General features: G+C 62.5%; 110 protein-coding genes and 5 tRNA genes (2 of these 115 only partly in view). 28 read left to right on the plus strand and 87 right to left on the minus strand.

Annotation, left to right across the window (positions count from 1 at the left end; all coding sequences use genetic code 11):
* From QN085_RS18330 to QN085_RS18565, 48 genes are all read right to left on the minus strand, one after another.
* Positions 1-156: the 5' portion of a chemotaxis protein CheA gene (locus QN085_RS18330; protein ID WP_013973582.1), read on the minus strand. Its footprint begins 2,079 nt before the window's first position; 156 of the gene's 2,235 nt are visible here — the first part of the coding sequence; it begins with the start codon at positions 154-156; its stop codon lies beyond the left edge, outside the window.
* 12 nt (positions 157-168) lie between these two features.
* Complete coding sequence (locus tag QN085_RS18335; protein WP_023663318.1) at positions 169-957, minus strand: protein phosphatase CheZ; 789 nt, start codon at positions 955-957, stop codon at positions 169-171.
* A gap of 20 nt (positions 958-977) precedes the next feature.
* On the minus strand, positions 978-1,352 hold the full coding sequence (locus QN085_RS18340) for a chemotaxis response regulator CheY (RefSeq protein ID WP_023663319.1): 375 nt from the start codon (positions 1,350-1,352) through the stop codon (positions 978-980).
* A 103-nt stretch (positions 1,353-1,455) separates the two neighbouring features.
* Positions 1,456-2,196 carry an RNA polymerase sigma factor FliA gene (fliA, locus tag QN085_RS18345; RefSeq protein WP_013973585.1) on the minus strand — a complete coding sequence of 247 codons (741 nt, stop codon included), beginning with the start codon at positions 2,194-2,196 and terminating at the stop codon, positions 1,456-1,458.
* On the minus strand, positions 2,193-3,026 hold the full coding sequence (gene fleN / locus QN085_RS18350; RefSeq protein ID WP_003254408.1) for a flagellar synthesis regulator FleN: 834 nt from the start codon (positions 3,024-3,026) through the stop codon (positions 2,193-2,195). The genes fliA and fleN overlap by 4 nt, the downstream gene beginning before the upstream one ends.
* A gap of 93 nt (positions 3,027-3,119) precedes the next feature.
* Positions 3,120-4,430 carry a flagellar biosynthesis GTPase FlhF gene (flhF, locus tag QN085_RS18355; protein WP_196184031.1) on the minus strand — a complete coding sequence of 437 codons (1,311 nt, stop codon included), beginning with the start codon at positions 4,428-4,430 and terminating at the stop codon, positions 3,120-3,122.
* Between the two features lie 11 nt (positions 4,431-4,441).
* Positions 4,442-6,571, minus strand: coding sequence for a flagellar biosynthesis protein FlhA (gene flhA, locus QN085_RS18360; protein ID WP_013973588.1), 2,130 nt, complete (start codon positions 6,569-6,571; stop codon positions 4,442-4,444).
* Positions 6,572-6,774: 203 nt separating this feature from the next.
* The gene (gene flhB / locus QN085_RS18365; protein ID WP_013973589.1) at positions 6,775-7,917 is read right to left on the minus strand and encodes a flagellar biosynthesis protein FlhB; all 1,143 of its coding nucleotides are present in this window, start codon (positions 7,915-7,917) and stop codon (positions 6,775-6,777) included.
* A gap of 2 nt (positions 7,918-7,919) precedes the next feature.
* Positions 7,920-8,696, minus strand: coding sequence for a flagellar biosynthetic protein FliR (gene fliR, locus QN085_RS18370; protein WP_013973590.1), 777 nt, complete (start codon positions 8,694-8,696; stop codon positions 7,920-7,922).
* Positions 8,697-8,703: 7 nt separating this feature from the next.
* Positions 8,704-8,973, minus strand: a complete 270-nt coding sequence (gene fliQ, locus QN085_RS18375; protein ID WP_013973591.1) for a flagellar biosynthesis protein FliQ — start codon at positions 8,971-8,973, stop codon at positions 8,704-8,706.
* 21 nt (positions 8,974-8,994) lie between these two features.
* Complete coding sequence (fliP, locus tag QN085_RS18380) at positions 8,995-9,750, minus strand: flagellar type III secretion system pore protein FliP (RefSeq protein WP_038410037.1); 756 nt, start codon at positions 9,748-9,750, stop codon at positions 8,995-8,997.
* On the minus strand, positions 9,750-10,184 hold the full coding sequence (gene fliO / locus QN085_RS18385; protein WP_196184032.1) for a flagellar biosynthetic protein FliO: 435 nt from the start codon (positions 10,182-10,184) through the stop codon (positions 9,750-9,752). The genes fliP and fliO overlap by 1 nt, the downstream gene beginning before the upstream one ends.
* 12 nt (positions 10,185-10,196) lie before the next feature.
* Positions 10,197-10,667: a flagellar motor switch protein FliN gene (gene fliN, locus QN085_RS18390; RefSeq protein ID WP_024087456.1), complete on the minus strand. Its 471-nt coding sequence runs from the start codon at positions 10,665-10,667 to the stop codon at positions 10,197-10,199.
* 47 nt (positions 10,668-10,714) lie between these two features.
* Positions 10,715-11,683: a flagellar motor switch protein FliM gene (fliM, locus tag QN085_RS18395; protein WP_013973595.1), complete on the minus strand. Its 969-nt coding sequence runs from the start codon at positions 11,681-11,683 to the stop codon at positions 10,715-10,717.
* A 9-nt stretch (positions 11,684-11,692) separates the two neighbouring features.
* Positions 11,693-12,190 carry a flagellar basal body-associated protein FliL gene (gene fliL / locus QN085_RS18400; protein ID WP_013973596.1) on the minus strand — a complete coding sequence of 166 codons (498 nt, stop codon included), beginning with the start codon at positions 12,188-12,190 and terminating at the stop codon, positions 11,693-11,695.
* A 218-nt stretch (positions 12,191-12,408) separates the two neighbouring features.
* Positions 12,409-13,659, minus strand: coding sequence for a flagellar hook-length control protein FliK (locus QN085_RS18405; protein ID WP_196184033.1), 1,251 nt, complete (start codon positions 13,657-13,659; stop codon positions 12,409-12,411).
* Positions 13,660-13,731: 72 nt separating this feature from the next.
* Entirely contained in the window at positions 13,732-14,079 is a 348-nt protein-coding gene (locus QN085_RS18410) for an Hpt domain-containing protein (protein ID WP_023661012.1), read from the minus strand.
* A 48-nt stretch (positions 14,080-14,127) separates the two neighbouring features.
* Entirely contained in the window at positions 14,128-15,819 is a 1,692-nt protein-coding gene (locus QN085_RS18415) for a fused response regulator/phosphatase (RefSeq protein WP_031324413.1), read from the minus strand.
* 8 nt (positions 15,820-15,827) lie between these two features.
* Positions 15,828-16,133 carry an STAS domain-containing protein gene (locus QN085_RS18420; protein ID WP_013973600.1) on the minus strand — a complete coding sequence of 102 codons (306 nt, stop codon included), beginning with the start codon at positions 16,131-16,133 and terminating at the stop codon, positions 15,828-15,830.
* 191 nt (positions 16,134-16,324) lie between these two features.
* Positions 16,325-16,777 (minus strand): flagellar export protein FliJ, encoded by a 453-nt coding sequence (gene fliJ / locus QN085_RS18425; protein WP_023661010.1) that lies wholly within the window; start codon positions 16,775-16,777, stop codon positions 16,325-16,327.
* Between the two features lie 6 nt (positions 16,778-16,783).
* A complete protein-coding gene (fliI, locus tag QN085_RS18430; RefSeq protein WP_013973602.1) occupies positions 16,784-18,139 on the minus strand; it encodes a flagellar protein export ATPase FliI in 1,356 nt (451 codons plus the stop codon).
* Positions 18,129-18,911: a flagellar assembly protein FliH gene (gene fliH, locus QN085_RS18435; protein WP_285687739.1), complete on the minus strand. Its 783-nt coding sequence runs from the start codon at positions 18,909-18,911 to the stop codon at positions 18,129-18,131. Before fliH ends, fliI begins: the two co-directional genes overlap by 11 nt.
* Positions 18,912-19,072: 161 nt before the next feature.
* On the minus strand, positions 19,073-20,092 hold the full coding sequence (fliG, locus tag QN085_RS18440; RefSeq protein ID WP_013973604.1) for a flagellar motor switch protein FliG: 1,020 nt from the start codon (positions 20,090-20,092) through the stop codon (positions 19,073-19,075).
* A complete protein-coding gene (gene fliF, locus QN085_RS18445; protein WP_013973605.1) occupies positions 20,085-21,863 on the minus strand; it encodes a flagellar basal-body MS-ring/collar protein FliF in 1,779 nt (592 codons plus the stop codon). Before fliF ends, fliG begins: the two co-directional genes overlap by 8 nt.
* Before the next feature lie 15 nt (positions 21,864-21,878).
* Positions 21,879-22,211: a flagellar hook-basal body complex protein FliE gene (gene fliE, locus QN085_RS18450; RefSeq protein WP_013973606.1), complete on the minus strand. Its 333-nt coding sequence runs from the start codon at positions 22,209-22,211 to the stop codon at positions 21,879-21,881.
* Between the two features lie 221 nt (positions 22,212-22,432).
* Entirely contained in the window at positions 22,433-23,788 is a 1,356-nt protein-coding gene (locus QN085_RS18455; protein ID WP_100412941.1) for a sigma-54-dependent transcriptional regulator, read from the minus strand.
* On the minus strand, positions 23,788-25,005 hold the full coding sequence (locus QN085_RS18460; protein WP_023661009.1) for a sensor histidine kinase: 1,218 nt from the start codon (positions 25,003-25,005) through the stop codon (positions 23,788-23,790). The genes QN085_RS18455 and QN085_RS18460 overlap by 1 nt, the downstream gene beginning before the upstream one ends.
* A 210-nt stretch (positions 25,006-25,215) precedes the next feature.
* Entirely contained in the window at positions 25,216-26,691 is a 1,476-nt protein-coding gene (gene fleQ / locus QN085_RS18465) for a transcriptional regulator FleQ (protein WP_015271222.1), read from the minus strand.
* A gap of 167 nt (positions 26,692-26,858) precedes the next feature.
* On the minus strand, positions 26,859-27,152 hold the full coding sequence (gene fliT / locus QN085_RS18470; protein WP_023661008.1) for a flagellar protein FliT: 294 nt from the start codon (positions 27,150-27,152) through the stop codon (positions 26,859-26,861).
* Positions 27,153-27,170: 18 nt separating this feature from the next.
* Positions 27,171-27,566: a flagellar export chaperone FliS gene (gene fliS, locus QN085_RS18475; RefSeq protein ID WP_023661007.1), complete on the minus strand. Its 396-nt coding sequence runs from the start codon at positions 27,564-27,566 to the stop codon at positions 27,171-27,173.
* Positions 27,567-27,648: 82 nt separating this feature from the next.
* Positions 27,649-28,998: a flagellar filament capping protein FliD gene (fliD, locus tag QN085_RS18480; RefSeq protein WP_023661006.1), complete on the minus strand. Its 1,350-nt coding sequence runs from the start codon at positions 28,996-28,998 to the stop codon at positions 27,649-27,651.
* An 81-nt stretch (positions 28,999-29,079) separates the two neighbouring features.
* A complete protein-coding gene (locus QN085_RS18485; RefSeq protein ID WP_023661005.1) occupies positions 29,080-29,430 on the minus strand; it encodes a flagellar protein FlaG in 351 nt (116 codons plus the stop codon).
* Positions 29,431-29,507: 77 nt separating this feature from the next.
* Positions 29,508-31,202, minus strand: a complete 1,695-nt coding sequence (locus tag QN085_RS18490) for a flagellin N-terminal helical domain-containing protein (protein WP_023661004.1) — start codon at positions 31,200-31,202, stop codon at positions 29,508-29,510.
* Positions 31,203-31,663: 461 nt separating this feature from the next.
* On the minus strand, positions 31,664-32,593 hold the full coding sequence (locus tag QN085_RS18495; protein WP_023661003.1) for a ketoacyl-ACP synthase III: 930 nt from the start codon (positions 32,591-32,593) through the stop codon (positions 31,664-31,666).
* A gap of 494 nt (positions 32,594-33,087) precedes the next feature.
* Positions 33,088-34,653 carry a flagellar hook-associated protein 3 gene (locus tag QN085_RS18500; protein WP_023661002.1) on the minus strand — a complete coding sequence of 522 codons (1,566 nt, stop codon included), beginning with the start codon at positions 34,651-34,653 and terminating at the stop codon, positions 33,088-33,090.
* Between the two features lie 13 nt (positions 34,654-34,666).
* Positions 34,667-36,709, minus strand: coding sequence for a flagellar hook-associated protein FlgK (flgK, locus tag QN085_RS18505; RefSeq protein WP_023661001.1), 2,043 nt, complete (start codon positions 36,707-36,709; stop codon positions 34,667-34,669).
* 12 nt (positions 36,710-36,721) lie between these two features.
* Positions 36,722-37,876, minus strand: coding sequence for a flagellar assembly peptidoglycan hydrolase FlgJ (flgJ, locus tag QN085_RS18510; RefSeq protein ID WP_013973618.1), 1,155 nt, complete (start codon positions 37,874-37,876; stop codon positions 36,722-36,724).
* Between the two features lie 11 nt (positions 37,877-37,887).
* On the minus strand, positions 37,888-38,997 hold the full coding sequence (locus QN085_RS18515; RefSeq protein ID WP_015271237.1) for a flagellar basal body P-ring protein FlgI: 1,110 nt from the start codon (positions 38,995-38,997) through the stop codon (positions 37,888-37,890).
* A gap of 12 nt (positions 38,998-39,009) precedes the next feature.
* On the minus strand, positions 39,010-39,705 hold the full coding sequence (gene flgH / locus QN085_RS18520) for a flagellar basal body L-ring protein FlgH (protein ID WP_013973620.1): 696 nt from the start codon (positions 39,703-39,705) through the stop codon (positions 39,010-39,012).
* Positions 39,706-39,755: 50 nt separating this feature from the next.
* The gene (flgG, locus tag QN085_RS18525; RefSeq protein WP_013973621.1) at positions 39,756-40,541 is read right to left on the minus strand and encodes a flagellar basal-body rod protein FlgG; all 786 of its coding nucleotides are present in this window, start codon (positions 40,539-40,541) and stop codon (positions 39,756-39,758) included.
* A 47-nt stretch (positions 40,542-40,588) separates the two neighbouring features.
* The gene (flgF, locus tag QN085_RS18530) at positions 40,589-41,329 is read right to left on the minus strand and encodes a flagellar basal-body rod protein FlgF (protein ID WP_023661399.1); all 741 of its coding nucleotides are present in this window, start codon (positions 41,327-41,329) and stop codon (positions 40,589-40,591) included.
* Positions 41,330-41,488: 159 nt separating this feature from the next.
* The gene (locus tag QN085_RS18535) at positions 41,489-41,659 is read right to left on the minus strand and encodes a hypothetical protein (protein ID WP_013973623.1); all 171 of its coding nucleotides are present in this window, start codon (positions 41,657-41,659) and stop codon (positions 41,489-41,491) included.
* A gap of 60 nt (positions 41,660-41,719) precedes the next feature.
* Entirely contained in the window at positions 41,720-43,042 is a 1,323-nt protein-coding gene (gene flgE / locus QN085_RS18540) for a flagellar hook protein FlgE (RefSeq protein WP_023661398.1), read from the minus strand.
* 28 nt (positions 43,043-43,070) lie between these two features.
* Complete coding sequence (gene flgD, locus QN085_RS18545; protein WP_013973625.1) at positions 43,071-43,772, minus strand: flagellar hook assembly protein FlgD; 702 nt, start codon at positions 43,770-43,772, stop codon at positions 43,071-43,073.
* 12 nt (positions 43,773-43,784) lie between these two features.
* On the minus strand, positions 43,785-44,228 hold the full coding sequence (gene flgC, locus QN085_RS18550; protein WP_025340101.1) for a flagellar basal body rod protein FlgC: 444 nt from the start codon (positions 44,226-44,228) through the stop codon (positions 43,785-43,787).
* Between the two features lie 2 nt (positions 44,229-44,230).
* Positions 44,231-44,641 (minus strand): flagellar basal body rod protein FlgB, encoded by a 411-nt coding sequence (gene flgB / locus QN085_RS18555; protein ID WP_023661397.1) that lies wholly within the window; start codon positions 44,639-44,641, stop codon positions 44,231-44,233.
* A gap of 349 nt (positions 44,642-44,990) precedes the next feature.
* Complete coding sequence (cheR, locus tag QN085_RS18560; protein ID WP_023661396.1) at positions 44,991-45,818, minus strand: protein-glutamate O-methyltransferase CheR; 828 nt, start codon at positions 45,816-45,818, stop codon at positions 44,991-44,993.
* A gap of 51 nt (positions 45,819-45,869) precedes the next feature.
* On the minus strand, positions 45,870-46,799 hold the full coding sequence (locus QN085_RS18565) for a chemotaxis protein CheV (protein WP_013973629.1): 930 nt from the start codon (positions 46,797-46,799) through the stop codon (positions 45,870-45,872).
* 77 nt (positions 46,800-46,876) lie between these two features.
* On the opposite strand from QN085_RS18565, the gene flgA reads away from it, so the two are divergent.
* The 5 genes from flgA to QN085_RS18590 all read left to right on the plus strand — a co-directional run bounded on the left by flgA (position 46,877) and on the right by QN085_RS18590 (position 50,146).
* Positions 46,877-47,629 (plus strand): flagellar basal body P-ring formation chaperone FlgA, encoded by a 753-nt coding sequence (gene flgA / locus QN085_RS18570; protein WP_023661395.1) that lies wholly within the window; start codon positions 46,877-46,879, stop codon positions 47,627-47,629.
* A 164-nt stretch (positions 47,630-47,793) separates the two neighbouring features.
* Positions 47,794-48,108, plus strand: a complete 315-nt coding sequence (gene flgM / locus QN085_RS18575) for a flagellar biosynthesis anti-sigma factor FlgM (protein WP_023661394.1) — start codon at positions 47,794-47,796, stop codon at positions 48,106-48,108.
* Positions 48,109-48,157: 49 nt separating this feature from the next.
* Positions 48,158-48,625, plus strand: coding sequence for a flagella synthesis protein FlgN (locus tag QN085_RS18580; protein WP_013973632.1), 468 nt, complete (start codon positions 48,158-48,160; stop codon positions 48,623-48,625).
* Between the two features lie 79 nt (positions 48,626-48,704).
* On the plus strand, positions 48,705-49,448 hold the full coding sequence (locus QN085_RS18585) for a flagellar brake protein (RefSeq protein WP_023661393.1): 744 nt from the start codon (positions 48,705-48,707) through the stop codon (positions 49,446-49,448).
* Between the two features lie 119 nt (positions 49,449-49,567).
* Complete coding sequence (locus QN085_RS18590) at positions 49,568-50,146, plus strand: hypothetical protein (RefSeq protein WP_023661392.1); 579 nt, start codon at positions 49,568-49,570, stop codon at positions 50,144-50,146.
* 56 nt (positions 50,147-50,202) lie between these two features.
* Here QN085_RS18590 and QN085_RS18595 read toward each other — a convergent pair whose 3' ends face one another.
* Positions 50,203-51,543: an MFS transporter gene (locus QN085_RS18595; protein WP_015271251.1), complete on the minus strand. Its 1,341-nt coding sequence runs from the start codon at positions 51,541-51,543 to the stop codon at positions 50,203-50,205.
* Positions 51,544-51,793: 250 nt separating this feature from the next.
* Here QN085_RS18595 and QN085_RS18600 point away from each other — a divergent pair, with 250 nt between their 5' ends.
* The gene (locus QN085_RS18600; protein ID WP_102085138.1) at positions 51,794-52,378 is read left to right on the plus strand and encodes a hypothetical protein; all 585 of its coding nucleotides are present in this window, start codon (positions 51,794-51,796) and stop codon (positions 52,376-52,378) included.
* Between the two features lie 24 nt (positions 52,379-52,402).
* Here the strand turns inward: QN085_RS18600 and bkdR are convergent, their stop codons facing one another.
* Positions 52,403-52,888 carry a Bkd operon transcriptional regulator BkdR gene (gene bkdR, locus QN085_RS18605; protein ID WP_012273540.1) on the minus strand — a complete coding sequence of 162 codons (486 nt, stop codon included), beginning with the start codon at positions 52,886-52,888 and terminating at the stop codon, positions 52,403-52,405.
* A gap of 198 nt (positions 52,889-53,086) precedes the next feature.
* On the opposite strand from bkdR, the gene QN085_RS18610 reads away from it, so the two are divergent.
* From QN085_RS18610 to lpdA, 4 genes are read left to right on the plus strand one after another with little or no spacing between them, the layout of a single operon-like run.
* Complete coding sequence (locus QN085_RS18610) at positions 53,087-54,319, plus strand: 3-methyl-2-oxobutanoate dehydrogenase (2-methylpropanoyl-transferring) subunit alpha (protein ID WP_013973636.1); 1,233 nt, start codon at positions 53,087-53,089, stop codon at positions 54,317-54,319.
* Between the two features lies 1 nt (position 54,320).
* Positions 54,321-55,379 (plus strand): alpha-ketoacid dehydrogenase subunit beta, encoded by a 1,059-nt coding sequence (locus QN085_RS18615; protein ID WP_015271253.1) that lies wholly within the window; start codon positions 54,321-54,323, stop codon positions 55,377-55,379.
* Complete coding sequence (locus QN085_RS18620) at positions 55,380-56,666, plus strand: dihydrolipoamide acetyltransferase family protein (protein WP_023661390.1); 1,287 nt, start codon at positions 55,380-55,382, stop codon at positions 56,664-56,666. It abuts the gene before it with no gap.
* A gap of 2 nt (positions 56,667-56,668) precedes the next feature.
* Positions 56,669-58,048, plus strand: a complete 1,380-nt coding sequence (gene lpdA / locus QN085_RS18625; RefSeq protein ID WP_038410063.1) for a dihydrolipoyl dehydrogenase — start codon at positions 56,669-56,671, stop codon at positions 58,046-58,048.
* Between the two features lie 179 nt (positions 58,049-58,227).
* Here the strand turns inward: lpdA and QN085_RS18630 are convergent, their stop codons facing one another.
* Both QN085_RS18630 and QN085_RS18635 read right to left on the minus strand, forming a co-directional pair.
* Complete coding sequence (locus QN085_RS18630; RefSeq protein WP_023662128.1) at positions 58,228-59,226, minus strand: sensor domain-containing diguanylate cyclase; 999 nt, start codon at positions 59,224-59,226, stop codon at positions 58,228-58,230.
* A 93-nt stretch (positions 59,227-59,319) separates the two neighbouring features.
* Positions 59,320-60,198 carry a LysR family transcriptional regulator gene (locus QN085_RS18635; protein WP_023662127.1) on the minus strand — a complete coding sequence of 293 codons (879 nt, stop codon included), beginning with the start codon at positions 60,196-60,198 and terminating at the stop codon, positions 59,320-59,322.
* Between the two features lie 121 nt (positions 60,199-60,319).
* On the opposite strand from QN085_RS18635, the gene QN085_RS18640 reads away from it, so the two are divergent.
* Positions 60,320-61,054: an AzlC family ABC transporter permease gene (locus tag QN085_RS18640; protein WP_023662126.1), complete on the plus strand. Its 735-nt coding sequence runs from the start codon at positions 60,320-60,322 to the stop codon at positions 61,052-61,054.
* Positions 61,051-61,377, plus strand: a complete 327-nt coding sequence (locus QN085_RS18645) for an AzlD domain-containing protein (protein ID WP_003257245.1) — start codon at positions 61,051-61,053, stop codon at positions 61,375-61,377. Before QN085_RS18640 ends, QN085_RS18645 begins: the two co-directional genes overlap by 4 nt.
* 74 nt (positions 61,378-61,451) lie before the next feature.
* Here QN085_RS18645 and QN085_RS18650 read toward each other — a convergent pair.
* Positions 61,452-61,528: transfer RNA gene (locus QN085_RS18650), tRNA-Arg, on the minus strand.
* Positions 61,529-61,639: 111 nt separating this feature from the next.
* A complete protein-coding gene (phnN, locus tag QN085_RS18655; protein ID WP_023662125.1) occupies positions 61,640-62,233 on the minus strand; it encodes a phosphonate metabolism protein/1,5-bisphosphokinase (PRPP-forming) PhnN in 594 nt (197 codons plus the stop codon).
* Positions 62,234-62,577: 344 nt separating this feature from the next.
* Here phnN and QN085_RS18660 point away from each other — a divergent pair, with 344 nt between their 5' ends.
* Positions 62,578-62,904 carry an Arc family DNA-binding protein gene (locus tag QN085_RS18660; protein WP_015271261.1) on the plus strand — a complete coding sequence of 109 codons (327 nt, stop codon included), beginning with the start codon at positions 62,578-62,580 and terminating at the stop codon, positions 62,902-62,904.
* 81 nt (positions 62,905-62,985) lie between these two features.
* On the opposite strand, the gene mgtE is transcribed toward QN085_RS18660, so the two are convergent.
* The 8 genes from mgtE to alaS form a co-directional block, all read right to left on the minus strand.
* Entirely contained in the window at positions 62,986-64,428 is a 1,443-nt protein-coding gene (gene mgtE, locus QN085_RS18665) for a magnesium transporter (RefSeq protein WP_015271262.1), read from the minus strand.
* A gap of 457 nt (positions 64,429-64,885) precedes the next feature.
* Positions 64,886-64,962 (minus strand) — tRNA-Arg (locus tag QN085_RS18670).
* Between the two features lie 72 nt (positions 64,963-65,034).
* Positions 65,035-65,111 (minus strand) — tRNA-Arg (locus QN085_RS18675).
* A gap of 71 nt (positions 65,112-65,182) precedes the next feature.
* Positions 65,183-65,259, minus strand: a tRNA-Arg gene (locus QN085_RS18680).
* 106 nt (positions 65,260-65,365) lie between these two features.
* A tRNA-Ser gene (locus tag QN085_RS18685) sits at positions 65,366-65,456 on the minus strand.
* Between the two features lie 72 nt (positions 65,457-65,528).
* Entirely contained in the window at positions 65,529-65,717 is a 189-nt protein-coding gene (csrA, locus tag QN085_RS18690) for a carbon storage regulator CsrA (RefSeq protein ID WP_003254503.1), read from the minus strand.
* A gap of 165 nt (positions 65,718-65,882) precedes the next feature.
* Positions 65,883-67,118, minus strand: coding sequence for an aspartate kinase (locus QN085_RS18695; RefSeq protein ID WP_023662124.1), 1,236 nt, complete (start codon positions 67,116-67,118; stop codon positions 65,883-65,885).
* A 245-nt stretch (positions 67,119-67,363) separates the two neighbouring features.
* Positions 67,364-69,988 carry an alanine--tRNA ligase gene (alaS, locus tag QN085_RS18700; RefSeq protein ID WP_015271263.1) on the minus strand — a complete coding sequence of 875 codons (2,625 nt, stop codon included), beginning with the start codon at positions 69,986-69,988 and terminating at the stop codon, positions 67,364-67,366.
* Positions 69,989-70,253: 265 nt separating this feature from the next.
* Here alaS and QN085_RS18705 point away from each other — a divergent pair, with 265 nt between their 5' ends.
* Positions 70,254-71,534: a M91 family zinc metallopeptidase gene (locus QN085_RS18705; protein WP_023662123.1), complete on the plus strand. Its 1,281-nt coding sequence runs from the start codon at positions 70,254-70,256 to the stop codon at positions 71,532-71,534.
* Positions 71,535-71,555: 21 nt separating this feature from the next.
* Here QN085_RS18705 and astE read toward each other — a convergent pair whose 3' ends face one another.
* The 13 genes from astE to acs all read right to left on the minus strand — a co-directional run bounded on the left by astE (position 71,556) and on the right by acs (position 86,366).
* Positions 71,556-72,563 carry a succinylglutamate desuccinylase gene (gene astE, locus QN085_RS18710; protein WP_023662122.1) on the minus strand — a complete coding sequence of 336 codons (1,008 nt, stop codon included), beginning with the start codon at positions 72,561-72,563 and terminating at the stop codon, positions 71,556-71,558.
* 10 nt (positions 72,564-72,573) lie between these two features.
* Positions 72,574-72,864: a topoisomerase II gene (locus QN085_RS18715; protein WP_003256592.1), complete on the minus strand. Its 291-nt coding sequence runs from the start codon at positions 72,862-72,864 to the stop codon at positions 72,574-72,576.
* Between the two features lie 14 nt (positions 72,865-72,878).
* Entirely contained in the window at positions 72,879-74,228 is a 1,350-nt protein-coding gene (gene astB / locus QN085_RS18720; protein ID WP_013973649.1) for an N-succinylarginine dihydrolase, read from the minus strand.
* Between the two features lie 23 nt (positions 74,229-74,251).
* Complete coding sequence (gene astD / locus QN085_RS18725; protein WP_196183895.1) at positions 74,252-75,715, minus strand: succinylglutamate-semialdehyde dehydrogenase; 1,464 nt, start codon at positions 75,713-75,715, stop codon at positions 74,252-74,254.
* Positions 75,716-76,744 (minus strand): arginine N-succinyltransferase, encoded by a 1,029-nt coding sequence (gene astA, locus QN085_RS18730; protein ID WP_013973651.1) that lies wholly within the window; start codon positions 76,742-76,744, stop codon positions 75,716-75,718. It lies immediately after the preceding gene.
* A 78-nt stretch (positions 76,745-76,822) separates the two neighbouring features.
* A complete protein-coding gene (aruF, locus tag QN085_RS18735; RefSeq protein WP_013973652.1) occupies positions 76,823-77,842 on the minus strand; it encodes an arginine/ornithine succinyltransferase subunit alpha in 1,020 nt (339 codons plus the stop codon).
* Positions 77,843-77,988: 146 nt separating this feature from the next.
* Positions 77,989-79,209, minus strand: a complete 1,221-nt coding sequence (locus QN085_RS18740) for an aspartate aminotransferase family protein (RefSeq protein ID WP_023661361.1) — start codon at positions 79,207-79,209, stop codon at positions 77,989-77,991.
* A 432-nt stretch (positions 79,210-79,641) separates the two neighbouring features.
* A complete protein-coding gene (gene argR / locus QN085_RS18745; protein ID WP_024087503.1) occupies positions 79,642-80,622 on the minus strand; it encodes a transcriptional regulator ArgR in 981 nt (326 codons plus the stop codon).
* Between the two features lie 97 nt (positions 80,623-80,719).
* Positions 80,720-81,484, minus strand: a complete 765-nt coding sequence (locus QN085_RS18750) for an ABC transporter ATP-binding protein (protein WP_023661363.1) — start codon at positions 81,482-81,484, stop codon at positions 80,720-80,722.
* Positions 81,485-81,506: 22 nt separating this feature from the next.
* A complete protein-coding gene (locus QN085_RS18755) occupies positions 81,507-82,205 on the minus strand; it encodes an ABC transporter permease (RefSeq protein WP_003260115.1) in 699 nt (232 codons plus the stop codon).
* Positions 82,202-82,891, minus strand: coding sequence for an ABC transporter permease (locus QN085_RS18760; protein ID WP_003260113.1), 690 nt, complete (start codon positions 82,889-82,891; stop codon positions 82,202-82,204). The genes QN085_RS18755 and QN085_RS18760 overlap by 4 nt, the downstream gene beginning before the upstream one ends.
* An 88-nt stretch (positions 82,892-82,979) precedes the next feature.
* Positions 82,980-83,765, minus strand: a complete 786-nt coding sequence (aotJ, locus tag QN085_RS18765) for an L-arginine-binding protein AotJ (RefSeq protein ID WP_023661364.1) — start codon at positions 83,763-83,765, stop codon at positions 82,980-82,982.
* A 639-nt stretch (positions 83,766-84,404) separates the two neighbouring features.
* Positions 84,405-86,366 carry an acetate--CoA ligase gene (gene acs / locus QN085_RS18770; protein ID WP_023661365.1) on the minus strand — a complete coding sequence of 654 codons (1,962 nt, stop codon included), beginning with the start codon at positions 86,364-86,366 and terminating at the stop codon, positions 84,405-84,407.
* A 398-nt stretch (positions 86,367-86,764) separates the two neighbouring features.
* Here acs and QN085_RS18775 point away from each other — a divergent pair, with 398 nt between their 5' ends.
* Positions 86,765-87,019, plus strand: a complete 255-nt coding sequence (locus QN085_RS18775; protein ID WP_003260110.1) for a DUF2790 domain-containing protein — start codon at positions 86,765-86,767, stop codon at positions 87,017-87,019.
* A gap of 155 nt (positions 87,020-87,174) precedes the next feature.
* Here QN085_RS18775 and QN085_RS18780 read toward each other — a convergent pair whose 3' ends face one another.
* Positions 87,175-88,734, minus strand: a complete 1,560-nt coding sequence (locus QN085_RS18780) for a sigma-54-dependent phenylalanine hydroxylase transcriptional regulator PhhR (RefSeq protein WP_024087504.1) — start codon at positions 88,732-88,734, stop codon at positions 87,175-87,177.
* A gap of 255 nt (positions 88,735-88,989) precedes the next feature.
* Between QN085_RS18780 and phhA the strand changes: the two genes are divergently transcribed.
* From phhA to QN085_RS18800, 4 genes are all read left to right on the plus strand, one after another.
* Positions 88,990-89,778: a phenylalanine 4-monooxygenase gene (gene phhA / locus QN085_RS18785; RefSeq protein ID WP_003260109.1), complete on the plus strand. Its 789-nt coding sequence runs from the start codon at positions 88,990-88,992 to the stop codon at positions 89,776-89,778.
* A gap of 39 nt (positions 89,779-89,817) precedes the next feature.
* On the plus strand, positions 89,818-90,174 hold the full coding sequence (locus QN085_RS18790; RefSeq protein ID WP_003254532.1) for a 4a-hydroxytetrahydrobiopterin dehydratase: 357 nt from the start codon (positions 89,818-89,820) through the stop codon (positions 90,172-90,174).
* 275 nt (positions 90,175-90,449) lie between these two features.
* A complete protein-coding gene (locus tag QN085_RS18795; RefSeq protein ID WP_015271274.1) occupies positions 90,450-90,578 on the plus strand; it encodes a hypothetical protein in 129 nt (42 codons plus the stop codon).
* A 92-nt stretch (positions 90,579-90,670) separates the two neighbouring features.
* On the plus strand, positions 90,671-91,858 hold the full coding sequence (locus QN085_RS18800) for an MFS transporter (protein ID WP_023660661.1): 1,188 nt from the start codon (positions 90,671-90,673) through the stop codon (positions 91,856-91,858).
* Between the two features lie 124 nt (positions 91,859-91,982).
* Here the strand turns inward: QN085_RS18800 and ydiJ are convergent, their stop codons facing one another.
* Positions 91,983-95,003, minus strand: a complete 3,021-nt coding sequence (gene ydiJ / locus QN085_RS18805) for a D-2-hydroxyglutarate dehydrogenase YdiJ (protein WP_023660662.1) — start codon at positions 95,001-95,003, stop codon at positions 91,983-91,985.
* A gap of 152 nt (positions 95,004-95,155) precedes the next feature.
* Between ydiJ and QN085_RS18810 the strand changes: the two genes are divergently transcribed.
* Positions 95,156-96,040: a LysR substrate-binding domain-containing protein gene (locus QN085_RS18810; protein WP_013973663.1), complete on the plus strand. Its 885-nt coding sequence runs from the start codon at positions 95,156-95,158 to the stop codon at positions 96,038-96,040.
* Positions 96,041-96,138: 98 nt separating this feature from the next.
* Here QN085_RS18810 and QN085_RS18815 read toward each other — a convergent pair whose 3' ends face one another.
* The 7 genes from QN085_RS18815 to QN085_RS18845 form a co-directional block, all read right to left on the minus strand.
* Positions 96,139-97,092, minus strand: a complete 954-nt coding sequence (locus tag QN085_RS18815) for an IS110 family RNA-guided transposase (protein WP_013973518.1) — start codon at positions 97,090-97,092, stop codon at positions 96,139-96,141.
* Between the two features lie 293 nt (positions 97,093-97,385).
* Entirely contained in the window at positions 97,386-98,804 is a 1,419-nt protein-coding gene (locus QN085_RS18820; RefSeq protein ID WP_161551429.1) for an amino acid permease, read from the minus strand.
* Between the two features lie 725 nt (positions 98,805-99,529).
* Positions 99,530-100,597, minus strand: a complete 1,068-nt coding sequence (rluB, locus tag QN085_RS18825; RefSeq protein WP_013973666.1) for a 23S rRNA pseudouridine(2605) synthase RluB — start codon at positions 100,595-100,597, stop codon at positions 99,530-99,532.
* Positions 100,598-100,871: 274 nt separating this feature from the next.
* Entirely contained in the window at positions 100,872-101,642 is a 771-nt protein-coding gene (gene scpB, locus QN085_RS18830; RefSeq protein ID WP_013973667.1) for an SMC-Scp complex subunit ScpB, read from the minus strand.
* Entirely contained in the window at positions 101,629-102,483 is an 855-nt protein-coding gene (locus QN085_RS18835; protein ID WP_023661026.1) for a segregation and condensation protein A, read from the minus strand. Before QN085_RS18835 ends, scpB begins: the two co-directional genes overlap by 14 nt.
* On the minus strand, positions 102,480-103,109 hold the full coding sequence (locus QN085_RS18840; protein ID WP_038408376.1) for an L-threonylcarbamoyladenylate synthase: 630 nt from the start codon (positions 103,107-103,109) through the stop codon (positions 102,480-102,482). Before QN085_RS18840 ends, QN085_RS18835 begins: the two co-directional genes overlap by 4 nt.
* A gap of 13 nt (positions 103,110-103,122) precedes the next feature.
* The gene (locus QN085_RS18845; protein ID WP_023661025.1) at positions 103,123-103,983 is read right to left on the minus strand and encodes a PHP domain-containing protein; all 861 of its coding nucleotides are present in this window, start codon (positions 103,981-103,983) and stop codon (positions 103,123-103,125) included.
* Between the two features lie 67 nt (positions 103,984-104,050).
* On the opposite strand from QN085_RS18845, the gene QN085_RS18850 reads away from it, so the two are divergent.
* From QN085_RS18850 to QN085_RS18870, 5 genes are all read left to right on the plus strand, one after another.
* A complete protein-coding gene (locus QN085_RS18850) occupies positions 104,051-104,644 on the plus strand; it encodes a septation protein A (RefSeq protein WP_003259096.1) in 594 nt (197 codons plus the stop codon).
* 1 nt (position 104,645) lies between these two features.
* Complete coding sequence (locus QN085_RS18855; RefSeq protein ID WP_013973672.1) at positions 104,646-104,945, plus strand: YciI family protein; 300 nt, start codon at positions 104,646-104,648, stop codon at positions 104,943-104,945.
* A 204-nt stretch (positions 104,946-105,149) separates the two neighbouring features.
* Positions 105,150-105,827 carry a response regulator transcription factor gene (locus tag QN085_RS18860; protein ID WP_013973673.1) on the plus strand — a complete coding sequence of 226 codons (678 nt, stop codon included), beginning with the start codon at positions 105,150-105,152 and terminating at the stop codon, positions 105,825-105,827.
* A 101-nt stretch (positions 105,828-105,928) separates the two neighbouring features.
* Positions 105,929-106,345: a Spy/CpxP family protein refolding chaperone gene (locus QN085_RS18865; RefSeq protein WP_013973674.1), complete on the plus strand. Its 417-nt coding sequence runs from the start codon at positions 105,929-105,931 to the stop codon at positions 106,343-106,345.
* Between the two features lie 60 nt (positions 106,346-106,405).
* Positions 106,406-107,746: a sensor histidine kinase gene (locus tag QN085_RS18870; protein WP_031324419.1), complete on the plus strand. Its 1,341-nt coding sequence runs from the start codon at positions 106,406-106,408 to the stop codon at positions 107,744-107,746.
* A gap of 148 nt (positions 107,747-107,894) precedes the next feature.
* Here QN085_RS18870 and QN085_RS18875 read toward each other — a convergent pair whose 3' ends face one another.
* Positions 107,895-108,452 carry a nitroreductase family protein gene (locus QN085_RS18875; RefSeq protein WP_013973676.1) on the minus strand — a complete coding sequence of 186 codons (558 nt, stop codon included), beginning with the start codon at positions 108,450-108,452 and terminating at the stop codon, positions 107,895-107,897.
* A 102-nt stretch (positions 108,453-108,554) separates the two neighbouring features.
* On the opposite strand from QN085_RS18875, the gene QN085_RS18880 reads away from it, so the two are divergent.
* The gene (locus tag QN085_RS18880; RefSeq protein WP_013973677.1) at positions 108,555-110,009 is read left to right on the plus strand and encodes a TrkH family potassium uptake protein; all 1,455 of its coding nucleotides are present in this window, start codon (positions 108,555-108,557) and stop codon (positions 110,007-110,009) included.
* On the opposite strand, the gene QN085_RS18885 is transcribed toward QN085_RS18880, so the two are convergent.
* Positions 109,966-111,027: an AraC family transcriptional regulator gene (locus QN085_RS18885; RefSeq protein WP_023662138.1), complete on the minus strand. Its 1,062-nt coding sequence runs from the start codon at positions 111,025-111,027 to the stop codon at positions 109,966-109,968. The two genes, QN085_RS18880 and QN085_RS18885, sit on opposite strands and share 44 nt — an antisense overlap.
* 153 nt (positions 111,028-111,180) lie before the next feature.
* Here QN085_RS18885 and QN085_RS18890 point away from each other — a divergent pair, with 153 nt between their 5' ends.
* Positions 111,181-111,492, plus strand: coding sequence for an Mpo1-like protein (locus tag QN085_RS18890; RefSeq protein WP_013973679.1), 312 nt, complete (start codon positions 111,181-111,183; stop codon positions 111,490-111,492).
* A 40-nt stretch (positions 111,493-111,532) separates the two neighbouring features.
* Here QN085_RS18890 and QN085_RS18895 read toward each other — a convergent pair whose 3' ends face one another.
* On the minus strand, positions 111,533-112,345 hold the full coding sequence (locus QN085_RS18895; RefSeq protein ID WP_013973680.1) for a UDP-2,3-diacylglucosamine diphosphatase: 813 nt from the start codon (positions 112,343-112,345) through the stop codon (positions 111,533-111,535).
* Positions 112,346-112,476: 131 nt separating this feature from the next.
* On the opposite strand from QN085_RS18895, the gene QN085_RS18900 reads away from it, so the two are divergent.
* Positions 112,477-112,877: the 5' portion of a helix-turn-helix transcriptional regulator gene (locus QN085_RS18900; protein WP_013973681.1), read on the plus strand. The gene runs 373 nt beyond the window's last position; the window shows 401 of its 774 coding nt (coding positions 1-401); the start codon lies at positions 112,477-112,479; the stop codon falls past the right edge of the window.

Raw genomic sequence — 112,877 nt, forward strand, 5'->3', positions numbered from 1 at the left:
TTTTACAGTGTGGAAACCGCGAAAGATCGCATTGAGCAGGTCGGCATCGTCGGGCCGGCTTTCCAGCTCGACCAGTTGCTCGGACAGTTGCTCAAGAATTTCGCCGGCTTCTACCAGGAAATCCTGGAGGATTTCTTCATCGGCGCCGAAGCTCATCAAACGTGCTCCTTAAAAACCCAGGCTGGACAGCAGATCATCGACATCGTCCTGACCGGACACAACGTCTTCACGCTTATCGGCATGAATCTGCGGACCTTCACCCCGAGTCGGATGTTTTTCTCGATCTTTTTCTGCGCGCAGCTGATCGTGGTCATGCTGGATGCCCGCGAAGCGGTCGACCTGGCTGGCCATCAGCACCAGTTTGAGCAGGTTGCTTTCCACCTCGGTGACCAGGGTGGTGACGCGCTTGATCACCTGGCCGGTCAGGTCCTGATAGTCCTGGGCCAGCAGAATGTCGTTGAGGTGCCCGGCGACCTTGCGGTTGCCCTCGGCGCTGTGCGTCAGGAAACTGTCGATGCGTTTGACCAGGTCACGGAACTCCGGCGCAGCCACTTCACGGCGCATGAAACGCTGCCAGTCGGCGCTCAGTGCATGTGCCTCGCTGGCCAAATCGTTGAGCACCGGGGTGCTTTCCTCGACCAGGTCCATGGTGCGGTTGGCCGCGCCCTCGGTAAGCCTGACCACGTAAGACAGGCGCTCGGTGGCGTCGGTAATCTGCGACACCTCCTCGGCCTGCGGCATGGTCGGGTCGATCTGGAAACTGACGATGGCACTGTGCAGCTCGCGGGTCAGCTTGCCGACTTCCTGGTACAGGCCGCGGTCGCGGGTCTGGTTCAGCTCATGAATCAGCTGCACCGCCTCGCCGAAACGGCCCCGCTCCAGGCTTTCGACCAGCTCCTGGGCATGCTTCTTCAGGGTCGATTCGAACTCGCCCAAAGACGTTTGTGATGAATCCATGGCGCGCCCCCTGACGTGACTCAGCCGTTGACGCGTTCGAAGATCTTCTCGATCTTTTCTTTGAGCACCTGGGCGGTGAACGGCTTGACCACGTAACCATTGACGCCGGCCTGGGCCGCTTCGATGATCTGGTCGCGCTTGGCTTCGGCGGTCACCATCAGTACCGGCATGCTCTTCAGCTTGTCGCTGGCACGCACTTTACGCAGCAGGTCGATGCCGGACATGCCAGGCATGTTCCAGTCGGTCACCAGGAAGTCGTAGTGGCCGTTCTCCAGCATCGGCAGCGCCGTGGTGCCGTCATCGGCTTCTTCGGTGTTGGTGAAGCCCAGGTCACGCAACAGGTTCTTGATGATCCGCCGCATCGTCGAAAAGTCGTCAACGATGAGGATTTTCATGTCTTTGTTCAAGTAGACCTCCAAGCAGTCTCAAACGCGCTCGGCCCCGAGCGCGCATTCACAATTCGGTACAACGTAGAAAACGACTGCAACGACAGCGGGCTCAACGCGCCCGCCATTCCCCCAGGCGGCTGCGCAGGCGCGCGGCACACTGGCTGTGCAACTGGCTGACCCGCGACTCGCTGACCCCCAGCACCTCACCGATTTCCTTGAGGTTCAGCTCTTCGTCGTAGTACAGCGCCAGCACCAGGCGCTCACGCTCCGGCAGGTTGGCGATGGCCTCGGTCAGGGCGACCTGGAAGCGCTCGTCCTCCAGGCCACGCGCAGGTTCTACCTGGCCACTGGCACCATCCTCATGCAGCCCTTCGTGCTCGCCGTCCTGCAACAGGTCGTCGAAGCTGAACAGGCGGCTGCCCAAGGTATCGTTCAAGATCCCGTAGTAATCATCGAGACTCAATTGGAGTTCGGCAGCAACTTCATGATCTTTAGCGTCACGTCCGGTTCTGGCTTCAACCGCACGCATCGCGTCGCTGACCATGCGGGTGTTGCGGTGCACCGAACGCGGTGCCCAGTCGCCCTTGCGCACTTCATCGAGCATGGCCCCGCGAATGCGGATGCCGGCGTAGGTTTCAAAGCTGGCGCCCTTGCTGGCGTCGTATTTGTTGGCTACTTCCAGCAGGCCGATCATGCCGGCCTGGATCAGGTCCTCGACCTGCACGTTGGCCGGCAACCGCGCCAGCAGGTGGTAGGCAATGCGCTTGACCAGCGGGGCGTAGCGTTCGATCAGCTCGTACTGGGCGTCTTTCGACGCTCGGCTGTACATCTTGAAACCGCTGGCGTTCATAGCACTGGACCCGCGCTGGTGGGTTGCACCAGACGCTCGACAAAGAACTCCAGATGGCCACGCGGGTTGGCCGGCAGCGGCCAGCTGTCGACCTTCTGGGCTATCGCCTTGAAGGCCAGCGCGCACTTGGACCGTGGGAAAGCTTCGTACACGGCACGCTGCTTCTGCACCGCCTTGCGCACGCACTCGTCATACGGCACAGCACCCACATACTGCAGGGCAACGTCGAGGAAACGGTCGGTGACCTTGGTCAGCTTGGCGAACAGGTTACGGCCTTCCTGCGGGCTCTGCGCCATGTTGGCCAGCACGCGGAAACGGTTCATGCCGTAGTCGCGGTTGAGCAGCTTGATCAGGGCGTAGGCGTCGGTGATCGAGGTGGGTTCGTCGCATACCACCAGCAGCACCTCCTGTGCCGCGCGGACGAAGCTGACCACCGAATCACCGATACCCGCCGCGGTGTCGATCACCAGCACGTCGAGGTTGTCGCCAATTTCGCTGAACGCCTGGATCAGCCCGGCATGCTGGGCCGGGGCCAGGTGCACCATGCTCTGCGTGCCCGAGGCAGCCGGTACGATGCGCACACCACCGGGGCCCTGCAACATCACGTCGCGCAATTCGCAGCGCCCTTCGATGACATCGGCCAGGGTCCGCTTGGGGGTAAGGCCCAGCAGCACGTCGACATTGGCCAGGCCCAGGTCGGCGTCGAGCAGCATGACCCTGCGGCCAAGCTCGGCCAGCGCCAGGGACAGGTTCACTGAAACGTTAGTCTTGCCGACGCCACCTTTGCCACCGGTCACGGCGATCACCTGTACGGGATGCATGCTACCCATGTCTGTTCTTTACCTTGTCTCGCTGGGACTCAGGCCACACGTAGGGCAATTCTGCGTACCCTTTGGCATAGCTACCTTGCACACACTTCATCATCAACCCGCTCGCCGTGGGTTGTGATAGAGATCAGCGAACATGTCGGCCATGGCCTCTTCGCTGGGCTCGTCCTGCTGCTGCACATTGACCGCGCGGGTGACCAACTGGTGCCCCCGAGGCAGGTGCAGGTCGTCAGGAATGCGCGGCCCATCGGTCAGGTAGGCCACTGGCAGTTCATGACTGATGGCAAGGCTCAGCACATCGCCAAGGCTCGCCGTTTCATCGAGTTTGGTCAGGATGCAACCAGCCAGGCCGCAGCGCTTGTAGCTGTGGTAGGCAGCAGTCAGCACCTGCTTCTGGCTGGTGGTGGCCAGCACCAGGTAGTTCTTCGCGGCAATGCCACGCCCGGCCAGGGTTTCAAGTTGCATGCGCAGGGCCGGGTCACTGGCCTGCAGGCCAGCGGTATCGATCAGCACCACGCGCTTGCGCAGCAGCGGCTCCAGCGCCGCGGCCAGCGACTGGCCCGGGTCGACGTAGGTCACAGGCACGTTAAGGATGCGGCCCAGGGTCTTGAGCTGCTCCTGGGCGCCGATGCGGAAGCTGTCCATGCTCACCAGCGCCAGGTTCTGCGCGCCGTACTTGAGCACGTAGCGGGCGGCCAGCTTGGCCAGGGTGGTGGTCTTGCCCATGCCGGCCGGGCCGACCATGGCGATCACCCCACCCTCTTCGATCGGCTCGACCTCGGGGATTTCGATCATCCGCGCCAGATGCGCCAGCAACATGCGCCAGGCCTGACGTGGCTCGTCGATCTCGGCGATCAGGTCCAGCAGCTCACGGGCGATCGGCCCGGACAGACCGATGCGCTGCAGCCGGCGCCAGACGGTGGCCTGCTGCGGCTTGCTGCCTTGCAGCTGGTTCCAGGCCAGCGAGCCGAGCTGCACTTCCAGCAGCTCGCGCAGGCCCGAAAGCTCGGAGCGCATGGCATCGAACAGGCGCGGATCGACCGGCGCCGACGCAGGGGCTGGCGCAGCGGCCTCGGGCGCATCGATGTGCGGTTCGACCAACGGCTCGGCGGCGGTCAGCGACTGCCCGGCGAACAATTGGCGGTTGTTGTCGCTGCTGTCCTGACGATGATCCAGTTCGGCCTGGGCAGTGGCGATGCGCGTATGGGTCTTGCGCAGCTCTTCTTCCAGTTCGGCGTTGGGCACACGCGGGGCCAGGGCAGACAGCTTGTAGTCCAGCGCGGCCGTCAGTTCGACACCGCCGGCGATGCGACGGTTGCCGATGATGGCGGCATCGGCGCCCAGCTCATCACGGACCAGCTTCATGGCCTGACGCATATCGGCGGCGAAAAATCGCTTAACTTGCATTATCCCCTACCTCAGCCGTTAGGGCCCACGGTGGCAACGATGGTGACTTGCTTGTTGTCCGGTATTTCCTGATACGCCAGAACATGCAAATTCGGTACAGCCAGACGACCGAAACGCGACAGCATGGCGCGGATCGGGCCGGCGACCAGGAGGATGGCCGGTTGGCCCTGCATTTCCTGGCGCTGGGCCGCCTCGATCAACGAACGCTGCAGCTTCTCGGCCATGCTCGGTTCCAGAAGAACACCGTCTTCCTGACCTTGCCCGGCCCTTTGCAGACTATTGAGCAAAATCTGTTCCAACCTTGGCTCCAGGGTAATCACTGGCAGCTCCGACTCAACGCCGACAATGCTTTGCACGATGGCGCGACACAATCCGACGCGCACCGCCGCCACCAGCGCGGCGGTATCTTGACTCTTGCCGGCGTTGTTAGCGATCGCCTCGGCGATACTGCGGATATCGCGTACGGGCACCTGTTCCGACAACAGCGCCTGCAGCACCTTGAGCAGGCCCGACAACGAAATGACACCCGGCACCAGCTCTTCTGCAAGTTTAGGCGATGCCTTGGCCAACACCTGCAGCAGTTGCTGGACCTCTTCATGGCCGATCAGTTCGTGGCAGTGCTTCTGCAGAATCTGGTTCAGGTGCGTAGCCACCACGGTACTGGCATCGACCACGGTGTAGCCCAGCGACTGCGCCTGGGAACGCTGGCCGACATCAATCCACACGGCCTCCAGGCCGAACGCCGGATCGCGTGCGGCAATGCCGTTGAGAGTACCGAACACCTGCCCCGGGTTGATTGCCAGTTCGCGATCCGGGTAGATCTCGGCTTCGGCCAGGATCACCCCCATCAGGGTCAGGCGATAGGCGCTGGGCTGCAGGTCAAGGTTGTCGCGGATGTGCACGGTGGGCATGAGGAAGCCCAGGTCCTGCGACAGCTTCTTGCGCACGCCCTTGATTCGCGCCAGCAATTGGCCACCCTGGTTGCGATCGACCAGCGGGATCAGCCGGTAGCCGACCTCCAGGCCAATCATGTCGATCGGCGTGACGTCATCCCAGCCCAGCTCCTTGGTTTCCAGCGCGCGTTGTGGCGATGGCAGCAGGTCCTGCTGGCGCTGCGCTTCCTGCAGCGCCTGCGCCTTGGCCTTCTGCTGCTTCTTCCACACCAGGTACGCGCCACCACCAGCCAGCAGGCCAAGGCTGAGGAAGGCCACGTGCGGCATGCCCGGCACCAGGCCCATGACGATCATCAGCGCGCCGGACACCGCCAGGGCCTTGGGCGAATCGAACATCTGCCGGTTGATCAGCTTGCCCATGTCCTCGGAGCCCGAGGCGCGGGTAACCATGATCGCGGCAGCGGTCGACAGCAGCAGTGATGGCAATTGCGCCACCAAACCGTCACCGATAGTCAGCAAGGCGTACACCTTGCCGGCATCGCCAAAGCTCATGCCGTGCTGCAGCATGCCGATCAGCATGCCGCCGATCAGGTTGATGAACAGGATCAGCAAACCGGCGATGGCGTCACCGCGAACGAACTTGCTGGCACCGTCCATCGAACCGTAGAACTCGGCCTCCTGCGCCACTTCGGCACGACGGTGCTTGGCCTGGGCCTGGTCGATCAGGCCGGCGTTGAGATCGGCGTCGATGGCCATCTGCTTGCCGGGCATGGCGTCGAGGGTGAAACGCGCGCTCACCTCCGAGATACGCCCGGCACCCTTGGTCACCACCACGAAGTTGATGATCATGAGGATGGCGAACACCACGGCACCGACCACGTAGTTACCGCCGATCACCACCTCGCCGAAGGCCTGGATCACCTTGCCGGCGGCGCCATGGCCCTCCTGGCCATGCAGCATCACCACCCGGGTGGAAGCCACGTTCAGGGCCAGGCGCAACAGCGTGGCCACCAGCAGGATGGTAGGGAACGCAGCGAAGTCGAGTGGGCGCAGGGCGTAGACGCAGACCAGCAGGACCACGATCGACAGGGCGATGTTGAAAGTGAAGAACACATCGAGCAGGAACGGCGGTATCGGCAACATCATCATTGCCAACATCACCAGCAGCAACAGCGGTACACCCAGGTTGCCCCGACCGAGCCCGGCCAGGTTGTTACGGGCGTTGCTGATTAACTGAGTGCGATCCACCGCGAGTCCTCTTGATGCAAAACTTTGACGCACAGGGGGCGCCTGGCGCTGGCTTTGCAAGAAGCTTTCCAACTTTGCTCGATGGGGGATTTATGTTGCCTGTTCCGGCCTCTTCGCGGGTGAACCCGCTCCCACAGGGACCGCAGCAGAGGACCTGTGGGAGCGGGTTCACCCGCGAAAGGGCCAGAAGCCCTGACACAAGGTCAACTGTCGCGGCGCAGGTCCGGCGGAATCGGCAGGTCGTCCTTAAGCGGCTCTGGCCGCTTGCCCTTGCCAGCCCGGTACTGGCGGATCTGGAACACGTAGGCCAGCACCTGCGCCACCGCCAGGTAAAGCCCGGCAGGGATTTCCTGTTCGAGCTCGGTGGAGTAGTAGATCGCCCGCGCCAATGCCGGTGATTCGAGGATCTGGACCTTGTGCTCCACACCGATCTCGCGAATCTTCAAGGCAATGAAATCCGTCCCCTTGGCAAGCAGCAACGGCGCTGCCCCACCTTTTTCCGGGTCGTACTGCAAGGCCACCGCATAATGCGTCGGGTTGGTGATGATCACGTCGGCCTGCGGCACAGCCGCCATCATGCGCCGCTGCGATACCTCGCGCTGCAGCTGGCGAATACGCTGCTTGACCTCAGGCTTGCCTTCGCTGTCCTTGTACTCGTCGCGCACTTCCTGCTTGGTCATCTTCATTTTCTTGTGGGTCTGCCACAGCTGGAACGGCACGTCAGCCGCCGCGATCAGCAGCAGCCCGGCCGACATCCACAACGCACTCCAGCCCACTACCTGCAAGCTGTGGATGATCGCCTGCTCCAGCGGCTCGTTGGCGATCGACAGCAAGGCCTGGCGATCGCTGACCAGCACCACCACCGCCACCACCAGGATCACGAAGAACTTGGCCAGCGCCTTGAGCAGCTCGGTCAGGGCGTGCATCGAGAACATGCGTTTGATACCCGACAGCGGGTTCATGCGGCTGAACTTGGGCTGCAGCAGGCTGCCGGAGAACAGGAAACCGCTCAGTGCGATGGGTGCCACGAAGGAGATCACGAAGAGCAGGATCAGCACCGGCTGCGTCGCCCAAATCGCCATCTTGCCCGAGGCCAACAGGAAGGCGCTCATAGCCCGCTCGTCGACGATGATGTCGCGGGTCAGGCTGAAGTTCATGCGCATCATCTCCAGCAGCGTCTCGGCCAGGTGGCCGCCGAAGGCCAGCAGGCCACCGGCGCCGGCCAGGGTCACCGCCACCGTGTTCAGCTCCTTGGAGCGCGCGATCTCGCCTTTCTCGCGAGCATCGCGCTTGCGCTTTTCGGTGGGGTCTTCTGTCTTGTCCTGACCGCTCTCGCTTTCCGCCATGCTCAGCGCGCCCTCGCCAGTTCACGCAGCCATTGCAGCGCTTCGCTGGCCAATGCCTGGTAGTGGGACAGCACATCGGCCAGGCCGACCCAGAAAATGAACATGCCCATGACCAGGGTCAGCGGGAAACCGATGGAGAAAATGTTCAGTTGCGGCGCGGCGCGGGTCATCACACCAAAGGCAATGTTCACGACCAACAGCGCGGCGATCACCGGCAGAATCAGCAGCAGGCCTGCGGCAAATACCCAGCCCAGGCGCCCGGCCAGCTCCCAGAAATGATTGACTACCAGTGCGTTGCCCACCGGCAAGGTGGTGAAGCTTTCGGTCAGCACCTCGAACACCACCAGGTGGCCATTCATCAGCAGGAACAACACACTTACCAGCATGGTCATGAACTGGCTGATCACCGTGACGTTGACCCCGTTGGCTGGGTCGACCATCGAAGCGAAGGCCATACCCATCTGCACCGCGACGATCTGCCCGGCAATCACGAACACCTGGAACAGCAACTGCAAAGCCAGGCCGAACAGCGCGCCGACAATGATCTGCTCGGCACACAGCAGCAAACCGCGCAGGCTCAGCGGGTCGAACTCAGGCAGGGGGGGCAGTGCCGGGACGATTACCACCGTAATAGCCACCGCCACGTACAGGCGCACCCGCGCCGGCAGCATGCGGGTGCCGAGGATGGGCATGGTCATCAGCACCGCCGTCACCCGGAACAACGGCAGGATGAAGGTCGCGACCCAGGTGCCGATCTGCGTGTCGGTCAGCTCCAGCATCGGCGCGTCAACCGATCAGCTGCGGGATGTTGGTGTAGAGACTGGTGATGTACTCCATGAACTTCTGCACCAGCCACGGCCCGGCGATGATCAACGTCACCAGCATCACCAACAGGCGCGGCAGGAAACTCAGGGTCTGTTCGTTGATCTGCGTGGCGGCCTGGAACATCGCCACCACCAGGCCCACCAGCAGGCTCGGCACCACCAGCACGGCAACCATCAGCGTGGTAAGCCATAACGCATCACGGAACAGGTCGACAGCGACTTCAGGTGTCATCGGCGGCTCTCCTTGACGGCGTCAGACGCCGCCGAAACTACTGGCCAGGGTACCCATGATCAGCGCCCAGCCATCGACCAGCACGAACAGCATGATCTTGAACGGCAGCGAGATGATCAGCGGCGACAGCATCATCATACCCATGGCCATCAGCACGCTGGCCACCACCATGTCGATGATCAGGAACGGGATGAAAATCATGAAACCGATCTGGAACGCGGTCTTCAGCTCGGAGGTGACGAACGCCGGCACCAGGATCGTCAGCGGCACCTGGTCCGGGCCGGCGATGTCTGTACGCTTGGACAGGCGCATGAACAGGTCGAGGTCGCTTTGCCGGGTTTGTGCCAGCATGAAGTCCTTGAGCGGCCCCTGGGCCTTGTCGATGGCCTGCTGGGCGGTCATCTGCTCCTTCAGGTACGGCTGCAGGGCGTCCTGGTTCACCCGGTCGAACACCGGCGCCATGATGAACATGGTCAGGAACAGCGCCATGCCGGTCAGCAACTGGTTCGACGGCGTCTGCTGCAGGCCCAAGGCCTGACGCAGGATCGAGAACACGATGATGATGCGGGTGAAGCTGGTCATCAGGATGACGAACGCCGGGATGAAGCTGAGCGCAGTCATGATCAGCAGGATCTGCAGGCTGACCGAATATTCCTGCTGCCCGTCCGGGGTATTGGACAGGGTAATGGCCGGGATCGACAGCGGGTCGGCACCCAGGGCCAGCGGCGCAGCCAGCAGCAGCGCCAGAGTCAACAACACACGCAGCGCGCCACTCATCACTTCTTGTCCTTAGGGTCCTTGCCCATCAGCTCCATCAGCCGCTGGGCAAACTCCGGCGTCGCCTGGCGGGCGTTTTCCGGCACTTCCACGGGCTCGGCCAGCACATGCAGGGCCTCGATGCTGCCAGGGGTATGGCCGATCAGGATCTGCTTCTTGCCCACCTGCACCAGCAGCAGGCGGTCACGCGGGCCGATGGCCCGGCTGCCGACGATCTCGATCACCTGCCCGCCCTTCACCGCCGTGCTTTGCAGACGCCGCAGCAACCAGGCCAGGAAGAAGATCAGGCCGACCACCAGCAGCAGGCCGAAAACCATCTGCGCCAGCTGCCCACCGAGGCTGCCAGGTGCGGTTGCCGGTGTGGCCGCCGGTGTGGCCGCGGCCAGGCAAGCCTGGCTGGCGAGCAGCGCGGCAGCCGCCGCGATGGCGCGCATCGTGCCCTTCACTCAGCGCAGCTTCTTGATACGTTCGCTGGGGCTGATCACGTCGGTCAGGCGGATGCCGAACTTCTCGTTGACCACCACTACCTCGCCATGGGCGATCAGCGTGCCGTTGACCAGCACGTCGAGCGGTTCGCCGGCCAGGCGGTCGAGCTCGATCACCGAGCCCTGGTTGAGCTGCAGCAGGTTGCGGATGTTGATCTCGGTGCTGCCCACTTCCATGGAAATGTTCACCGGGATATCCAGGATCACGTCCAGGTTCGGGCCTTCGAGGCTGACGTTTTCGTTCGGCTTCGGCGAGCTGGCGAACTCCTCCATCGGCAGGCGTCCCGGCCCGCTGGTGCTGCTGCCGGTGTCACCACCCAGCAGTGCATCAATGTCGGCCTGGCCGGCTGCACCGGTTTCTTCCAGTGCCGCAGCCCACTCATCGGCCAGCGCCTGGTCCTCTGCGGAGGTAATCTCGTTTTCGTTAGCCATGGTTTCCTCGACAGGCATTCAATTCGTTATGTGCGATCGGCACGCCGTCAGCGGCGTTCAATCGGGTCGATGATCTGCAGCGCCAGGTTGCCCTTGTGCGAACCCAGGCGCGCCTTGAACGACGGCACGCCGTTGGCACGCAGCACCAGGTGCTCGGGCAGCTCCACCGGGATCACGTCGCCAGGCTGCATGTGCAGAATGTCGCGCAGCTTCAACTGGCGACGGGCTACGGTGGCGGTCAGCGGCACGGCAACATCCAGCACGTCTTCGCGCAGGGCCTTGACCCAGCGCTCGTCCTGGTCGTCCAGGTCGGACTGGAAACCGGCGTCGAGCATTTCCCGCACCGGCTCGATCATCGAGTACGGCATGGTCACATGCAGGTCGCCGCCACCGCCGTCCAGTTCGATGTGGAAAGTGGACACCACCACCGCCTCGCTGGGGCCGACAATGTTGGCCATGGCCGGGTTGACCTCGGAGTTCATGTACTCGAAGGTGACCGGCATGATTGCCTGCCAGGCTTCCTTGAGGTCGACGAAGCACTGGTCCAGCACCATGCGCACCACGCGCAACTCGGTGGGGGTGAACTCGCGGCCTTCGATCTTGGCATGGCGGCCATCGCCGCCGAAGAAGTTGTCCACCAGCTTGAACACCAGCTTGGCATCGAGGATGAACAGCGAAGTGCCGCGCAGCGGCTTGATCTTGACCAGGTTGAGGCTGGTCGGCACGTACAGCGAGTGCACGTATTCGCCAAACTTCATCACCTGCACGCCACCCACCGCCACGTCGGCGGAGCGGCGCAGCAGGTTGAACATGCTGATACGGGTGTAGCGGGCGAAGCGCTCGTTGATCATTTCCAGGGTCGGCATGCGACCCCGCACGATACGGTCCTGACTGGTCAGGTCGTAGCTTTTGATGCTGCCAGGCTCGGATGCACTCTCGGTCTGCACCAGCCCGTCGTCGACGCCATGCAACAGGGCATCGATTTCATCCTGGGACAGCAGGTCCTGTACGGCCATTGCGGACTCCTACTGCAATACGAAATTGGTGAACAGCAACTGGTCGACGACCGGCTTGCCGACTTCCTTCTGCGCCACTTCCTGGACCACTGCGGTGGCCTTCTGACGCAGCATTTCCTGCCCCACCGGGCTGCCGGCCAGGGTGTCGAAGCCTTGCCCGGAGAACATCATCACCAGGTTGTTGCGGATCACCGGCATGTGCACCTTGAGCGCATCCAGGTCGGCCTGGTTGCGCGCTTGCAGGGTGATGCTCACCTGCATGTAGCGCTGGCGACCGTTCTGGTTGAAGTTGACCACGAAGGCCGGGGTCAGTGCTTCGTAGATAGCCGCTGGCTTGACGTTGCTGGCTGCAGGATCGGCGGCCGGGGCCGGCTCGCTCTTGTGCATGATGAACCAGGTAGCGCCCACCGACAGGCCGATCGCCAGCAACAGGCCCACTACTGCCAGCAGGATCAGCTTGAGTTTGCCTTTAGTGGCGGGGTCTTTGACTGCTTCGCTCTTCGCCATGCCAATAATCCGTCGTCCATCGGGGGTTCAAGGGAGGATGGCTTGGCTTGAGCAAGTGTTATGCCAGATTTTGCAGAAGGGAGATTTCAGCAGGGACAACCGTGCTGGCTTCTTCGCGGGTGAACCCGCTCCCACAGGACCTCCACAGGCTTCGAACCCTGCGCTGTACTTGTGGGAGCGGGTTTACCCGCGAAGAGGCCAGTACAGGCAATCGGGATCTACGCGTAATAATCGACCGCACTGTCGCCAACAACCACCTGCTGCTCCACAGGCCGGGCGCTATCGACTGCCTCTACCCCGCCCTGCTCGGCCCGGCGCGCCGCCACCCCGGACAGGTTGCTGCCCTGCGCCTGACCCTGCTGCTGTTGCTGCTGCCCGCGCGACTGGTCGGCCACGTTGACATCCGGCTGTGCCAGCCCCTGCTGGGCGAACAGCTCGCGCAGGCGGTGTACCTGGCTGTCGAGGGCGTCACGCACCCCGGCGTGGCCGCTGATGAAGGTGACCTGGGTCGACTGGTCCGTCGCAACATTGACGCGAATATCCAGGCGGCCCAGTTCAGCCGGCTCCAGCTGGATATCCGCCGACTTCAGGTTCTGGCTGGACAGGTACATGACCCGGTTGACCAGGCCCTCGGCCCAGGCGTTCTGGTTCATCGGCAGCGGTTGGTGCAACGGGCTGGCGTTGGCAGGCACGGCATTGGCGGTCTTGGCCGTGGCGGCCTGGGTCAGGTTGGCCAGGCGGTTGGCGAAATCGTCGATGCGCGTATCGCTGCCAGCGCCCTTGGTGTCCTTCAGGCCATCTTCGAGCAAGGCAGCAAAGGCCTTGTCGCCGGGCTCGCCCGCTTCACCTTCGGCATTCTCGACCAGATTCGCCAAGGTATTGACGGCCATCTGCCCCTCCTCGCCCTGAGCCTGCGAAGCGTCCAGGGCATGCGCCGAAGTCGCCCCTTTGGCCTGGGCGCTTTGCTCCAGCGCCAGACGCAAGGTCGGTAAGTTGGCCAGAGGGTCGGCGTCAGGATCGAAGGTTTCCTCGGCGGCAGACTCCTCGGGCAGCACGGCCGTGACCTGCGCCGTGGCGGCCTGCAACACCGGCGCCACCGCCTCGGCCTGCGCCTGGATCAGTTGAGCGCCAGGCTGGGCGTCGGTTACCTGGCCGGCCACCAGGCTGGCATCGCGCAAGCCGGTGTCAGCCTTGGCCTGGTCGTCGGCTGGCAATTGTTTGCCGTCATCGGCAACTGCGGGTTTGTCGGCAGCGGCTTTCTTGCCGCCCTGCGCCGCCTCTGGCTTGGCCTGGGCGACCTTGTCGTCCTGCCCTGCGGCCTTGTCGCGGCCCTGCCTGGCCATCACCTGGCCGAAGCCGTCGCCCTTGTCGCCCGGCGCCTGCAGCGGCTTGTCGGCCTGTGCGGAGGCCGAACGCGAGGTATTGGCAACGGCGTTACCTTGCAGCAATGGGTTGGGTGCGACAGGCATCGAGCGGTCTCCGCGCCAGAAACAAAAAAATCATCCAGCCAGAGACAGGCAAGACTCGCGCCAAGTCGTGTATCAACCCGCCGAAATGCGTTGTTGCTCACCTCGGTAGAAGCGCTGTACCTCGAGGAACTCCAGGTCGATGCGGTTGATCAGGTCCTCGATGCCATACAGCGGAGGCCGCCGCGCGCGCTCCTCCAGTTGCTGGCACAGGCTGGCCAGTGCAACCGCGCCCATATTGCTGCTACTGCCCTTGAAACTATGGGCCGCAGAACCGAGCTCTTCAGCATTTTTGGCCGCATGCAACTGGCCCAGGCGCCGCTCGGAGTCGTCAAGAAAGGTTTGCACCAACTGCAGGTAGCCATCTTCCATGACCTCACGCAGGTCGCTGAGTACCTTGTGGTCAATATGCATGTCAGTCACTTGTTCACTCCTTGATCAAGCCAGATTATGCCCGAGCCAACCCGTGGCTCACCAGACGAACTCCACATGCGCGCAACGCCCGCCTTCACTCCAGCACGCGCTGCTGGCCAGCCGCCGAACCAGATTCAGGCCACGCCCGCTCAGCCCCTGCTCCAGCGTGGGCCGCGACAGCACGCCCTGCACATCGAACCCGGCACCACTGTCACGGACCTCGATCATCAGACGCCCGCCGTCGGCATGCGGTTCAACCTTGAAATCGATGCGCACGTAACCGTCGGTCAACACCCCGAGGCGCCGGGCGCGCTCTTGATAATAGTCTGCAAAGCCTTGGCCATCGCGCTTGAGCTGCGAATCCAGGCCCAGCACGCCATGCTCCAGCGCGTTTGAATAAAGCTCGCTGAGCACACTGTGCAGGTTGCCGGTGCGCGCACGCAGGCCGTGAATCTCCTGCAACAACTGCACCAGGTACGGCACCGGGTTGAAGCGTTTGAGGCTCTCGCCACGCACCTCGAACCCCAGCGACCAGTCCAGCGGGCTGGAGCGGCCGCTATCAGAGTAGATCATCGGCGCCGGCACCCGCTCCTCGGCACAGAACATACGAATGTCGCACAGGCTGATGTCATCGCGCGGGCGCCCGCCAAAGCGCTCCAGGGCCTGCATCACTTCGTCGAACAGCCGCGCCGGGTCACGGTTGTCGGCCAGCACCCTGCGCAGGCGCTGCACGCCGAACAGGCGCTCCTGGTCGTCGGCCGTGTCGAGCACGCCGTCCGAAAGCAGCAGCAGGCGCTCACCCGGCGCCAGCGGCAGCACTTCGGTACTGTCATCGAAACGCTCGGCGTCCAGGATGCCCAGCGGAAGGTGTCGCGAACCCAGCGCCGACAGCACCTGGCCATCCACTGCCAGGCGATAGCCATCAGGCATACCGCCGTTCCACACCTCCACCGAACCGCGCTGCATGCTGAGGTTGAGCAGCAGCGCACAACAGAACATGTCCACCGGCAAGATGCGCTTGAGCTTGGCGTTCATCTCGCGCAGGACCTGCGCCATGCCGTAGCCCTTGGCAGTCATGCCGTAGAACACTTCGGCCAGCGGCATCGCCCCTACCGCCGCCGGCAGGCCGTGGCCGGTAAAGTCGCCGAGCAGCACACGCATGTCGCCGGACGGGGTGAACGCGGCCAGCATCAGGTCGCCATTGAACAGCGCATAGGGCGATTGCAGGTAGCGGATGTTAGGCGCGGCAAGGCAGCCGGAGTGGGCCACCTTGTCGAACACCGCCTTGGCCACCCGCTGCTCGTTGAGCAGGTGGTGGTGGTGCCGGGCAATCTGGTCACGCTGCTCCAGCACGGTGGCCTGCAGCCGGCGCAGTCGGTCCATGGCGCGGATCTTGGCACCAAGGATCACCGCACTGTAGGGCTTGGCCATGAAGTCGTCGCCCCCTGCCTCCAGGCAGCGCACCAGGCCTTCCTCCTCGTTCAATGAAGTCAGGAAAATGATCGGCACCAGCGCTTCGCCGGCCAGGGCCTTGATCTGTCGCGCCGCCTCGAAGCCATCCATCACCGGCATCAGCGCATCCAGCAGCACCAGTTGCGGGCGCCGCTCGACGAACAACGCCACCGCCTGCTCGCCGTTTTCCGCGGTAAATACTTGATGACCCTGACGGCGCACGATCTGCGCCAGCAGCAGGCGGTCGGCGGCACCGTCTTCGGCCACCAGCACGGTCAACGCCTGTTCGGCCGGCATGTCGGCGCTCAACTGATATCGAAGAGTTTTTCGAAATTGGAGATGGCGAGTATCTTGCGCACGTCGGAGCTGGCATGCACCACTCGCACATCCGACTCATCGCCGCCTGCATGGTCACGCAGCAACAGCAGCATGCCGAGCGCGGAACTGTCGAGGTAGGTGGTGTCCTTCAGGTCGACGACCACCGAATCTGGCCGGCTGGGCTGGCGTTCGTAGGCGTCGCGAAATTCCTGGTGCTTGCCGAAATCGAAGCGCCCCTTGATCTTTATCGTCAGCTTTTTCCCGTCCTGCGAAAAATCAGTCTCGACTGCCATGCTAGCGATTCCTTCGATGATGGCGGATGCAACTCCATAAAGGTTTAGCAGGCGATGGCGGGGGTGGCAAGCATGTGGGCTGCCTGTCCCGGCCTCTTCGCGGGTGAACCCGCTCCCACAGGACCTTCACAAATTCGAATCCTGCGCCGTGCCTGTGGGAGCGGGTTTACCCGCGAAGAGGCCAGTACAGGCTATAGGTGACTCTGCCGCGGCAGGCGTTGTGACAGCTCGTCGAGCAGGCGCTGCTCGCGCTTGTCTTCGGCCCGCCGGGCTTCCTCCAGATAGCGCTGTACCAGCTTGCGCAGGCCTTCCACCCGGGCATAGGCCTGCTGCCAGGTGCCGCGGGCGTTGTTGAGGTTGTTCTGGTGCCAGACCAGGCTCTGGCGCTGCTGAGTCATGGCCGTTTCCAGCTGCCCGAGGAAGCGCTGGTAATTGACCAGCCAGCTACCGTTTACCCCCTGCCCGCCGCGGTTGATCCACTGCAGCTGGTAATCCTCGCGAAACCGCTCGAGCTCGGCCAGCTTGGCCTGGGCAGTGGCCACCTGCTGCTGGAACTGCCCAAGGCGCTGCGCCGCCTTGCGCTCGGCCTCTTCGGCCATGTCCACCACCGGCGCCAGGCGCGCGGCACGTCCAGGCAGCGCCATGGCTTATCAGCCTGCCGGGGGCGTGAAGATCGCCCCCAGCTGGTCGCGGCTTTGCGCCATGCCCACGTTCTCGCGCAGGCCCTGGCGCAGAAACTCCACCAGCTTCGACTGCAGGGCAATGGCCAGATCGGTTTCCGGGTCGCCACCCGCCACGTAGGCACCCACACTGATCAGGTCACGGCTTTGCGACAGGCGCGACCACAGCTGCTTGAACTTTTGCGCCTGGCGCAAATGGTCGGCATCGACCACCTGAGGCATGACCCGACTGATCGAGGCTTCGATGTCGATAGCCGGGTAATGGCCTTCCTCGGCCAACCGCCGCGACAGCACGAAGTGGCCATCGAGCACACCACGCGCCGAGTCGGCAATCGGGTCCTGCTGGTCGTCACCCTCGGACAACACAGTGTAGAACGCGGTGATCGAACCACCGCCTGGCTCGCCGTTGCCGGCCCGCTCCACCAGCTTGGGCAGCTTGGCGAACACCGACGGCGGGTAACCCCGGGTGGCCGGCGGCTCGCCGATGGCGAGGGCAATTTCACGCTGGGCCTGGGCGAAACGAGTCAGCGAGTCCATCAGCAACAGCACGTTCTTGCCCTTGTCGCGGAAGTACTCGGCGATACGTGTGCAGTACATGGCGGCGCGCAGGCGCATCAGCGGCGCATCGTCGGCGGGCGAAGCGACCACAACCGAGCGCTTGAGGCCTTCCTCACCAAGGATATGCTCGATGAATTCCTTGACCTCGCGGCCCCGCTCACCGATCAGGCCGACGACGATGATTTCGGCTTCGGTGAAGCGGGTCATCATGCCCAGCAACACCGACTTGCCCACGCCGGTACCGGCGAACAAGCCCAGGCGCTGGCCGCGACCGACGGTGAGCAGGCCATTGATGCTGCGGATACCCACATCCAGCGGTTTGCTGATGGGGTCGCGGTTCAACGGGTTGATCACCGGGCCGTCCATCGGCACCCAGTCCTCGGCCTTCATCCCGCCCTTGCCATCCAGCGCACGGCCGGCGCCGTCGAGCACCCGGCCGAGCATGCTCATGCCCATGGGCAGGCGGCCGCCGTCATCCAGCGGCACCACCCGGGCGCCGGGAGCGATGCCGACGATGCTGCCGACCGGCATGAGGAATACCTTGGGCCCGGCAAAACCCATGACTTCGGCTTCCACCTGCACCGGGTGATAACTGTCGTCGTTGATTACCAGGCAGCGGCTGCCGACTGCAGCGCGCAGGCCTTCGGCTTCCAGGGTGAGGCCAACCATGCGCAGCAGGCGGCCTTCGACGATGGGCTGGGCCGGCAGTTCGATGGCCTCGGCATAACTGCCCAGGCGTTTGCCGAAGCTGGTGCGTTCAAGGTGCATCCGGGGTATCCACCAGGCTGTCCAGATCAATGGACATATCCGCTGCCGCCGGGTACAGCGAATGGTCGTGCAACTGATCGAACAGTTGCGCCACGGCTTTCTCGATGCGGGTTTCCATGGTCGCGTCGATGCGGCTGTGCGCGGTCTCGATACGGCAGCCGCCTGGTAGCAGCGCGCTGTCCTCGAGCAGCCGCCAGCTTTCCTCATGGCGCTCGCGCAGGGCCTTGGCCAGCTCGAAATCCTGCGGGTTGAGATGGATGCGGATATTGTCCGCGCCCATGGGCAGCAGCTTGAGCGCTTCGCGCAGTACCTGGGTGATCTGGCTGGAATCACTCCGCAGTTCGCGACCGATTACCTGACGGGTCATGTGAGCAACCAGGTGGACCAGGGCCTTCTCGATCTGCGTGTCTTGCTCGGCGATCGGCTCCATCAGGTTGGTCATCAGCCGGTCGAGGCTTTCCAGTTTGGTCTTCAGGGCCTCTTCGGCTTCCTGGCGGACCTTGAGCTGGGTGCTATGGAAGCCCTCGCGCTCACCGGTGGCAAAGCCTTCGTTGTAGGCTTCCTGGCGGATGGCCTCGAGTTCTTCCAGGGTCAGTGGCTGGACTTCTTCCAGCGGCACTTCCTCGACTTCTTCCTCGACTACCTCGGGCTCCGGCTCCGGTTCGGGCTCAGCCTCGGGTTCCGGGTCGAAGCTGGGCAGCGCCCATACGTCCACGCCTTCGAGGTCGCGGGCGCGGATCAGGTCGCTGGGGTGATGTTCTTTGGTGGGCATGCTGTCATGTTCTCAAACCATGTTCAGCCGACACGGTCCCTGTGGGAGCGGGTTCACCCGCGAATGCGTCGGCAGCGACAACCTCTATCGCCAGGTCCGACGCCTTCGCGGGTAAACCCGCTCCCACAAGGGGCGGCGTCGGCCTTCAGATCGCGAAGACCTTAGATCATTTCCTCGGCACCCTTGCCGCCGAGCACGATCTCGCCGGCCTCGGCCATGCGGCGGGCGATGGTGAGGATTTCCTTCTGCGCCGTTTCCACGTCGCTGACCCGCACCGGCCCCTTGGCCTCCAGGTCGTCGCGCAACAGCTCCGAGGCACGTTTGGACATGTTCTTGAAGATCTTGTCCTTGACCCGCTCGTCGGCGCCCTTGAGCGATACCACCAGCACGTCGGACGAGACTTCGCGCAGCAGCGCCTGGATGCCACGGTCGTCGACATCGGCCAGGTTGTTGAAGACGAACATCAGGTCTTCGATCTGCTCCGACAGGTCGCTGTCGATCTCGCGGATCGCGTCCATCAGCGCACCTTCCACCGAGCTGTCGAGGAAGTTCATGATGTCGGCGGCGCGCTTGATGCCACCCAAGGTGGTACGTGCCGCGTTGGAATTGCCCGAGAACTGCTTCTCGAGGATCTGGTTCAGCTCCTTCAACGCCGCCGGTTGCACAGTGTTCAGCGACGACACGCGCAGGACGATGTCCAGGCGCACCTTGTGGTCGAAGTTGCTCAGCACTTCGCCGGCCTGGTCGGGGTCGAGGTAGGCGACCACGATGGCCTGGATCTGCGGGTGCTCGTAGCGGATCACATCGGCAACGGCGCGCGGCTCCATCCACTTGAGGCTGTCCAGGCCACTGGTGTTGCCACCGAGCAGGATGCGGTCGACCAGGCCGTTGGCCTTGTCCTCGCCCAGTGCCTGGTTGAGCATCTTGCGGATGTAGGCATCGGAGCCCACGCCCAGGCTGGTCTGGTCGCCGACGATTTCGACGAACTCGCTCATCACCTGCTCGACCTGGTCACGGTGCACATTGCCCATCTGGGCCATGGCCACACCCACCCGCTGTACTTCCTTTGGCCCCATGTGCCGCAGCACCTGGGCCGCGTCGGTCTCGCCCAAAGAAAGCAGGAGGATTGCCGCCTTGTCGACGCGGCTCAGCTTGGCGGTAACGGCTCGGTTGTCACTCATCGGCGTTGATCCACTCTTTCACGACCTGGGCAACGCGGCCCGGGTCTTCGGCCACCAGGCCTTTGATTGCGTTGAGCTGTGCCTCGTAACCCTCGCTGGGGCTAGGCAGCAGAATGCTTGTCGGGCCACCCAGAGTGACGCGGTCGTTGGCCAGTTCGCCATCCAGACCCATCATGCCGCCCAGCTCCATGTCGCTGTCCGGGGCAGCCTGCTTGCCGCCCCCTGTAATATTGTTCAGTACCGGCCGCAACACACCGAATACCAGTACCAGGATGAACACCACGCCCAGCACCTGCTTGACGATGTCCCAGAACCACGGCTGCTGGTAGAAGGCGATATCGGCGATCTCTTCGCCACGGTCGGCGGCGAACGGCACGTTGATCACCGTCACGCTGTCGCCACGGCTGGCATCGAAGCCGACCGCGTCCTGTACCAGGCGCGTGAAGCGTGCCAGGTCCTCGGCGCCCCAAGGCGCACGGGTGGTGTCGCCGGTGGCCGGGTCGATCTTGACCTGATCGTCCACCACTACCGCCACCGACAGGCGGGTCATGCGCCCCTGCTGCTGGCGGGTATGGCTGATGGAGCGGTCGAGCTCGAAGTTCTTGGTACTCTGCTGACGTTTATCCGACGGATACGGCGCAAGCATAGGCTGGCCGGTGGCCGGGTCCATGATCTGCTGACCATTGGCATCCACCAGCGGCTGGCCTGGCTGGATGGCAGCAGCCGGCGTGGCGGCGCCACCGGTTGTCTGCGGTGCCGATGCAGCGCCTGGCGGCTGGTTGCTCAGCGCGCCAGGCACGCCTTGCGGGCCTTGGCTGCTGGCACGTTGTTCATCGACCGATTGCTCGCTGCGCAGTGCCGGCTGGTCGGGGTTGAACTGCTCGGAGGTGGACTCGACCGCGCTGAAGTCCAGGTCGGCAGACACTTCGGCCTTGTAGCGGTCATTGCCCAGCACCGGCTGCAGGATGTTGTGTACCCGCTGGGTGAGCATGCTTTCTACCCGGCGGCTGTAGTCGAACTGCTTGCCTGCCTGGGTCAGGGCGGTGTCCTGGATCTGCTCGGACAGCAGGTTGCCCTTCTGGTCGACTACTGTGACCTGGGACTTGTCCAGTTCCGGCACGCTGGTGGCGACCAGGTTGACGATGGCCATCACCTGCCCTGCTTCCAGGGCACGGCCCGGGTACAACTCGACCAGTACCGAGGCGCTGGGCTTGCGTTCGTCACGCACGAACACCGAGCTTTTCGGAATGGCCAGGTGCACGCGCGCGCCCTTGACGTTGTTCAGGCTGGACACGGTACGCGCCAGCTCGCCTTCCAGGCTGCGACGGTAACGGGTGGCTTCCATGAACTGGCTGGTGCCCAGGCCCTGCTCCTTGTCGAGCAGCTCGAAACCGACGTTGCCATCGCTTGGCGCCACCCCGGCGGCCGCCAGTTTCAGGCGCGCACGGGAGAGGTCGTCGGCCTTGACAAGCAGAGCCCCGGAGTTGGGCTCGACGTTGTAGGGGATGTCGGCGGCGGCCAGGGTATCCATGACCTGCTTGGTGTCCATGCCGGCCAGGCTGCCGTACAGCGGACGGTAATCGGGTTGTTGCGACCACAGCACCACGGCAAAGCCGATCGCCACGCTGGCAGCCAGGCCGACCATGAGGCCGATCTGACGCAGCATGGGCATCTGCGCGATGTTTTCCAGAAACGCCATGCCGAACAGCGGCGGCTTGGCCGCGGGCGGGCCGCTCTTGGCAGGGGCGTTGTCGACGACTGCTTCAGCCATGGTTTACGTCCGTCCTCAAACCGGCATCTGCATGATGTCCTGGTACGCCTGGACCAGCTTGTTGCGTACCTGGGTCAGGGCCTGCATCGACACGCTGGCCTTTTGCGAAGCGATCATCACGTCGGTCAGGTCGACGCCACTCTTGCCGATCTCGAAAGCGTTGGCCAGTTGGGTCGAAGCCTGCTGAGTCTCATGCACCTTGCCGATGGCCTGGCCGAGCATGTCGGCAAAGGTACTCTGCCCCGGTGCCAGCTCGGGGGCGGCGGCCACCTTGGGCAGCGACATGGCATCGGCCTGCATGGCCCGCATGTCCAACATCAGACGATTGAATTCAACACCTTGGCTCATGACCCTTCTCTCTCCTGCGGCCGCATTTTTTTGACAGTGATGCGGCGGATAGCCAACCTAAAGCAACAAAGGTGCCAGCCTACAGGGTTCAGGCAACATAGCCCTGTGGGAGCGGGTTCACCCGCGAAGAATGCGACACGGTGTATGGCACCGGCTTCGCCGGTGTTCGCGGGCAAACCCGCTCCCACAAGGGTCGCACGCGCAGCAGGATGCGGTATCAATCAGCCGAACAGGCTGGCCTCGACGTCAAACCCGGCATCGCGCATCTGCGCCAGCTTGTAGCGCAAGGTACGCGGGCTTATCCCCAGGCGTTCGGCCGCCTCCTTGCGGCGGCCGCGCTCGGCTCGCAGGGTGTCGATGATCATCTGGTACTCATGACGACGCATGTCATCGCCCAGCCCGCCAGCCTCGGTCACCACCTCGAGCGATGGCTCTGTGCCAGCTGACAATGGAATGGCGCCCGCCAGACAGAAATCCGCCGCCTCAATCACCCCACCCTGCTGCAGGATCAACGCCCGCTGCAGGGCATTGTCCAGTTCGCGTACGTTGCCCGGCCAGGCGTACGCCTGCAGGCAATCCTGTGCCTGGGGCGACAGGCGCACCGGGGCATGCTTCATCTTGGCCACGTGGCGCGCCAACAAGCGCTCGGCCAGTTGCAGGATGTCACCTGGGCGCTCGCGCAGCGGGCGCCAGGCCAGAGGGAACACCGACAGGCGATAGTACAGGTCTTCACGAAAACGCCCGGCAGCCACTTCGCCAGCCAGGTCACGGTTGGTGGTGGCCAGCACACGGATATCCAGGCTGATCGGCTTGCGCCCGCCGACCCGCTCCACCTCGCGCTCCTGCAGCACACGCAAAAGCTTGGCCTGCAAAGCCATCGGCATTTCCGAGATTTCATCGAGCAGCAAGGTGCCACCCTCGGCCTGCTCGAACTTGCCGACCTGGGCGGCAATGGCGCCAGTGAAGGCGCCCTTCTCGTGGCCGAACAGGGTGGCCTCGAGCATGTTGTCGGGGATGGCCGCACAGTTGATCGCCACGAAGGGTTGAGCCGCGCGCGCCGACTGTTGGTGGATATAGCGCGCCAGCACTTCCTTGCCGGTGCCGGACTCGCCCGAAATCAGCACGGTCGAGTCACTGCGCGCCACGCGGGCGGCCAGCTCCAGCAACTGTCGGCTGGCTGGCTCGCAAGCCACCGGGCCTTCTTCTTCAGCCACGCGCCCGGCGGCATGCCGCTCGACCAGGCTGAGCAATGCCTTGGGCTCGAACGGCTTGACCAGATAGTCGGCAGCCCCTTGGCGCATCGCCTCGACGGCGCGCTCCACCGCGGCATGCGCAGTCATCAGCAACACGGGCAGTTGCGGTTGCTGGCGGCGCAGCCGGGCCAGCAGTTGGTGCCCATCCATGCCAGGCATGTTCACATCGCTGACCACCAGGCTGAAGGCCTCCTCCAGCACCGCTTCCAACGCTTCTTCGGCACTGCCTACCGCCTGGTAGGCGAAACCGCCGATTTCCAGGGTATCGCCCAGCGCCTGGCGCAATACACGGTCGTCCTCGACCAGCAGCACCTTGATCGTCATTACATGCCCTCCGCCAGCTGCCCACCGATCAACGGCAGCTCCACCCGCACACAGGTGCCACGGCCAACCTTGGAGCGCAGGCGCAGCGTACCTTGGTGCGCACGCACCACGGCCTTGACCACGGCCAGGCCCAAGCCGGTGCCAGTGGCCTTGGTGGTCAGGAACGGCTCGCCCAGACGACCGAGCAGGTCGGCATCTATGCCACTGCCGGCGTCGCTTACACACAGATGCAGGCTGCGCTCGCGGCGGAACAGGTGCACCTTCAGGCGCGCCGGGCCGTCGCTGGCTTGCAGCGCATTTTCGATCAGGTTGAGCAATGCACCAATCAAGGTGTCCCGGTTGCACAGCAGCTCACCCAGGTGGCTGTCGCACTGCCAGCGCACGGCGTGCCCTTGCACATGCGCCTGGGCAGCCTGCTGCAGAGCCTGGAACAGGGCTTTTGGCGTGACTCGATCACCCAGCGGCAGCTCGCCACGGGCGAATACCAACATGTCGCGCACCTGATGCTCCAGCTCGTGCAGGCGCTCCTTCAGGGTGCCGGCAAAGCGCTGGCGGGTTTCCGCGCCCAGGTCTTGTTCGGGGTCAGCCAAGTGGCTGGCATAGAGCATTGCCGCCGTCAGCGGCGTGCGGATCTGGTGCGCCAGCGAGGCGACCATGCGCCCCAGCGACGACAGACGCTCGTGGCGAGCCAATTGGTCCTGCAGGCGACGGGTTTCGGTCAGGTCGTTGAGCAACACCAATTGGCCAGGTTCGGCATCCAGCGAGCGAGTGGCAATGGACAGGCGGCGGCCATCGCGCAGCGAGACTTCGTGGCCGTCATCCTTGCGTGGGGCAAAGCTGCGGGCGATCACCTGGCGCCACAGCTGGCCGACCAGCGGCTCGCCGAGCAATTCGCAGGCTGCCGGGTTGGCTTCGCGTACCAGGCCCTGGCCATCGATCACGATCACCCCGCCGGGCAGCAGGTCCAACAGGTTTTGCAGGCGGTTGGCCAGGCGTTCCTTTTCGCTCAGTTCATCGATGCGCTGGGCGCTGACCACCGCCAGCTCGCCCTTGAGCTCGCTGACCCGGGCCTCCAGCAGGCTGTAGGACTGACTCAACTGGCTGGACACCTGATTGAACAGGGCGAAGGCCTGCTCGACACCCTGGCGACTGTCCTGCTCGATCGGGGTTTGCCCCTGCGGATCGGGGGCTCGGATTACGTGGGCGGCCTGGGGCATCTTGCTCTCTCGCGTGGCTGACCGTCATAAAAACGGTGTGTTACCAGCGGTGTAGCAATAGCCGTGCCGGAGATAGGGATTTGGGTTGGCTGTGCCGGCCCCTTCGCGGGTGAACCCGCTCCTACAGGGATATCATCGAATCAAGCTGTGCATCGTTCCTGTGGGGGCGGGCGTGCCCGCGAAGAGGCCGGTACAGACAACCGCCAGGCGTCAATCCTCCGCCTGCTCCTCGCCGCCTTGGCGGCTCATGCCGTACTTGCGCATTTTCTCGACCAGGGTGGTGCGGCGAATGCGCAAACGTTCAGCTGCGCGCGCAACGATACCGTTGGCATCGTCCAGCGCCTGCTGGATCAGGCCCTGCTCCAGGCTGCCCAGGTAATCCTTCAGGTCCAGGCCTTCAGGTGGCAGCATGGCGTGGTTGCTGAAGTTCGGCGTATGGCCGTTGATCGCCACGCGCTCTTCCAGGTCGCTGCGCAGGCTGTCGACCATCTGCTCGTCTTCGTCATCGACGTAACGGAATTTCTTCGGCAGCTCGGAAACGCCAATCACCCCGTACGGGTGCATGATCGCCATGCGCTCGACCAGGTTGGCCAGCTCACGTACGTTGCCCGGCCAGCCATGGCGACACAGCGACATGATCGACGCGGAGTTGAAGCGGATGGACCCGCGCTTCTCGTGCTCCATGCGCGAGATCAGCTCGTTCATCAGCAGCGGGATGTCTTCCACCCGCTCACGCAGCGGCGCCATCTCGATGGGGAACACGTTCAGGCGGTAGTACAGGTCTTCGCGGAACGTACCCTCCTCGATCATGGTCTCGAGGTTCTTGTGGGTCGCGGCAATGATGCGCACATCGATGCTCTGGGTCTTGTTGCTGCCCACGCGCTCGAAAGTACGCTCCTGCAGCACACGCAACAGCTTGACCTGCATCGGCAACGGCATGTCGCCGATTTCGTCAAGGAACAGGGTACCGCCGTTGGCCAGCTCGAAGCGCCCGGCACGGCTGGTGATCGCCCCGGTGAAGGCGCCCTTCTCGTGGCCGAACAGTTCGCTTTCCAGCAGCTCGGCCGGGATCGCACCGCAGTTGACCGGCACGAACGGCGCTTCGCGGCGTTTGGAATGGTAGTGCAGGTTGCGCGCGACCACTTCCTTGCCGGTGCCGGACTCACCCAGGATCAGCACGCTGGCATCGGTATCGGCCACTTGCTGCATCATCTGCCGCACGTGCTGAATGGCACGGCTGGTGCCGACCAGGCTGCGGAACAGGTTGGGTTCGCGCTGGCGACCACGCTCGCGCGCCTGGTCGTACATCTCGCGATAGACCTGGGCACGGTGCAGCGAATCCAGCAGCTGGCTGTAGCTTGGCGGCATTTCCAGGTTGGAAAGCACCCGGCGGCGAAGGTCTTCCGGGAACTCCGCAGAAGAAATTTCACCTAAAAGCAGAACCGGAAGGAACTCATCCCACCCAGTCACTGTCTTAACGAGCCCAAGCACACTGCCCGGGGCATTTACAGTGCCGATAAGCACGCACAGCACTTCGCGACTCGAAGACAACGGCTCGACCACTTGCTGCCAGTCCTGGCTGGAGCAAGCGAGGTTTTCTTCGCCGAGGAAGTTAAGCACCACCGCCAGGTCGCGGCGGCGTGCGCTGTCGTCGTCGATCAGCAGAATCTTGGTTTCACGCCACATGCAATAGCAACTTCCCTAGTCATATCGGCGCCCGAGGGCGTGCTCGACATCATTCCGACTGAATGGTCAGTGTTCGGACGTCTGAAATTCGAAAACAGCCACTAGTAAAGTCAAAAACTTAAAGGCAGTCAAATTTATGGCGCCGAAGCGTTGCATTCTGGCCAGCTTCAGCTGAACAGATGGTATACCTTTGTGGCGTGTTTCGCTTGGTTGATATTCGACATTTGTGTGACCAACGATTGACGCTCGTCACTTGCAACGTCGATTAGCTGACGATAAACCGCCATCAACGCTTCCAGATTAGCCCGCACGGCGGCTTCATCCCCCTGCCCCTCCTGCAGCACTTCATCCATCAGCGCCCGACACGCCAGGTCGAGCTCACCAATGGCCGCCCAGTCGCGCGCTTGCAGGGCCTGGCTCAGGGCCAGACGGGTATCTTCAATTTGCTGCAACGCGCTCATAGGGGTGTCCTCAGGGTGTTATTGCTCGGCGGAGGCGATGGCGTCCCAGCCGCTTTTCACAGTGATCATCAGCTGTGCGACTTCATCGATAATTGCCGGGTCGCTGTGCAGGTTGGCCTGGGTCAGTCGACGGGCCATGTAGTCGTACAGGCTGTCCAGGCGGTCCAGTTCGTCCGGGTTGTCGGTCTTTTCCTTGTCCAGGCCTTCACGCAGGCCGCCGATGATGTCGATGGCCTTGCCCAGCATCATCCCTTTCTGCGCCACGTCGCCGCGCGCGATCGCACCCTTGGCCTGGGCCATGCGATCGAGCGAGCCTTCCATCAACATCTGCACCAAGCGGTGCGGAGTGGCTTCGGAAATCTGAGCGTGTGAATTGACCTTCTGGTACTGGCGAAGGGCTCTCATCGGGTGCATGGGGGATCCTCAGTGAACGGGGCTGCTGGACAGGGGCCGCATACTTACTACATCGGCCCTGCCCCGGCTTTCTTTAGTGCGGTCAGTCGTCGCTGTTGGCTTTGTTCAGTGCATTCAGCGTGCTCATGACGCTGTCGCTGGTGGCCTTGAGCTGGGCAACCATGGTGTCCATGGCGTTGTATTTCTTGGTCAGGGTTTCGGTCAGCGACTCGATACGGCGGTCCAGGGCGGTTTGCGATTCTTCAAGCTCTTTGAGCTGAGAGCTAAGGCTCGTTTGCCGCGAAGCAAGAATACCACCTGACTTTGCGTAATCCTCGGTTGCCGTGGTCATGCGAGTCAGCAAGCCATCTTTACCAGTAAACAGCACACTGATGTCGGCACCATAGGCCTTTACGGCGGTATTCCACTTTGTCTCGTTCAGCTCAAGCAAGCCAGTTTTCTGAACGGTATTGATACCCAGTTGCGAAAGCGTGCGCAAACCGCCCTCACCCACGGAGCGCGTCAACTCACTGCGAATGGAGTTGACCATTGAACGCATCGTCGCATCCCCCGTCAGTGCGGCACCGGTAGCACTGGTATCACTGGACGTAACTTTTGTGACACTATTGATCGACGTCATAAGGGCGTTGTAAGCCGAGATGAACGACTGCACCGACGTTTTCAGCGTATCCGTATTACTGGATACAGAAAGCGATGACTTACCCTCTTTGACCATCTCGATGGTCAGACCGCTGACCGCATCAGTTACGGTATTTGAGGCAGACTCAAGCGCCAAGCCATCCAACGTGTACTTTGCATTCTGCGGTACTGCGATAACTTTAGTGTCGGCCGCGAGATCAGAGGTACCGCTCAACGTCAAATCGGTGCCCGCCCCCATCTTTGTTGAGGAAAACACCAGACGCGAACCACTGGCATCGGTCACGATGTTGGCCGTAACCCCTTTGGACTGCAACTGGCTATTGATGCTGTCACGCGCTTGTTGGAGCGTTGCTCCATCAGCGATATTGACGTTGTAAGTATTTGCACCCTGACCGATGGTCAGGGCTTGCGCCTGACCAGAGCTATTAACCACAGTGGAGTTGCCACCATAAACCTTGGTCGAAATCTTCGACGCCGTGGCCAGCTGCGTAATTTCCAAGGCATACGTGCCCGATGACACACCATCAGCAATGGTCATCTTGGCGACTGCGGTATCAGAAGAAGTTGCACTCAACCCATTGAAACTGGTGGCAGTGTTGAGTTTTGCGATGGCGGAGCGGTAAGTGTCAAGCGCACTTTTGACAGTACCAATGGCGGACAACGATGTGGTTGCCTTCTGGGTCTGGGTGTTGATCTGCGACTGCTTGGGTGCCTTTTCGGCAGAAGCCAGCGCCGCGACGATCTCGTCGATTTTAAGACCCGATCCCAGGCCGGTAATGGTTGAACTCGCCATCTCTCACGCTCCTTATACGGTGACCGTCGAATTCTCGACGAAAACGCATCCCTGCCGCTTTACAACAAAAGCCGTGCCAACTCAGGCCTGGATATCGAACAACAGGCTGTTGGCATCCTTCAGATTTTTCGCCAGTTTCAGCGCCACTTCGGAGGGCAGCTGTCGAATGACTTCGCCACTTTGGCGGGCAATGACCTTGACCACCACCTGGCCGGTGGAGTCATCGATCGAAAAGTCGAGTTGTCGCTCTGAAGCCTTGACGAAGTCCTGTATGGCGCTCACGGCGGTTTCCAGCTCTTCCCGAGCTACAGGCTTGGATTCTTTGGCGACAGACTCATTCGCCGCCTGTTCGCCGGCTTGCCGCTTGCTCGATGTGGTGTCGGGCGCAGCGGAGGCGGGATAGGACAGGCCCAGTTTCACGCTCATATCCATGTCTTACACCTCTTTTACTTGAAAAGACGAAAGGGTACGTCGCCGTACCCTTCGTCAAAACTACTTAGCTTTCGGTTTTAGCCCAGCAGTTTCAGTACCGACGATGGGAGCTGGTTGGCCTGGGACAGGATCGCGGTGGATGCCTGTTGCAGGGTTTGCTGCTTGGTCAGCTCAGCGGTTTCGGCAGCAAAGTCGGCGTCCTGTACACGGCTGCGGGCAGCAGTGGAGTTTTCCGAGATGCTCTGCAGGTTGGCAACGGTGCTGTTGAAACGGTTTTGCACAGCACCCAACTGGGCGCGCTGACTGTCAACTTGCTGGATTGCTGCATCCAGAGACTGGATAGCCTGCTGCGATGAAGCAGCGCTCAAGATGCTCAGGTCAGACACCGAAGTCTGGGTTTCAGCAGCGTTAGTGGTGCCATCAACCAGACCCAAGTCGCCCAGAGAGCCCTTGCCACCGGCTGTGATGGTGATGTCCGACTTACCGGACAGAACCAGCTTGCCATCGTCAGTCTTGGTCGCGGTCACGCCAGTGCTTGCGCTGTTGATAGCGGAAACTACGGCATCCAAGTCGCTGCCTTTGGCAATTTTGACTTCAGTCGAACCGATTTTTAGGGAGGTGTCGGCAGTCAGTTTCACATCAGTGGTACCACTGGTCAGACCCAGTTGAGCCAGGGAGCCGCTGTTGGTGCCAGCACCATCTTCCAGCTTGATTTTGGAACCATCTTTCGAAGTAATGGAGATGCGACCGTCAGCAATAGTTGCGTCGGAAACGCCGGCAATTGCCTTCATCTGATTGAGCACATCATCCACAGTATTAGTAGTACCGTTCCAACTCACCGCAACACCGTTCAGCTTGAACGAACCGGCGCTAGGTGGGATAGAGGCAGTATCAGTATTCGTACTCTTGGTACCAGCAGTAAGACCAAATTTGGCCACATCAGCACCGGAAATGGAAACTGGGCCGGCTGGGTTGGTCAGGGTAAGCGCACCAGTACCACCTGCAGCTGCAGTAAAGCCAGTCACACCGGCAGCTACAACTTGGGTTTGAATGGCGGTAGCGATCTTCGCCATAGTGTCATCAGCCGCAGTCAGCGTGATGTCAACACCATTGACGCTGAGCTTCTCGTTACCAGTAGGCACGAAGTCGGCAGTAGCCAAACCGGTAACAGCAGTGCTGCCCAGAGTCGTAGTACCCCCAGTCAGGCTCGCAGCCATCCCCGACATGTTACCGCCATTGACAGTAGCGGTGCTGTAGGAGCCCTTCAGACCAGTGGCGCTCAGGTCACTCATACCGAACGAGATGGTTTCGTTGGCGTTGGCGCCGACCTGGAACGAGGTGCTGCCGAACGAGCCGTCCAACAGGTTACGGCCACCAAAGGTGGTGGTGCTGGCGATACGATTCAGTTCGCCGGTCAGTGCGGTGAATTCTTGCTGCAGGGAAGCACGGTCATCGTCGCTGTTCGAGCCGTTGGCCGATTGCAGGGCCAGTTCGCGCATGCGCTGCAAGATGTTGGTCGACTCCTGCATCGCGCCCTCAGCGGTTTGGGCGATGGAGATACCGTCGTTGGCGTTTTTCACGCCGACGGCCAGACCTTTGATCTGACTGGTCAGACGGTTGGAAATTTGCAGGCCAGCGGCATCGTCTTTGGCGCTATTGATTTTCAGGCCAGAGGACAGACGGGACATCGAGGTACCCAGCGCGTCGGAAGCACGGGTCAGGTTCTTCTGAACGCCCAAGGAGGTGATGTTGGTGTTAACGGTCAAAGCCATGACGAATTCCTCGTTGTATGGATACTGCGGCTTCCGGCCCTGGCGACAGCCGGGTGTGGCCTAGAGAACCTTCGTAATAGTTATCGTCGGGTGTGCGGGTTGCTTGAGGGCGTTTTTGAAAAAAAAATGCTGGCATGGGGCCAGCCCTGAGAAATCAAGGGGTTAAGGGCGGTTTATTGGCGTCAAAAACCGTGTACGAGCAGGCTAAATGCCATACCCCAGTAGCACCATCGTCCCCGTGTGGGAGCGGGTTTACCCGCGAAGAAAGCGACGCGGTGATTGGCACCGGCTTCGCCGGTGTTCGCGGGTGAACCCGCTCCTACAGGGAGTGGCGCAGGTTTTCAGGTTTTTGAGCTGGACAGTTGCCTCACAGAGCCTGAAGTGGGGCGAGACATTTTTTTCAGGTATAAAAAAAGCGCCGGGCGGTGGCCGCCGGGCGCTTTTTTTGGACTGCTGGGGGATCAGTCGCGGTACAGGATGGCCGAGCCCCACGACAAGCCCACGCCAAAGCCGCTGATCGCCACGCGCTTCCAGCTGCCGTCGAGCATGTGCTTCTGCAGCAGCAGCGGCACGCTGGAAGAAACGGTGTTACCGGTTTCCAGCATGTCCTTGACGAACTTTTCCGGATGGTTCTCTTCGAAACGCCGGGCCACGGCATCGACAATCGCCGCACTGCCCTGGTGGATGCAGAAGGCATCGATATCCGACGACTTCAGGCCGCTGGCATCCAGCAGCTCGTGCAGATGCGCCGGCACCTTGACCAGAGCAAAGTTGAACACCTGGCGGCCGTTCATGAAGAACTTGCCATCACTCACCTTGAGGTGCTCGGCACCGGAACCGTCGGTACCGAAGCGCGCCTGGCCCAGGTTCCAGACCGCGTTTTCACCCATCCAGGTAGCCGTGGCAGCATCACCGAACAACATGGTGGTGTTGCGGTCTTCGGGGTCGACGATCTTCGAATACGGGTCGGCGGTGATCAGCAGGCCGTTCTTCAGCCCCGCCGCTTCCATGAAGCCCTTGATGGCATACAAGCCGTACACGTAGCCGGAGCAGCCCAGCGACACGTCGAACGCCGCCACGCGGGTAGACAGCCCGAGCTTGCTCTGGACGATGGCGGCAGTGTGCGGCAGGCCTTCTTCGTCACCGTTCTGGGTGACCACGATCAGCGCATCGATCGATTGCGGGTCGAGGTCGGGATTACTGGCGAACAGCGCCTGGGCGGCTTCCACGCACAGGTCGGAGGTTTCCTGCTCGGCGGCCTTGCGCGGCAGGAACGATGCGCCGATCTTGCCGAACATGAACTCTTCGTCCTTGCCGAACTTCGCACCCTGGACATAGTTGTCCAGGCCAGCGGTGGGCACGTAACTCGCGATGCTTTTGATGCCAATCATTCTGGCTTCCCAATGAAAACAGCCAAAGACCACCACTCGATGAATTGAGGGCGCCAAATACCGGAGCGTCACCACTGGGGGTTGAAGGCAGTGTTCGCCTGCGCACCGGTAACAAAATGCTGCAACAGCTGTTGCATAGAATACAGGGAAGATGACCGTTTTGACTCATTGGTCACATTGAAATGCTACGAAAGCCGTGCGGAAGGTGTGGGGGACTTGGGGAATTCGGGGAGTGACCGAACAGACACAACACCTGCGGGGTAGCTTCTGACGCGTAAGTCAGCAAAAAGCATCCACAACTAAGTGGGATCCTGAAACCTGATCGACACCTGTGGGAGCGGGTTCACCCGCGAAGCAGGCGACGCGGTGGATGGCACCGGCTGCGCCGGTGTTCGCGGGTAAACCCGCTCCCACGGGGATCGCGCCAGCTTCCAGAAATTGAGCAGGGCAGCAGCGCCCACTAGGGCGAGCGCTCCAGCCTGCCAGGCGCCCGATCAGATCTTGTCGAACAGGCTCAGCTGTGAAATACGCGCAAAGGCCAGCTGCGAGGCTTCGAGCATGGCCTGCTGCAGCGTCAGCTGGATGGTCGCCGAAGCCATGTCGGTATCGCCGATAGCGCTTTGCGTGCTTTTGTTGGCCAAGCCCAGGCTTTCGTTCTCCTGCGCCTGAATTTCCAGCGAGTTGGCCCGTGCACCGATGGAGCCACGGGTAATGTCGATGCGGTCACGGGCACTGGCCAGGTTGGAGATCGCCGAGTCGGTGGCAGTTTTCAGCGCAGCCTGCGCCTCTGGCGAGTCAAGGGGCTTTTCCAGGGCACTGCGCAGCTGACCCAGGGTGTCCAGCACGTTCTGTGAGCGGTGGGTATTGGCATTGACCGAGAACTGGTCACCCTGGGCTGGTGCGCTGTCGAACTGGTAGGTAACGCCGGCCACCGTGATCGCATTGCCCGCTCCTAGTGTACCGGAGGCAATAGGCTTGCTATCGGCAGAGTACGGCTGCGCATACAGCGAATACTCCGTATCACTGGTGAAGCGGATCACCGCACCGTTGCTCGGGAAGGTGCTGCGGTAGGCATCAGGGTCAGTGATACTGGTACCGGTTACCTGCGCGGTCGATGGGTTACCAGCGCTGCGGGTGGCAGTCAGGGTGTCTGGCTTGGCTTCGAGGGTGAAAACGTGGCCCGCCACCACGGCGTCGGCATCATCGCCCTCCGCCAGGTTCAGGTTGATTTCGAAGTCGACGCCCCGCAGCGAAATCATCTTGCCGCCTTCGGTGTTGACGTCGAACTTGCCCTTGCCCGCCGTTTCGGTGGTGATGTCGTTGCCGGCTGCGTCCTTCACGCTGTACTCGGTGGCACTGGTGAATGTGACGGTATAAGGCTGGCCAGCAGCAAACTGGTTGCTGTAGGTGGTGGCCGACGTCAGCAGGCCGCCAGAGAGCAGCACCTTGCCATCATCCGGCGACGGTGCCACCAGGTTCGACTGGGTGCGGCTGTTGTTGGTGGCCTGGTCGAAAATGCTGTAGCCGGTGTCGTTGGTCGCCAGGCGCAGGGTGTCGGACACCTGCAGGCTCAGCTGGGTCTGGTCGCCCTGGTAACTGTAGGTGCCGTCGGCGCTGCGCACATAGGGTGGGGTCGACGACTTGGAGCCGCCAAACATGTAGTCGCCGTTGGCGTCGCGCGAGTTCAGCAGACCGAAGACGTTGGCTTCGATTTCCTTGATCTCACTGGCAATCGAGGTACGGTCGGCATCGCTCAGGCCACCGTTGCCGGCCTGGATCGCCAACTCGCTGGCGCGCTGCAGGGCATCGTTGATGGTCGACAGCACGCTCTCTTCCTGCAACAGGGCGTTCTTGACTGTGGTCATGTTGCCGCTGTACTGGTCCAGCAAGGCGCTCTGTTGCTGCAACACTAGCAGGCGCGCAGCGCCGACCGGGTCGTCGCCGGCCGACTGGATGCGCGACTTGGAGGTAACCTGTTCGGTGATCTTGGCCAGGTTGGAGTAGTTCTGCGAGTAGCCGGTGGCGCTGGTCTCGTAGAACTGAGCAGTGGAAATGCGCACGGTAGTCTACTCCTTACAAGGCGTTGATCAGGGTGCTGAAGGTTTCTTGCGCCGCCTTGATGATCTGCGACGACGCCGTGTAGTAGTGCTGGAACTTCACCAGGCTGGCCGCCTCGTCATCGAGGTTGACGCCCGACACGGCACTTCGGCTTTCGGCGGCGGACTTGAACACCGCCTGGGTCGCCGTGGTATCGATGGCGGCCTGGCTGGCCTTGGCCCCTACCCGCTCGACCAGCGAGGCATAGGCCGAGGTGAAGCTGGTGCCGGTGCCGGAGTTGGTGCCCACAGTCGACTTGGTCTGCAGGTCCAGCAGTGCGTTGGCGTTGCGGTTGTCGGCCTTGCCGTCGGCATTGAACGACAGGGTGAAGCTGTCGTTGGTAGCCGGGCTGCCGCCAATGGTGGTTTCGACGGCAAAGGTACGCGGATTGCCGCTGCCATCGAGAATCGGGTTACCGGACGCATCACGCATCGGCACGGCGATCGACAGCTTGTTGTCCTGCCCTGGCACCACGCTGCCGGTACCAATCTGGGTGCCCTTGGCATCGTACAGCTTGTAGCCTTGCGAACCCCCGCTGGCGGCATCGAACACCACGCGCACCGGCATCGAATCCCGTATCGCCTGCTGCACCAGCGCGGTATCGGCACCGCCATAGATGTTCAGCGATTCGCCCAGCGTTGGCTGGGTGATGGTGCCGGTACCACTGTTGCCGCTGCCCGCCGTGGCACTGATCGGCCCGGCAAAAGCCAGCTTGTTGGCATCGGTGAGGGTGGTGGTGATGCTACCGGCTGCCGAACGGGTGGGGATCACCTTGAAGCTGTCCCCAGCCGCCAGGCCTCCGCCATTCAGCGACAGGCTGAAGCCGTCGATCACTGGTGCCGGGTCGGCGCTGAGGTCGAAGGTGCCCATATCGGTGCCGTCGGAGCGGCGCACGCTGTACTGATTGGCGCTAGTGAACTTCACCTCGTAGTCGTAGGTGCTCAGCGCGCCACTGTCGGCAATGGTCACGTTGAGGTTGCCAGAGCCGGCACTGTTGTTCGACGAGGCCAGGCTGCGCTGGGCAACGGCGGTGGCACTGTTGATGCTGGAGAACAGCGAGCTGCCGAATTGACCGTTGGCATCCAGGCCCTGGCCCAGCTGGCTGTTGATGCTGTCGGCTACCACCAGGGCGACACGGCCGAGCTCGTTCATCGACGGCGTCAGCACGTCCTGGCGATAGCGCAACAGGCCGCCGATGGTGCCACCGGTGATCACCGAGGTCACGTCGGAACTGAACGACTCATAGTTGATGCGCAGGCTGGCCTGGCTCTTGTCGGCGGTACCCGGCTGTACCGACAGGGTGTTGGCCTTGTTGCCGGTGACCAGCGACTGGCCACTGCCCAGGTAGACGTCGTAGTTGCCGTCACGCTCCTGCACCGTTACACCGACCAGCTCGTTGAGCTGGCGCACGGCTTCGCTGCGTGCGTCCAGCAGGCTGTTGGGCGTGTTGCCGGTGCCGCTGGCCGCGGCGATCTGCTTGTTGTATTCGGCGATGCTGCCGGTGAGCTTGTTGACCTGCCCCGCCAGCGTATCGAGCTGGGAATTGATCACCTCGTTCTGCTGGTTCAGCTGCGTGGACACCGCGTTGAAGCGGTTGCTCAAGGTCTGCGCCTGGGTCAGCAGCAGCTGCCGCGAGGCAACATCACCAGGCTTGGCCGATGCGGTCTGCAGGGCCGAGAAGAATGCGGTAAGGACCGAACTGATGCCGGTGTCACGGTCGGCCAGCAGCTTGTCGACGCTGGTGATCTGGTCCTGGAAGGCGACCGAATCGGCCTGCAGCGAGGTGGCGGTCTGCAACTGGTTGTCCAGATAGGCGCTGTAGATGCGGCGTACATCCGACAGCGTGGTACCGGTGCCCAAAAAGCCCGCGCCGATGTTGTGCGAAGGGCCCGCTGCCTGGATCGTCTGCTGGCGCGAATAGCCACTGGTCGCAGCGTTGGCGATGTTGTTACTGGTGACCGACAATGCCGCCTGGCTGGCACTCAGGCCACTCAGGCCGATGGAAATCAGGCTCGACATGATTTAGTCCTTTTATAGATTCGTGGTTCTGCCAGCCATGGCGTATTGCGGGGTTGCTTGCATTTGCCGGGCGATGCTGATGATTTTCTTCGCATAGCCCGGGTCGGTCGCATAACCTGCCTTTTGCAGCTCTCTTGCAAACTGCTCAGGGTTATCGGCCGAATTCAGGGCATCTTGATAGCGGGAATTGCTCTGCAACAGGCTTACCAGGTCGTGGAAGCTGTCCTGGTATGAGTCGTAGCTGCGGAAAGCAGCCGTTTCCTTGACGAACTGGCCGTCACGGAACTCGCTGGTGATCGCCCGCGCTTGCTCGCCCTGCCAGTTGCCGGTGGCCTTGATGCCGAACAGGTTGTGGCTGCTGCTGCCATCGGTATTGCGCATTACCGATTTGCCCCAGCCGGTTTCCAGAGCGGCCTGGGCCACCAGGTAGCGCGGGTCGATACCAATACGTTTGGCAGCCTGCTCGGCCATCGGCAGCATGGTGGCGACAAACTCGTCACTGTCGGCAAAGGCCTTGTTCGGGGCCAGTGGCGGTTGGGCCACGGCGCGGCCAAGTATGCGCAGGCCGTTGTCCGGCACGGCGAAGGCCTGGGCTACCTGCTGACCGTCACGGGCCGGCACGGCAGCGCTGTTAGCGGTGGCCGCCGACGGCACGATGCCGGCCAGCAGGCGGTCGGTGAGTTTGCTCGGCAACGCCAGTCGCCGCGCATTGAGCGCGGCAACATCGTTGCGGCCAGACGCCGAATCAGCGGCATGCGCCGGCTCCGCCACCTTGCTGCCCCACAATGCCGGGCCACTGGCATCGGCCCGTGGGAACGGGCTGGTGTTGATGGACGCACTACGGCCTTTGGTCAACTGGCGTACCAGCACATCCTGCAGGCCGATACCCCCACCTTCGCGGGACATGCTCACGGCCAGCTGCTGGTCGTACATGTCGCGGTACTGCTTCACCGTTTCGGTGTTCATCGGGTTGTCGTCGGCCAGCACGTCACTGGCCTTGCGCGAGGCCTTGAGCATTTCGCTGATGAACAGCGATTCGAACTCCTGGGCCACCTTGCGCACGTTGGCTTCGCTGTCGCGGTCACCCACCTTCAGCGAGCTGAGGCGGTTGAGGTCGGTGTAAGCACCGCTGTCGACGCTGCCGGAAACCAAGCTTTTGCTGTTCATCCGCACCGTCCTCAGATCACGATCAGGTCGGCCTGCAACGCGCCGGCCTGTTTCAGGGCTTCGAGGATGGCCATCAGGTCGCTGGGCGCCGCGCCCACCTGGTTCACCGCGCGGACGATTTCATCCAGCGTGGTGCCCGGGCCGAACTTGAACATCGGCTTGGCTTCCTGCTCGGCATTGACCCGTGAGCGCGGCACCACGGCGGTCTGGCCGTTGGAGAACGGCCCCGGCTGGCTGACGATCGGGTCTTCGGTAATGGTCACGGTCAGGCTGCCGTGGGTCACCGCGGCCGGCGACACCTTGACGTTCTGGCCGATGACGATGGTGCCGGTGCGCGAGTTGATGATGACCTTGGCGACCGCCTGGCCCGGGTCGATCTCGAGGTTCTCGAGGATCGACAGGTAGTCCACGCGCTGGCTAGGGTCCATCGGCGCAGTGACACGCACCGAACCGCCGTCCACGGCCTGGGCCACGCCTGGGCCGAGCAGGTCGTTGACCTTGTCGACGATGCGCTTGGCGGTGGTGAAGTCGGGGCGGTTGAGGTTCAGGGTCAGGCTGTTGCCCTGGTTGAAGCCGCTCGGCACCGCACGCTCGACGGTAGCACCGCCAGGGATGCGACCGGCCGACGGAACGTTGACGGTGATCTTCGAACCGTCACGGCCCTCGGCATCGAAGCCGCCCACCACCAGGTTGCCCTGGGCCACGGCATAGACGTTGCCATCGATACCCTTGAGCGGGGTCATCAGCAGGCTGCCACCGCGCAGGCTCTTGGAGTTACCGATCGAGGACACGGTAATGTCCACCACCTGGCCTGGCTTGGCGAACGCCGGCAGGTCGGCATGCACCGACACTGCCGCAACGTTTTTCAGCTGCACGTTGCCAGAGCCGGCCGGCACCTTGATGCCGAACTGCGACAGCATGTTGTTGAAGGTCTGCAGGGTGAACGGCGTCTGGGTGGTCTGGTCACCCGTGCCGTTGAGCCCCACCACCAGGCCGTAACCGATCAGCTGGTTGGAGCGCACGCCAGAAATGCTGGCGATGTCCTTCAGGCGCTCGGCCTGGGCGCCAAAAGCACAGGACAGGAGCAGGGTTGCGGCAATCAGCTGCCTCACGTTGAACATGGTCATCCGTACTCAGAAAGGCCAAAGCGGGCTGATGAAGAAGCGGTCCAGCCACCCGGGCTGGCTGGCATCGGCGAACGAGCCGGTACCGGAATAGGTGATGCGCGCGTCGGCCACACGGGTGGACGGCACGGTGTTGTCGGTGGCGATGTCGTCGGCGCGGATCATGCCGGCAATGCGCACCAACTCTTCGCCGGTGTTCAGGGTCAGCCACTTCTCTCCGCGCACGGCGATGATGCCGTTGGGCAGCACTTCGGCCACGGTCACGGTGATGGAACCGGTCAGGGTGTTGCCCTGGGTGGCCTTGCTGTCGCCCTTGGTGGCGCGCTCGCCGCTGTAGCCGGCCTCCAGCGACAGGTCACCGCTGCCGAACGGGTTGTTGGTGCTCGGCGTGCTGCCGAACAATGACGTCAGGCCGATGTTGGCGTTGCTGTTTTTCTGAATCTGCGAGCCGGCGTTCTTGCTGGCCGATGTGCGCTCGTTGAGGGTGATGGTGATGATGTCACCCACCCGGAACGCCTTGCGGTCGCTGTACAGGTTCTGCTCGAAACCGGCCTGGTAGATCGAACCGTTGTTGGCCGCTGCCGGCAACGGGGTGCGCGGCAGTACCGGCGCGTAGTACGGGTCGTTGGGCTTGGGCGTCGGCGCGACGCAGCCTGCCAGCAACACCGCCCCCCCCAGGGCGAAAACGGACAACAGACGATTCATGACGCTTACCTCATGGGTGCAACGGAGTGACGGGGTTAGAGCTGCCTGCTTCAGAGCTGTTGAGTAACGAACGACAGCATCTGGTCAGCCGTAGAAATGACCTTGGAGTTCATCTCGTAGGCACGCTGGGTGGTGATCATGTTCACCAACTCCTCCACGGTGCTGACGTTGGAGTTTTCCAGGGTCTGCTGCAGGGTGGTGCCGAACCCGTTCAGGCCCGGGGTGCCAACCTGCGGCGCGCCACTGGCGGCGGTCTCGAGGAAAAGGTTGTCGCCAATCGCCTGCAGGCCCGCCGGGTTGATGAAGTCGGCGGTCTGGATGTTGCCGATCACCTGCGCAGCCGGATTGCCGGCGGTGGTGATCGACACGGTGCCGTCCTGGCCGACGGTGAAGGTCTGCGCGTCGTTCGGCACGACGATGGCAGGCTCCAGCGCGTAACCGTTGGCGGTGACGATCTGGCCGTCGGAGTTCAGGTGGAAGGTACCGTCACGGGTATACGAAACTGTGCCGTCCGGTTGCAGGATCTGGAAGAAGCCACGGCCGTTGACCGCCATGTCCAGCGGGTTTTCGGTGGTCTGCAGGCTGCCGGCAACGAAACTTTTCTGGGTGCCGACAATACGCACACCGGTACCGACCTGCAGGCCCGAGGGCAGCTCGCTATCCTGCGTAGACTGGGCGCCAGGCTGACGGCGGATCTGGTACAGCAGGTCCTGGAACTCGGCGCGGTCACGTTTGAAACCAGTGGTCGAGACGTTGGCCAGGTTGTTGGAAATGACCGTCAGGTTGGTGTCCTGGGCGGACAGGCCGGTTTTAGCGACCCAAAGAGCCGGAAGCATGTTGATTCTCCTCGTGCGCCTGTTTTACGGCACCCGTTCAAAAGTGATTAGCCGATTTGCAAAACCCGAGCCATGGCTTCGTCGCCTTCCTTGGCCGTATTCATCATCTTGACGTGCAGTTCGAACTGACGGGACAGCGCCAGCACCGAGGTCATTTCCTCGACGGCATTGACGTTGCTGCCTTCCAGGAAACCCGACACCACCCGCACGTTGACGTCGGCGTCGGCCGGCTGACCGTCGCGGGTATGGATCAAGCCGTCCAGGCCCTTGGCCAGGCCTTTGGTGTCTGGGTTGACCAGCTTGATGCGGTCGACCTCGGCCATCACCCGCGGGTCTTCACCCATGGAGCGAATGCTGATGGTGCCGTCGGCGCCCACTTCCACCTTCTGCTCCGGCGGAATGGCGATCGGGCCACCATTACCGATCACCGGCATGCCATTGCCGGCACGTAGCACGCCAAGGGCATCGATGTTCAAGCTGCCGGTACGCACGTAGGCTTCGCTGCCATCGGGCGCCTGCACGGCAATGAACCCCTTGCCGGTCACCGCCACATCCAGGTCGCGGCCGGTCTCGACCATTGGGCCCTCACTGAAGTCGGTGGCCGGGCGTTCGGTCATGGCAAAGGCGCGCGACGGAAAGCTGTCGCCGAACACCGGCATCGAACGTGCCTGCTCCAGGTCACGCTGGAAACCGTTGGTGGAAATGTTCGCCAGGTTGTTGGCGTGGGCCTTCTGCGCCAGCGCGTTCTGGCTGGCGCCGGTCATGGCCACATAAAGCAGTTTGTCCACAGCATCTCCTCTGCGCGTAGCTGCCGCGCTGTCACTGCGCAGGTCAAAGCAATAATCGAACCAACTCTGAAAGCCCTTGTTTACAGGGGGTTCAGCATGGTGAGGGGCAATAAACGTCAGTTTGTCGGCGGATGTTTGCCGCCTGCGGCAAGGGTTTGCTTAGAAGGTGCGGCAAGCGGCGTTGTTGTAGGGACCGGAATGGCGCACCCAGCCTTCGCCCGGGCTGCTGGCCGAGCACATGTAGCGACCGGTGGCCAGGCTTTGCCATTGGTAGAACGGGGCGGGAGCGGCCGCGAGCGGCAGGGCCATGGTCAACAGGATTGTGAGCATTAGCCGTTTCATGCGTTGGGACCTCGAGAATTTGGGGCCGCTTTGCGGCCCCAATGACCATCAGGCCATCTGGATGATGGTCTGCATGATGGTGCTTTCGGTGGAGATGGTCTTGGCGTTGGCCTGATAGTTGCTCTGTGCCTTGATCAGGTTGACCAGCTCGCCGGTCAGGTCGACGTTGGAGTCTTCCAGCGCACCGCCACTGATCTGGCCAAGAGTACCCGTGTCCGGAGCGCCGATTACCGGCACACCCGAGGCGTAGGACTCTTGCCAGCTGGTACCGCCAATCGGCGTCAGGCCCTGCAGGTTGGCGAAGTTGGCGATGGCCACCTGGCCGATTACCTTGTCCTGGCCGTTGGTGAAGTTGGCGAACATGTTGCCGCTTTGATCGATGGTCAGGCCCGACAGCTCACCGGTAGCGAAGCCGTCCTGGCTCTTGGCGGTGGTGGCGCTTGCCGCGTTGTACTGAGTGGTGCCGAGCATGTCCAGGTTCACCCCGGCCAGGTTGGCAGTGGCGCCGTTAGGGCTCCATACGCCGGCAGCGTTCTTCTGCGCCGGGATCCAGTTGCCCAGAGTGAAGGTCTTGTCGGCAGCGATGGTCATGCCACCGGCTACCGGGCCTGCGGTCATGGCCGCGGTGTCCAGGGTGCCGTCAGACTTGAACGGCAGCTTGTTGGTCAGTGGCGTGGTCAAGGTCGGGTCGGCCGGGTTACGCCCATCGATGGTGGTGTACATGGTCCAGGAGTTGCTGCTGGCATCCTTGACGAAGTACTGGTTCAACTGGTGCGCGTTACCCTGGCTGTCGTACACGTCAGTGTTGAATGTGTAGTTGTAGCTGCCGGTATTGGTGGGATCGAACGGCGTCACAGCCGGCGCGGTGGCACTGGAGTTCAGGTTGACGTTCTCGGAGATTTTTCCGGTCGGATTGGGCGTCAGGTTCGAGGTATCGATCTGCAGGTTGGTCAGCACGCCCTGCATGATCTTGCCATTGGCATCCACTGCATAACCTTGCAGGTTGGCGCCCGACGAGTTGACCACGTAACCATCCTTGTCGCTGTAGAACGCACCGGCACGGGTGTAGATCTTCGAACCGCCGTCGCTCATCACGAAGAAGCCGTTGCCATCGATGGCCATGTCCAAGGCCTGGCCGGTGCCGTTGATATTGCCCGGGGAGAACATCTGCGACACCGCAGCAGTCTTCACACCAGTGCCCACCACGGTCTTGCCGGCGCTGGTGCCGCGAATGGAGTTGGAATACTGGTCGGCGAATTCGGCACGCGACGATTTGAAGCCGGTGGTGGCAACGTTGGCAATGTTGTTGCCGGTAACGTTCAGGGCCTTGTTCGCTGCATAGAGGCCGCTAAGGCCGGTATTGAAAGACATGTGTAACTCCTGTCGTTTTGCTCAGGCCCTAGATGCCGATGCTTTGGATTTTGGAAAGCGCAACACTGCCCAGCCCAGCCAGGTTGAGCGTCATCTCCGAACCGTTGGTGCCCATGGTCACACTGGTGACCGAGGCCGGCAGGTTGGTGGTCATGGTGGTGGCCTTGCCATCGATCGAGGCGGTGGCCTTGAAGGTGTAGGCACCTGCTGCGACGGCTTCGCCGTCGTCATTCAGGCCATTCCAGGTAAAGTCGATCTTGCCGGCTTTCTGCGTACCCAGGTCGATGGTGCGCACCAGCTTGTCGTCCTTGTCGTAGATGCCCACCGAAGTGGCAGTACTGGACGACGTCAGATTGACCGTACCTTTCATTTCCTTGCTGGTGTCGACCAGAGCCTTGCTGGTCTCGACAATTACGTTGCGCCCGACCAATGACGACGCCTGCAAGGCCTGGGATGACTGCAAACCGGCCGCGATACTGGTCACCGAATCATTCAGAGACTGCATGCTTTCGAGGCTGCTGAACTGCGCCAGCTGCGCCACGAACTCGCCGTTTTCCTGCGGGTCGAGCGGGTTCTGGTTCTTCATCTGGGTAACCAGTAACTGCAGGAATGCATCCTTGCCCAAGGCGCTGCCGGCGCTGCCTGTGCTGCTGTCGGTCTTCGACGTCTGTTTCTGCAGCGAGGTCAGGTACGCGCTACCGGCCTCGGTGGTGGAATTGGTGGTGGTCATGTCGGCTTCCTATCACTGCCCCAGGGTCAGGACTTTCTGCATCATGCTCTTGGCCGTATTCATCAGCTCGGCGTTGGTCTGGAACGCGCGGCTGGCGGAGATCATGTCAGCCATCTCTTCGACCACGTTGACGTTCGGGTAGTAGACGTAACCGTCCTTGTTCGCCGCTGGGTGGTTGGGCTCGTAACGGGCCTCCAGGTTGCTTTGATCCTCGACAATGCCTTTTACCTGCACGCCCTGCCCTGCCTCGCCCTGGTCTTCGAACAGCGACTGGCTACCGCCGGCCTGCGCGTCCTGGAAGGTGGTTGCGAACACCGGGTGGCGAGCGCGGTAGGTCTGGTCGATGCTCGAGGACACGGTCTCGGCGTTGGCGATGTTGGAAGCAACGGTGTTAAGGCGCGTGTTCTGCGCACTCATGCCGCTACCGGCAATGTTGAAGACACTGGAAAGGGACATGGTCATTCTCCCCGCAGGGCCGAAACCAGCCCTTTGAATTTACTGTTGAGCAAGGTGAAGCTGGCCTGGAAGCCGATGGCGTTTTCGGTGTAGTTCGATTGCTCGATCTGCGCGTCCACGGTGTTCTGGTCGATCGACGGCTGCGTTGGCGTGCGGTACTTGAGGGTATCGTCAACCATGGCCAGGCCCTCGGCCTCGATATGGCGGCTGTTGGTACGATCCAGGCTGAAACGGCCGCCGCTCTGCTGCTTGTCGCTCTCGGCAGCGAGCACCGAAGCGAAGTCCATGTCTCGCGCCTTGTAATTGGGCGTGTCGGCGTTGGCGATGTTGTTGGCCAGCACTTCGGCACGCTGGGCGCGGAAGCCCAGAGCCTTTTCGTGAATACCAAGCGCCTTGTCGAAGCTGATGCTCATGTCGGGGAAACCTTCGGAGGTTGACCGGGATATCGTTGGCCAAGGTGTAGCAAGGGCTGTGCCAAACAACCGAAAGCCCGGAAATACGGGCTTGGAGAGCGAGGTGCTGTCAGAGTGATGCCAGAAAAGCGGCAAAGGCCTTCCGCCTTCGGCCGCGAAAGCGGCAATTGCCGGGCGGCAAAAGCGGCAAAACAAAAAATTGACGTCAGCATTTCTCCTGCGCCAGCCTCTTCGCGGGTAAACCCGCTCCCACAGGTACCGCGCCGACCCTGTAGGAGCGGGTTTACCCGCGAAGAGGCCGGCACAGGGAAACAAAAAGGCCGGCAACTTTCGCTGCCGGCCCTCTTGGTTACTTGGCCTGGTAGATGATCCCCGGACTGCACTGCACCATCTGGTAATGGTCCGGCAGCCCGTTCAGCGCTTCGGAAGCCCCGAGGAACAGATAGCCGCCCGGCTTCAAGGTACTGTGGATACGCAACAGGATGTCCTTCTTCACCTGCGCCGAGAAGTAGATGAGCACGTTACGGCAGAACACCACATCGAACTTGCCCAGGCTGGCATAGCTGTCGAGCAGGTTGAACGAGCGGAACTCGACGCGGCTGCGAATCGCCGGCTTGACTGCCCAGCGCCCCGGCCCCTTGGTTTCGAAGTAGCGCTGCAGGCGCTCCTGGGACAAGCCACGGGCAATCGCCAGGCTGTCGTACTCGCCGGTCTTGCAGTTGGTCAGCATGGTGCCGGACAGGTCGGTGGCCACGATTTGCGCGCCCATCTTCAACTGGCCGAGGTTGCTGCGCTCGAACTCGTCGATAGCCATCGAGATGGAATACGGCTCCTGCCCCGACGAACAGGCCGCCGACCACATGCGCAGGCGCTGGCCAGGGTTGTTGCGGATGAACTCGGGGATGACCTTGTTCTTCAGCACCTCGAACGGGTAGGTATCGCGAAACCACAGGGTCTCGTTGGTGGTCATGGCATCGACCACCTGCTCGCGCAAGCCGCCGCGCGGTTGGGCCTGGATGCGCTGCACCAGTTCGCCCAGGCTCTTGATGCCCTGTTGCTCCATCAGCTTGTTGAGACGGCTGGAAACCAGATACTGCTTATTCTCGCCCAGCAGGATGCCACAGGCTTTCTCCAGGAAGACCCGGAACTGTTCGAAATCCAAATTACCCGTAGACACTACTGCCGCCTCTTTTCAATCACTGGTGCCGGGGGCCTGCCCCCGGCTGCTTCAATGCGCCGCCTTGATCCGGTCGACCACCCGCTGGGCCAGGTCGTCCGGCTTGAACTTGGCCAGGAAGTCATCGGCACCGACCTTCTTGACCATCGCCTGGTTGAACACCCCGGAAAGCGAAGTATGCAGGCAGATGTGCAATTTTTGCATGCGTGGGTCACTGCGGATCTCTGCCGTTAGCGTATAGCCGTCCATTTCCGGCATTTCAATGTCCGAGATCATCATCAGGAACTCTTCTTCCGGCTTCTTGCCCTCATCCACCAGCTGGCGCAGGTAGTTCAGGGCCTGACGGCCGTCATTGAGCGCCACCACCTCGACCCCCACGGTCTGCAGGCAGCGGCTGACCTGTTTGCGCGCCACCGACGAATCGTCGACGGTGAGCACCCGCAGCAGCACGGCCTTGTCCTGCACCTCGGCATCGATCACACCAGCCGACACCGACTCAGAGGACGGCGCCACTTCGGCCAGCACCTTCTCCACATCGATGATCTCGACCATGCGGTTGTCCACCCGGGTGACCGCGGTCAGGTAGTGGTCGCGGCCAGTGCCCTTGGGTGGCGGATGGATCTCTTCCCAGTTCATGTTGACGATGCGCTCCACCGAATGCACCAGGAAGCCTTGGGTCTTGGTGTTGTACTCGGTGATGATCACGAAACTGTTGCGCGTGTCTTCCTGCAGCGGCCGCAATCCGGTGGCCATCGACAGGTCGAGGATCGGGATGGTCGCCCCGCGAATATTGGCAACCCCACGCACCACCGGGTGCGCCTTGGGCAGCAGGGTCAGCGCAGGGCATTGCAGCACTTCCCTGACCTTGAATACGTTGATGCCGTAAAGCTGTTCGCCATTGAGGCGGAACAGCAGCAATTCCAGGCGATTCTGCCCCACCAGCTGCGTGCGCTGGTTGACCGAATCCATAACACCTGCCATGCCAGACTCCTTTATGTTTCAGCCTTTCGTTGCAACTCAGGTAGCGAGTCGGCACGGGCTTTGCTTTTTTGAGCGCCATGTACACGAAAACGACATTTTTCCGACGACTGACGCGCCTGCTGACTGGCTCGCTGGCCATGCTGTGCCTGCTGGTGCCCGGCGCTCGCACGGTAGCGGACGCGTTTACCTTGCCTGAACAACTTATCGGTGTCACTCAAGGGTTTCTTGAATTCAGCGTCGAAGATTATCTGGCCACCACCCAGACCGCCGGCCGTTACGAGATCCAGGTCAACCCGCTGGACCCGCGCCTGCGCATGCCGCTGTGCAGCCAGCAGCTGGACGCCTCGCTTGAAAGCCCGGCCCAGCCGTTGGGCCGCGTCACGGTGAAGGTGCGCTGCGAAGGCTCGGCGCCCTGGACCGTGTTCGTGCCAGCCACTGTGCGGCTGTTCCGCAACGTGGTGGTGGTGACCCGACCACTCAAGCGCGACAACGTGGTGGGCGAAGGCGACGTGGCCCTGCGCGAGCGGGATGTCGGAACCCTGGGCCAAGGCTTCCTGACCGAACTGGAGCAGGCGGTGGGCATGAAGATGCTGCGGCCCACGGTGATCGACCAGGTACTCACCCCGCAACACCTGGAACAGGCCGAAGTGGTACGCAAGGGCGACCACGTGGTGATCGTCGCCCGCAGCGGCAGCCTGAGTGTACGCATGCCCGGGGAGGCCCTGAGCAAGGGTGGCCTGAGCGAACAGATCCGGGTGCGCAACCTCAATTCCAAACGGGTGATCAAGGCCAGGGTGACCGGCCCTGGACAGGTCGAGGTGAGTATGTAGCCAGCCCATTGATTTGCGCTGGCGGTGAGGAACCGCTTTTCCTAAACTGTGTCAGAAAACGGGTTCGCGAGCTTGCTGACAGGCGGCTATGCATTTGTGCCTAAAGTTTCTTTCGGGTTGGCCGAAAACAAGGCAAGCGTCCAAATACCCAGAGGTTTCTGATCATGGTCATCGACTTCAGTCGTTTGAATAATTCTCCGTCCGTCACGGGCGGCGTGCGCGGCAACACCGCGTCCGGCAGCGCCGAAAAACCGGCAGCCAGCCAGGAAGCGGCAACCGGCACCAGCGCCAGCGGAGAAGCGGTACACCTCAGCCAAGAGGCCCAGCAGTTGCAGAAGATCAGCGACAAGCTGCGCGACGAGCCGGTGGTCAACAGTGCCCGTGTGGCCCAGTTGAAACAGGCGATCGCCGACGGCAGCTACCAGGTCGATGCCGGCCGGGTCGCCAGCAAACTGCTCGATTTCGAAGCCCAGCGCTGACCGTTCGGCGCGCTGACTTCACGGACGCTAGAAAAGCCAAGAGTTAGCCATGCACGACACCACCTTGCTGCAACTGATCGAAGATGACATTGCCCCGCTGCAGGAACTGCTTGACCTTCTGCAAAAGGAAGCGATCGCCCTGCATGGCCGCGACATGCCGCTGCTGGAACAGATCCTGGCGCGCAAGCAGTCGTTGATCATCTTGCTCGAGCAGCACGGCCAGCGCCGGAGCCAGTTGCTCGGCAGCCTGGGCCTGAGTGCAGATCGGGCAGGTGTGCAGGCGCTGGCTGCGCAATCGGCCCATGGCGATACGATGCTGCAGCGGCTCGACATGCTTTCGCAGCTGATGGACAGCTGTCAGCAGGTCAACCAGACCAATGGCCGGATCATCCAGGTGCAGCAGCACGTCACCAACAACCAGATCCGCATCCTCATGGGCGGAGACTCTCCGTCGCTCTACGACAGCCGCGGCAGCACCTCGCCGCTGGCCAAGCCACGGGCGCTCAGCCAAGTGTGATTTTTCTATCAAGGCACGGAACATACTGGCAAAATGCCGTTAATTGCGTGTGTCGCTTTTGCCTGGAGAACGATAAGCCGTGTTCAATGAATCCGATGCCCCGCAGCCGCCAAAGGTGCTGAACACCCCTTTGGAGATTGCGGCCAATTTGCGGCAGCTGCAGGAAAGCCACGACCCCCTGATCATCACCTTCCACGACCGCAGCCAGCGCTTCCAGAGCTACGTGGTGCACGTGGACCGTGAAAGCAACACCCTGGCGCTGGACGAGATGATTCCGCGCGATGGTGAAAAATTCATCGAGAACGGCGAACACTTCCGCGTCGAAGGCTTCCATGATGGCGTGCGTATCGCCTGGGACTGCAACCAGGCGTTGAGGATCAGCGAAGTCGACGGCCACCGCTGCTACCGCGGCGCCATGCCTCAGGAGATGACCTACCACCAGCGCCGCAATGCCTTCCGCGCCGCGCTGAAGCTATCGCAGCTGGTCGATATCATCCTCGATGGCACCCACCTCAAGGGCAACGGCGCCCTGCGTGGGAAGCTGCTGGACATCTCCGCCACCGGCTGCAAACTGCGCTTCGAAGGCAATGTCGAGGATCGCCTGCAACTGGGCCAGGTGTACGAGCGGTTCAAGGCGGCCAATCCGCTGGGCCTGGTCGATACCATGGTCGAGCTGCGCCACCTGCACTATGAAGAGCGGATCAACACCACCTTTGCCGGCGTGCGCTTCCATAACCTTACCGGGCAGGCGCAGCGCAAGGTCGAGAGCTTTGTCTACCAGCTGCAGCGTGAGGCACGGCGCTTCGACAAAGACGATTATTGAGTGCAGGCCCACTGTGCGGGTGTAGCGCACAGCACCTGGGCGTGGTGCGCTTCCAGGTTACCTATGGCTCCGCGGCTGCTTAGTGTACTTGTACCCAAGCGACCGCCGAGGAGCCCACAATGATCCAAGCCAATTTCACCGCCGAACTCCACTGCCAGCATGGCCAGGTGGGAGTGGTCGACACCCCGCTGTACGTTCACCCCCTATTCTCCCTCGATCAGGATGGCTGGCTATGCACAGAGCACCAGCGCGGGGACAGCCCGAGCTTCAAGCCCATCACTTTCGCGTTCCGTTTCCTGAAGCACCAGGGCGAGCGAACGCACTATGCGATCAACGGCGCCGAGACCTGGGAATATTTTGGTTCGAGCCTGGAACGCAACCGCAATGGCTGGGTAGGCTTTTATGCGACGCATATCGTTGGCCGGATCATCGGCAACACCAATCTCGCAGAGGCTTTCTATGAGGCCATAGAGGGCAAAGGGCAATGGAAGATCGAAACGCTCAGCCCCTGGGACGGCCGCCTGGAAACAGCCGAAGAAGTGCCCTTCTACCTGCGTGACCTGAACGGTTACCGGGTGGCGCTGGCCAGGTCCACCTATACCCGGGACAAGGTCAAGCGCCATTACTGGTTCCTCAATGCCAGTACCAAAGAGGGCGAGATACTGGTCTTCAACCTGAAGAACATAAAGCCAGCCTGACTCGCCAGGGGCACCGGACATGACCGGCACCCTTCGAGGGGCAGGCCAACAGGCCGTCAGACCGCAGAGTTGATCTCGGCCTGGGGCTTGCCCTGCTCCTCATTCTGGCGGGGCTCGTCTTCGGTATCCTCCGCCGCCACCGGTGCCTGCATCACCTCCTGCACCGTCTGCTCATCCACCCGTGGGTCCAGCGCCGCCGACAGTGGCGAACCGGCAGCCGGCATCGCAACGTGGCCCAAAGGCGCATCCTGCACCTGGTGCAGCCCGGTGACCGCCTTCGGACGAATGCGCCACACCAGCACCAGGGCAAAGAACACGAAGAAGGCATACAGCATCTGCGGGCCCAGCACCTTCATCAGCACGCCTGCCGCCAGCGGCCCGATACACGCGCCCACACCGTAGGTCACCAGCAGCATCGCGGTCAGCGACACCCGCCGCTCGCTTTCCACATGGTCGTTGGAAAACGCCACCGCCAGCGGGTACAGGCAGAACTGCAGCAACGAAATCACGAAGCCTATGCCGAACAGCAACTCCAGCGGAACGCTGGGCAGCATCGCCAGTGGCGCCGAGGCCAGCGCAAGCCCCACGGCCACGCTGCGGATCAGCACCGCCCGATCGTAGCGATCAGACAACCAGCCCAGCGGCCACTGCACCAGCAGGCCGGCAAAAATGCAGCTACCCATGAACAGACCGACCTGCTCGGTAGTCATGCCCTGACTGGAGGCATACAAAGGCGCCAGACCATAGAACGAGCCGACGATAAGCCCCGAACCCAGCACCGTGCTGAGCGACTGCGGCACCCGCTTGATGAAGAACTTCGGCTCCATCGGTGCCGGGCGCAACGGTGCGGGGTGAATGCGCCGGGTCATGGCCACCGGCACCAGGCACAGGGTGAAACACATGGCCACCAGCATCAGCAGCTCCAGGCCAAGCTGTGGGTGCACCACCAGGATCAGCTGGCCGAGCACCAGGCCCAGGTAAGAGGCGATCATGTAGCCGCTGAACACCGCGCCGCGGTGCTTCACATCGGCCTGCTCGTTCAGCCAGCTTTCGATGACCATGTACTGGCACATCATCCCCAGGCCGACGATCATCCGCAGCCCGACCCAGGCCGGCAGCCAGCTGGTCAAGCCATGGCCGAGCACCGCCGCACCGACGATGCCAGCGCAAGTGGCGTAGGCGCGAATGTGCCCTACCCGGCCAATCAACCGGTGGCCGACCTTGCCGCCTACCGCCAGGCCAAAGTAGTTGGCCGCCATCAAGGCACCCACCCACAGGCTGTCGACATGATCGGCTGCCAGGCGCAGGGCCAGGTAGGTACTGAGCAGGCCCGAGCCGATCAACATCATCAGCGCGGCGAAATACAACGACTGAAACGGCTTCCAGATATTTCGCATAAGTCCCTTGCGGCTCCCGGGTCAGGTGGCGATGGGTTGCAGACAAGCATAAGGGCAAATGCCAGGGAATGAGTGCGGTGGCGAATAAAATGCTGTTGCCGGGGCGCGTCCGGTGCAGGTCATGTCGCGATCAGGCCTGTACAGCAGGCTGACAGGCACCCTCTTCCGTTGGCTGAAACGCATCCATGTCCCAAGTCGACAGGCAGTGCCTTAGCCTGGGCTGCCGCCTCAGCAATCATCGGAGACTTACATGATAAGGGCCAATTTCACCGCTACACTTCATAACGTCCACCGTGGCCAGATCGTTGTTGCAGACAACAACGTACACCCAGTGCTTGGCCTGGATGAAGACGGCTGGCTGTGCACGACTGCCGCGCGCAGGAGCGTGCCACGCAGTGCAGATGAATTCCAACGACTTGCATTCCATTTCGAATTCATCGAGCACCGTGAAGACCGCACGCACTACTACATTACCTGCGCAGAACACTGGGCCTATATTGGCGCCAGGCTTGAAAGCAGTTCCAATGGCTGGCTAGGCCTGTATGGTACGCATGTGGCCGGGCGGGTCCGGGATGTGCTCAACGCCCCACATCCGTACAACCTGCTACGTACCCGGCCCTACTGGAAAATCGAAACGCTCCAGCCATGGGACGGCACAGTGGAGAGCGCCGACTTGGTTCCCTTCTACCTGCGGGACATGAACGGCTACCGTGTTGCGGAGTCGCTCTCGGACAATGTCCCGGTACTTGACCTGGGCCGCCAGTACTACCTCAACGCCAGCGAGCGTACCGGTGACGTGCTCGAATTCTTCCTGAGCGATATTCAGCTGACCTGACCAGCAAGCGCAGTACTCGGACGGCTACTCCCGCAAGGTCATGCCATTGGCCGGCAGCGGCAAGGCCGTCTTGTAGCGCACCTGCTTCAAGGCAAAACTGGAACGGATGTTGGCCACCCCTGGCAACCGCGTCAGGTAATCCAGGAACCGTTCCAGCGCCTGGATGCTGGGCAGCAGTACCCGCAACAGGTAGTCCGGATCGCCCGTCATCAGGTAACACTCCATCACTTCGGGCCGTTCGGCAATTTCTTCCTCGAAACGGTGCAACGACTGCTCCACCTGCTTCTCCAGGCTCACGTGGATGAACACGTTCACGTCCAGCCCCAACGCCTCGGGCGACAGCAAGGTCACCTGCTGGCGGATCACCCCCAGCTCCTCCATGGCCCGAACCCGGTTGAAGCAGGGCGTGGGAGACAGGTTCACCGAGCGGGCCAGTTCGGCGTTGGTGATGCGGGCATTTTCCTGCAGGCTGTTGAGAATGCCGATATCGGTACGATCGAGTTTGCGCATGAGACAAAATCACCGGTTTTTTGTGTTTATGCGGAATGTTTATCTGCCCTGCTCGGCAAAGGCAACCAACTTGAGAGAAAAATTCTCCTGCCGGACCACTAAGATGTAGGGGACGCTGACCTACCAGTCACAAGCCGGTACTCAGCGGCGGCCGCTTCAGAGCTCACAAAAACAAATACCCGAGCGAGCGTAAAAAGCATGAACGAGTACGCCCCCCTGCGTTTGCATGTGCCCGAGCCTACCGGCCGGCCAGGCTGCCAGACCGATTTCTCCTACCTGCGCCTGAACGATGCAGGTCAAGCCCGTAAACCCCCAGTCGATGTCGACGCTGCCGACACCGCGGATTTGTCCTACAGCCTGATCCGCGTGCTCGACGAGCAAGGCGACGCGCAAGGCCCGTGGGCCGAAGACATCGACCCGCAAGTTCTCCGCCAGGGCATGCGCGCCATGCTCAAGACGCGGATTTTCGATAGCCGCATGGTGGTCGCCCAGCGCCAGAAGAAGATGTCCTTCTACATGCAGAGCCTGGGTGAAGAAGCCATCGGCAGCGGCCAGGCCTTGGCGCTGAACCGCACCGACATGTGCTTCCCCACCTACCGCCAGCAAAGCATCCTGATGGCCCGCGACGTGTCGCTGGTCGAGATGATCTGCCAGTTGCTGTCCAACGAGCGCGACCCGCTCAAGGGCCGCCAACTGCCGATCATGTATTCGGTGCGCGAGGCCGGTTTCTTCACCATCAGCGGCAACCTGGCGACCCAGTTCGTGCAGGCGGTCGGCTGGGCCATGGCCTCGGCGATCAAGGGCGATACCAAGATCGCCTCGGCGTGGATCGGCGACGGCGCAACCGCCGAGTCGGACTTCCACACCGCCCTCACCTTTGCCCACGTGTACCGCGCCCCGGTGATACTCAACGTGGTCAACAACCAGTGGGCGATCTCCACCTTCCAGGCCATCGCCGGTGGCGAGTCGACCACCTTCGCCGGCCGTGGCGTGGGTTGCGGCATTGCCTCGCTGCGAGTCGACGGCAACGACTTCGTCGCCGTGTACGCTGCCTCGCGCTGGGCCGCCGAACGCGCCCGCCGTGGCCTGGGCCCGAGCCTGATCGAGTGGGTCACCTACCGTGCAGGCCCGCACTCGACCTCGGACGACCCGTCCAAGTACCGCCCGGCCGATGACTGGAGCCACTTCCCGCTCGGCGACCCGATCGCCCGCCTGAAGCAGCACCTGATCAAGATCGGCCACTGGTCCGAGGAAGAACACCAGGCCACCACTGCCGAGCTGGAAGCCGCGGTGATAGCCGCGCAGAAGGAAGCCGAGCAGTACGGCACGCTGGCCAACGGTCACATCCCGAGTGCTGCCTCGATGTTCGAGGACGTGTACAAGGAAATGCCCGACCACCTGCGCCGTCAACGCCAGGAACTGGGGGTTTGAGATGAACGACCACAACAACAGCATCAACCCGGAAACCGCCATGGCCACCACTACCATGACCATGATCCAGGCCCTGCGCTCGGCCATGGATGTCATGCTCGAGCGCGACGACAATGTGGTGATCTACGGCCAGGACGTCGGTTACTTCGGCGGCGTGTTCCGCTGCACCGAAGGCCTGCAGAACAAGTACGGCAAGTCCCGCGTGTTCGACGCGCCGATCTCGGAGAGCGGCATCGTCGGCACCGCCGTGGGCATGGGTGCCTATGGTTTGCGCCCGGTAGTGGAAATCCAGTTCGCCGACTACTTCTACCCGGCCTCCGACCAGATCGTTTCCGAGATGGCGCGCCTGCGTTACCGCTCGGCCGGCGAGTTCATCGCCCCGTTGACCCTGCGCATGCCCTGCGGTGGCGGGATCTATGGCGGCCAGACCCACAGCCAGAGCCCGGAAGCGATGTTCACCCAGGTGTGTGGCCTGCGCACTGTCATGCCGTCCAACCCGTATGACGCCAAGGGCCTGCTGATCGCCTCGATCGAATGCGATGACCCGGTGATCTTCCTGGAACCCAAGCGCCTGTACAACGGCCCGTTCGACGGCCACCACGACCGCCCTGTCACCCCATGGTCGAAGCACCCGCAAAGCGCCGTACCCGATGGCTACTACAGCGTGCCGCTGGACAAGGCAGCCATTACCCGCCCCGGCAATGACGTGACCGTGCTGACCTACGGCACCACGGTGTACGTGGCCCAGGTGGCCGCCGAAGAAACCGGCGTCGACGCCGAGGTGATCGACCTGCGCAGCCTTTGGCCGCTGGACCTGGAGACCATCGTCGAGTCGGTTAAAAAGACCGGCCGCTGCGTGGTGGTACACGAAGCTACCCGCACCTGCGGCTTTGGCGCCGAACTGGTATCGCTGGTACAGGAACATTGCTTCCACCACCTGGAGGCGCCGATCGAGCGCGTCACCGGCTGGGACACCCCCTACCCCCACGCACAGGAATGGGCTTACTTCCCAGGGCCTTCGCGGGTAGGTGCGGCATTGAAAAAGGTCATGGAGGTCTGAATGGGCACGCACGTCATCAAGATGCCGGACATTGGCGAAGGCATCGCGCAGGTCGAGTTGGTCGAGTGGTTCGTCAAGGTCGGCGACATGATCGCCGAAGACCAGGTAGTGGCCGACGTCATGACCGACAAGGCCACCGTGGAAATCCCTTCGCCGGTCAGCGGCAAGGTGCTGGCCCTGGGTGGGCAGCCCGGTGAAGTGATGGCGGTCGGCAGCGAGCTGATCCGCATCGAAGTGGAAGGCAGCGGCAATCATGTGGATGCTCCCACCAAGGATGCGCCAAAGCCCGAACAGGTCCAAGCCCCCGCAGCCCCTGTGGCAGCCAGGCCAGAGCCGCAGAAGGAAGCAAGACCGGCCGCGTGCCAGGCCGCCGTCAACCACGAGGCAGCCCCGATCGTGCCGCGCCAGCCAGGCGACAAGCCACTGGCCTCGCCGGCGGTGCGCAAGCGTGCCCTGGATGCCGGTATCGAACTGCGTTACGTGCATGGCAGCGGCCCGGCCGGGCGTATCCTGCACGAAGACCTCGACGCCTTCATGAGCAAGCCGCACAGCGCTGGCGGGCAAGCGCCGAGCGGCTATGCCAAGCGCACCGACAGCGAGCAGGTACCGGTGATCGGCCTGCGCCGCAAGATCGCCCAGCGCATGCAGGACGCCAAGCGCCGGGTCGCGCACTTCAGTTATGTGGAAGAGATCGACGTCACCGCCCTGGAAGCTCTGCGCCAGCAACTCAACAGCAAGCACGGCGACAGCCGCGGCAAGCTGACCCTGCTGCCGTTCCTGGTTCGCGCCCTGGTCGTGGCACTGCGCGACTTCCCGCAGATCAACGCCACCTATGACGACGAAGCCCAGGTCATCACCCGCCATGGCGCGGTGCATGTGGGCATCGCCACCCAGGGTGACAACGGCCTGATGGTGCCGGTGCTGCGCCATGCCGAAGCTGGCAGCCTGTGGAGCAATGCCGGCGAGATCTCGCGCCTGGCCAACGCTGCTCGCAAAAACAAGGCCAGCCGCGATGAGCTGTCCGGTTCGACCATCACCCTGACCAGCCTGGGCGCACTGGGCGGTATAGTCAGCACGCCGGTGGTCAACACCCCGGAAGTGGCGATCGTCGGCGTCAACCGCATGGTCGAGCGGCCTGTGGTGATCGACGGCCAGATCGTCGTGCGCAAGATGATGAACCTGTCCAGCTCGTTCGACCACCGCGTGGTCGATGGCATGGACGCCGCGCTGTTCATCCAGGCCGTGCGCGGCCTGCTCGAACAACCCGCCTGCCTGTTCGTGGAGTGAGCATGCAACAGACTATCCAGACTACCCTGTTGATCATCGGCGGCGGCCCTGGCGGCTACGTGGCTGCCATCCGCGCCGGGCAACTGGGCATCCCCACCGTGCTGGTGGAAGGCCAGGCACTGGGCGGTACCTGCCTGAACATCGGCTGCATCCCGTCCAAGGCGCTGATCCACGTGGCCGAGCAGTTCCACCAGACCTCGCGCTTTGCCGGCCCGTCGGAGCTGGGCATCAGCGTCGCCTCGCCGCGCCTGGACATCGGCCAGAGCGTGGCCTGGAAGGACGGCATCGTCGACCGCCTGACCACCGGCGTCGCCGCGCTGCTGAAAAAGCACGGGGTCAAGGTGATCCATGGCTGGGCGAAGGTGCTCGACGGCAAGCAGGTCGAGGTCGATGGCCAGCGTATCCAGTGCGAGCACCTGCTGCTGGCCACTGGCTCCAGCAGCGTCGAACTGCCAATGCTGCCGCTGGGTGGGCCGATCATTTCCTCGACCGAAGCCCTGGCGCCGAAAACCCTGCCGCAGCACCTGGTAGTGGTGGGCGGCGGCTACATCGGCCTCGAGCTGGGCATCGCCTACCGCAAGCTGGGCGCCCGGGTCAGCGTGGTGGAGGCGCGCGAGCGCATCCTGCCAACCTACGACAGCGAGCTGACCGCCCCGGTGGCCGAATCGCTGAAGAAGCTGGGCATCACCCTGCACCTGGGCCATAGCGTCGAAGGTTACGAAGGCGGCTGCCTGCTGGCCCGTGATGGCCAGGGCGGCCAACTGCGCCTGGAAGCCGACCAGGTACTGGTGGCCGTGGGCCGCCGGCCACGCACGCAAGGTTTCAACCTGGAGTGCCTGGACCTGAAGATGAACGGCGCCGCCGTCGCCATCGACGAGCGCTGCCAGACCAGCATGCGCAACGTCTGGGCCATCGGCGACGTGGCCGGCGAACCGATGCTGGCGCACCGGGCCATGGCCCAGGGCGAGATGGTCGCCGAGATCATCGCCGGCAAGGCGCGCCGTTTCGAACCCAGCGCGATCGCCGCGGTGTGTTTCACCGACCCGGAAGTGGTGGTGGTCGGCAAGACCCCGGAGCAAGCCAGCCAGCAAGGGCTGGACTGCATCGTCGCGCAGTTCCCGTTCGCCGCCAATGGCCGGGCCATGAGCCTGGAATCGAAAAGCGGTTTCGTGCGGGTGGTGGCGCGCCGTGACAACCACCTGATCCTGGGTTGGCAGGCGGTTGGCGTGGCGGTTTCCGAGTTGTCGACGGCGTTTGCCCAGTCGCTGGAAATGGGCGCGTGCCTGGAGGATGTGGCCGGCACCATCCATGCCCACCCGACACTGGGTGAGGCGGTACAGGAAGCGGCGCTGCGCGCGCTGGGCCACGCCCTGCATATCTGACACTGAAGCGGCCGAGGCCGATTTGGCCCGCAGCGCCCCTGGCGTTGCGGGTCTTTTTTCATGGGCGAGTCAGTGCCGGCCTCTTCGCGGGTAAACCCGCTCCCACAGGGACATCACTGCCCGTGAGAGCAGTGGCGCACCTGTGGGAGCGGGTTTACCCGCGAAGAGGCCGGCACAGGCTACTCGGCTATGGCGTTCTTGCCACTCCCCTTGGCCCGGTACAGCGCCTTGTCGGCACGCGCCAGCAGTGCATGCTGGTCCTCTCCTTCCTCCCATTGCACCACACCGTAGCTCATGGTTAGCCGGAAATCGCCCACCGGCTCTATCTGCGCCATCGCCTGGCGCAAGCGTGCAGCCACTTCCAGCGCCTCGCCCAGCGAGGCCTGCGGCAATACGATGACGAACTCGTCCCCACCCCACCGCGCCAGCAGGTCCTGCTCCCGCAGGCAGGCACGCAGGACGTCGACCACCCGCAACAGCGCCGCATCGCCATGGGCATGGCCATAGCGGTCATTGATCGGCTTGAAGTCATCCAGGTCCATGGCTATCAGCGACAACGGCTGGCGAAATCGCTGGGCACGCTCGCACTCCAGTTGTAGCGCCTTCTCCAGCCGATAGCGATTGGCAATGCGGGTCAACGCATCACGCTCGGCCAGCTCGCGGTTTTCGTCCAACTGCCGCTGCAACTGCTGGTTCACCCAGGACAGCTCGCGAGTGCGTTCGGCCACCTGGCTTTCCAGCGACTGGTTCCTCTGCTGCAGTTGCGCCACAAGGCGCTTGTTGGCGTCAATGTTGCGGTGGGCACCAAGCATGCGCGCTACCGAGCCGTCCTCGTTATGGGCAATGATGTAGCCGCTGTCTTCTATCCACAGATAGCTGCCATCCTGGCAACGGCAGCGGTATTCGACCAGATAGTGCTCGTTACGCTGGTTGATGTACGCCTCGAAATGCGCCATCACCCGTGGGTAGTCCTCCGGGTGGATCACGCTTTCCCAGGTGAGCACCGAGTTGGCCATGGAGTGGCTGGGGTAGCCGAGCATGGCGTACCAACCCGGGTTGCGATAGACGTAGCCGGTATTGGCATTCCAGTCCCAGATACCATCGCTGATAAGATCGAACAACGTACGCAACTGCTGCTCACTGAAGCCGGCAGGTACCGGCCGGGTTTCCTGACTCATTGACGCTCTCCCTGACGGCTGGCGCACCCGAACAGAATAGCCCCGACGCCCTGTTTTTGCGGCGCTGTGCGAGCAGGCATGGATCGACGACGCTCAAGCCAGATGCAACAGCGCCTCCTCCACCGCGGCAACCACCTGGTTGCCCTTGGCACCCGGCAGCCGCCATGCGGCGATGGTCACACCCAGTGGCACAGCGCGATCAATGGGGGCGACCAGTTCACCGCTGTCCAGGTAGCGCTGCACCAGGCTTCTGCGCCCTATAAGCACCCCTGCAGCCAGCAAGGCTTGCTGCAGGGCGATCGAGTACAGGGAAAAACCCGGTCCACGGGCAACGAACTTGTGCCCAGGCATCACAGCCCCCGTCCACACCGCCCAGTCGTTCCAGCCCACGTCGGCGATGCAACGGGCGTCGGCAAGATCCTCGGGCTTGGTGATGCTGTTGGCCAGGGCCGGCACGCACACGGGCAGGATTTCTTCCGTGGCTATCCTGCGTTGCCAGCGCTCGGGCTTTTCGGTGTAGAACAGGCACAGATCGAACGGGCTGCGCTTCAGGTTGGGCGGCTCATCCACCGCAGTCACCGAGATCTCGATGGGTGCCAGCAAGCGGGTCAGTTCCGGCAAGCGTGGCCCGATCCACAACTGCGCCAGAGCAGGCGATGTGACGATATGCACCCGCTGCGGTGCCGCCAGGCGGCGCAGTGCGCGCGCAGCGGCTTCCACGGCGTCGAATGCCTCGGTGAACTGGCCTTTCACGCTTTCGCCCAAGGGCGTCAGCCGTACGCCTTTGGCATGGCGCTCGAACAAGGCCGCGCCGTATTCGTTCTCCAGGGTCTTGACCAGGGCGGCGATGGCCCCCGGTGTCACCTTCAGTTCGAGTGCAGCACGGGCGAAACCGCCCAGGCGGGCTGACGCTTCGAAGGCACGCAAGGCATTGAGCTGCAGCGAGTGCCGGGTAGAAGTATCGAGGTACACGGTTTCAGGCCTATTTTTTTTAGGCCTACTATTCCAGAAATCTGGCGTTGTGGCCAACTGTCGCGCGCATTAACGTGGACGTGCCGCCCTTGTACCGCCTGCACACTTTCAAGGATTTCAAATGCCGTATCCAAGCGCGCCCCAAGCGTTCAGGCAAGGTGCCCGCAGCGCCCTGCCATTGACCTCCGGCATAGTGCCCTTCGGCCTGATCACCGGGGTCACGGCGATCGGCATGGGCCTGTCGCCAACCGATGCCATCGGCATGACCTTGCTGTTCTACTCCGGTTCGGCGCAGATGGTGGTGATGCAGTTGATGCAAAGCGCCGCCCTGCCGGTGACCATGGTAGTCACCGCGCTGGTGATCAACCTGCGCTTCCTGATGTACAGCGCCAGCCTGGCCCCGCACCTGGGCCAGTTGCCCCGCCGCCGCAAGTGGCCGATGGCGTACATGCTGTCGGACCAGTCCTTCGCCCTGTGCATGCTGAAGATGGGCACGGGCGGGCTGGGACAGTATGCGTACCCCTACTATGCCGGTACGGCAATCACCATGTTCTTCGGCTGGAACCTCTCGGTGCTGGCGGGCATGTATCTGGGAGCGAGCATTCCTGAAGACTGGTCGCTCGGCTTTGCCATTCCCTTGTCGTTCCTGGCCCTGTTGATACCCGGCATTCGCAATGCAGCCACGCTTGGCGCAGCGCTGACCGGCGGTGTGCTCGCCGTACTGGCCGTCGACCTGCCCTACAACCTCGGCCTGCTGGTTGGCGCGCTGGGCGGCATCATCGCCGGGCTGGCCATCGAGAACTGGCAAAAACAGCAAACTGCGGCAGAAGCCAATACCGAGCAGGAAGCATCATGAGCGAAACGACCCAGTGGATGACCTTCATTCTGATCGGCCTGGGCACCTTCGCCATCCGCCTGTCGTTCATCGAGTTGCACACGGCATTGCGCATCCCCCCACTGTTTCGCCGCGCCCTGGCGTATGTGCCAGCCAGCGTGTTGGCCGCATTGGTACTGCCGGCCGTGGTATTCCCGGACCGGCAGGCGGGGTTCGACTGGATGAACCCACAGATACCAGCGGCGATACTTGCCGCGCTGGTGGCGTGGCGTACGCGCAGCACGATGCTGACGCTGATTGTAGGCATGGGAGTGCTGTGGGCCTTGAAGCATCTGGGGATGTAGAAATACGCAGCTTCAAGGCTTCCCGGTTTCGCGTCACCAACACCGGCTGAACGCGGTAAGGGAACGAAAGGAAATGGCGTCCCAGGCAGGAATTGAACCTGCAACCTTCCCCTTAGGAGGGGGATGCTCTATCCAATTGAGCTACTGAGACGCAAGTGCCGGCAGCGAACGCTGCATAGCGGGACGGCCAGCATGTTAACCAGCATGCTGGCGTTTGTCATGCCTCAAGCGGGCTTTTTCGCGTAATCCTTTTCTGCCAATGCTACACCTGCGCCAGCACACCTTCATCATGCAGCAGCGTGAACAATGCCGTGACCGCGGTTTCCAGGGTGGTGGAGTTGTCCAGCACATGCAGCGACGGATCTGCCAGCGCCTGCAAGCGTGCATTACGTGCCAGGCGCTGCTCGATTTCTTCTGCGCTTTCCCGGCCGCGCGCCAACAGGCGCTCGCGCAGCACCTCGTGCCTGACCTCGACCAGCACTGCCAACAGGTTCGGGTAGCGCCGGCGCGCCTCGGCGAGATAAGCCCGCGAACCATTCACCAGCACCGACCTGCCCGCCGCCAGCCACTGATCCACCTGCAATGGAATGCCGTAATCCAACCCATTGGCGCGCCAATGCATGGCGAACGCGCCCTGTGCTCGCAATGCTTCGAACTGTTCGGCCGTTACGCCATGGGCGGCTTCGCCCTTGGCTTCAGCCGAACGGGTAATGACGCGACGAGCAATTTCCACCCCGGCGGCTGCCAGCCGCTCACGGGAAGCGTCAATCAGGGAATCTTTCCCGGAACCCGACGGTCCTACCAGATATATCAACCGGCCTGTGCCTGATTTGCGGTCGCTTGCGTCATGTTGCATAGCCACTATGCTCTATGGAGGGAACCGGCACATTCTATGGACTTTCCCGGGCTTTTGCTGCGTTTTACCAGTTTTTGACGGCAAAAGTCTGACGATTGGGCAAGCCGGTGCATGTAAAACTTTTCAAACCAGTACTCATTTCTGATAATTGGTACTGGCACAAAGCCTTTATCCGGCTCACTATTTGTCACAGAATTGACGCCAAGGAAACGGCGACCATGAGGCAAGATGAGCATCCATTTTTCACAGACGGTTGAACATTTAGTCGTCGCCACGGTCGTACTACCACCCCGTGCGGCCAATTTGAGAACCGCTTCCCCTGAACCAAAATCTGGTCAATTTATATGCGCCCAATGAAACAGGCTATTTATTCGAGCCGCACCGCTGACAAGTTCGTCGTCCGCCTGCCCGACGGGATGCGTGAGCGCATTGCCGAGGTAGCGCGCAACCATCACCGCAGCATGAACTCCGAAATCATCGCGCGCCTGGAACAGAGCCTTATCCAGGAAGGTGCGCTGGGTGACGATTTGAGCATGCGCCTGGACAGCCCCGAACTGTCCCTGCATGAACGCGAATTGCTGCAACGCTTCCGCCAACTGTCGCATCGCCAGCAGAACGCGCTGGTGGCCCTCATCGCTCACGATGTGGAAATGGCTGCCGACGCCTCCTGAGGTTTGCAGCCGAACATGAAAAAGCCAGCGTAAGCTGGCTTTTTTGTAGGTGGTGTCTCTGCAAGAGACGCGATCCGCGGGTTACAGCAGAAACACTGTGGCCAGCCCGAGGAAGATGAAGAACCCACCACTATCGGTCACCGCGGTAATCATCACGCTGGAGCCCATCGCCGGGTCGCGCCCCAGGCGTGTCAGGGTCATCGGGATCAACACCCCCATCAAGGCCGCCAACAGCAGGTTCAAGGTCATCGCCGCAGTCATCACCAGGCCCAACGACCAGCTGCCATACAGCCAGAACGCCACCGCACCGATCACCCCGCCCCAGATCAGGCCGTTGAGCAGCGATACCGCCAGCTCCTTGCGCATCAGGCGGCTGGTGTTGCCCGGCGACACCTGGTCCAGCGCCATGGCGCGCACGATCATGGTGATGGTCTGGTTACCGGAGTTGCCACCAATACCCGCCACGATCGGCATCAGCGCAGCCAGGGCCACCAGTTTCTCGATCGAACCTTCGAACAGGCCGATCACTCGCGAGGCAACGAAAGCGGTAATCAGGTTGATGGCCAACCAGGCCCAGCGGTTGCGCAGCGAACGCCAGACCGAGGCGAAGATGTCTTCTTCCTCGCGCAAACCGGCCATGTTCAGCACTTCGCTTTCGCTTTCTTCACGAATCAGGTCGACCATTTCGTCGATGGTCAAGCGGCCGATCAGGCGTTCGTTCTTGTCCACAACTGGCGCAGATACCAGGTCATAACGCTCGAAGGCCTGCGCCGCATCATAGGCATCCTCCTCGGGGTGGAAGGAGACCGGATCGGTCGCCATGACCTCCGCCACCTTCTTCTCCGGGTCGTTGACCAGCAGGCGCTTGATCGGCAATACGCCCTTGAGAATGCCGTCATAGTCGACCACGAAGAGTTTATCGGTGTGGTTCGGCAGCTCTTTCAGGCGGCGAAGGTAGCGCAACACCACTTCCAGGCTGACGTCTTCGCGGATGGTGACCATCTCGAAGTCCATCAGCGCACCAACCTGCTCCTCGTCGTAGCTAAGCGCCGAACGCACGCGCTCGCGTTGCTGGGCATCGAGGGTTTCCATCAGCTCGTGAACAACGTCACGCGGCAGCTCTGGAGCCAGGTCCGCCAGCTCGTCGGCGTCCATTTCCTTGGCGGCGGCGAGCAGCTCGTGATCGTCCATGTCGGCGATCAGCGATTGCCGCACGGCGTCGGACACTTCCAGCAGGATGTCGCCATCGCGATCCGAGCGCACCAGCTGCCAGACCGTCAGGCGGTCTTCCAGGGGCAAGGCTTCGAGGATGTAGGCGATGTCGGCGGGGTGCAGGTCGTCGAGTTTGCGCTGCAGCTCGACGAGGTTCTGGCGGTGGACCAGGTTTTCCACCAGGTCGTGGTGGGCGCCTTCCTGACGATGGGTCAGGTCTTCTACCACGCGCTGGCGCTGCAGCAGTTCGACCACCTGGGCCAGGCGGTCCTGCAGGCTTTCCTGCGCTTTTTTTACTTCTACTTCAGTCATAGGCGAACTCCACTCCCAGCAGCGGAGCACGCCGGGAGAATCAATCGGTCAGATCTTTCTGTATGAATCTTGTTAGCGAGTAACTACTGGGTAAGTCCATGGTGGTTTTCCACAAGCCCCGGCGGGGCTGACGGGCGCAATCATACACTGCTAAAGCTGTCAGATCGCTTAAAATTTTTGGCCAGAACAATCGTTTGCGTGATAAAGCTGGGACAACGCTCGAAGCTATCAGTGCGACGGTTGTCATGGGTGGGAAAGCACATTCATTTCAGAAGTGTGGCGCCTGGTCGATTTAGGGGCCGCTGCGCGCCCCACCGCGACACAAGGCCGCTCCCACAGAAGAGCGCGGCACCTGCACCACAATCATTACAGAAGAGCTTAGATCGACATCAGCAACAATTCATTGGCGCAGAAAAACAAAAAGCCCGCTCAATTGAGCGGGCTTCTTGATTTGGTGTGGCGGACTCAGGAGGATTCGAACCTCCGACCGCTCGGTTCGTAGCCGAGTACTCTATCCAGCTGAGCTATGAGTCCGTGGTGGTATTTTTAGACCAGATTACCACTGGTTGGTTGAAGTGCCTTTGCAAGCAGAGCCACTTCAAAAAGTGGCGGACTCAGCAGGATTCGAACCTGCGACCGCTCGGTTCGTAGCCGAGTACTCTATCCAGCTGAGCTATGAGTCCGCGATGGTAGTTTTAGACCAGATTACCACTGGTTGATTGAAGCAGCCTTGCAAGCAAAGCCACTTCAAAAGTGGCGGACTCAGGAGGATTCGAACCTCCGACCGCTCGGTTCGTAGCCGAGTACTCTATCCAGCTGAGCTATGAGTCCGTGTCTTGCCGCGCATTATAGGTCGCTGAAACATTTTTGCAAGAACTTTTTCGTTTAAAATCAACTACTTAGCGTTCTTACCGTTTACAGCGCCCTAAGCGAATAATGGCGGTGAAGGGGGGATTCGAACCCCCGATACCCTTATGAGGTATACTCCCTTAGCAGGGGAGCGCCTTCGGCCACTCGGCCACCTCACCGCAACACGAGGCGAATATTAAACAGGCTCTTCCTCGTTTGCAACCCTTTTTTTGAAAAAAACTTCAAAAAAATTAAAGGCTTGGCTCCTCGTCCTTCTCTTTCTTGATCCGCAGGTAGATTTCCTCGCGGTGCACAGCCACTTCTTTCGGGGCGCTGACGCCAATACGCACCTGGTTGCCTTTTACGCCGAGCACCGTCACGGTGATCTCGCCGTCTCCAATGATCAGGCTCTCGGCGCACCGACGAGTCAGAATCAACATAGCTTTCTCCTTACGCAAAACATTCAGGGGTAACAGTCTTGGGTGTCGCGGCCTGGTCGTGGACGACGACCGGGGCCTGGTTGATCGCCACACAGGGCAGGACGGGCCTGCGTGGCGAGCAGAAACGCGAAGGGCGCGGCAAGCCGCGCCCTTCCAGGCAGCGTATTACTCGCTCTGTCGTGCCGGGGCGTCAAGCTCGAACGCGGTGTGCAGCGCGCGTACGGCCAGCTCCAGGTACTTCTCTTCGATCACGACCGAAACCTTGATCTCGGAGGTGGAGATCATCTGGATGTTGATGCTCTCCTTGGCCAAGGCTTCGAACATGCGGCTGGCAACACCGGCGTGCGAACGCATGCCGACGCCGACGATCGAGACCTTGGCGATCTTGGTGTCGCCGATCACTTCACGGGCACCGATTTCGCGGGCAGTGTTTTCCAGCACGCTCTGCGCCTTCTCGTACTCGTTGCGGTGCACGGTGAAGGTGAAGTCGGTGGTGTTATCGTGGGCAACGTTCTGCACGATCATGTCGACCTCGATGTTCGAGGCACTGATCGGGCCGAGGATCTTGAAGGCCACGCCCGGGGTGTCCGGCACGCCGCGAATGGTCAGCTTGGCTTCATCACGGTTGAAGGCGATACCGGAAATGATCGGCTGTTCCATGGATTCCTCTTCATCAATGGTAATGAGGGTACCCGGACCCTCCTTGAAGCTGTGCAGCACGCGCAGCGGAACGTTGTACTTGCCGGCGAATTCCACCGAACGGATCTGCAGCACCTTGGAACCGAGGCTGGCCATTTCCAGCATCTCTTCGAAGGTGATCTTCTCCAGGCGCTGGGCCTGCGGCACAACACGCGGGTCGGTGGTGTAGACGCCATCGACGTCGGTGTAGATCTGGCACTCGTAAGCCTTCAGCGCAGCCGCCAGGGCCACACCCGTGGTGTCGGAGCCGCCACGGCCAAGCGTGGTGATGCTGCCGTGCTCGTCTACGCCCTGGAAGCCTGCTACCACGACCACGCGGCCTTCCTTGAGGTCGGCACGAATCTTCTGGTCGTCGATCTGCAGGATGCGCGCCTTGTTGTGTGCGCTGTCGGTGAGAATGCGCACCTGGTTGCCGGTGTAGGACACCGCTGGCACACCGCGCTTGATCAAGGCCATGGTCAGCAAGGCAATGGTGACCTGCTCACCGGTCGACACGATCACGTCCAGTTCACGCGGAACCGGCTGATCGGTGATCTGCTTGGCCAGGTCGATCAGGCGATTGGTTTCACCGCTCATTGCCGACAGCACAACCACCAGGTCGTCACCCGCTTCACGGTGTTTCTTGACCTTATCGGCTACCTGCTCGATCCGCTCGATGGAACCGACAGAGGTGCCGCCAAATTTCTGTACGATCAACGCCATTTCAATGGTGCCTCAGCCCATACAGGGCCCCAAAAAACAATCCAACATGAAGAGGCCGGATGGGAGTGGCCTGTGTGGCTAATTCTTGCACCCAAATTCGGCACCAGGATTCGCCTCGCTGCGTTGCCACTCCTCGCCGTAGCCCGGCTACGACTCGTCGCGGCGCCTTGCGCGGCAAACCCTGGCACTCGAATTTGAGCGCAAGAATTAGCCGTACAGGCCACTAGACCGCCGGCCCCCTCATCTCAAAGTCCCTGCTCTGCGAATGGCACGGCCAGCGCCAGGGCCTGGTCCAGTGCGGCGACGTCGACGCCGCCACCCTGAGCCATGTCCGGACGACCACCGCCCTTGCCACCCACCGCCGCAGCGGCTTGTTTCATCAGATCGCCAGCCTTGAGTTGGCTGGAGAGGTCCTTGGTCACGCCGGCCACCAGCACAACCTTGCCCTCATGCTCGCTGCCCAGCAGGATCACTGCGTGGCCGAGCTTGTTCTTCAGCTGATCGACCAGCGCCAGCAGTGCCTTGCCGTCCTGTCCATCCAGGCGGGCGGCGAGCACCTTGGCGCCCTTGACCTCAACGGCCGCGTTGGAGAGATCATCCCCGGCGGCGCTGGCGGCCTTGGCCTGCAGCTGTTCCAGCTGCTTCTCCAGCTGGCGGTTGCGCTCGAGCACAGCCGACAGCTTGTCGATCAGGTTGTCGCGGTTACCCTTCACCAGCTGCGCGGCTTCCTTGACCTGCTCTTCGGCAGCGTTCAGGTAGGCCAGCGCAGCAGCCCCGGTGACCGCTTCGATACGGCGCACGCCAGAGGCCACGCCGCCTTCGCTGATGATCTTGAACAGGCTGATGTCACCGGTGCGCTTGGCGTGGATACCGCCGCACAGCTCCACCGAGAAATCGCCGCCCATGCTCAGCACACGCACGGTGTCGCCGTACTTCTCGCCGAACAACGCCATGGCACCCTTGGCCTTGGCGGTTTCGATGTCGGTCAGTTCGGTTTCCACCGCAGTGTTCTTGCGCACTTCACGGTTGACGATGTCTTCCAGGGCCTTGATCTGCTCCGGTTTCACCGCCTCGAAGTGGCTGAAGTCGAAACGCAGGCGCTGGCTGTCGACCAGCGAGCCTTTCTGCTGTACGTGTTCGCCCAGTACCTGGCGCAGCGCTTCGTGCAGCAGGTGGGTGGCGGAGTGGTTCAGCGAGGTGGCGTGCTGCACGTCGGCATCGACCTTGGCCTCGACCGGGGAGCCGATCACCAGCGCACCGCTGGCAACCACGCCGTGGTGCAGGAAGGCACCACCGGTCTTGGTGGTGTCGCGCACATCGAAGCGCGCAGCGCCAGCCTGCAGGTAACCGGTGTCACCCACCTGGCCACCGGATTCGGCGTAGAACGGCGTGCGGTCGAGCACGACCACGCCCTGCTCGCCTTCACCCAGCTGGTCGACGGCCTGGCCGTCCTTGTACAGGGCGATGATCTTGCCCTGGCCTTCGGTGGCCTCGTAGCCGAGGAACTCGGTGGCGCTGTCGACCTTGACCAGGCTGTTGTAGTCCATGCCGAAGGCGCTGGCGGAACGGGCACGTTCACGCTGGGCGTCCATCTCGCGCTCGAAACCGGCTTCGTCGATGGTCAGCTCGCGCTCACGGGCGATGTCGGCGGTCAGGTCCATCGGGAAGCCGTAGGTGTCGTACAGCTTGAACACCACGTCGCCCGGCACCACATCACCCTCGAGCTGGGCCAGGTCCTGCTCGAGGATGCGCAGGCCCTGCTCCAGGGTCTTGGCGAACTGTTCTTCTTCAGCCTTGAGCACGCGCTCGATGTGCGCCTGCTGGCTGTTCAGTTCCGGGAAGGCCTCGCCCATTTCAGCGACCAGCGCGGCAACGATCTGGTAGAAGAAGCTGCCTTTGGCGCCCAGCTTGTTACCGTGGCGGCAGGCGCGGCGAATGATGCGGCGCAGCACGTAGCCACGGCCTTCGTTGGACGGCAGCACGCCGTCGGCGATCAGGAAGCCGCACGAACGGATGTGGTCGGCGACCACTTTCAGCGAGGCCTGGCCCTCATTGCTGCAACCGATGGCCTTGGCCGCGGCCGACAGCAGGTTCTGGAACAGGTCGATCTCGTAGTTCGAGTGCACGTGCTGCAGCACGGCGCTGACGCGCTCCAGGCCCATGCCGGTGTCCACAGACGGCGCTGGCAGCGGGTGCAGCACGCCGTCGGCGGTGCGGTTGAACTGCATGAAGACGTTGTTCCAGATCTCGATGTAGCGATCGCCGTCTTCTTCCGGCGAGCCGGGCGGGCCGCCCCAGATGTCCGGGCCGTGGTCGTAGAAGATCTCGGTGCACGGGCCGCATGGGCCGGTGTCGCCCATGGTCCAGAAGTTGTCGGAAGCGTACGGTGCGCCCTTGTTGTCGCCGATGCGCACCATGCGCTCGGCCGGCACGCCGACTTCCTTGGTCCAGATATCGTAGGCTTCGTCGTCAGTGGCGTAGACGGTGACCCAGAGCTTTTCCTTGGGCAGGTTCAGCCATTTTTCCGAAGTCAGGAAGGTCCAGGCGAAAGTGATCGCGTCGCGCTTGAAGTAGTCACCGAAGCTGAAGTTGCCCAGCATTTCGAAGAAGGTGTGGTGACGCGCGGTGTAACCGACGTTTTCCAGGTCGTTGTGCTTGCCGCCTGCGCGCACGCACTTCTGGCTACTGACGGCACGCGTGTAGGCACGCTTCTCCGCACCGAGGAAGCAGTCCTTGAACTGGTTCATGCCGGCATTGGTGAACAGCAGGGTCGGGTCGTTGTTCGGGATCAGCGAACTGGAGGCGACTCGGGTATGTCCCTGCTCTTCGAAGAAGCGAAGGAAGGCTTCACGGATTTCTGCGCTTTTCATAGGTTCTTCCACGGAAACGGCGGCCGTTTGGGCTAATACGTCGAATCGACGAAACGACGGCAAAGGGCGCCATTATATCCAGCCTGAACGGGAGATACAGTGTGTTTGTACACCAGAACAGCAATCGGCGGATGAAAAGCCGTTCATTAGCACGGCCACGGCGGAAAAGCAGCCCTGCGGGCCCACCCATGCGGTACATAAGCAACACCTGACCCGCGCAGTGGAACGGGATCCTGCCGACCCACCCTCGCTGCCGGAGCACTCCATGCCTGAGCTGAACATATCCAAACTCCACTCGGACCCGCATCCGCTACCCCACGGCATCATGCAGGCCAACCCGAGACCGATCTACTACATCGACGCCCGGGAACCCGGCCACTCGCAAACCGCCTTCGACAATAACGAAGACAACCCTCGGCAGCAGACCGAGGTCAAGTACATCCAGGCCGACGAAAATGTGCGAATTACGCTCGAACGCGCCTATCCATTGGGGCGGCGCTATCGCCGCGGCACCCAGAACAGCGAACTGCTGGTCTTCAACGTGGCCCCGCGTGCGCTGCGCGCGAATGAACAGCAAAAGCGCGTACGTATCGCCCCTCGCGAATGCCTGCTGGAAGTGACCATCAACGATGCGGTATTCATGGCCCCCGCGCATACCGCCCAAGCCATTGCCATTCGCCTCACCGATGGCAATCACCACGTGGTCATCGCCCCGGAGGTGAAGAAGACGGTGCTGATCGACATGATAGGGACCGGCAACAGGATCGAGACCGGCGCAGGTATCGTCCACATCGACGCCCATACCGGCACGCACCAGATTGTGGTCGGTAGCGGCCCGGTACTCATCGACAAGGGCGACGCGGTTGTCAACGTCACGGGGCACCGCCTGCTCGGCCGCGAGTCCTCCAGGGTCGAGCTCTACCGCAATGCCGAAAACGATGCACGACTGGCCCGGCCCGTGATGGCCGAACATCAGGCCCTGGGCAATATCGGCGTGCGATTGACGGGTAGCGACCAATTCAGCCAAGCGGCAGAGGATGCGCTGGAACTGCTGCGCAAACTACCCTGTGGCCAGGCGCTACTGGCGGCCCTGGATAAAAAGGCCGGGCAGTCCGGAGCCCCGATCAGCGTGATCGAAGCAGCCAGACACCAATTCACGACCTATACACCCAGCGACCACGAAGAAGATGAAGACGAAGGCCACTTCATCATCGACGAAAACCAGAGTAGCTGGGGATACAGCGGCGGCACACTGGCATACAACCCAGGCTGGTCGACCGCTGCGCAACTGCCACTGCTCGACCTGTACCGCTGCCTGTGCCAAGGCTGGAACTCGATGTCAGGCACCGTGTTTCCGGGCCAGACCGAGGTTCAAGGCAAAAACGGCGCCTATCCGGTGGACAACCTGCTCCTACAGAGCATCGGCTTGCCCACCGATTGCAGGTTCACATTCGGCGGCAGCACCGCCCTGAACACCAACCCACCCGCCTTCACTGAAAACGGGCTGCGTCAGGCGTTGCAACTGGAGCTGCGCACACAGCCGTGAACCCAGGCTATCGGGGCCAGCTCAGCCTAATCGCTGGCCGGAGTCGGGAACGATCAGAATCCCCGCCCTGAGGCCATTCTTGACCTTGGGGTTGGGGAAGATGATGCGCGCGCCCTCCTCCTCGACCACCCAACGCGTCTCGGCCAGGTCCTCGGCCAGCAAGTAGCCCTTGCTCAGCTCGGAGAAATTCTCGATGTCCGCCGGCAAGTGCAGGTGGAAGCTGTCGCTATGCTTGATGATCTCGCGGGAAACGCTGAACAGCTGCAGGCCATCCAGCGAGCCTTCGCCTTCGGGCTCGGTGTTTTCGATGATGCTGATCAGCCGCTCCTCCAGCTTGTCGAGGTTGACCTCCTCGTTCTGGCCGAACGGGCGGGCCTTTCCCAACTCCAGGGTGAAGGCTTCGGCCTCCAACTGCTCGTAGGTGAAGGCGCTGAAAGTGATGGAAGACTTGCTCTGCAACAACACCGCCTCCATGCCCGCCGCCGCCAGGCGTGCCAGCTCGCGACGGGAATGCTTGCGCCCCTCTTTATAAGGGTACAAGGCGAACTGCTCGATCTTCGAGCCGCGGATGGCGGTATGCAAGTCGTAGTGCAGGCGGTTGCGCCCCGGCTTGCTGAAGAATACCCGGGCGAACTGTTCCAGCTCGGCGGCACGCAATGCCTCGAAGCCACTGGACAGCTCGTGGCGGCCGTTGAACAGGCGGTTGATGTCCTGCTCGATAAAGCGCTCGCCCTTGCGGATGGCTGCCGGGTTGCCGAACAGGAACAGCACCCGGGCCTTGGGTTTGATCTTGCCGTTGGCCACGCCATGCAGCAGCCGCTCGAGCAACTCGATCGGCGCCGTTTCGTTGCCGTGGATGCCGGCGGACAGCAGCAGGTCCAGCCCGCAATCCTCGTTTTCGGCCGGGCGCACTTCGAGCGCGCCCTCCCCCAGCCAGCGCAAACGCGCGCCCTTGGATGTCACTTGGGTCTTCTCGGCCGGTTCGTGATCGGTGAGGGTCAGCTCAAGCAATTTGCCAAGGGCGAGCATAGGTACTTCCTTAGTGGTGGTGGCCGCAATCGGGGCCATGGACGTGATCGTCGTCTTCGCCGACCTCCGCCGGTTCCATTTCCAGCTGCAGGCTGACCAGGTTGGTGGCCATCGGGCGCAGCAGCAGGTTGGCGTACTCGGTGTCGTCTTCCTCGACATCCACGCCGATCAGCAGCTGGCCACGACCATCCTGCTGAATCCACACTTCCTTGCCTTGCCAGACGACGGCAAAGCGGGTGCAAGAAGTTTCCAGCTGGGTGCCGTCTTCATCTTCCAGGATAAGGCGCAGGGCGTCGGTCATTGCAAAGTCTCTCTTCAAGGTTGGCGTTGGAACGGATACACCGAGCCCAACTTCAGGATCTGGGTCAATTCGTCCAGTGCCGTACGGCATTCCACCAGCAATTGCGGGTCGGCCAGGTCCGCCTCGCCAAGGCGATCGCGGTAATGCTTGTCGACCCACTGCACCAGGGTGTCGTACAGCGAGGCGGTCATGATAACGCCTTGGTTGACCGCTGCCAGTTCCGTTTCCTTCAACGCCACGCGCAAACGCAGGCAAGCCGGCCCACCGCCGTTCTGCATGCTCTGCTTGAGGTCGAACACTTTCACCTCCCGCACCGGGCCGCCCTGGCTGGTCAACTGGCCCAGATAGGCCCAGACCCGCTCGTTGTTGCGGCACTCTTCCGGCACCACCAGCAGCATGGAGCCGTCGTCGCGGCTGAGCAACTGGCTGTTGAACAGGTATGAACGCACCGCGTCCTCTACCGTCACCGCCGCCCGCGGCACGCAGATGGCCTGGAAGTTGCCACCCTTGCTGGCCAGTTTAGCTCGCAGTTGGCCAAGTACCGCGTCCGTCTCGAGGAAAGCGTCCTCGTGGTAGAACAGCACCTCGCCGTTGCCCACAGCAATCACATCGTTGTGGAACACGCCCTGGTCGATTACCGCCGGGTTCTGTTGAGCGTAGACCACGCCGTCATCGCTCAGGCCATGCAGCCGGGCCACGGCCTGGGAGGCTTCCAGGGTCTGCCGGGCCGGGTACTTCTGCGGCGCCGGGTAGCGGCTGTCGAAGGCGCTGCGGCCGTAGACGAAGAACTCCACGCCGGCCTCGCCATACGTACGGCAGAAGCGCGTGTGGTTGGCCGCCCCCTCGTCACCGAACTGTGCCACGGCAGGCAGTGCCGCGTGGTGGGCAAAGTGCTTGTCGTTGCTGAACATGGCCCCCAGCACGCGGCTGGTGGTCGGGTGCTCGATGCTGCGGTGGTACTTGCAGTTGAGGTTGGCAGCAGTGAAATGCACGCGGCCATCGGCAGTGTCGGCACTGGGGCTGACCGTGGCGGCGTTGGCCACCCACATGCTCGAAGCCGAGCAACTGGCCACCAGCAATGGCATGGCTTCCTTGGCGGCACGCTGGATCACTTCGGCATCGCTGCCGCTGAAGCCCAGGCGGCGCAGTGCAGCCACGTCCGGGCGCTCCTGCGGTGCCAGCACGCCCTGCTTGAAACCCATGTCGGCCAGCGCTTTCATCTTCGCCAGGCCCTGGCGCGCGGCTTCGCGCGGGTTGGAACCCTGCTGGCTGTTGCTCTGCGAAGCCACGTTGCCGTAGGACAGGCCGCCATAGTTGTGGGTAGGCCCCACCAGGCCATCAAAATTCACTTCGTAGGATTTCATCGGCTAGGCTCCGTGACCTGTTGTTATAGGGTGACGCCCGGCGTCAAGGTTGCCGGCAAGGCAAGGCTGGCGGTCTCCAGCGAAGCCACGGGGTAAGCGCAGTAATCCGCTGCGTAATAGGCGCTGGCGCGGTGGTTGCCACTGGCGCCCACGCCGCCGAACGGCGCACTGCTGGCGGCACCGGTCAGTTGCTTGTTCCAGTTGACGATGCCGGCGCGGCTGCGCAGCCAGAAGTACTGGTAACGGGCGTGGGAGTCGGACAGCAAGCCGGCGGCCAGGCCGTACTGGGTGTTGTTGGCCTCATCGATGGCGGCATCGAAGTCGGCATAGCGGATCACCTGCAGCAGCGGGCCGAAGAACTCTTCGTCCGGGCGCTCGGCCACAGCGGTGACATCGACAATGCCTGGGGTCAGCAGTGCGGCGTCGGCCTGCGGCTGGGTCATTTCCAGCAGCTTCACAGCACCCTTGGCGACCAGTTCGGCCTGGGCCGCAATCAGCGCCCGCGCCGCCTGCAGCGAGATCACCGAACCCATGAACGGCGCCGGCTGCTGGTCGAACGCCCCGACCGTGATGGATCTGCTCACCTCGACCAGGCGCGCGATCAGCGCATCACCCCAGGCGCCTTGCGGCACCAGCAGACGACGGGCGCAGGTGCAGCGCTGGCCGGCGGAAATGAACGCCGACTGGATAATGGTGTACACCGCCGCATCGAGGTCCTTGACCTCGTCCACCACCAGCGGGTTGTTACCGCCCATTTCCAGGGCCAGGATCTTGTCCGGGCGGCCGGCGAACTGCTGATGCAGCAGGTTGCCGGTGCGGCTGGAGCCAGTGAAGAACAAGCCATCGATATCTGGGTTGGCGGCCAGTGCCACACCCGTTTCGCGCGCGCCCTGCACCAGGTTGAGCACACCCGCCGGCAACCCGGCGGCAATCCAGCAATTGACGGTCAGTTCGGCCACCTTGGGCGTCAGCTCACTGGGCTTGAACACCACGCAGTTACCAGCCAGCAGCGCTGGCACGATATGGCCGTTTGGCAGGTGACCAGGGAAGTTGTACGGGCCGAACACCGCCACCACGCCATGGGGCTTGTGCCGCAGCACGGCCGTGGCATCGGCCAGCGGGCCGCTCTTTTCGCCGGTGCGCTCGCGGTAGCTCTGCACCGAGATCGCGACCTTGTTGATCATGCTGGTGACTTCGGTCGCCGACTCCCACAGTGGCTTGCCGGTTTCCTCGCCGATGCACTGGGCCATGGCTTCGGCATGCGCTTTCAGTTGCGCGGCGAACTTCTCCAGCACATCGATACGCGCCTCCAGGCTCAATTGCGCCCAGGCCGGGAAGGCCTGACGCGCAGCCTGCACGGCGGCATCCACCTGGCTGGCGTCAGCGCCCTGACCCTGCCAGACGACGGCTTGCGTCACCGGGTTGAGCGACTGCAGGGTTTCGCCCTGGCCAACCTGCCAATTGCCTGCGATGTAATGCGTGGTCATTTACTGGGCCTCCCGGCTTGCCGACAGCGGCACGGCGCGCACGTTGTCGCCGGCGCCCATGCGCAGGCGTTTGGCGGTCAGGGGGTCGACCACCAGGGTACCGGCAGCCAGCCGCGCAGGTGCGGCCGTGATGCGGCAGTCGTCGCGCTTGCGGTTGTGGATGATGTAAGGCGTCGCGTCGTCGCCCGGCGTGCCCACCGCCAGCACCAGGGTCTGGCTCTCGCGCACGGCGCGGATCCTGGAGGTGTCGCACTCGATGGCGGGGCCGGCGTCGAAGATGTCGACGTAGCCCTGGTAGTTGAAGCCTTCCTGCTTGAGCATGGCCAGCGCCGGCTCGGTGTCCTTGTGCACGCGGCCGATCACGTTGCGCGCCGCCTCGGACAGGAAGCAGGTGTACAGCGGGAACTTCGGCATGAGTTCGGCAATGAACGACTTGTTGCCCACGCCGGTGAGATAGTCGGCCTGGCTGAACTCCATCTTGAAGAAGTGCCGGCCCAGGCTTTCCCAGAACGGCGAGCGGCCCTGCTCGTCGGACATGCCGCGCATTTCGGCGATGATCTTCTTGCCGAACAGCTCGGGGAACTCGGCGATGAACAGCATGCGCGCCCGCGACAGCAGGCGGCCGTTGAGGCCGGAGCGGTAGTCGCTGCGCAGGAACAGCGAGCACAGCTCGGAGTTGCCGGTCAGGTCGTTGGCCAGGAACAGGGTGGGGATTTCGCGGTAGATCTTCAGCTCCTGCGAGGCGCTGACGGTCAGCCCGACCCGATAGTTGTACCAGGGCTCGCGCAGGCCGACGGCACCGGCGATGGCACTGATGCCCACCACCATGCCTTCGTCGTTTTCCAGCACGAACAGGTAGTCGGTGTCGCCACGCTCGGCTTCGCCGCGGAAGCTCTTCTCCGCCCAGCCAACGCGATGCCCCAGGCGCTCTTCGTTGGCCGGCAGCGTGGTCAGCCCGGTGGTACCGGTGCTGCGTGCCAATTCGATCAACGCAGGCAAATCGCTGCTGCGTACAGGACGAACGATCATGCTATCTCCTTTTGCGGCGGCGGCGGCCGGCGCGAAACTCTTCTAACGCATCAATCCCGAAACGTCTGTTGCCAGACCTCAGACCGCAACCAGGCGCACGCTGGCCCCCTCGCCCACCCCCAGCGCCTCGGCGGCTGCCGGGCTCAGGCTGACCGGTTTGCCCGGCACCCAGTCCAGGTCCAGCAGCACCGCGCGGTAGTCCTGCAACTGGCCGTTGCACACCAGGTACGGGCGCCCGCCCTTGACCGGGGCTTCCTCGAGCCTCACCGGCACAACCCGGCTCTGGGCGATCGAGCGGATACCCGAGGTGCGCGCATGCAGGGTCGGGCCACCGTCGAAGATGTCGATGTAGTGCTCGGTCTCGAAGCCTTCGCGCATGAGGATGTCGAAGGTAATCTGCGCCCGCGGGTGCACCTGGCCCATGGCTTCCTGAGCCAGGTCAGGCAGCAGCGGCACGTAGATCGGGTAGTGCGGCATCAGTTCGGCGAGGAAGGTGCGGCTCTTCAGGCCGCACAGGCGCTCGGCGTCGGCGTAGTTGAGGTCGAAGAAGTTGCGGCCGATGGCATCCCAGAACGGCGATTCGCCCTGCTCGTCGCTGTAGCCGACGATCTCGGTCACCACCGAGTCGGCGAAACGCTCCGGGTGAGCGGCCATGAACAGCAGGCGGCCACGCGAATTGAGCTCGGCCCAGCCACTGTTCACCAGTTCCGGCAGCACATAGAAGCTGGTCAGCAAGCTGTTGCCGGTCAGGTCATGGCACAGCGAGAGCACATGGATCTTGTTGTGGATCTTCAGCTCGCGCGAGGCGTGCACGAAGGTCTCGTTACGAAAGCTGTAGAACGGCTCGGAGTAGCCGGCCGAAGCGACGATGGCCGAGCAACCGGCCAGCTTGCCGGTTTCGCTGTCCTCGAGCACGAAGAAGTAGCTTTCTTCACCGTTGAAGCTGACCTCGGCGGCGAAGGAAGTCTCGGATGCGGCGATCTTGTCGCCCAGGCGAGCGGTGTCGTCCGGCAGCGAGGTGACACCAATGGGGCTGTCTGCAGCCATGCGCTGCACTTCGTTCAGATCAGCCATTTGCGCGGGGCGCATCACCAGCATGGTGTCACTCCTTTGGAATCGGGCCGCTCACGGCGGCACGGAAAAACGGCAGATGCACTGGCACCTGCACTGGAATCGGGTATCACCGGCCCGGTACAGACTCGGGCTGAGCCTGCACCGTGGCCGGCAAAGGGACCGCGGGCGGATCAGCCCTTGGTCAGGGTGGCCACGGCGCGCTCGAAGCGGTCCAGGCCTTCGTCGATGTCGGCGTCTTCAACTACCAGGCTTGGCGCGAAGCGGACCACTTCCGGGCCGGCCTGCAGCACCATCACGCCTTCTTTCTCGGCGGCGTTGAGCACGTCCTTGGCCTTGCCTTTCCAGGCCTCGGTCAGCACGCAGCCCAGCAGCAGGCCAACGCCACGCACCTGGCTGAACAGGTTGTACTTCTGGCCGATCTGCTCCAGGCGGACCTTGAAGCGCTCATGCTTGGCCTTGATACCGTCCAGGGTTTCCGGGGTGTTGACCACGTCCAGCACCGCGCAGGCGACGGCGCAGCCCAGCGGGTTGCCGCCGTAGGTGGTGCCGTGGGTGCCGACAGCCAAGTGCTTGGCCAGCTCGGTGGTGGTCAGCATGGCACCGATCGGGAAACCGCCGCCCAGGCTCTTGGCGCTGGTCAGGATGTCCGGGGTAACGCCGTAGTGCTGGTAGGCATACAGCGAACCGGTACGGCCAACGCCGGTCTGCACTTCGTCGAAGATCAGCAGGGCGTTGTGCTCGTCACACAGTTTGCGCGCGCCTTCCAGGTAGGCCTTGTCGGCCGGCACCACGCCGCTCTCGCCCTGGATCGGCTCGATCACCACGGCGCAGGTCTTGTCGGAAATCTGTGCCTTCAGCGCTTCCAGGTCGTTGTACGGCACATGGCTGATGCCGGTGATCTTCGGGCCGAAACCATCGGAGTACTTCGGCTGGCCACCGACGCTTACGGTGAACAGGGTACGGCCGTGGAAGCTGTTCACGGTGGCGATGATTTCGTGCTTTTCCGGGCCGAAGCGGTCGTGGGCAACACGACGGGCCAGCTTGAAGGCGGCCTCGTTGGACTCAGCGCCGGAGTTGCAGAAGAACGCACGGTCGGCAAAGGTGGCGTCCACCAGCTTGTGGGCCAGGCGCAGGGCCGGCTCGTTGGTGAACACGTTGGATACGTGCCAGAGGGTATTGGCCTGCTCGGTCAGGGCCTTGACCAATGCCGGGTGGCAGTGGCCCAGGGCGTTGACCGCGATGCCACCGGCAAAATCGATCAATTCGCGACCCGACTGGTCCCAGACACGGGAGCCCTCGCCTCGCACAGGAATGAAGGCCGCCGGAGAATAGTTGGGGACCATGACCTGGTCGAAATCGGCACGTTGCACCGGGGCTTGCTCAACGGACATCTGAGTCTCCTGAAGAGGAACGCTGGCCTGGAAGTGGCGAGCGATGGGGGGATTGTAAGGACTGATCCGCGCCTGTCCTTGCGGCCAAGCGACAACTTGTTACAGCGCAAAACCCAGTTTTGACAAGGCTTTCGGCAATGCGACAAACACTGTCGCAATCGCGCAGTGTACGGGAGAGAGGGGGCTGGGTGAACGGGTGTACACATATAGAAGCGTGGTTGCCTGTACCGGCCGATTCGCGGGCACGCCCGCTCCCACCTGGACCGCACAGGCTTCAAACATCGCACAGACCTGCGGGAGAAAGGGCGCTGCCTGCACCGGCCTCTTCGCGGGTGAACCCGCTCCCACAGGACCTGTGCAAGATTCGAACGTTGTGCGGCCCCTGTGGGAGCGGCTTCAGCCGCGAAAGGGCCGGCACAGGGTAAGGAAATATCAGCCTTTTTCGGCAGGCGCCGAGCTCAGTTCGAACGGGCTGCTGCTACGACGCTGGTTGCGGTCCTCCCGCGGCGTAGCACCAAAGAAGTTGCGGTAGGCACTGGAAAAATGCGGCCCCGAGGAGAAGCCGCAGGACAGCCCGATCTGGATGATCGACTTGCTGGTCTGCATCAGCATCTGCCGCGCCTTGTTCAGCCGCAGCTCCAGGTAATACTGGCTCGGCACGCGGTTCAGGTACTGCTTGAAGATACGCTCCAGCTGCCGGCGCGACACGCACACGTGCTGGGCAATTTCGTCGGTGGTCAGCGGCTCTTCGATGTTGGCTTCCATCAGCAGTACCGCCTGGGTCAGCTTGGGGTGGCTGGAGCCCAGGCGGTTCTGCAGCGGAATACGCTGGCGCTCGCCACCCTCGCGAATGCGCTCGACCACCAGTTCCTCGGACACCGCCCCGGCCAGCTCCGCCCCGTGATCACGGGCCAACACTGCCAGCAGCAGGTCGGTCACGGCCATGCCGCCACAAGCTGTCAGGCGATCGCGGTCCCAGTCGAACAGGTGACTGGTGGCGATGACCTTGGGGAAGCGCTCGGCAAAATCATCCTGCCAGCGCCAGTGCACCGCAGCCCGGTAACCGTCGAGCAGGCCCAGCATCGCCAGAGGGTAGACCCCGGCCGACAGGCCGCCAATCATGCAGCCACTGCGCGCCAACTGCTTGAGCGCCGTCGACAACGCAGCCCCCACCGTCAGCGGCTGCTCGTCAGCCAACAGGAACAGCTTGTGACATCCCTCCAGGCGACCGTTCCACGGCTCGCCCGGCAAGCGCCAGCTACCCTCTTGCGCCGGCTCCGCCTGCAGGAAGACCAGATCGTAGACCACTTCCGGGTGCACCCGCTGCGCCACCTGCAACACTTCCTCGGCCAGCGCCAGAGTCAAGGGCTTGGTGCTTGGCCAGATGAGAAAACCGATTCGCTGGGTGGTCATAGGTGCGGTCCGAAACCTGAGGTCGTTCGAGTCTGTGCGCCGGGTCAGGCTGCGCTCGCCGCGCAGCATGCCCTATTCTGGTGCAAAAATGCAGCTTTTACTTCAGGCTGCCGGAGAGGAACTGCTTCAGGCGCTCCGACTGCGGGTTGGCCAGCACTTCGCGTGGGCAGCCGGTTTCTTCCACCAGGCCCTTGTGCAGGAACACCAGCTGGTTGGAAACCTCACGGGCAAAGCCCATTTCGTGGGTCACCACCACCATGGTGCGGCCTTCCTGGGCCAGCGACTGCATCACCTTGAGCACATCGCCCACCAGTTCCGGGTCCAGCGCCGAGGTCGGCTCGTCGAACAGCATGACCTCCGGTTCCATGGCCAGCGCCCGGGCAATTGCCACGCGTTGCTGCTCGCCACCGGACATGTGCCCCGGGAAGGCATCCTTGCGGTGGGCGACTCCGACCTTGGCCAGGTAATGCTCGGCCTTTTCCAGGGCCTCCTTGCGATTCACACCCAGCACATGCACCGGCGCTTCGATGATGTTTTCCAGCGCGGTCATGTGCGACCACAGGTTGAAGTGCTGGAAAACCATCGACAGGCGCGAGCGCATGCGCTGCAACTGACACGGGTCGGCGGCCTTGAGCGCGCCGTCCTTGCCCGGTACCAGCTTCAACTCTTCGTTGTTGAGCAGGATCTTCCCGGCGTGCGGTTGCTCCAGCAGGTTGATGCAGCGCAGGAAGGTCGACTTGCCCGAACCGCTGGAGCCGATGATGCTGATGACATCGCCTGCCTTGGCCGACAGGGACACGCCCTTGAGCACTTCATGGCTGCCGTAGCGCTTGTGCAGGTCTTGGACTTCGAGTTTGTACATGCTGTCGATTCTCACAAAGCGGTCAGTGCTTGCGCGGCGCCAGGTAGCCGAGCCAGCGGCGTTCGGCCATCTTGAACAGGCGCACCAGGATGAAGGTCAGGCACAGGTAGAACACGCCCGCCGTGATATAGGCCTCGAAAGGCAGGTAGTACTGGGCATTGACCGTGCGCGCAGCGCCAGTGATGTCGATCAGGGTAACGATCGACGCCAGGCTGGTGGTCTGCAGCATCATGATCACTTCGTTGCTGTACTGCGGCAGCGCCCGGCGCAGGGCCGACGGCAGCAGGATGCGCCGGTACATCTTCATGCGCGACATGCCCATGGCCTTGGCCGCCTCGATTTCGCCATGCGGCGTGGCCTTGAGGCTGCCGGCGATGATTTCGGCGGTGTAGGCACTGGTGTTGATGCCGAATGCCAGGCAGGCGCAGAAGGTAGCACTGGACAGCAGCGGCCACAGGAAGCTTTCGCGCACCGCCTCGAACTGTGCCAGGCCATAGTAGATCAGGAACAGCTGCACCAGCATCGGCGTGCCGCGGATCACGTAGGTGTAAAGCCACGCCACGAGATTGACCGCTGGCTGCTTGGACACTCGCATCAGGCCCAGCGGAATGGCCGCCAGCAGCCCGAAGAACAGCGAAATCGCCAGCAGCTTGAGGGTGGTCAGCAGGCCGCCGAAGTACATCGGCAGTGCCTCCCAGACGACGTTGTAGTCGAAGATCATAGTTCAGCCACCTTGACGCCAACCGAGTAGCGGCGCTCGAGATACTTCAGGGCCAGCAGCGAGATGCTGGTCAGCACCAGGTACAGGGCCGCCACCGCCAGGAAGAAGGTGAAAGGCTCACGGGTGGCATCGGCCGCCTGCTTGGCCTTGAACATCATGTCCTGCAGGCCCACTACCGAAATCAGCGCGGTGGCCTTGGTCAGCACCAGCCAGTTGTTGGTGAAGCCCGGGATCGCCAGGCGAATCATTTGCGGCACCTGGATGCGGAAGAACACCTGGCGGTTGCTCATGCCATACGCCACGCCCGCTTCGGCCTGGCCTTTGGGAATACCGAGGAACGCACCGCGGAAGGTTTCCGACAGGTAGGCACCGAAGATGAAGCCCAGGGTACCGATACCCGCGATCAGCGGATTCAGGTCGATGTAGTCTTCATAACCGAGCAGCGGCGCAACCCGGTTGATGATGTCCTGCCCGCCGTAGAAGATCAGCAGGATCAGGACCAGGTCCGGAATACCACGAATCACCGTGGAATACAGATCGCCCAGCCAGGCCAGCCAGCGCACCGGCGACAAGCGCAGCGCCACACCGATCAGGCCGAGCACGATGGCCAGGGCCATCGACGACAGGGCGAGCTGAAGCGTCAGCCACGCCCCGTCGAGGATGACTGCCCCGTAGCCTTTCAACATGATGAGGTCCTCGACCTAGAGAATGAAAAATGGTGCAAACCTCAGAGCCTCTGCTGTTTGCACCATTGCACAGGTGAAACCCGACGTCTTAGTTCGAGTCTGGACCGTAGATGTCGAAGTTGAAGTACTTCTTCTCGATTTCTTTGTACTTGCCGTTGGCACGGATGGCGTCGATGGCAGCGTTGATGCGGTCGACGTTGGCCTTGTCACCCTTGCGCACGGCAATACCGATGCCGTCGCCGAAGTACTTGGCGTCGGTGAAGGCCGGGCCTACGAAGGCGAAGCCCTTGCCGGCGTCGGTCTTGAGGAAGCCGTCTTCCAGCAGGGTGGCGTCAGCCACGGTGCCATCGAGGCGGCCAGCTGCCACGTCCAGGTAGATTTCGTTCTGGGTGCCGTAAGGAACCACGGTGGCACCTTTGGCGCCCAGTACTTCCTTGGCGAAGCGGTCGTGGATCGAGCCGCGCTGCACACCAATCTTCTTGCCCTTGAGCTCATCCAGGCTGTCGCTGACGGCGGTACCTTCCTTCATCACCAGGCGCGCAGGGGTCAGGTAGTAGCGCTTGGTGAAGTCGACCGATTTCTTGCGGTCTTCGGTAATCGACATGGACGACAGGATGGCGTCGATCTTGCGCACTTTCAGCGCCGGGATCAGGCCGTCGAACTCCTGCTCGACCCAGGTGCACTTGGTCTTCATCTCTTCGCACAGGGCGTTGCCGATGTCGTAGTCAAAACCGGCAATGCTGCCGTCTGGCTGCTTGAAGGCGAAGGGTGGGTAGGCGGCTTCGATGCCGATTTTCAGCGGTTTTTCATCGGCCTGCGACACCAGGGAAAACACGGACAGCGCCAGGGCGCCAAGCAGTGCGAGCTTCTTCATCAGGTAACTCCATCGGTACGGGGCAATACAAGGCAGGTAACGGCTGCCCGATATGCGAATGGGTACAACGCGAGCCGCGCAGGGTTCGACCAAGGCCGCAGACCACGAGCGAGTGAGTGGCATTTTAACGACAGCCCGGTAGTCGATATTTCTTCAAAGCGACAACTACTTACAGAAGCGCTTGAAACGGCAACGGGCGATGTTGACAGCCATTGCAAAATATGCAAGAGCGCAAGAAATAGAACCTATAGTACTAGCAATTCCCGGGCCTATTATTGGCAAAGCCTTGTATTACGGCAAGTGCAGCGTGCCGTGTCGCAAAAAAGGCTGCGAAAACGCACCGAAACAAGCCGGATTTGTTTCCTGGCGCCCCGATATTGTGCGACGCCGGTGACAGAACAGTTACCGATGAATGTCGGGTAACAGTAAAGCAAAAACCCCGCCGGTTGCCCGGGCGGGGTTCTTGTTGGCTGGCCTCACTGATACAACACAGCCCTCAGGCATATACCTCACACTGTGGGAGCGGCTTCAGCCGCGAACACCGGCAACGCCGGTGCCATCCACCGCGCTGGGTTCTTCGCGGCTAAAGCCGCTCCCACAGAGATAGCGCAACGCCTCCAGCGTTTGCGAGCTTCGCTATCAGGCCGAAGCCAGGCTCATGGCCTTGTGGGTATCGATCAGGTGTTGCACCACACCCGGGTCGGCCAGTGTCGAGATATCACCCAGGGCATCGTACTCACCGGTGGCAATCTTGCGCAGGATGCGGCGCATGATCTTGCCCGACCGGGTCTTCGGCAGCCCCGGCGCCCACTGAATCACATCCGGCGAGGCGATCGGGCCGATCTCCTTGCGCACCCAGTTCTTCAGCTCCAGGCGCAGCTGCTCGCTGGCCTCGATACCGGCATTGAGGGTGACATACACATAGATGCCCTGCCCCTTGATGTCGTGCGGCACACCCACCACCGCAGCTTCGGCCACTTTCGCATGCGCCACCATGGCGCTTTCGATTTCGGCAGTACCCATGCGGTGACCGGACACGTTCAGCACGTCATCCACGCGACCGGTGATCCAGTAGTAGCCATCCTCGTCGCGGCGCGCACCGTCGCCGGTGAAGTACATGCCACGGAAGGTCTTGAAGTAGGTATCGACGAAACGGTCGTGGTCGCCGTACAGCGAACGCGACTGGCCCGGCCAGGAATCGAGGATCACCAGGTTGCCCTCGGCAGCGCCCTCGATCAGGTTGCCCAGGTTATCCACCAGCGCCGGCACCACGCCGAAGAACGGACGCGTTGCCGAGCCTGGCTTGAGGCCGGTGGCGCCAGGCAGCGGGCTGATCAGGATGCCGCCGGTCTCGGTCTGCCACCAGGTGTCGACGATCGGGCAACGCTCCTTGCCCACGGCCTTGTAGTACCAGTTCCAGGCTTCGGGGTTGATCGGCTCACCCACCGAGCCCAGCAGGCGCAGGCTGGAGCCATCGGCACCTTCGACTGCAGCCTGCCCTTCGGCCATCATCGCGCGGATAGCGGTTGGCGCGGTGTACAGGATGTTGACCTTGTGCTTGTCGATGATCTTCGACACACGAGTGATGTCCGGGTAGTTCGGCACGCCCTCGAACAGCAGGGTGGTGGCGCCGTTGGCCAGCGGGCCATAGACGATGTAGCTGTGGCCAGTGACCCAACCCACGTCGGCGGTGCACCAGTACACCTCGCCCGGGCGATAGTCGAACACGCGCTCATGGGTCAGCGCTGCATATACCAGGTAGCCACCGGTGGTGTGCAGCACGCCCTTCGGCTTGCCGGTGGAGCCGGAGGTATAAAGGATGAACAGCGCTTCCTCGGCACCCATCTCTTTCGGCGCGCAGTGGCTGGAGGCGACTTTCATCAGGTCTTCGTACCAGATGTCGCGGTGCTGGTGCCAGGCAATGTCGCCACCGGTGCGCTTGCACACGATGATCTTCTGCACGCTGTTGGTTTCAGGGTTGGTCAGCGCCAGGTCGACGTTGGCCTTGAGCGGGGTACGGCGACCACCGCGCACGCCTTCGTCTGCGGTGATCACGACCTTGGACTTGCAGTCGATGATACGGCCAGCCAGCGCTTCGGGCGAGAAGCCGCCGAACACCACCGAGTGAATCGCACCGATACGGGCACAGGCCAGCATGGCGACCACGGCTTCGGGGATCATCGGCATGTAGATGGTGACCACGTCACCCCGGTGCACATCCTGGCCACGCAAGGCGTTGGCGAACTTGCAGACCTGCTCGTGCAGTTCGCGGTAGGTGATGTTGCGGTGTTCGGAAGGGTCGTCGCCTTCCCAGATGATGGCCAACTGGTCACCGCGCTCTTCGAGGTGGCGGTCCAGGCAGTTGGAGGAAACGTTCAGAGTGCCGTCGGCGAACCATTTGATATCGACGTGATGGTCGTCGAAGGAGGTCTGCTTGACCTTGGTGAACGGCTTGATCCAGTCGATGCGCTGGGCCTGCTCGCGCCAGAAGCCGTCCGGGTTGATCACCGATTGCTGGTACATGGCCTTGTAGGTGGCCTCGTCGGTCAGGGTGGTGGCCGCAACCTCGGGACGAACGGGATACAGTGGAGCCGCACTCATCTGTGTTACCTCGGTGTAATAGTTGTTTTTGTATGGAACCGTTTGTAACTGTACCAGAGCGACAAAAGCCATTCGACGTTGGTAGTAATTTGGTACGCCCGTCCCGACAAAGCGCTCTGGCACGCACCTTACAGCCATGGCGAGGAAAAAATGGGGCCATTTACCAGAGGATTGTTACAGATTCTGTCAAAACACTTTATCAAAAGACCCACTGTTTCGGCCTTGGCCCCAGCCATAAAATTCACCTCGCCAGCAACGGCAAGGCGATTAACAACTGGTAACAGCCCCCACGAAGGCAAGCGTTAATCCCCCTCCAAACCTGATAGTTAAAACTAGCAATACTCGCGGCGCCATAAGCGCCGCGTGCCCCCTCACGACCTTAGACAGGTAAATTGAAAATGAAAGCTTTACTGGTATTGGTACTTGGCAGTCTTTGCGGCGCGGCGATGGCCGGCGAAGCCAAAGATGCCGAGCAGATTCCGGTTGAACAGTACAGTTACTCGCAGCACCTGGACATTGCCCGCGTCATTTCCATGAGCGAAGTGCCCAATGTGTGCGAAGTCGTGCCAGCCCGCATGACCTACGAGGACTCCAAGGGCCAGAAGCACATTCTCGAATACCGCGTGATGGGGAACGGCTGCTCGAACGGCTGATACCTTGTGAATTGGGGGCCCTGCGGGCCCCATTCGCGGGCTTGCCCGCTCCCACAGGTACAGCGCCTGCCCTGAATTTGGCGCGGTACCTGTGGGAGCGGGCAAGCCCGCGAAGAATATTGCACCTGATTAACAGGTTATTGACCAACCGCTTATTAATCTACCGACTTGCCCAACGAATAATCCCTCAACTTGTTGGCAATAGTCGTATGCGAAACACCCAGTCTTTTACCTAAAGCCCGACTACTCGGGAATTCCCCCATCAAACTTTCCAGCACCGCTTTTTCAAAGCGCCCGACAATCTGCGAAAGATCCCCGTCCAGCGAAAACTCACCCAGCGGTTGGCGCACGCCGTAATCCGGCAAACGTATATGTTCACTTTTGACCACGCCGCCTTCGCATAACGAAACCGCCTGGAACAACACGTTTTCCAACTGCCTTACATTACCCGGCCAATGATACTGGCCGAGTTTGTCCATCGCCGCCGGCGCCAGGCGCGGCATGGCGCAGCCGATCTGCCGGCTGGCCTGGTCGAGAAAGTGCTGCACCAGCCCTTCCAGGCCATCCATGCATTCGCGCAATGGTGGAATGTGCAGCGACAACACATTGAGCCGGTGATACAGGTCCTGACGAAACTCGCCCCGGGCACACAATTCGGACAAATCCACCTGGGTCGCGCAGATCACTCGCACATCCAGGTACACCTCTTCATCGCTGCCGACACGACGGAAGCAGCCATCCTGCAGAAAACGCAGCAGCTTCACCTGCAGGCGCGGGCTCATCTCCCCTACCCCGTCGAGAAACAACGTGCCACCGGCGGTCAGCTCCAGCAGCCCCAGCTTGCCCTCGGCCCGCGCCCCTTCGAATGCCCCGGGGCCGTAGCCGAACAGCTCGGTCTCGGCCATCGACTCGGGCAACCCGGCGCAGTTGAGCGCCATCAACGGCGACTGGCCGCGCGGGCTTGCCAGGTGGCAGGCACGCGCCAGCAACTCCTTGCCGGTGCCGGTCTCGCCCTCGATCAGCAAAGGCGCGTCCAGCGGCGCCATGCGCCGCGCCTCGCGCACCACCGCAGCCATCACCCGCGAGCTCTGGAAAATACTGTCGAAACCGCGCAGCTCCTGCTTGCGCACGTTATAGATGCGCTCACCGATTCGGTCGGCGCGGTGCAGGGTCAGCACCGCGCCGGCCAGCGCCTCGCTGTCGTCGTGCTCGGACTGCAGCGGCGCGATATCGGCCAGGAACACATCGCCCTTGACCTTGATGCGCAGGCCGTTGATGCGCGACTTGTTGGCGCGCACCAGCTCCGGCAGGTCGAAGTCCTCCACATAGCGGGCCAGCGGCATGCCCGGCACCTCGTCCACCCGCACCCCCAGCAGCTGCGCAGCGGCACGGTTGGCGGCGACGATGCTGCCGCCCATGTCGATCGACAGTACCGGAAAGTCCAGCGCACCCAGCAACGCATTCAGCTCCATGTGCCGGCGCTCGCTGGGCATCAGCCCCACGCGCTTGACACCGAATACCCCGGCAATCGCCTCGAACTTCGGCCGCAGCGCCTGGAACTGCAGATTGATCAGGTTCGGGCAATGCAGGTAGATGGCGTTGCCATGGTCACCGCCCACCTCGCCGCGCAGCACGTTGATGCCGTACTCCACCAGCAGGTTGAGGATGTCGCGCAGGATGCCAATACGGTTCTGGCAATGCACTTTGATACGCATGAGGGCTCTCGAAGCGCCGATGTTTTTCAACACCGCGCAGAAAAGTCGTAAAGATAAGCTGACAAAAACAGCCGAAGCTTCAGCCAGACGCCTCGGATTTTCCGACACCTGCGTCTTTTTGTAAAATTATCGTTACGAATTCATCGTCGCGAGCCAGCCGCCCCCGCGCCCCACCCCGTGCAAAGCGGCCAGCGAAGGGATATTCCTTAGGCATGTCCTGCACATAACAAGAAAAGCCCTCACCAGGAGAGCCACATGAAACAGACGCAATACGTGGCACGCGAGCCCGATGCGCATGGTTTTATCGATTACCCGCAGCAAGAGCATGCGGTATGGAACACCCTGATCACCCGTCAGCTGAAAGTGATCGAAGGCCGCGCGTGCCAGGAATACCTGGACGGCATCGACCAGCTCAAGCTGCCCCATGACCGTATTCCGCAACTGGGCGAGATCAACAAGGTGCTGGGCGCGACCACCGGTTGGCAGGTTGCCCGGGTCCCGGCGCTGATCCCCTTCCAGACCTTCTTCGAACTGCTGGCCAGCAAGCGCTTCCCGGTAGCCACCTTCATCCGTACCCCGGAAGAGCTGGACTACCTGCAAGAGCCCGATATCTTCCACGAGATCTTCGGCCACTGCCCGCTGCTGACCAACCCCTGGTTCGCCGAATTCACCCATACCTACGGCAAGCTCGGCCTGGCCGCGACCAAGGAACAACGCGTTTACCTAGCGCGCCTGTACTGGATGACCATCGAGTTCGGCCTGATGGAAACCGCGCAGGGCCGCAAGATCTATGGCGGCGGCATCCTCTCGTCGCCAAAGGAGACCGTCTACAGTCTGTCTGGCGAGCCCGAGCACCAGGCCTTCGACCCGATCGAGGCCATGCGCACACCGTATCGCATCGACATCCTGCAGCCGTTGTATTTCGTGCTACCGAACATGAAGCGTCTGTTCGACCTGGCCCACGAAGACATCATGGGCATGGTTCACAAAGCCATGCAGCTGGGCCTGCACGCACCGAAGTTTCCACCCAAGGTCGCTGCCTGAGCGACCTTGCCGATAACAACTCGAACCGGAAAACACCACATGAATGCCTTGAACCAAGCCCATTGCGAAGCCTGCCGCGCCGACGCACCAAAGGTCACCGACGAAGAGCTGGCCGAGCTGATTCGCGAAATCCCGGACTGGAACATCGAAGTACGTGACGGCCACATGGAGCTGGAACGCGTGTTCCTGTTCAAGAACTTCAAGCACGCCCTGGCGTTCACCAATGCCGTGGGCGAGATCGCCGAGGCCGAAGGCCACCACCCGGGCCTGCTGACCGAGTGGGGCAAGGTCACCGTGACTTGGTGGAGCCACTCGATCAAAGGCCTGCACCGCAATGACTTCATCATGTGCGCACGCACCGACAAGGTGGCGGAGACGGCTGAAGGCCGCAAGTAAGCACTGAGAAACTGGAGCCTGTGGGAGCGGGTTCACCCGCGAAGCAGACACCGCGGTGCATGGCACCGGCTTCGCCGGTGTTCGCGGGTAAACCCGCTCCCACAGGGGCCCCAGTTTTTTGCAGGAAAAATGTTCGCTGTTCGCCCGCAAAACCGACAAGCGACCGCCAAAAAAACCCAAACTGTCATCCAGACTTGTGTATCCTGCCCCAGCTTTGCAAAGCTTCAAACGCGCCTGGCGCAGACTTTTCACTCACACTTGCGAGGAACGACGAGATGCATGAAATCCCGAATCTTCCCTTCCCAAGCCTGAACCCAGAAGAGCCAACCGTTACCGTTCACGCCGAACCGGCAGCTGCCGTCGAGCAGGATGGTGACGATCAATCCAGCGCTGACCAGGAATAACCGCGCATCCCCCGACTGTGTGAAAACGGCTGACCTGCGGGCCACCCCCCGTCATCACGTTTTCACACCGTCCAGAACCCACGTAGGCCCTCATGCCCCACTCACCGCGCCCCCTTGCGGTCACCCTGCAAGTCGTCTCCATCGTCCTCTTCACCTTCATCGGCTACCTGAACATCGGCATCCCGCTGGCCGTATTGCCCGGCTATGTGCACAACGACCTGGGCTTCAGTGCCGTGGTCGCGGGCCTGGTGATCAGCGTGCAGTACCTGGCCACCCTGCTCAGCCGCCCCACCGCCAGCCGCATCATCGACAACTACGGCAGCAAGAAGGCGGTCATGTATGGCTTGGCCGGCTGCGGGCTCTGCGGGGTGTTCATGCTGGCCTGCGCCTTCCTCACCCACCTGCCCTGGCTTAGCCTGGCCTGCCTGCTGGTCGGCCGCCTGGTACTCGGCAGTGCGGAAAGCCTGGTGGGCTCCGGTTCCATTGGCTGGGGCATTGGCCGCGTAGGTGCTGAAAACACGGCCAAGGTCATTTCCTGGAACGGCATCGCCAGCTATGGCGCGCTGGCCATCGGCGCTCCGTTGGGCGTGCTGATGGTCAAGAGCCTGGGCCTGTGGAGCATGGGCGTGAGCATCATCCTGCTGTGTGCGCTCGGGTTGCTGCTGGCCTGGCCCAAACAGGCCGCACCGATCGTCAGTGGCGTGCGCCTGCCGTTCCTGCGGGTGCTGGGCAAGGTGTTCCCGCACGGCTCGGGGCTTGCCCTGGGCTCGATCGGCTTTGGCACCATCGCCACCTTCATCACCTTGTATTACGCCAGCCGTGGCTGGGCCAATGCGGCACTGACCCTGAGCCTGTTCGGCGCCAGTTTCATCAGTGCGCGACTACTGTTCGGCAACCTGATCAACCGGCTTGGCGGGTTCCGGGTGGCGATCGCCTGCCTGTCGGTGGAAACGCTCGGGCTGCTGATGCTGTGGCTGGCGCCCAGCGCCGAACTGGCGTTGGCGGGGGCCGCACTGAGCGGGTTCGGCTTCTCGCTGGTGTTCCCGGCACTGGGCGTGGAGGCGGTGAACCAGGTGTCGGCGGCCAACCGCGGGGCGGCGGTTGGGGCTTATTCGCTGTTCATCGATTTGTCGCTGGGGGTGACCGGGCCACTGGTAGGCGCGGTGGCGGCGGGGTTCGGGTTTGCTTCGATGTTTCTGTTTGCGGCAGCGGCGGCGGCTTGCGGGCTGGTGTTGAGCCTGTATCTGTATCGGCAGGCGCGGCGTCAGCGGGGTCTTTAAAAACAGGGGAGCGCTTTGCGCCCCTTTCGCAGTACAAGGCCGCTCCTACAAGAAAAACGCGGTCTCTCGTAGGAGCGGCCTTGTGTCGCGATGGGCTGCAAGGCAGCCCCTGGGGCCCTGAAGGTCAGCGCTGAGCGTACTGCAGCACCACCTCCAGCGGGTGGCGCATCTGCCGCTCGGTCATGCGCTTGACCTGGCTGCGGCACGAATAACCGGTCGCCAGCGGCTCGCCTTCCTTGTCCAGCTTGGTCGCCCACGACTGCTCGAAGATGGTCCGCGAGGTGTCCTGGTTGCGCGCCTCGTGCCCATAGGTACCGGACATACCGCAGCAGCCAGTCGCCTCGGTCACCAGCTTCAGGCCAAGGCGGGCAAACACCTGCTCCCACTGCTTGGTGCTGACCGGCACGTTGGTCTTCTCGGTGCAGTGCGCCATCAGGCGGAAAGTGCCCGGCGCGGTCGGTGCCTGCTCCGGCAGCACGTCCATCAACCACTCCTGTGGCAACAGCACCTGCGGGCAGCCATCCAGGCCCGGCACTTTCTGGTACTCCTGGCGATACACCAGGGTCATCGCCGGGTCCAGGCCCACAAGCGGCACGCCGCAGTCAGCCAGGGCCTTGAGCTGGGCGGCATTGCGGATCGCCGCCTTGGCGAACGCACCGAGGAAGCCCTGAACGTGCAGTGGCTTGCCGTTGGCACTGTACGGCGCCAGGAACACCCGGTGGCCCAGACGGTGCGCCAGGTCGATGAAGGCCGACAGCAGCGGCGTCTCGAAGTAACGGGTAAAGGCATCCTGCACCAGCACGATGCTGCGCTCGCGCTGGGCCGGGGTCAGTTCACGCAGGGCCGGCACGCTGGCCACGCCGACGCGGCAGCGGGTCAGGGTGGCCTGGAAGTTGAAGCGACTGATCAGCGGGCTGTCGACCATGCCGACCTTGTCGGCCAGCAGCTTGCTCACCCACTTCGAGCCCATCACCGCGTTGTACAGCCCGGGCGCGTGGGCCAGGTACGGGATGGTGAACTCCAGCGAACCGATCAGGTAGTCACGCAGCGGGCGCTGGTAGCGGCCGTGGTACAGCTCGAGGAAGCGCGAGCGGAAGTCCGGCACGTTGACCTTGATCGGGCACTGCCCGGCGCACGACTTGCACGCCAGGCAGCCGGCCATGGCGTCGTACACCTCATGGGAGAAGTCTTCCTGGCCCTGGCTGCGCGCACGGTTGTTGCGCAGGCGTGCCGGCAGGCCCTTGAGCCACGACACCTTGTTGCGTGCCGCCGCCAGCACGTCGATATCGGCTTCGCCCTGCAGGCGCAGCCATTCGCGCATCAGCGAGGCACGGCCCTTGGGCGAGTGCTGGCGCTCGCGGGTGGCCTTCCACGACGGGCACATGGCGTCGTTGGGGTCGTAGTTGTAGCAGGCGCCGTTGCCGTTGCAGTGCACGGCGCTGGGGAAGTCCTGCCACACGCGTTCGTCGATGGTGCGGTCGAGATCGCCGCGCAGGGTTACGCCATCGACCGGGGTCAGGCCTTCGGCACTGCCCAACGGGGTGCAGATCTTGCCCGGGTTGAGCTGGTTGTGTGGGTCGAAGGCGCCTTTAAGGCGCTGCAGCGCCGGGTACAGCTCGCCGAAGTACTCCGGCACGTATTCAGAACGCAGGCCCTTGCCGTGCTCGCCCCACAGCAAGCCGCCATAGCTTTTGGTCAGCGCCGCCACGGCGTCGGAAATCGGCTTGACCAGTGCGGCCTGGGCCGGGTCCTTCATGTCCAGCGCCGGGCGCACGTGCAGCACGCCGGCATCGACGTGGCCGAACATGCCATAGGCCAGGCCGTAGCCATCGAGCAGTGCACGGAAGTCGGCGATGTAGTCGGCCAGTTGCTCCGGCGGTACCGCGGTGTCTTCCACGAACGGTTGCGGGCGTACTTCGCCCTCGACGTTGCCCAGCAGGCCCACCGAACGTTTACGCATGGTATAGACGCGGGTCACCGCCTCGGCGCCCTCGGCCAGGGTGTGGCCCAGGCGCTCGACGCTGGTGTCGTTCTGCAGGTGCTGGATGAACGCTTGCACCTTGGCATTGACCTCGGCCGGCTCGTCGCCGCAGAACTCCACCAGGTTGATGCCCAGGGTCGGGCGCTCGGGGTCGGCCGGGAAGTATTCGGCGACGCTGTGCCAGACGATATCCTTCATCGCCAGCATCAGCACCTTGGAGTCGACAGTCTCGATCGACAGCGGCTTGTGCGCCATCAACGCGTTGGCGTCACGCAGGGCATCCATGAAGCTGGTGTAGCGCACGTTGACCAGCACGGCGTACTTGGGGATCGGCAGCACATTGAGCTTGGCTTCGACCACATAGCCCAGCGAGCCCTCGGCACCGCACAGCACGCTGTTGAGGTTGAAGCGGCCCTGCTCGTCGCGCAGGTGGGCCAGATCATAACCGGTCAGGCAACGGTTGAGCTTGGGGAAGGTGGCTTCGATGAGATCGGCCTGGGTTTCCTGGATCTCCCTCGCCATGCGGTACACCTCGCCGACCCGGCCGGGCGCAGCACAGGCCTGCTCCAGCGCGGCATCGTCGATCGGCAGGCTGTGCAGGCGCTCGCCGCCGAGCAGCACGCTGTGCAGCTCCAGTACGTGGTCGCGGGTCTTGCCATAGGTGCAGCTGCCCTGGCCGCTGGCGTCGGTGTTGATCATGCCGCCGACAGTGGCACGGTTGGAGGTGGACAGCTCGGGGGCGAAGAACAGCCCGTGCGGCTTGAGCGCAGCGTTGAGCTGGTCCTTGACAGTACCGGCCTGCACCCGCACCCAGCGTTCCTCGACGTTGATTTCGAGGATTTTGTTCATGTGCCGCGACAGGTCGACGACGATACCGTCGGTCAGCGACTGCCCGTTGGTGCCGGTACCACCACCGCGCGGGGTCAGCTTGACCTGCTGGAAGCGCCCCTCGGCCATCAGCGTGGCGACCCGCGCCACATCATCGGCGTCCAGCGGGAACACCGCCGCCTGTGGCAAGCGCTGGTAGATCGAGTTGTCGGTGGCCAGCACCGTGCGGGTGCCGTAGTCGGCACTGATCTGGCCACGGAAGCCGCTGTTGCGCAGGGCTTCGAGGAATTCGGGGTAGTTGGCGCTCGGGGCAACGGTCGGCAGCTGGGCGATCATCGAAGGATGGCCTCTTGATATTGGCTAATTCACGGGATTCCTGTCGTTCCGGCATGGGTGATGACATGCGGAGGTGACGTGCAGGCCAATGTTCCTGTAGTTTCGCTTCAGGGGCAAACGGATAATCCTGCCGCTATTAATGACTTTTATGAATGAATTACCGCCATCTCACCCCGTCCATGTCGCTGCTACTGGCTTTCGAGGCTGCCGCCCGGCATGAAAGCTACACCCGAGCCGCCGCCGAGCTGTCGCTCACCCAGAGCGCGGTCAGCCGCCAGGTGCAGGCGCTGGAGCAGCAACTGGGCCTGACCCTGTTCCGCCGCGAGGGGCGCCAGGTGCAGCTGACCGATGTCGGCCGCCTGTACCAGCGCGAGCTCAGCGAGGCACTGGGGCGCATCCGCAGCGCCACCTTGCAGGCGTTGGCCTACCAGTCGGGGGTAGGCACCTTGCGCCTGGCCACCCTGCCCACCTTCGGTTCGAAATGGCTGCTGCCGCGGTTGCATGCCTTCTACAGCGCACACCCGGGCATGCTGGTGCACATACATTCACGCATCGAAGCCATCAACTTCGACACCAGCGAGATCGATGCCGCCATCGGCGTGGCCAGCCACGACCTGCCGGGGTTGATCTGCCATCGCCTGCATGCCGAGGAACTGGTGGTGATATTGCCGCCTGAGGCTGGTGCGGACAGCCAAGGCTGGAGCCCTGCACGCATCAGTGAAGAGGTGCTGCTGAATGTGGCCAACAACCCGCATGCCTGGGGCGAGTGGTTCTCGCACCATGGCCTGGCGCACCGGGCGATGCGCCTGGGGCCGAGCTTCGAGCTGACCTCGCACCTGATCCAGGCGGTACGGGCCGGGATCGGCATCGGGCTGGTGCCGCGCATACTGGTGGAGGAAGAACTGGCCAAGGGTGAGCTCTACAGCCCAGGGGTGGCATTTGCCAGCCAGCGCAGTTATTACCTGATCTACCCGCCGCGCAATGAGGCATTGCCGTCGCTGCGGGCGTTTCGCAGTTGGTTGCTGGAGCAGATCTGATTTTTGCCTGTGCCGGCCTCTTCGCGGGTAAACCCGCTCCCACAGGTATAGCGCTGCTTTCAGATCAGGTGATGTCCCTGTGGGAGATTCTATGGTTTTCAGCAAGCCAGTTTCGCGCCTTTAGTGACGTATTCGTCCTGATTTTTCATCAGGGCGAATGCCACCCGCGCGAGCTTTCTTGCCAGGATTACCAAAGCTTGGGTTGTTGCTTTACCACTGCTCCGATGCTGTTCGTAAAGCCCTTTCCAGGCTGCCGATCTGCTGGCCGCCATCGCAGCGTTGTGCAATAAGCGACGAATTTCTGAACAACCTCGCTTGGTGAGGCGACGTCGCCCATTCTTCTGCCCGGAATCACTGACTCGTAAATCCATTCCTAGGAATGCAATGTACGAGTCACTGCTTTTGAACTCGCCCCTTGTAAAAGCCATCACCAATGCTGCGGCGGTGAGAAAACCAATGCCCTCTACTGCCTGGCAGCGAGCGACTTGTTCCTGTAGCCCAGCGTCTCGCAGTACTTCTTTAATCTTCTTTTGAATCAACTGATCCAGCCGATCTATCGACTTCACAAAAGTTTCGAAGGCGGCTTTCAAAAGGCTTTCGTTAGCCCAGCTCTGAGTCATTGCAGTACGAGCAGTCACCAAGGCGGCTCTGCGTCGCAAGAGGCTCTGAAGCTTGCCGTAGACAGCGGGAGGCGGGCTCCAAGGGCGAAGGTCCTCGCCTTCATTTTTTAAAAAACGGGACAACAACCGAGCATCGGAGGGGTCGGTTTTAACCCGTCCCCCAACACTTTTCCGGTAGTTGCTCAATTGAAAACCATCGATGACATAGACCTCGAAGCCTAGGCTGTGGGCCAATTCAACCAGGTCCAAGTGGTAGACATTGGTCGCCTCAACAGCGATAGCGGTGTTGAGGGTTTGTTGCTTGAGCCACCTTCTGATCTCGAGTTTGGAGTTTTTCAGCCTGATGATCTCGTCGCGATCATCGTGGTGGATAACCAGCTCAGCCTTCGCGACATCCGCACCCACGATCAACTTACCTACCTGCATTGCCATGGGCGGCTCCTCACGTTATGGTTTTTCGGCTTGAAGGGGTTTCACCAAGAGGCGCTGGCTTGCTTCTATCGTCGCTTGCAAACGATGCATTCTTTATCGGCGCTTTGGTGGAAGGGGTGGGGCGATGTCTCCCACGGTCTGTACTGCTGTGAACAGTCAGAATCGGGCATTTAGTCCCACCACCCCTTCAAGTCTAACCATACAAGCGGGTTTACCCGCGAAGGGGCCGGTACAGGCAACAAAAAACCCGAAGCCAGTCACCCGGCTTCGGGTTTTTCTATCGCCGCAGCGCCTTACTTGGCCACGCTACCAGCAGCCCCAAGGGCCTGCGCCTTGCGACGCGGCTTGACCATGTAGACCACGAACATGGCAAACAGCCACACCGGGATCGCATACACGGAAACCTGGATACCCGGGATCATCGCCATGATGCCCAGGATCAGCACCACGAACGCCAGGCAGATGTAGTTGCCATAGGGGTACCACAGCGCCTTGAACAGCGGCTTCTGGCCAGTGCGGTCCAGGTGCTGGCGGAACTTCAGGTGCGAGTAACTGATCATCGCCCAGTTGATCACCAGGGTAGCCACCACCAGCGACATCAGCAGTTCCAGGGCGTTTTGCGGCATCAGGTAGTTGAGCAGCACCGCGATCAGCGTCACGCCTGCCGACGCCAGGATCGAGCGCACCGGCACACCGCGGCTGTCGACCTTGGCCAGCGACGCCGGAGCGTCACCTTGTTCGGCCATGCCCAGCAGCATGCGGGCGTTGCAGTAGGTGCCACTGTTGTACACCGACAGCGCTGCAGTCAGGACCACGAAGTTCAGCAGGTGCGCGGCCACGTCACTGCCCAGCAGCGAGAACACCTGCACGAACGGGCTGCTGCCATAGCTGCCACCGGAGGCATCGATACTGGCTACCAGGTTGTCCCATGGGGTCAGCGACAGCAGCACCACCAGGGCACCAACATAGAAGATCAGGATACGGTAGATGACCTGGTTGATTGCCTTGGGGATCACGGTCTTCGGCTTGTCGGCCTCGGCAGCGGTGAAGCCAAGCATTTCCAGGCCACCGAAGGAGAACATGATGAACGCCAGGGCCATCACCAGCCCGCTGACACCGTTCGGGAAGAAGCCACCGTGCGACCACAGGTTGGCCACGGTTGCCTCGGGGCCGCCGCTGCCGCTGGTCAGCAGGTAGGCACCCAGGCCGATCATGCTGACGATGGCCACCACCTTGATGATGGCAAACCAGAATTCGGCCTCACCGAAGAACTTCACGTTCATCAGGTTGATGGCGTTGATCAGCACGAAGAACGCTGCCGCCGTAACCCAGGTGGGGATCTCCGGCCACCAGTAGTGGACATACTTGCCGACCGCCGAAAGCTCCGACATGCCCACCAGGATGTACAGCACCCAGCAGTTCCAGCCCGACAGGAAGCCGGCGAAACCACCCCAGTAGGTGTGGGCGAAATGGCTGAACGAGCCGGCCACCGGCTCTTCGACGATCATTTCGCCGAGCTGGCGCATGATCATGAAGGCGATGAAGCCGCAGATGGCGTAGCCAAGGATCATCGACGGGCCAGCGGATTTCATCACGCCTGCCGAGCCGAGGAACAGGCCGGTACCAATCGCACCACCGAGGGCGATCAACTGGATATGGCGGTTCTTCAGGCCCCGCTTGAGCTCGCCTGAATGCATGTTTTGTCCACTCATGAACGAAGTCACCTGCATTGTTTTTATCTGTGACGGAATCGGACCCACCGCGCTCGTGGCGCAGCGGAATGGGCAAGGTGGTTACCTTGGGTTTCCTGACCTCAGGTGCCGCCGGAGCGGGTCAACCAGGCGTGATCAAGAGTGCGCGGTACGCAAAGGAGTCACAGGTAAAACGCGGCGCACTGTATACCCCTGCAAACGCGCAGGCGTCAACGCGTTGCATCCTTTCCTCGGGAAAAAACGCAGCGATCCTGTGGTGTGGGCCTTGAAAGGCGAAGTGATCGGCGTACATGGCGCCTCCATTTGTTGTTTTGTCAGCCCGGCTCTGTGGACAGGCTTTTGCACACGGCAATGGCGGCTATAACACCGTGGGGCGGGGCTTTGGGCAAGGGTGGGCGGGGCTTTGTCGGCTGTTTTGACGGTGAGCCGGCGGCAAGGTTTGTTTACACGATTCGACCTAATCTGAAATCCGGGCTGAAACCGACCACATTCGTACAATTTTCTTTACAAGGTGGTTCAGGAACTTGCCAGTCGTCCGAAAAATTCTTTTTGTTCAATATCTTGGGGCCGCTTTGCGGCCCTTTCGCGACACAAGGCCGCTCCCACAGGTGACGCGTTTTCTGTGGGAGCGGCCTTGTGTCGCGATGGGCTGCGCAGCAGCCCCAAATTCTCACAGCCATAAAAAACCAGCCCGAAGGCTGGTTCTGTTTCAACGCAAAGGCCAATCAGCCACGCGGTTTGCCGCGGCCACGCCCTGCCGGCTTGTCACCTTCAGGCTTGGCCGGACGCTTGCGCATCTCGCTCGGGCGTTCGGCCACGGTGCTGCCACGGCCGGTCTTGCGCGGGGCCTCTTCACGCGCCTGGCGCGCCGGGCGTTCGCCGGCAGCAGCACCTTCGTGGGCCGGGCGCAGGCTGCGCACGCGCTCGCCACGGCCCAGCGGGCGGGTCGATTTGCGCTGCAGGCGCTCCATCTTGTCCTTGGCCTTGAGCTTCATGGCTGGCAGCGCCACCGGCTGCAGGCCTACCTCTGCGGCGAGGATGTCGATTTCGCCCTGGGTCATTTCACGCCAGCGGCCCATCGGCAGGTCGGAGTTGAGGAACACCGGGCCGAAACGCACGCGCTTCAGGCGGCTGACCACCATGCCCTGGGACTCCCACAGGCGACGCACTTCACGGTTACGGCCTTCCATCACCACGCAGTGGTACCAGTGGTTGAAGCCTTCGCCACCGGGTGCCTTCTGGATGTCGGTGAACTTGGCAGGGCCATCTTCCAGCATCACGCCGGCCTTCAGGCGCTCGATCATCTCGTCGTCGACCTCACCACGCACACGTACCGCGTACTCACGGTCCATCTCGTAGGACGGGTGCATCAGGCGGTTGGCCAGTTCACCGTCGGTGGTGAACAGCAGCAGGCCGGTGGTGTTGATGTCGAGGCGGCCGATGTTGATCCAGCGGCCTTCTTTCGGCCGTGGCAGGCGGTCGAACACGGTCGGGCGGCCTTCCGGGTCGTCACGGGTGCAGATCTCGCCATCGGGCTTGTTGTACATGATCACCCGGCGGGTGGCCTCGGCGGCCTCTTCGCGCTTGATCAGTTTGCCATCCACGGCAATGGCGTCGTGCAGGTCGACGCGCTGGCCGAGGGTGGCCTCGACGCCGTTGACCTTGATGCGGCCCTGGCTGATCCAGGCCTCGACGTCACGGCGCGAGCCAACGCCAATGCGCGCCAGCACTTTCTGCAGCTTTTCGCCGGATGGAGGGGTGATCTCGGTATCTTGCAGGTCTTGCTCACTCATCTGGGCACCTCCCGGTGTAGGAATGAAATAAGGGTTCTGGCGACGAACGCGCCAAAAGGCCGCGCATCATACGCGGTTCGGCGGGGGAACGCACTGGAGGGTAGAGGGTTTTGTGGGCTTTGCGAGGGGTTTCTGCCTAATGGTTATGTATTGGCAGTACCGGCCTCTTCGCGGGTAAACCCGCTCCCACAGGTACCGCATCACTCTCAGGGCCTGTGATATCCCTGTGGGAGCGGGTTTACCCGCGAAAGGGCCAGTACAGACAACAGAAGATTCAAGGCTGCACCTTGCCCTCTTCTTCAACAGCAGCCTCAGGCTCTTCCTCGCGCAAATCATCGAAATCGGTCTTCAGCCCCTCTTCCATCGCATCCAGCTCCACCAGCAGGCTACGGAAGCTGGTCTCCTCCTTCGGCTCGGCAACCTCTTCCTCTTCCCCAAGGCTGGCATCCGCCAATGCCTGCAGGTGCGCCGGCACTGGCGCATCATCCGGGTCGAGCAGCGGCTCCGGCTCCATCTCCCGCAGCTCGGCCAAGGCTGGCAGTTCGTCCAGGCTCTTGAGGTTGAAATGGTCGAGAAACCCCTTGGTGGTGGCGAACATCGCCGGCCGCCCGGGCACTTCGCGGTAGCCGACCACGCGGATCCACTCGCGCTCCATCAGGGTCTTGATGATGTTGCTGTTCACCGCCACGCCCCGCACATCCTCGATTTCGCCACGGGTGATGGGCTGGCGGTAGGCGATCAGGGCCAGGGTTTCCAGCAGCGCGCGCGAGTAGCGCTGCGGGCGCTCTTCCCACAGGCGCCCGACCCACGGCGCAAAGTCCTCGCGAATCTGCAGGCGGTAACCGCTGGCCACCTCCTTGAGCTCGAAGGCGCGGCCGTTGCACGACTTGCCCAGCAGCTCCAGCGCCTGCCTGAAGACCTTGGGCTCCGGTCGCTCGGCTTCCTCGAACAGTTCGTACAGACGCTCCAGGGATTGCGGCTTGCCCGAAGCCAGCAGGAAAGCTTCGATCAGCGACGCCAGGTCGCGGGGTTCATTCAGGTTCATCAGGGTCTTCAACAAGCGCCGGGCGAAGCCGCACGTGGATGGCGGCGAAGGGTTCATTCTGCACCAGTTCGATCAGCGATTCCTTCACCAGCTCGAGAATCGCCATGAAGGTCACCACCACGCCCAGCTTGCCCTCCTCGGCGGCGAACAGCTCGACGAACGGCACGAAACCGCCGCCCTTCAGGCGTTCCAGCACCTGGCTCATGCGCTCGCGGGTGGACAAGGTCTCGCGGGTGATCTGATGGCTTTCGAACAGGTCGTTGCGGCGCATCACCTCGGCCATCGACACCAGCAGCTCTTCCAGGCTGACCTGGGGCAATACCTTGCGCACCTTGGCCTGTGGCGCCTCCAGGCGCGGCACCACCACCTCGCGGCCGACCCGTGGCAATTCATCGATACCTTCGGCGGCAGCCTTGAAGCGCTCGTACTCCTGCAGCCGGCGAATCAGTTCGGCGCGCGGGTCACCCTCCTCCTCCTCGACCTCGGCCGAGCGCGGCAGCAACATGCGCGACTTGATCTCGGCGAGCATGGCAGCCATCACCAGGTATTCGGCGGCCAGTTCCAGGCGCACGCTCTTCATCAGCTCCACGTAGCCCATGTACTGGCGGGTGATTTCCGCCACCGGGATGTCGAGGATGTCGATGTTCTGCTTGCGGATCAGGTACAGCAACAGGTCCAGCGGGCCTTCGAAGGCTTCGAGGATGATTTCCAGGGCGTCCGGCGGGATATACAGGTCCAGTGGCAGCTCGGTCAGTGCTTCCCCATAAACCAGGGCCAGCTGCAGCTGCCGAGGCGTTTCGGCCTGTTCGGCCGGTGCCTCGGGCGTTTCCACCTGGCTCACGCGTTGACCAGGAACGGCGTGGGGTCGCCGCAGCCTTCACGGACCAGTTCCGGTTCATCGCCGGACAGGTCGATGATGGTCGATGCCTTGAGGTCACCGAAACCGCCGTCGATCACTAGGTCGACATGGTGCTCCAGGCGCTCGCGGATCTCGTAAGGGTCGGTCATCGGCTCGGTGTCGCCTGGCAGGATCAGGCTCACACTCATCAACGGCTCGCCCAGTTCGGCCAGCAGGGCCAGGGTAATGGCATGGGCCGGCACCCGTAGCCCGATGGTGCGCCGTTTATCGTGCAACAGCAGGCGCGGCACTTCGCGCGTGCCGTTGAGGATGAACGTGTAAGGCCCCGGCACATGTGCCTTGAGCAGCCGGAAGGTGCCGGTGTCGACCTTGGCGTACAACCCCAGCTGCGACATGTCGCAGCACATCAGGGTGAAGTTGTGCGTCTTGTCCAGCCCGCGCAGGCGCCGCACCCGTTCGATGGCCGCCTTGTCACCCATCTGGCAACCCAGTGCATAGGCCGAATCCGTCGGGTACACCACCACACCGCCCTTGCGGATAATCTCGACAGCCTGCTTGATCAGGCGCTGCTGCGGGTTCTCCGGATGAATCTGGAAAAATTGGCTCACGTAGTCGTCCTGTTCATACCGCCAAAGGCTGTTCATGGCTGAATCGGCGCCACAGAGGTGGCAGGTCCTCGGGCAAAGGCCGGTAGGCACCGATCTCGCCCCAGGTGCCGGGGCCGTGGAAGTCACTGCCAGCGCTTGCCAGCAGGCCGAACTCACGGGTAAGGATGGACATGGTGCCCACCTGCTCGGCAGGCATCATCCCGTTGACCACTTCAAGCGCCTGCCCGCCTGCCTGAATATAGTCGGCAATCAGCCTTCTGCGCTTGCTGCGGGTCAGATCGTAGTGCATGGGATGCGCCAGGCTCACCCATGCATTGGACTGGCGCAAAGTGGCGACGGTTTCATCGAGGGTCGGCCAGTGCTGCTTGACGTCCCCCAGCTTGCCGGCGCCAAGCCATTTGCGAAACGCCTCGCCGCGATCCTTGACGTGCCCGGCACGCACCAGGTACTCGGCAAAATGCGGGCGCGCCGGGGCGTTGCCGCTATCGCCCAGTTCGTGCTGCACGGCGCGAGCGCCGTCGAGGGTACCGGGCATGCCCTTGGCCGCCAGCCGTTTGTCGATTTCTTCGGCGCGCAGCCAGCGGCCACGGTGCAGCGCTTCGATCGCCGCCAGCAGGGGCGGTGCGTCGAGCGGGAAGTCATAGCCCAGCACATGGATGGTCGCGCCACCCCAGGTGCACGACAGCTCCACCCCGCTGACCCAGTGCATGCCCTTGTCGCGGCACGCCTGGCGCGCCTCGGGCAGGCCTTCGATGGTGTCATGGTCGGTCAGTGCCAGCGTTTGCACCCCATGCTCATGGGCCCGGGCGACCAGTATCGAGGGCGACAGGGCGCCGTCGGAGGCCGTGCTGTGACAGTGCAGATCAACATTCATGGAGGAGCGCTTTCGCTGGAATCGATGTTTGTTATTATGCCGTCACATCCCGATTCTGGCTGCCATTGTGAAACAATTCATCGATTTCATCCCGCTGCTGCTGTTCTTCATCGTCTACAAGCTCGACCCGCGCCCCATGGAAGTCGCCGGCCACAGCTTCGAATTCGGCGGCATCTACAGTGCCACGGCCATGCTGATCATCAGCTCGCTGGTGGTCTACGGCGCGCTGTTCCTGCGCCAGCGCAAGCTGGAAAAGGGCCAGTGGCTCACCCTGGTGGCCTGCCTGGTGTTCGGCGGCCTGACCCTGACCTTCCACAGCGAAACCTTCCTCAAGTGGAAGGCACCGGTGGTGAACTGGCTGTTCGCCCTGGGCTTCGCCGGTAGCCACTTCATCGGCGACCGGGTGCTGATCAAGCGCATCATGGGCCACGCCCTGAGCCTGCCCGATGCCATCTGGACCCGCCTGAACCTGGCCTGGATCGGCTTCTTCCTGTTCTGTGGCGCGGCCAACCTGTTCGTCGCCTTCACCTTCCAGGACTTCTGGGTCGACTTCAAGGTGTTCGGCAGCCTGGGCATGACCGTGATGTTCCTGGTAGCGCAGGGCGTGTACCTGTCGCGCCACCTGCACGACGACCCTTCTACCTCCAAACCCAAGGATTGACATGCTCTACGCCATCATCGCCAGCGACGTCGCAAACTCCCTGGAAAAGCGCCTGGCTGCCCGCCCGGCGCACATCGAACGCCTGCAGCAACTGAAGGCCGAGGGCCGCGTGGTACTGGCCGGCCCGCACCCGGCCATCGACAGCAACGACCCGGGCGAAGCGGGTTTCAGCGGTAGCCTGATCGTTGCCGAGTTCGACTCCCTCGCCGCGGCGCAAGCCTGGGCCGATGCCGACCCTTACATTGCCGCGGGCGTGTACGAAAAGGTGGCGGTCAAGCCGTTCAAGCAAGTGCTGCCTTGATCTGAGACCGCATGGGCTTCTTCGCGGGTAAACCCGCTCCTACAGGCGCAGTGCAAGCTTGAAGCCTGCGCCGTCCCTGTGGGAGCGGGTTTACCCGCGAAGAAGGCCACGCGGTACCGGCAGTTATACTGTTGCCATCAGTCTGCGGTATCTTTGCCACTGGCGGGCCGAATAGTCGCCGTCAATGGTTGAATTGAGTGAGTCATGAGCGAGCTGTTACTGATAGATGATGACCAGGAGCTGTGCGAGCTGCTCGGCAGCTGGCTGACCCAGGAAGGGTTTACCGTGCGCGCCTGCCACGATGGCCAGAGCGCACGCCAGGCCTTGGCCACACATGCCCCGGCGGCCGTGGTGCTGGACGTGATGCTGCCCGACGGCAGTGGCCTGGAACTGCTCAAGCAGTTACGCAGCGAGCATGCCGAACTGCCGGTACTGATGCTCTCGGCCCGCGGCGAGCCGCTGGACCGTATCCTTGGCTTGGAACTGGGCGCCGACGACTACCTGGCCAAACCTTGCGACCCGCGTGAACTCACCGCTCGCCTGCGTGCCGTGCTGCGCCGCAGCCACCCCACCGCCACCACCAGCCAGGTGGAGCTGGGCGACCTGGTCTATAGCCCTGCCCGTGGCGTGGCCAGCATCGATGGCCGTGAAATGACCCTGACCCTGTCCGAAAGCCGCATTCTCGAAGCGCTGCTGCGCCAACCCGGCGAGCCGCTGGACAAGCAGGAACTGGCGCAGATCAGCCTGGGCCGCAAGCTGACCCTGTACGACCGCAGCCTGGACATGCACGTCAGCAACCTGCGCAAGAAGATCGGCCCCCACGCCGATGGCCGGCCACGCATCGTCGCCCTGCGCAGCCGTGGCTATTACTACTGCCTCTGAACATCTTTACCGAGCCTTTACCATCCGCTGACCGCGCTTGACGGTGATCTCCCTAGACTGTGCTCATCCGGTAACCACCGGCCCATGAAAGGAGAGACACCATGCGCAAGACCCTTATCGCCCTGATGTTCGCCGCCGCCCTGCCGACCGTGGCCATGGCCATGCCTGAAGGCGGCATGCGCCACGATGGCCCACATCATCGCGGTGATGCGCCTTTCCACCAGCTGGACCTGAGCCGTGACCAGCGCCAGCAGATCGGCAAGCTGATGGGCGAGCAGATGAAACAGCGCCGCGACATTACCGAGCGCTACCTGTCCAAACTGCCGGCCGCCGACCAGAAGGCGATGAAGGACGAACTGCAGGCCAACCGCGACAAGACCGACAGCGCGGTCCGCGCCCTGCTCAAGCCCGAGCAGCAGAAGAAGTTCGACGAACTGCAGAAGGAACGCGCCGCACAGAAAGCCGAGTGGCAGGAGTTCCAGGCCTGGAAAGCTGAAAAAGGCAACAAGGCCCAGTAAGCTGTCCGCCCGATGCCCGGCCCGCCTCAGTGCGAGCCGGGCTTTTCTTGTTAGCAGGAGGTGCACTTGCGTTCACTGTTCTGGCGCATCCTGGCCAGTTTCTGGCTGGCCATCACCCTGGTTGCGGGCCTGTCAATCCTGCTGGGCCACATGCTCAACCAGGACGCCTGGATCCTCAGCCGCCACCCGGGCCTGAATACCCTGGCCAGCAAGTGGGCCAAGCATTACGAACAGGAAGGCCTGGCTTCGGCACAGCATTTTTTGGAACGGCGCAAGGACCGCTACAAGATCGACGTGCAGGTGCTCGACGACAGTGGCGAAGCCGTGGTGCCCGGCACCTTCCCGCGCCGTGCGGCGGCCTTCGAGGCACGCCAGCACAATGACCAGCGGCGCCTGCCGTGGCGCCGGTTGACCGAGGAATACACCAGCCCCGACACCGGCCAGACGTACCTGCTGATCTACCGCATCCCCCACCCGGCGCTGGATGCCTGGCACCGCGAAAGCCTGCTGTGGCCGCTCAGTGCGCTGGGCATTGCCCTGGTGGTGCTGACCCTGTTCAGCCTGCTGGTGACCCTGTCCATTACCCGCCCGCTCAGCCGTCTGCGCAGCGCCGTGCACGACCTGGGCCAGACCACTTACCAGCAGAACAGCCTGGCGCAGCTGGCGGCGCGACGTGACGAATTCGGCGTACTGGCCAAGGACTTCAACAAGATGGGCGCGCGCCTGCAAAGCACCATCGGCAGCCAGCGCCAGTTGCTGCGCGATGTGTCCCATGAATTGCGTTCACCGCTGGCCAGGCTGCGTATCGCCCTGGCCTTGGCCGAGCGCGCCGAGCCTGAGCAACGTGAAGCGCTGTGGCCACGCCTGACCCGCGAATGCGACCGCCTGGAAGACCTGATCAGCGAAATTCTCGCCCTGGCACGGGTCGATGCCGAACAGGCCCATGCCGAGCCGGTGGACCTTAACGCCCTGCTCGGCAGCGTGCGCAAGGATGCCCAGCTCAGCGCACCGGAGCAGGATGTGCGCCTGGAGGCTCAGCCGGGGTTGACCTTGCAAGGTTGGCCAACGCTGATCGAGCGTGCCGTGGACAACCTGCTGCGCAACGCCCTGCGCTTCAACCCGCAGGGCCAGCCGATCGAAGTCAGCGCCGTGCGCGAGCAGGACCGTATCCTGATCAGCGTGCGTGACCATGGGCCGGGGGCGGCGTCGGAGCACCTTGCACAGTTGGGGGAACCGTTCTTCCGTGCGCCGGGGCAGGAAGCGCCGGGGCATGGGCTGGGGTTGGCGATTGCACGCAAGGCGGCGGAGCGCCATGGTGGCAGCCTGGTACTGGAGAACCATCCACAGGGGGGCTTCGTGGCGCGGCTGGAGTTGCCTGTGACTGAAGCGACAGGCAGTTGATTTGATGTAAATGCATCCGGCCTCTTCGCGGGTAAACCCGCTCCCACAGGTAACCGTGCAAGGCCTGAAACTTGCGCCACACCTGTGGGAGCGGGTTTACCCGCGAAAGGGCCGGATGCCTTGATACTGCAATCAGCTCAAGGCTGCGTTACTCGCCCCAGGCACTGACGAAATCAGCAGTTTCCAGAATCGGCGCGGTGCGCGGCTCGGTCAGCGGCGTACCCACATACAGGTAACCGATCAGCTCCTCGTTCGCGGCCAGCCCCAGGCCCTTGTGCACATGGGCATCGAAAGCCATGTCCCCGGTGCGCCATACCGCACCGATACCTTGCGCATGCGCCGCAATCAGGATGCCGTGCGCGGCACAGCCCGCCGCCAGCCGCTGTTCGGACTTGGGCACCTTGAAGTGGTCCTGCAGCTTGGCAATCACCACGATCAGCAACGGCGCCCGCAGGGGCATGGCGCGGGCCTTGTCCAGGGCTGCCTGGGTGGCATCCCCCTTGTGCTGCAGCGCTTCGGCGAACAGCTCACCCAGCTTCTCGCGGCCCTGGCCTTCGATGGTGAGAAAGCGCCACGGCCGCAGCTGGCCGTGGTCCGGGGCGCGCAGGGCGGCCTGGAACAGCGCCTCGCGCTGGGCGGCATTGGGCGCCGGGTCGGTCAGGCGTGGCACGGAAACACGGTTGAGCAATGCGTCGAGAGCCTCCATCGGCTACCCTCCTGGCAGGTAAATGTGCGGCCATTCTAGCGTTTACATCACCAGACCCATAGGTAGAATGGCGCCCTTCCGTTTAGAGTCAGAGCAGATCACATGGCGTTGCCGACCTTAAGGATCATTGGTTTCATCATCGGCATCTTCCTGATTACCCTCGCCGTCAGCATGGCCGTGCCCATGGCGACCCTGGTGATCTTCGAACGCACCCGTGACATGCCGTCGTTCCTCTGGTCGAGCCTGATCACCTTCATTGCCGGCCTGGCCCTGGTGCTTCAGGGTCGCCCCGAGCATGTGCACCTGCGCCCGCGCGACATGTACCTGCTGACCGTCAGCAGCTGGCTGGTGGTGTGCGTGTTCGCCGCCCTGCCTTTCCTGCTGACCCAGCACATCAGCTACACCGACGCCTTCTTCGAAAGCATGTCGGGCATCACCGCCACCGGCGCCACGGTGCTCAGCGGGCTGGACAACATGTCACCGGGCATCCTGATGTGGCGGTCGATGCTGCACTGGCTCGGCGGCATCGGCTTCATCGGCATGGCGGTAGCGATCCTGCCGCTGCTGCGCATCGGTGGCATGCGCCTGTTCCAGACCGAATCGTCCGACCGTTCGGAGAAGGTAATGCCGCGCTCGCACATGGTCGCCAAGTCGATCGTGGGGGTATACGTCGGCTTCTCGATCCTGGGCGCGCTGGGCTTCTGGTGGGCCGGCATGAGCCCGTTCGATGCGATCAACCACGCCATGTCGGCGATTTCCACTGGCGGGTTTTCCACCTCCGACCAGTCGCTTGCCAAGTGGGATATCCCGGCCGTGCACTGGGTCGCGGTGGTGGTAATGATCCTCGGCAGCCTGCCCTTCACCCTTTACGTGGCGACCCTGCGCGGCAACCGCAAGGCACTGATCCGCGACCAGCAGGTGCAGGGTTTGCTGGGCATGCTGGTGGTTACCTGGCTGGTGCTCGGCACCTGGTACTGGGCCACCACCAACCTGCACTGGCTCGACGCCCTGCGCCACGTGGCGCTGAACGTGACCTCGGTGGTCACCACCACCGGCTTCGCCCTGGGTGACTACAGCCTGTGGGGCAACTTCTCGCTGATGCTGTTCTTTTACCTGGGCTTCGTCGGCGGCTGCTCCGGCTCGACGGCTGGTGGTATCAAGATCTTCCGCTTCCAGGTCGCCTACATCCTGCTCAAGGCCAGCCTCAATCAGCTGATCCACCCACGCGCGGTGATCAAGCAGAAGTACAACGGCCACCGCCTCGACGAAGAAATCGTGCGCTCGATCCTGACCTTCTCGTTCTTCTTCGCCATCACCATCTGCGTCATGGCGCTGCTGCTGTCTTTGCTTGGTGTGGACTGGATGACCGCCCTGACCGGCGCTGCGGGTACGGTTTCGGGTGTGGGGCCGGGCCTGGGTGAAGTGATCGGCCCATCGGGCAACTACGCCACGCTGCCGGATGCTGCCAAGTGGATTCTCGCCAGCGGCATGTTGCTCGGCCGATTGGAAATCATCACCGTGCTAGTGTTGTGCATGCCGGCGTTCTGGCGCCACTGACCACCTCGGGCTCGGCGCCCAGGCGGGCGCGGTACTCGCTGGGCGTGACATGGAACCAGCGGCGAAACGCACGGTAGAAATTGCTGGGGTCGGCAAAACCCAGCAGGTAGGCGGTTTCCAGCAGGGTCATGCCCGGCTGCGCCAGGTACTGTTCGGCCAGTTCGCGGCGGGTGTCGTCAAGCAAGGTCTGGAAGCTGGTGCCCTCCTCCTGCAGCCGCCGCTGCAAGGTGCGCTGCGACAGGTGCAGGGCCTGGGCCAGGGTTTCGCGCTTGGGCTCGCCCTGCGGCAGGATGCGGCACAATACCTGGCGCACCCGGTGGGTGACCCGGCTTTCCGAGAAACGCGCCAGGTATTCGCCGGCAAAACGGTCATGCAGTATCGCCATGGCTTCATTGGCGGTGGGCAGCGGTGCCTCCATGTCGGCGCGCTCGAACACCAACGCATCGTGCGGCGCACCGAACACCAGCGGCGAATGGAACGCCACCTTGTAGGGTTCGATATTCTTTGGCTGCGGCCCCTGTACCAGCACCCGGCGCGGTTGCACCGGCCGACCGCTGAGCCAGCTGCACAGCGCCAGCGCACAGGCCAGCGATGCTTCGGCGCTGTGCCGGGTCGGTGGCAGGTGGTCGCCGTGTACGGTCAGGATCAGCGAATAGCCCTCGGGGCCGAGGACGAAGCTGAGGTCGGAGCTTTCGGCAATGATGCGCTGGTAACGCACCAGGCGCTCGAAGCCTTCGGCCAGGGTGCGGCTGGACATCAACGCATAACCCACCACATGGAACGATGCCGGGCGCACCACCCGCGCCATGTTCAGGCCTATGGCCTCGTTGCCCGACAGCTCTACCGCCAGTTGCCACAGCCGGGTCATGGAGTCCTGGGGGAAGCGCGCGTCGGGGTCGTCGAGGGCAGCGAAATCCAGCCCCAGCTGCTTGAACATGGCCCGGCAGTCCAGCCCTTCCAGTTCGAGTGCCTTCACGATCCCTGATGCCCAGCTGGCTGACGTGGTTCTTTCGCTCATGACAGGCTTCTTATGCTGACCGCTCCTGCGGTGAACCCCAAGGATATTCAATTGGCGCCTATTGTCACTGATAGGCTTCGCCAGTCACTCTAGACTCGAATCAGGCTCCACGCCGTGCATCTTGTCCAGAAGTGTTAATCCCGGAGCACAGCCATGAACCGCACAGCGCAGTTTCGCAGTTTTGCCGAGTTCTATCCTTACTACCTGGGGGAACACAGCAACCCCACCTGCCGCCGCCTGCACTTCGTCGGCACCAGCCTGGTGATTGCCCTGCTGGCCTACACCATCGGCAGTGGCAAATGGTTGCTGCTGCTGGCCTTGCCGGTATTCGGCTACGGCTTTGCCTGGGTCGGGCATTTCTTTTTCGAAAGGAACCGACCTGCGACCTTTACCCATCCGCTGTACAGCCTGATCGGGGATTTCGTGATGTTCAGGGATATCCTTCTGGGCAAGATCAGCCTGTAGATCTTTTGGGGCTGCTTTGCAGCCCCTGGGCTATCAAGCCCTACGCCGGTTCGCGCAACGCCGCTGCTGCCTTCACCTCTCGCGCCTGTGCTTCCGCCAGCCGATAAAGCTCGATCGTGCCATCCCAATGCTCGATCAGCGCCGTGCACGACTCCACCCAATCCCCGCAATTGAGGTACTCCACCTCCCCCACCTGGCGAATCTCGGCATGGTGGATATGCCCGCACACCACCCCATGAAAACCGCGGCGGGTGCACTCGTGGGCAATGGCATCTTCGAAGTCGCTGATGAAGTTCACCGCGCCTTTGACCTTGTGCTTCAGGTACGCCGACAGCGACCAATAGCCGTATCCATAGCGGGCACGCCAGTGGTTGAGCCAGCGGTTGAGCACCAGGGTGAACTCGTAGGCACGGTCACCGAGGAACGCCAGCCAGCGGTGGTAGCGGGTAATCACGTCGAACTGGTCGCCATGGATCACCAGCAGGCGGCGGCCATCGGCGGTCAGGTGCTCGGCCTCGTCCACCAGCTGGATGTTGCCGAGGATCAGCCTGGAGTAACGGCGCAGGAATTCGTCATGGTTGCCGGTGACGTAGATCACTTCGGTGCCACGCTTGCTCATGGTCAGCAGGCGGCGAATCACGTTGGTGTGGGCTTGAGGCCAGTAGATACCACCGCGCAGCTTCCAGCCATCGATGATATCGCCCACCAGGTAGATACGGTCGGCCTGGTAGCCCTTGAGGAACTGCGACAGGTGTTCGGCCTGGCAGTCGCGGGTGCCCAGATGCACATCGGAAATCCACAGAGTACGCACGCGTTGCTTGCGCGAGGGACGTGACAGTTCGGCATGGGTCATGGGCAGGCTCCGGCGCAGTTTGCTGGAGACTGGCAGGCGCGGATGACAGATCGGTGGCAAAACCGTTACGAGTGATGGACCGCGGGGAATGAGGCACAATGCGCCTCTGCCCTGCGAGGACGCCTCTCCCCATGACCGCCGGCCCGATCCTCTCGCTGCGCCATTACCGCGACAGCCTGATCGCCCACAGCCACGAACACCCACAACTGGTGTTCGGCCTGCGCGGTCGCCTGGACTTCGAGGTGCAGGGGCATGGCGCAGGGATCGATCGACAGGGGTTGATCGTGGTACCGGCGGGCGCCCATCACACCTGCGCCAGCGATGGCGGCAGCGATTGCCTGGTGCTGGATGTACCAGGGGACCATTGGTTGCGCGAGCAACTGGGCGAACATGCAGATGCCAGCCGCCGCCTGCTCGACCGCCCCGCCGCACTGGGCCTGGATGAGCGCCAGCAACAGTTGGTGGACTGGCTGGCGACCAGCCCCATGCACGACCCGCTGATTGCCCGACAAGGGGCAGCGCTGCTGCTGGC

This window comes from Pseudomonas sp. M2(2023), assembly GCF_030263955.1.
Lineage (GTDB): Bacteria > Pseudomonadota > Gammaproteobacteria > Pseudomonadales > Pseudomonadaceae > Aquipseudomonas > Aquipseudomonas asiatica.

What these genes read in the sequence shown, in the direction of transcription:
- fliM (WP_013973595.1), bottom strand. Translation starts at nt 11,683, where the DNA reads ATGGCCGTACAGGACCTGCTGTCCCAGGATGAAATCGATGCCCTGTTG.
- astE (WP_023662122.1), bottom strand. Translation starts at nt 72,563, where the DNA reads ATGCTCGCCCTTGGCAAATTGCTTGAGCTGACCCTCACCGATCACGAA.
- scpB (WP_013973667.1), bottom strand. Translation starts at nt 101,642, where the DNA reads ATGAACCTGAATGAACCCCGCGACCTGGCGTCGCTGATCGAAGCTTTC.
- QN085_RS18660 (WP_015271261.1), top strand. Translation starts at nt 62,578, where the DNA reads ATGCGCCCAATGAAACAGGCTATTTATTCGAGCCGCACCGCTGACAAG.
- QN085_RS18880 (WP_013973677.1), top strand. Translation starts at nt 108,555, where the DNA reads ATGGCGTTGCCGACCTTAAGGATCATTGGTTTCATCATCGGCATCTTC.
- flgD (WP_013973625.1), bottom strand. Translation starts at nt 43,772, where the DNA reads ATGACCACCACCAATTCCACCACCGAGGCCGGTAGCGCGTACCTGACC.
- fliP (WP_038410037.1), bottom strand. Translation starts at nt 9,750, where the DNA reads ATGAGTGGCGCGCTGCGTGTGTTGTTGACTCTGGCGCTGCTGCTGGCT.
- QN085_RS18820 (WP_161551429.1), bottom strand. Translation starts at nt 98,804, where the DNA reads ATGAGTGGACAAAACATGCATTCAGGCGAGCTCAAGCGGGGCCTGAAG.
- QN085_RS18845 (WP_023661025.1), bottom strand. Translation starts at nt 103,983, where the DNA reads ATGAATGTTGATCTGCACTGTCACAGCACGGCCTCCGACGGCGCCCTG.
- flgB (WP_023661397.1), bottom strand. Translation starts at nt 44,641, where the DNA reads ATGAGCATCAGCTTCGACAAGGCGCTTGGTATTCACGAAAAGGCTCTG.
- QN085_RS18405 (WP_196184033.1), bottom strand. Translation starts at nt 13,659, where the DNA reads ATGCCTGTCGCACCCAACCCATTGCTGCAAGGTAACGCCGTTGCCAAT.
- QN085_RS18815 (WP_013973518.1), bottom strand. Translation starts at nt 97,092, where the DNA reads ATGGCAATGCAGGTAGGTAAGTTGATCGTGGGTGCGGATGTCGCGAAG.
- fleN (WP_003254408.1), bottom strand. Translation starts at nt 3,026, where the DNA reads ATGGGTAGCATGCATCCCGTACAGGTGATCGCCGTGACCGGTGGCAAA.
- QN085_RS18455 (WP_100412941.1), bottom strand. Translation starts at nt 23,788, where the DNA reads ATGACGATCAAGGTGCTGCTGGTCGAGGACGACCGTGTATTGCGCCAG.
- QN085_RS18600 (WP_102085138.1), top strand. Translation starts at nt 51,794, where the DNA reads ATGATAAGGGCCAATTTCACCGCTACACTTCATAACGTCCACCGTGGC.
- QN085_RS18335 (WP_023663318.1), bottom strand. Translation starts at nt 957, where the DNA reads ATGGATTCATCACAAACGTCTTTGGGCGAGTTCGAATCGACCCTGAAG.
- rluB (WP_013973666.1), bottom strand. Translation starts at nt 100,597, where the DNA reads ATGAGTGAGCAAGACCTGCAAGATACCGAGATCACCCCTCCATCCGGC.
- QN085_RS18740 (WP_023661361.1), bottom strand. Translation starts at nt 79,209, where the DNA reads ATGTCCGTTGAGCAAGCCCCGGTGCAACGTGCCGATTTCGACCAGGTC.
- QN085_RS18755 (WP_003260115.1), bottom strand. Translation starts at nt 82,205, where the DNA reads ATGATCTTCGACTACAACGTCGTCTGGGAGGCACTGCCGATGTACTTC.
- QN085_RS18590 (WP_023661392.1), top strand. Translation starts at nt 49,568, where the DNA reads ATGATCCAAGCCAATTTCACCGCCGAACTCCACTGCCAGCATGGCCAG.
- QN085_RS18415 (WP_031324413.1), bottom strand. Translation starts at nt 15,819, where the DNA reads ATGCCGGCCGAACAGGCGTTGACCGTGCTGGTGGCCGAAGACGGTGCC.
- fleQ (WP_015271222.1), bottom strand. Translation starts at nt 26,691, where the DNA reads ATGTGGCGTGAAACCAAGATTCTGCTGATCGACGACGACAGCGCACGC.
- QN085_RS18875 (WP_013973676.1), bottom strand. Translation starts at nt 108,452, where the DNA reads ATGGAGGCTCTCGACGCATTGCTCAACCGTGTTTCCGTGCCACGCCTG.
- astA (WP_013973651.1), bottom strand. Translation starts at nt 76,744, where the DNA reads ATGATCGTTCGTCCTGTACGCAGCAGCGATTTGCCTGCGTTGATCGAA.
- flgC (WP_025340101.1), bottom strand. Translation starts at nt 44,228, where the DNA reads ATGTCCCTTTCCAGTGTCTTCAACATTGCCGGTAGCGGCATGAGTGCG.
- fliN (WP_024087456.1), bottom strand. Translation starts at nt 10,667, where the DNA reads ATGGCTAACGAAAACGAGATTACCTCCGCAGAGGACCAGGCGCTGGCC.
- QN085_RS18810 (WP_013973663.1), top strand. Translation starts at nt 95,156, where the DNA reads ATGAATTACCGCCATCTCACCCCGTCCATGTCGCTGCTACTGGCTTTC.
- fliI (WP_013973602.1), bottom strand. Translation starts at nt 18,139, where the DNA reads ATGCACCTTGAACGCACCAGCTTCGGCAAACGCCTGGGCAGTTATGCC.
- QN085_RS18565 (WP_013973629.1), bottom strand. Translation starts at nt 46,799, where the DNA reads ATGGCAGGTGTTATGGATTCGGTCAACCAGCGCACGCAGCTGGTGGGG.
- QN085_RS18595 (WP_015271251.1), bottom strand. Translation starts at nt 51,543, where the DNA reads ATGCGAAATATCTGGAAGCCGTTTCAGTCGTTGTATTTCGCCGCGCTG.
- QN085_RS18895 (WP_013973680.1), bottom strand. Translation starts at nt 112,345, where the DNA reads ATGACCCATGCCGAACTGTCACGTCCCTCGCGCAAGCAACGCGTGCGT.
- QN085_RS18780 (WP_024087504.1), bottom strand. Translation starts at nt 88,734, where the DNA reads ATGCGTATCAAAGTGCATTGCCAGAACCGTATTGGCATCCTGCGCGAC.
- alaS (WP_015271263.1), bottom strand. Translation starts at nt 69,988, where the DNA reads ATGAAAAGCGCAGAAATCCGTGAAGCCTTCCTTCGCTTCTTCGAAGAG.
- fliE (WP_013973606.1), bottom strand. Translation starts at nt 22,211, where the DNA reads ATGAGCCAAGGTGTTGAATTCAATCGTCTGATGTTGGACATGCGGGCC.
- phhA (WP_003260109.1), top strand. Translation starts at nt 88,990, where the DNA reads ATGAAACAGACGCAATACGTGGCACGCGAGCCCGATGCGCATGGTTTT.
- QN085_RS18715 (WP_003256592.1), bottom strand. Translation starts at nt 72,864, where the DNA reads ATGACCGACGCCCTGCGCCTTATCCTGGAAGATGAAGACGGCACCCAG.
- bkdR (WP_012273540.1), bottom strand. Translation starts at nt 52,888, where the DNA reads ATGCGCAAACTCGATCGTACCGATATCGGCATTCTCAACAGCCTGCAG.
- acs (WP_023661365.1), bottom strand. Translation starts at nt 86,366, where the DNA reads ATGAGTGCGGCTCCACTGTATCCCGTTCGTCCCGAGGTTGCGGCCACC.
- fliS (WP_023661007.1), bottom strand. Translation starts at nt 27,566, where the DNA reads ATGCACCCGATGAGAGCCCTTCGCCAGTACCAGAAGGTCAATTCACAC.
- mgtE (WP_015271262.1), bottom strand. Translation starts at nt 64,428, where the DNA reads ATGACTGAAGTAGAAGTAAAAAAAGCGCAGGAAAGCCTGCAGGACCGC.
- flhF (WP_196184031.1), bottom strand. Translation starts at nt 4,430, where the DNA reads ATGCAAGTTAAGCGATTTTTCGCCGCCGATATGCGTCAGGCCATGAAG.
- QN085_RS18750 (WP_023661363.1), bottom strand. Translation starts at nt 81,484, where the DNA reads ATGTACAAACTCGAAGTCCAAGACCTGCACAAGCGCTACGGCAGCCAT.
- QN085_RS18340 (WP_023663319.1), bottom strand. Translation starts at nt 1,352, where the DNA reads ATGAAAATCCTCATCGTTGACGACTTTTCGACGATGCGGCGGATCATC.
- QN085_RS18865 (WP_013973674.1), top strand. Translation starts at nt 105,929, where the DNA reads ATGCGCAAGACCCTTATCGCCCTGATGTTCGCCGCCGCCCTGCCGACC.
- aruF (WP_013973652.1), bottom strand. Translation starts at nt 77,842, where the DNA reads ATGCTGGTGATGCGCCCCGCGCAAATGGCTGATCTGAACGAAGTGCAG.
- QN085_RS18515 (WP_015271237.1), bottom strand. Translation starts at nt 38,997, where the DNA reads ATGTTCAACGTGAGGCAGCTGATTGCCGCAACCCTGCTCCTGTCCTGT.
- QN085_RS18705 (WP_023662123.1), top strand. Translation starts at nt 70,254, where the DNA reads ATGCCTGAGCTGAACATATCCAAACTCCACTCGGACCCGCATCCGCTA.
- fliO (WP_196184032.1), bottom strand. Translation starts at nt 10,184, where the DNA reads ATGCGCGCCATCGCGGCGGCTGCCGCGCTGCTCGCCAGCCAGGCTTGC.
- QN085_RS18615 (WP_015271253.1), top strand. Translation starts at nt 54,321, where the DNA reads ATGAACGACCACAACAACAGCATCAACCCGGAAACCGCCATGGCCACC.
- fliJ (WP_023661010.1), bottom strand. Translation starts at nt 16,777, where the DNA reads ATGGCGCTGCCTGGACGTGCCGCGCGCCTGGCGCCGGTGGTGGACATG.
- astB (WP_013973649.1), bottom strand. Translation starts at nt 74,228, where the DNA reads ATGAAATCCTACGAAGTGAATTTTGATGGCCTGGTGGGGCCTACCCAC.
- QN085_RS18775 (WP_003260110.1), top strand. Translation starts at nt 86,765, where the DNA reads ATGAAAGCTTTACTGGTATTGGTACTTGGCAGTCTTTGCGGCGCGGCG.
- fliF (WP_013973605.1), bottom strand. Translation starts at nt 21,863, where the DNA reads ATGGCTGAAGCAGTCGTCGACAACGCCCCTGCCAAGAGCGGCCCGCCC.
- QN085_RS18640 (WP_023662126.1), top strand. Translation starts at nt 60,320, where the DNA reads ATGCCGTATCCAAGCGCGCCCCAAGCGTTCAGGCAAGGTGCCCGCAGC.
- QN085_RS18580 (WP_013973632.1), top strand. Translation starts at nt 48,158, where the DNA reads ATGCACGACACCACCTTGCTGCAACTGATCGAAGATGACATTGCCCCG.
- QN085_RS18495 (WP_023661003.1), bottom strand. Translation starts at nt 32,593, where the DNA reads ATGATTGGCATCAAAAGCATCGCGAGTTACGTGCCCACCGCTGGCCTG.
- flgH (WP_013973620.1), bottom strand. Translation starts at nt 39,705, where the DNA reads ATGAATCGTCTGTTGTCCGTTTTCGCCCTGGGGGGGGCGGTGTTGCTG.
- QN085_RS18860 (WP_013973673.1), top strand. Translation starts at nt 105,150, where the DNA reads ATGAGCGAGCTGTTACTGATAGATGATGACCAGGAGCTGTGCGAGCTG.
- QN085_RS18420 (WP_013973600.1), bottom strand. Translation starts at nt 16,133, where the DNA reads ATGGCAGTCGAGACTGATTTTTCGCAGGACGGGAAAAAGCTGACGATA.
- QN085_RS18645 (WP_003257245.1), top strand. Translation starts at nt 61,051, where the DNA reads ATGAGCGAAACGACCCAGTGGATGACCTTCATTCTGATCGGCCTGGGC.
- astD (WP_196183895.1), bottom strand. Translation starts at nt 75,715, where the DNA reads ATGACCACGCATTACATCGCAGGCAATTGGCAGGTTGGCCAGGGCGAA.
- fliD (WP_023661006.1), bottom strand. Translation starts at nt 28,998, where the DNA reads ATGGCGAGTTCAACCATTACCGGCCTGGGATCGGGTCTTAAAATCGAC.
- QN085_RS18790 (WP_003254532.1), top strand. Translation starts at nt 89,818, where the DNA reads ATGAATGCCTTGAACCAAGCCCATTGCGAAGCCTGCCGCGCCGACGCA.
- QN085_RS18760 (WP_003260113.1), bottom strand. Translation starts at nt 82,891, where the DNA reads ATGTTGAAAGGCTACGGGGCAGTCATCCTCGACGGGGCGTGGCTGACG.
- flgM (WP_023661394.1), top strand. Translation starts at nt 47,794, where the DNA reads ATGGTCATCGACTTCAGTCGTTTGAATAATTCTCCGTCCGTCACGGGC.
- fliQ (WP_013973591.1), bottom strand. Translation starts at nt 8,973, where the DNA reads ATGACACCTGAAGTCGCTGTCGACCTGTTCCGTGATGCGTTATGGCTT.
- fliH (WP_285687739.1), bottom strand. Translation starts at nt 18,911, where the DNA reads ATGCCCACCAAAGAACATCACCCCAGCGACCTGATCCGCGCCCGCGAC.
- lpdA (WP_038410063.1), top strand. Translation starts at nt 56,669, where the DNA reads ATGCAACAGACTATCCAGACTACCCTGTTGATCATCGGCGGCGGCCCT.
- QN085_RS18695 (WP_023662124.1), bottom strand. Translation starts at nt 67,118, where the DNA reads ATGGCGTTGATCGTACAGAAATTTGGCGGCACCTCTGTCGGTTCCATC.
- QN085_RS18620 (WP_023661390.1), top strand. Translation starts at nt 55,380, where the DNA reads ATGGGCACGCACGTCATCAAGATGCCGGACATTGGCGAAGGCATCGCG.
- fliL (WP_013973596.1), bottom strand. Translation starts at nt 12,190, where the DNA reads ATGGCGAAGAGCGAAGCAGTCAAAGACCCCGCCACTAAAGGCAAACTC.
- ydiJ (WP_023660662.1), bottom strand. Translation starts at nt 95,003, where the DNA reads ATGATCGCCCAGCTGCCGACCGTTGCCCCGAGCGCCAACTACCCCGAA.
- fliT (WP_023661008.1), bottom strand. Translation starts at nt 27,152, where the DNA reads ATGAGCGCGTTGCAGCAAATTGAAGATACCCGTCTGGCCCTGAGCCAG.
- fliR (WP_013973590.1), bottom strand. Translation starts at nt 8,696, where the DNA reads ATGCTGGAGCTGACCGACACGCAGATCGGCACCTGGGTCGCGACCTTC.
- phnN (WP_023662125.1), bottom strand. Translation starts at nt 62,233, where the DNA reads ATGCAACATGACGCAAGCGACCGCAAATCAGGCACAGGCCGGTTGATA.
- argR (WP_024087503.1), bottom strand. Translation starts at nt 80,622, where the DNA reads ATGACCACCCAGCGAATCGGTTTTCTCATCTGGCCAAGCACCAAGCCC.
- flhB (WP_013973589.1), bottom strand. Translation starts at nt 7,917, where the DNA reads ATGGCGGAAAGCGAGAGCGGTCAGGACAAGACAGAAGACCCCACCGAA.
- fliA (WP_013973585.1), bottom strand. Translation starts at nt 2,196, where the DNA reads ATGAACGCCAGCGGTTTCAAGATGTACAGCCGAGCGTCGAAAGACGCC.
- fliG (WP_013973604.1), bottom strand. Translation starts at nt 20,092, where the DNA reads ATGAGTGACAACCGAGCCGTTACCGCCAAGCTGAGCCGCGTCGACAAG.
- flgE (WP_023661398.1), bottom strand. Translation starts at nt 43,042, where the DNA reads ATGTCTTTCAATACCGGCCTTAGCGGCCTCTATGCAGCGAACAAGGCC.
- QN085_RS18890 (WP_013973679.1), top strand. Translation starts at nt 111,181, where the DNA reads ATGAACCGCACAGCGCAGTTTCGCAGTTTTGCCGAGTTCTATCCTTAC.
- csrA (WP_003254503.1), bottom strand. Translation starts at nt 65,717, where the DNA reads ATGTTGATTCTGACTCGTCGGTGCGCCGAGAGCCTGATCATTGGAGAC.
- QN085_RS18630 (WP_023662128.1), bottom strand. Translation starts at nt 59,226, where the DNA reads ATGAGTCAGGAAACCCGGCCGGTACCTGCCGGCTTCAGTGAGCAGCAG.
- QN085_RS18885 (WP_023662138.1), bottom strand. Translation starts at nt 111,027, where the DNA reads ATGAGCGAAAGAACCACGTCAGCCAGCTGGGCATCAGGGATCGTGAAG.
- aotJ (WP_023661364.1), bottom strand. Translation starts at nt 83,765, where the DNA reads ATGAAGAAGCTCGCACTGCTTGGCGCCCTGGCGCTGTCCGTGTTTTCC.
- QN085_RS18610 (WP_013973636.1), top strand. Translation starts at nt 53,087, where the DNA reads ATGAACGAGTACGCCCCCCTGCGTTTGCATGTGCCCGAGCCTACCGGC.
- flgJ (WP_013973618.1), bottom strand. Translation starts at nt 37,876, where the DNA reads ATGAACAGCAAAAGCTTGGTTTCCGGCAGCGTCGACAGCGGTGCTTAC.
- QN085_RS18800 (WP_023660661.1), top strand. Translation starts at nt 90,671, where the DNA reads ATGCCCCACTCACCGCGCCCCCTTGCGGTCACCCTGCAAGTCGTCTCC.
- flgK (WP_023661001.1), bottom strand. Translation starts at nt 36,709, where the DNA reads ATGTCGAGCCTGATTTCCATCGGCCTGAGTGGCCTGAGTGCCAGCCAG.
- flgG (WP_013973621.1), bottom strand. Translation starts at nt 40,541, where the DNA reads ATGCTTCCGGCTCTTTGGGTCGCTAAAACCGGCCTGTCCGCCCAGGAC.
- QN085_RS18485 (WP_023661005.1), bottom strand. Translation starts at nt 29,430, where the DNA reads ATGGATATGAGCGTGAAACTGGGCCTGTCCTATCCCGCCTCCGCTGCG.
- flgA (WP_023661395.1), top strand. Translation starts at nt 46,877, where the DNA reads ATGTACACGAAAACGACATTTTTCCGACGACTGACGCGCCTGCTGACT.
- QN085_RS18535 (WP_013973623.1), bottom strand. Translation starts at nt 41,659, where the DNA reads ATGCTCACAATCCTGTTGACCATGGCCCTGCCGCTCGCGGCCGCTCCC.
- QN085_RS18490 (WP_023661004.1), bottom strand. Translation starts at nt 31,202, where the DNA reads ATGGCTTTGACCGTTAACACCAACATCACCTCCTTGGGCGTTCAGAAG.
- QN085_RS18460 (WP_023661009.1), bottom strand. Translation starts at nt 25,005, where the DNA reads ATGCCCCAGGCCGCCCACGTAATCCGAGCCCCCGATCCGCAGGGGCAA.
- QN085_RS18855 (WP_013973672.1), top strand. Translation starts at nt 104,646, where the DNA reads ATGCTCTACGCCATCATCGCCAGCGACGTCGCAAACTCCCTGGAAAAG.
- QN085_RS18795 (WP_015271274.1), top strand. Translation starts at nt 90,450, where the DNA reads ATGCATGAAATCCCGAATCTTCCCTTCCCAAGCCTGAACCCAGAAGAG.